Here is a 115,343-nt window from a genome sequence, read left to right on the forward strand (position 1 = left end):
GCGGTGAGGGTGGATACGAGGTTGCGGTGTGAGGAGAGGATGCCTTTGGGGCGTCCGGTGGAGCCGGAGGTGAACATCACGCACGCCACGTCATCGCCCCGGATGGGCAGGCCGAGATTGTCCGATGAGCAACCGGAGTCTTCGTCCGGCCTTTCCGTGCAGACGGCCCAGCTGCCGTGGAGACGGTCGGCGAGTTCCGTGCGTGTGACGAGGTGGCTGATGCCGGCTTCGTCGGCGGCTGAGCGGAGGCGTCCGTCGGGGAAGTCGGGGTCCAGGAGTACGTGTCCGGCGCCGGTCTTGAGGACGGCGATCAGCGCGGTGGCGAAGGTGGCGTCGCGTTCGAGGAGGATGCCGGCCAGGTCGCCTCTCCCCAGGCCCCGTGAACGCAAGTGGTGGGCCCAGCGGTTGGCGGATGCGTTGAGCTGTCCGTAGGTGACCGGCCGGTCGTCGTCGATGAGTGCGACGGCCTTCGGTGTGCGGGCCACCTGTGCCTCGAACCGCTCCACGAGCGAGACGTCGTCCACGGCGGCCACGGACCCGGCCCACGGCCCGAGCAGCAACTCCCGGTCGTCCGCCGACAACACCTCGAACTCCGCGAGGTGCGCCTCCGGGGCGGTCAGCGCCTGCCGCAACACCGCGCCGAGCACCGTCACCATGCGCTGCACGGTGGAGTGGTCGAACAGGTCCTCCGCGAAGACGACCACACCCCGCAGGCCCTGACCGTCGTCCGAGCGGAGCAGGAACTCCAGGTCGAACTTGGCCGACCCGTTGGCGAAGGTCTGGACGTGACCCGGCCGGAGCCCCGGCAGATCGAGCACGGGGGTGGCGGTCTCCAGGGTGAGGCAGATCTGGAAGAGGGGGTGGCGGGAGAGTGTGCGGGTGGGGTTGAGGGTGTCGAGGACGAGGTCGAAGGGTGCGTCCTGGTGGGCGAAGGCGTCGAGGTCGGTGGTGCGGACGTGTGAGAGGAGTTCGCGGAAGGTGGGGTCGCCGTCGGTTCGGGTGCGCAGGACGAGGGTGTTGACGAAGAATCCGACGAGGTCGCGGAGTGCTTCGTCGGTGCGGCCGGCGACGGGGGTGCCGATGGCGAGGTCCGTGCCGGCGCCGAGCCGGGTCAGGGCGGCGGTGAGTGCCGCGTGCACCACCATGAACGGTGTGCACCCCTCGGCCCGGGCCAGTTCGCCGATCCGCTCGAACACGTCGTCACCCAGGTCGACTTCGACCGTTCCGCCGCGGTGCGAGGCCTGCGCGGGGCGGGGGTGGTCGAGGTTCAGGCCGTGTTCCTCGGGCAGTCCCTCCAGGGTCTTCTGCCAGAAGGCCAGCTCCTGTGACAGGACGCTCTCGGGGTCGTCGGCCGAGCCCAGCGCCCGCTGCTGCCAGACCGCGTAGTCCGCGTAGCGCACCGACAGCGGCTCCAGCACCCGGCCCCCGGCACCCGCGACCCGCGCCTCGTACGCCTGGGCCAGGTCCGTGACGTACACGTGGCCGGACTGACCGTCCGTGGCGATGTGGTGCACCACGATCACCAGTTGGTGGGCCGCCTCGTCCAGGCGGAACAGTGTCACGCTGAGCGGGAGCCGGGTCCGTAGGTCGAAGAGGTGACGGCCGGCCTCGACCATGGCCCGGTCCAGTGCGTCCGGGGTCACCTCGCGGCGCTCGACCACCATCCGGGCCTGGGCGGCCGGGAGGACGCGCTGCCGTGGCTCACCGTCGACCGTCTCGAACAGGGTCCGCAGGGGGGCGTGCCGCTCGACCACGTCATTGAGGGCCGCCTCAAGGGCGTCGACGTCCAGCGCACCCTCCAGGCGCACCGCCATCGGCACGTTGTAGGCGGTGCTGCCGCCCTCCAGGTCCGCCAGCAGCCACAGCCGCCGCTGGGCGAACGACACCGGGGCCGGCCCCTCGTCGGGCCCCTCACCGGCGGACAGCGGAAGCAGCGCCGGGAGGCCCTTCTCCGTACTGATCTTCTCCGCGAGCCGCGCCACGGTGGGGTTCTCGAAGACGTCCCGAATGGTCAGCCGGACGCCCAGGGCCTGTGCGATCCGGTTGTTGAGGCGGGCGGCGAGAATGGAATGCCCGCCGTGGTGGAAGAAGTCGTCGTCGATGGACAGGTCCGTGGGCGAGTTGAGCGTCCTGGTGAAGAGGCTGGTCAGGAGCTCCTCCAGCAAGGTGCGCGAGGCACGTCCGCCCGACGGGACCGCGACCGGCTCGGGGAGGGCGCGCTTGTCGATCTTTCCGTTGGCGGTGAGCGGGAGCTGGCCGAGTGGGGTGAGGTAGGTGGGGAGGAGGTGTTCGGGGAGCCGTTCGGCGAGGTGGCGCCGGATGTCCTCCATTGCCGTGGCCGTGGTGACGATGTGTGCGGAGAGTTGCTTGTTGTGCATGGTGACGGCGGCTTGGGTGATGTGGGGGTGGCTGAGGAGGGCGGCCTCCACCTCGGCGGGTTCGATGCGGAAGCCGCGGATCTTGATCTGGTTGTCGGCTCTGCCTTGGTAGTGGAGGTGGCCGTGGTGGTCGAAGCGGGCGAGGTCGCCCGTGCGATAGAGGCGGGTGCCGGGAGGGCCGTAGGGGTTGGGGACGAAGTGGGTGGCGGTGAGGTCGGGTCGGTCGAGGTAGCCGTGAGCGAGGCCGTCGCCGGCTACGTACAGTTCACCGGTGGCGCCGGGTGCGCAGAGCCGGAGTGCGGTGTCGAGGACGTAGAGCGGCTTGTTGGCCAGCGGTGTCCCGATCGGGATGGCGGTGTGGGGTTCGTCGGAGGGTGCGATGGTGTGGGTGGTGGCGTAGATCATCGCCTCGGCGGGGCCGTACCCGTTGATCACCCTGATCCCCGGTCGGGCCTGCAACAGCGTGTGTACGTGGGCGGGAGACGCGGCCTCTCCGACCGTGTAGGCGGTGGTGACCGACGTGAACGCTTCGGGGTGTTCGTCGGTGAGGTGGTTGAAGAGGCTGGCCGACAGCAGCAGGGTGGAGACCCTGTGCCGTTGCGTGAGCTCGGCGATGAGCGCGGGTTCGGGCTTCTGCCCCGGTTGGAGGACGGTGGACCCGCCGTGCAGCAGGGGTCCCCAGAATTCGAGACTGAATGCGTCCCAGGAGACGGGCGAGGACTGGAGGAACACCTCGTCGGGGCTGGTCGGGAGGTAGGCCTGGCCGACCAGGGTCGAAACGAGGTTGCGGTGTGAGGAGAGGATGCCCTTGGGCCGCCCTGTGGAGCCGGAGGTGAACATCACGCAGGCGAGGTCGTCGCCCCGGATCGGTATCCCGAGGTTGTCCGCGTCGTGGTCCGAGACCTCGTCCGGCCCTTCCGCGCAGACGGCCCAGCTGCCCTGGAGGCGGTCGGCGAGTTCCGTTCGTGTGACGAGGTGGCTGATGCCGGCTTCGGCGGCGGCGGAGTGGAGTCGCGCGTCGGGGAAGTCGGGGTCCAGGAGTACATGTCCGGCGCCGGTCTTGAGCACGGCGATCAGTGCGGTGGCGAAGGTGGCGTCGCGTTCGAGGAGGATGCCGGCCAGGTGGCCCCGGCCCAGGCCCCGTGAACACAGATGGTGGGCCCAGCGGTTGGCGGATGCGTTGAGCTGTCCGTAGGTGACCGGCCGGTCGTCGTCGATGAGTGCGACGGCTTCCGGCGAGCGGGCCACCTGTGCCTCGAACCGTTCTACGAGTGAGGCGTCGTCCCGGTCGGCCAGGGCCCCGGCCCACGGCCCGAGCAGCAGTTCCCGCTCGGCCGCCGACAGCAACTCCAGCTCCGCGACCCTGCGACCGGCCGGCTCTCCCCGCTCCTCGGACGGGGCGAGGGCGGCCGTGAGGAAGGCGACGAAGCGGTCCTGGTGGGCGGCGACGGCGTCCGCGTCGACCTCGTCGACCGGGGTGTCGAAGTCGATCCGCAGGCCGTCCGCCGCGCCCAGGTCGTACACCGCGACGCTGAGGTCGTCCACCGGCCCGTTGCTCACGTTGTGGTTGATCGTGGGGTGGCCGCACACCGTCATGTCGGCGTTGAAGCCCATGATGTTGAGCACCGGCCCGGTCAGCCTGCGGGCTCGGGTGAGGGCGCCGGCATCCCGCCGCAGGTCCTCGTAACGCGTGAGCTGGTGGCGCAGACCGTACTTGACCTCGGCGGACACCGTCCGCACCAGTGTGCGCAGGGTCTCCTCGGCGTCCACCCGCAGCCGCAGCGGTACGACGTTCGAGGTCATGCCGGGCGTGCTGCGGGCGGCCTTCGTGGTGCGGCCCGTCACCGGCAGTGCGAGCATCAGCTCGTCCTGCGCCGTGACGCGGTGCAGGTAGACCGTGAACAGGGCGACCATCAGGACCGACCAGGAGACCCGCTCGGCGCGCGCGACGACGCGCAGCAGGTCCGCGTCCGCCGCCGGCACCAGGACCGTGCGCCGGGCGAAGGGCAGTGCGCCCCGGGACGTGACCGCCCGGCCGGTTCCCCGGACCAGGCTGTGCGGCGTTACCGGCGCTCCGGCCAGGTGCTCGCGCCAGGCGTCCCGTTCGGCGACGGCCTCCTCGGAGCTCCGCCGGGCGGCGTCCTCGGCGTGGAGATCGGCCAGCCGGCCGAACGGCGAATCGCCCCAGGGCTCGGCGGCGACCGCCTTCTCGTACAGCTCGACCAGTCGCTTCAGCAGCATCGACACGCTCACGCCGTCGACCAGCAGGTGGTGGAAGCCGTAGAAGTAGAAGTACCGGTCCTCGGCCAGCTTGATCAGCGCGCAGCGGACCGGCGACTCGCGGGTCAGGTCGAAGGGGGTGCCGATCGCCGCGTCGACCAGGCTCCAGGCCATGCGCTCCGGGTCATCGGCGGCGCTCACATCGGTGAACGGGAGGGTACGGGTGCCCGGTTCGGCGTCGATGAGCTGCCACACGCTGTCGCCGTCGTCCTCGAAGCAGCGGGTGCGCATGACGTCCGCCTCCTCGACGAGGCGGTGCCAGGCGGCCCCCATCAGCGTCGGGTCGACCGGGCCGAGGATGTCCCGGCACTCGGCGACGTTGTACTTCAGGCCGGTGGGGTCCAGGGTGTGAGCCGTCCAGATGTCGCGCTGGGCCTCCGAGAGCGGCAACCGGAAGGCGGCCGGAGCGGGTGCGACGGTCGCGTCGGACGACATGGGGTCTCCTGTGTGGGTCGCGGCGGGGATGGGCGGGTCCTGAGAGTGCGGGGCCGAGAGGTGCGGGCGGTGCGGGCCGGCGGACCGGGAGGGAGAGACCGGACCGGCCGGCCCCCGCCCTGTCGTCCGTTCCGGGCCGGCAAGGTCATACAACCGCCGGAGCCGGGTGCGGAGCGGCAGTTGTTCCGGCGGTAGGGCCAGCAGTTCGGCGGGGCTGCGGCAGTCAGACGGCAGCCGCAGCGCCGGCCGACGTGCGTACCACGCACAGGACGCGGAACCCCGGGCGCCCGTTGTCCGCACTGGACCGGACCACACCGCTGACCAGCAGCTCACGGATCAGCCGGCCGCACTCCGGCAGCGTGCGCCCGGTGAGCCGCACGACGTCCTGTAGCAGGAACTCCCCGTCGCCCAGGCGGCACAGGTCGCCGACGAGCGTCCGGTACGGGGCGGGAAGTGCGGAGAGGGTGTGGCCGACCCGCTCCTGGAGACGGGAGCCGTGCGGGCCTCCGGCGAGGTGGTCGAGCAGCGGCGCAGGGTCGGAGTCGACGATGTTGCGCAGGGTGGACAGGTCGCAGACGGCGAGCCAGGAGGCGGCGGCGCCGAGCGCGGCCGGATGGCCGTCGAGGCGGTGACAGATCCAGGCGACATCGGCGAGGCCCTGCGCGTCGGGCACGATGTCGGGGCGGACACGGCGGAGCTGGCTGAGGAAGAACCGGACGGCCGCAGCGTCCGTGTGCCCGGCGGCGGGCGCGGGCGCCTCCAACGGGGAGAGCAGGAAGAGGCGTTCGCCGGGGACGCTCCACGGCCGCTCCCCGGTGATCAGCAGGCGCAGGACGGGGAACTCGCGCAGCAGACGGCTCAGCCGGCCGAAGTCGAGGCCACTGGTGTCGACGTCGTCGAGGACGAGCACGGTGCCGGGTCCGCCGATGGCTCCCACGACATCCGCCAGTTCGGGCGGCAGGTCCCCGGCCTCACCGTCGCCGCGCAGGAAACGCGCGCACCCGTCGGCCAGTCGGGGCAGCGGGTCGTCGTCGGCCCGGAGGCAGTCGGCGGTGGCCTCGTCACCGGAGTGCCACAGCACGGGCAGACCGGCCTGGTGCAGGCGGGCGGCCGCCTCCAGGGCGAGCCGGGTCTTGCCGACGCCGCTCAGCCCGACGACGGTGATCAGCCGCTCGGCGCCCGACGCCAGCTCCTCCACGACCACACCGGTCTCCGCCTCCCGTCCCACCAGCGGGTACAGCGGCAGGGGCGGTGCCGCCCGCTCCACGGACAGGCGCCGGAGGTCACCGCCCGCCCGCGGCCCGCGTCTTGCCGCCTCCTCCAACGCCGTACGCGACCGGGGGCCGAGTCTCAGCGCGTCGGCGATCAGACGCACCGTGTCCTTTCTCGGCCGCTGGGCCTTCCCCTTCTCCAGGTCCCGGATGGCACGCACGCTGATGGTGGAGAGGTCCGCCAGCTCCCGCTGCGTCAGACCGATACGGAGACGGTGGCCGCGTATCAGGGAGCCGAGCGGGTCGGAGGTCGCCGGGCTGTCCTGCGGGGGGAGGCTGAGCGTCATGAAAGGACTCCTGCTCGTCGGGGAGAGGCGACCCCGGAAGCGGCTGCGGGCCGGGGCGCTGTGAGGGACGGCTGTCGTGCCTTGCTTCTGCCGGGAATCCTCCACACGTGGCCTATCCGGAGGGCATCGCGAGACCAATGCCGTCCGGGGCCCGTCGGCGCGTCCCGGGATAGCGGCGGGGTGCGCAGGGGAGGTGGTCATGCCCTGTCGGGACGGGCGTGCGCCGCAGGCGACAGGGAATGCGGGCCCGTGATAGCGGGGGGATAAGAGCGGGACCGGTGCGGTGAATCCGGTCATTCCTAACGTGGTGTCCAGAAGGAACGGAACACCGACGAGAGGACAGCCCGATGTCGAAGAACTCCACCACCCGCAACGCCCTCCGCGCCGCCTTCGCCACCGTCGCGGTCGTGGTCGTGACCGCGGTCGGTGTCCAGGTGGGATGGGCCGACGGCGCGTCGGGGACCGGCACTCAGCCGGCCACGACCAGCACCGCCACCCCCACCCCCACCGGCTCCACCGACAACAACCCCTGGGACTGACCACCCGGGTGCCCGGCCCCTCGGCCCCCGGGCCCGGAGCAACACCCGGCGGCCACTGAACCTCAGGGCCGCACCGAGCTCCATGGCCTCAGGGCTGCACCGAGCCCGATCGTCTCAGCCGGTGCCGAGCAGCCGCCGCGTCTCCGCCAGCTCACCCTTCATGCCCTGGTTCCTGAACACGTCCAGCGCAGGGGTCAGCAGATCGCGGGTACGCCCCGGTTCATCTTCCAGCAGCCGCGCCAGATCCAGGCGGGCCAGAGCGCCACCGCCGAAATCCATGATCTGCTCCCGGGCCGCTACTGCCCGGTCGAAGAAGTACCTGGCCCGGTCGGGCCGTCCCATCAGTGCGAAGGCATGGCCCAGATCGCGCAGTAGATGCCCCTCGCCGATCACATCGCCGGAGTCCCGGCACAGCTCCAGGACCTCCGTGAACGTCAGCACCGCGAGGTCGAACTCACCCCGCTCCAGCAGTAGCTGCCCCACCCTGCGCAGCGTCCGCGCCCTGCCCCCCAGATACCCGACCCCGTCGTAGATCTCCAGCGCCTCGTCCAGCTGGGTCTGCGCCGCGGCCTGCTCACCCCGGCGCATCCGTATGTGGGCGCTCTGCGTGAGCACGATGGCCCGCCCCACCACGTCACCGGCCCGGTCGAAGTCGGCGAGAGCCCGTCCGTACAGCTCCAGGGCGGTGTCGTCCTCGCCGTTCGTACGCGCGATGAGTGCCATGTCGCGGAGGCACAACGCCTCGCCCTGGGGCTCGTCCAGTGCCTGGAAGACATCGAGTGCCGAACTCAGGGCCTGGCGTGCCATGTCGAACTCGTTGCGGCTCATGTACAACGAGCCGAGCGAGGCGCGGACGGCAGCGGTGCCCCGCAGATTGCCGGCCTTGCGCACGGCGGCCAGCGCCCGCACATGGGTCTGTTCCCACAGGTCGTAATGACCTCGCACCTCGAACAGGGTGACCAAGGTCGTCGCCAGGTTCCAGCTGACGTCGTCCAGGCCCTCGTCGGCGGCGTGCTCCACCATCCCGCACAGGGCCGTCTGCTCCGCGTCGAACCAGGCCAGTGGATCGGCGAGCAGGTCCTCGGTGCACGACGCGGGCGGCGCCCAGCGCGGGGCGTCGCCGTGCAGCACGGTGAAGTCGCCGCCGTAGAGCTTGCGATGGGCTTCCTGCGCGAGGTACATCCAGCCGCCCGCCATGCGGGTGAGCGCGGCCCGCCGTACCTCCGGAGCGTCGTGCCCGGCCAGTTGCTCGCGGGCGTAGACCCGGATGATCTCGTGGAACTGGTACCGGTAGCCGCCGGTGCGCTCCACTCCGACGACATCCAGCATCTGCATGTCGACCAGCGGTTCCATCAGGTCCGACGGCACGGGGCGGTCGTCGTCCAGCAGGGCACCGGCCAGCCAACTGGGCAGCGTCGGTGTCCGGGACATGCTCAGCATCCGCAGCAGCCCGCGGTCCTCCGGTGCCAGACCGTTGTACGTGAGCGAGAGGCTGGCCCGCATGGTCATCTCGCCGTGCGCCAGTTCGTCCAGGCGGTGCCGTTCATCGGCCAGCCGGTGCACCATCGAGGCGATCGTCCAGTGCGGGCGGGCGGCGAGCCGGGCCGCCGCGATGCGCAGGGCCAGAGGCAGCCGTCCGACCGTACGGACCAGAGCCTTGGCGGATGCGGCCTCGTCCTCGACCCTCTCCTTCCCGATGATGCCGGACAGCAGCCTCAGCGCCCGCTCCTCGTCCAGGACGTCCAGCTCGACGCGGTGCGCGCCCGGCAGCGCGGTCATCCTGGACCGGCTGGTGACGAGGACGGCGCAGTCGCGGCTGCCGGGCAGCAGCGGTTGCACCTGGCTCTCGGTGGCGGCGTCGTCCAGGACCACCAGAAGGCGACGCGAGGCGAGCCGGGTCCGGTACATCTCCGCCCGCTCGTCCAGTGAGTCCGGGATCAGCTGACCTGGGATGCCCAGCGCCCGCAGGAAGCGGCCCAGCACCTCCGGGGCGGTAGCCGGTGTGCCGGTGCCGCGCAGGTCGCAGTAGAGCTGGCCGTCGGGGAACCGCGTCTCGGCGAGCCGGTGCGCGACGTTCACGGCGAGCGTGGACTTGCCGGTGCCCGGCTTGCCGGTGATCACGGCGAGCCCCACCGCCTTGCGGCTCCCGCCGCTGGTCAATGCCTGCTCCAGGGCAGCGAGCTGGGCTTCGTCCGCGACGAAATCCGATGTCGAGGAAGGTAGTTGCTGGGGCCGGACGTCGTGCGGCTGCGGATCGGCGCGGCCCGGGGAGGTGCCCTGGACGGTGGTGTGGGAGGACGGCGTCCGGGCCGGATCGGCGGTGTCGTTCCGGTTCGCGGAGCGCTCGGCACCGGCCTGCGGTGCGGGTCCCCCGGACGGCGCGGGGCTTTCGCTTCCCGTTCCCGCGCGCCCGGCCGCGAAGGCCGGAGCGGTGTCCGGATGTGTCCCTGCCATCTCGGCACGGGGTTGCGGCACTTGGACCGGCGGGGGCAGCTCGCCGGCCAGGATCGCCGCCTCCAGCCGCCGCAGTTCTATGCCCGGCGCCAGCCCCAGTTCCTGGTCGAGGATCCTGCGCCCGGCGCGGAACGCCTCCAGCGCCTCGGCCTGGCGCCCCGACCAGTACAGGGCGCACATCAGCTGACCGCGCAGGCGCTCGCGCAACGGGTTCTCATGGGTGAGGAGTTGGAGCTCACCCACGAGCCGGTCGTGCCGCCCCAGCTCCAATTCGATCTGCAATCGCAGTTCGACGGCGCTCAGTCGTTCCTCGTCCAGATTGCGGGCCTTGTTGGCGAGCGGGCCGCTGACCAGCCCGGTCAGCGATTCTCCCTGCCCCAGGGCCACCGCCGACTTCAGCAGCGTCACCGCCTTCTCCGCCTCGCCCTCGTCACGCTGCCGCCGCGCCATCGCGACCAGGCCGGTGAACAGCAGCGAGTCGACGTCCCCGGTGTCGACCTGGAGCACATACCCCGGCGGCCGGGTCGAGATCGAGACCGTGCTGTCCGCGCCGGCCAGCAGCTTCCGCAACCGGGAGACGCATATCTGTACCTGGGTGCGCGCGGTCTCCGGAGGACTGTCCTCCCAGATGAGGTCAACCAGGTAGTTCGTGCCGACGACCCGGTTCGCCTCCAGGAGCAACGCGGCAAGGATCACCTCCTGCCGGCCCGGAGGCACCCGCAGCGGCCCGTCCTTGCCTCGTACCTGGAGCGGACCCAGCAACTGGAAGGGGGGCCGTGACGTGCCGGGGGCGTGCTGGACCGCATGCGTCGTGCCCTCGGTCACCGAGCCTCCGACCTCGTAAGCGACTTGATACTCGGGATCAACTTTCCCAAAGGTTCCACAACCCTCATGGTCTGTCCATACTGTCGCGTGCCGAGTGCGATCACTCAGCGGATAGCGGCGTGATAGGCGGGGGTTGGGGCGCTGCGGAAGAGTGCCGGGCGAAGGAGAAAGGAGGCGTCCCATGCACGCCGACGCCTGGACGAACACAAGCCCCGACGTGATGAGCGACCTGGTCACCGCAGCCGGTACCGACCACGTTCGCCTCGTCTACGACTACCTCGACGCCGGTGACCTCGACGCGTGCGGATCGCTGCTGCACGACCGCGTCGAACTGGAACTGCCCGGTGTCCCCGTCGCCCGTGGTCGCACCGCGGTCCTGCGTGCCCACCGCGACCATGCCGGCTCCGCGGCCCGTCACGAGATCGACCGCGTCGTCGCCCGCGACCGGTCCATCGTCGCCGCCGGCCGCCGCATCACCTCCGGCACCGAGGGCGTCAGCCTGCGCTTCGTGGACTTCTTCCGCATCGCCGGGGACGGCATGGTGGAGTCCTGCACGCGCTACTACCACACGGAGCCGGGAAGGACCGGAGCAGCCGGAGAATGACAGGAGGACTGCCAGGCGGGGCGAGTGCCGGCCCGTCAGGAGCGCGGGGCCGAACCCATCTCCAGGCTGAAGGCCGCGGTATCGCTCTGGAACCCTCGGACCATCTCGTGGAACTCCCAGGTTCCGGAAGGGGTCCTGGTGAACTCCGCCACGGTCCCGGCGGTGCATCCGGCGATCCGTGTGAAGTCGTCGTTCAGCAGCTCGGTGTATCCGTCGAGGACCAGAACTCCGGTGTTCGACAGATCACCGAAGGTCTTGGGGCCGGTGTTCTGGTGGATCGCCACCCCGACCACCACCCTGGCGAAGGAGGGGGCGAGGCGGACGAGTTCCAGGGTCACCGCTTCGACGTAGCCGAAGCCCTGGCCGGTCCGGCTGTGCCGGCTCATGTTGATGGTGCCGTCCGGTGACCGGCTGTCGTAGTCGACGATGTACACGGGGCGTCCGTAGGGGGCGTCGGCCGAGTAGGTCGCGGTGATGATGTCGAGATGGTGGGGAGACCGGTCCCAGGCGCTCGGGTCCCACTTGAGCCGCACCTCGGCCTTCTCCAGCCCCTTGATGTTGCCACTGCTCACTCGACTACTGCCTCTCCCGCTGCCGATCCACCATGGGACGGTCCTGTCCCCGCACGTCAAGTATGGCCCTGATGTGTCCGGTTGATGCCTGATCCTCTCCGGTGCGGTTCGGGGTGGGCAGGTCGACGGGCCGGAGCCGGTCCGAGCAAGTGCCAACCGGCCGGGCCGGCAGGGGTGCGCGCACGCCCCGGGCGGCTTTGAGGGGGCGACCCGTGTGCGGGGCATGACGGCGCGCAGCGCCCGCTCGGACAGGCCTTCCTCCTCGTCGGGGTGCGCGGGGCGCAGGCGGTCCAGGTCCCTGGACTTCCTGGCCCGCAGCAGCTCGTCGCGCTGCTCGGGGGAGAGGCCGTTGGTCTCCACGGGCGGCTTGGAGCGTGGACCGGTCACCGCGACCCGCTGGATCACCGGGGGCGAGGGCCCGGACGACGGTGGCGTTGTTCCTCTCGGGTCAACGACGTTGGGTGCCCGGATCTCCGTGGCCGCGGGGGACGGGAGTCAAGGCCTCTCCTTCTCGTACTTGAGGGTTCTCTCCTCGTTCAGGCGCATGACCAGGTCGAAGGCGGCCACGGCGAGGGGCTTGAGCTCTGGGGTGCGCAGGCTGTCCCGCATCCGGCGCAGCTCGGCGACCAGGGCGACCTCCCGACTGCCGGGCCTGCCCACCGAGTCCTTCGCCGCGTCGACCGTGCCCAGCGCCCCGAGGGAGCCGTGGATGTGTCCCCAGTCCTCGTTCCGGTCGGCGACCTGGATCTTCTCCTCCACGGTCAGGTGCTCGTAGTTCCGCAGCAGGTCCTTTCCGACCGGCATGCCCTCCAGCCATTCGGAGCGGGTCAGGGGGATCTGCCTCCTCTCACGGTCACCGGCGTCCCCGTGCTCGACAGGCTTGGAGTACAGCGGGTCGTTCGCCGCGAGACCGGTCACCCCGAGCACGAACGCGGCGAACTCGGCCGGATTCTTACGGTAGTAGAGGCGCATGGGGTGAGGCAGCAGCGTGAAGTTGTGGGCGAAGGAGGTACGGGACATCAGGCCGCCCGCGATCGACTTCGAGTTCGCCATGTCGCCGAGCCCGGCACCGTACGACAGATAGCTGCCGATCAGGGTGACCAGCCCGACCAGCCCCTCGGTGGACTCGCCCCCGGTGATGTCCTCGGGGAGCCCCTTGGCCTCCTCCTCGGCCGTCCGGCGGATGGTGTCGACGGGGAGGAGGGTGTCCTGGTGCAGATCCGCTCTGGCCTCCTGGCGCTGCTCGAAGGCGGTGCGTCCGAGGAACTTGGGCCCCTTTTCGGGAAGCTGGAGGTATTCCATCAGCCTTGGCAGCTGATCGAGCTTGAAACCGCCGGTCATCTGCGGCGCGTAGACGAGCTCGCCGCGCAGCGGGAACACCATGATTCCGGAGCTCGCCGTGAAGCCGGCGACCTCCACGGCCTCGAGCGGGAAGGACTCCTGGCGCTGCCGGGCGTCCAGGGCGGCCGAGACCTGGGTGATCGCGTTCATCACCTCGACGACCTCGTCCCTCGTGCTGAGCGGGTCGGTCACCCATTCCAGGGCCGATCCTCCCGTCGGGCTGACGTCCGAGGTGAGCCGGTACTTGCTGCCGTGGCCGACCGTGCCCATCTTGGGTACGTCGCGGCCTCTGAGGGGGGTCTCACGGATCATGTTCTTCATGAGCAGGGGCAGTTCGACGTCGGTCATGAGGTTGTCGTAGTCCCCGGGAGGCTCCTGCCGCAGGCGTGCGAGCCGGGCTCTCCCCGCATCGGTGAGCTGGTGCTCCCCGGCGTTGCCCGTGGCTGCGGGGGCGAGCCACTGCCCCTTCAGCTCAGCGTTGGAAAGGGCCTGTTCGGCCGTGTCCCGCAGTTCGGGGGCGTACCGTTTGTCGGCGATCGTCGCCAGGACCTGTGCGCCGCGTACGGCGTCACGCTCCGAGACCTCGCTCCGGTAGTTCTGCTCGTCCTCCTCGGTCAGGTCCGTGTGATCGCGCACACGCCACTGCGACTCGAACTCGAAGCCCACACGGCGCTGGATCGCCGCGCGGTGGACGCCGCCGCCCTCGTGCACCTCGCCGTCGGCGACGCCGCGGTGCACGCTCTGGCCGCGGGCGACCCGGGCTCCGACGTCGGACGCCTCGCGCTCCTGTCTGCCGTCGGGGTCGCTGAGGCCGGCAGGGGCGTCGTGCTGTGAGGTGTGGTGGATCTCGTGGGCCATCGTCTCGACATCGCGCAGGACGCTCGCGCTCTGGACGACGATGTTGCTGCCGACGGTGTACGCCTTGGCGTCGATACTCGCGGCGGCCCGCTCGTCGACCGAGACCCTGACGTGGTCGAGCCTGGTGCCGAAGGCCTCCTCCATGGTCGAGCGCACCCTGTCGGGCAACCGGTTGCTGGCGCGGCCCGCCGTTCGCGCGGCCTCCCGCACGGCGTCCGGCCCGCTCGCGTCGCCGCCCCCGAAGGCCTGTGCGGCGCTGTGGGTGCCGGCTCCTTCGCGGGGCCTCTCGCGGTCGATCATCCGGGCGACGGCCGCGTTCCCGATCGCCCGTTGCAGTGCGCCCAGCGTGCCTGCCCGGAGCGGGACGCCGCCTGCGGTGGCGGTGGCCGCGGGTGTCGTGCCGGGGCTTCGAACGGTGATGTGGGGCTTTGCCTGTTCGCGGTCGAGGCCGGTGTTCCGATGGGAGTCGGCGGTGTGCCGCATAGGCGAATCCGTTCGAGCGAGATCTCTTGTGTCCCCGAAGAACGCGACTCTGCCGCAGGCGCCCCCGGGGCGGAAGGGCGCGAGGGGTGGAGGGCGATGCAATTCGGCCTACCCGGTCCCATGCCCCGCGCCCATCGGACGGGGGTTTCGGGTGCGGCCGGGCTGGGGCACCGGGCCGCACCACCGGACGGCGCGCCGGCCCGCACCAGTGGACGGCGCTGTCAGAGTGTGTGCCGACTGCGTGCGTTGACTTCGGCGAGCTGGGCGCTCAGTAGTTCGTCCCGGCCGGCCGGCCGTCCCGCTGTCGTGCACGCGACTCTCCGACCCGAAGGCCGCCCCCGGATCCGCCGTCGTCCGTTGTCACCCGACCGTTCTGTAGGAGGCGGAGGAAACCGCACCGGCCGAGGCGTCCGGTACCGGGTGATCATGGAACAGGCCGCGCTCGAACGGCCGTCGACGACGGCCGAGCTCTCCGCCGCGCTGGGGCGCACCCAGCTCGTTCGGGTCGTCGAGCGGGTGCCGTGCAAGCTGGTCGTGGCCGGCCGTTCCACGGCGTTGATGCTGCTGCCGCCCCGGGACGCAGGGCCGGTCGGAGCAGAGCCGACATCCGTGGTGGTGCGGGCACCGTGGAGGCGTTGCTCATGCCCTTCGAGGAGGTCTGGAAGTCGGCCCGCCCACTGCTGCTGTCGGCATCCGGCGAGGTGGAGGCGGAGCCGCGTACGGAGGGCCCGGACGAGACCGACCTCCTCCTGCTGTCCCTGATGCTCACCGGGCTGACCGACCGCACGGTGGCAGCCCGGACGGGCCTGGGCCTGGGCACGGTCCAGCGCCGGGTGCAGCGGCTGACGGAGATCGCGGAGGTCTCCACCAGGATGCAGCTGGGCCGGCACGTCTTTGAGCTGGGATGGGTACGACGCTGAGCCACGGAGTCACTGACCACGCTGATCGCCGGGAATGCCGCCGCCAGGGCACCGGGTGCCCTGGCGGCGGCCAGTAGCCCCCATATCGGATTAGACCAGCCAAGTGCGCTGGCCCTGCCCGGGAGTGCTGACGCCACGGCACAATGGACGGTGATGACCAGCACTGCCGCTCCGGGCCCTGGGCCGGACGGGCTCAGCCCCTTCGCCCACCTCACCGTGCGGAACAGCCCTCTACCGTGAGGTGATGCAGGCGTTCGTCACGGCCAAGGAACGCTTTGCCGTGCATCTGCGGCCCGAGGGCGTGCATGCCGCACTGCCTGGGGAGACGCGGCCCGGCGAGCTCGACGGGGTCGTCAAGGCACTGGACGAACTGCCGAGGAAGCCCTCGCCACCTATGACGAGGCGCCCACGATCGCGCAGACGCTGATCACCCACCGCTTCCCCCTCGGCGAGGCCGCGGAAGCCTTCCGCACGGCCGGCGACCGGGCTTCCGGAGCCATCATGGTCGTCCTTCACCCTTGAATGCCGGGTCCTGGTTCCACGGCCAGGGTGGGACGGAGCGGTGGTCGACGAGCCGCAGGCATCTGCCCGGGAGGGTGTGTGTGCGGGCGCGGGACCGGACGGTCGCCCGCTCCAGGTCGGAGGGGGCGTGCAGGCAGTGGGCGCAGGACAAGTCGTATCTGCGGGAGGGGAGGGGCCCGTGCACGGCCGGCGCCTCGCCGGGCGGCGGCGCTGTCACCGTTTCGGGTGGGCCGGGCATTCGGCTGGGGCGTACCCGCATGCGGCCGGGCCGCGTGAACGCCGTCCCCAGAACGCGATCGCGTCGGTGGTGCTCATCAGGAGTCCCTGTGCCGGAATGCGCTCGGTCCCATCGGGCAGCGCACTCGTGTCGCAACGCGGTGGGAGGGCAGTGGACTACTGACCCGTGTCCTCCAGTCGTTACGGTGCGAAGCAACTCGATACAGGAGCAGCACGTGAACTCAGTGACCGATTTCGCTGACGTTGTCCATGAAGTGCAGCGGCTCGTGGAGTCGCTCGACGAAGACCAGTGGTCGGCGCCCACCCCTTGCGACGAGTGGGACGTCAGTGCAGTTGTGGACCACCTGCTTGACCTGCAGCGCAATTTCCGGGTCACCATGACCGCAGAGCCCAAGCCGGCCACCTCCACCTTCCAGGACAACGCGGCGGTCCTGATCGCCGCGTTCGAGGAGGATGGAGCCCTGGAGCGCACGGTCACCACGCGACTGGGCCGTATTCCCGGCCTGACAGCACTCAACATCCTCATAATGGAGCACCTGGTGCACAGCTGGGACTTGGGCCGGGCCACCGGACGCACCCCGTCGTTCGCGGACTCCGTGGTGGAACGCACCCTGACATTCGCCCATGTGATGAGCCCGCAACTTCCTCCACAGCTCAGGAACTTCAAGGAACCGCAGCCCGTAGCGGGCGATGCCGCCGCCCTCGACCGGCTGGCCGCGGTGTCGGGACGAACAGTCACTCCCTGACAGCAGGACGGCACGCAGTACCCCAGCCGTCAGCCGTCTGCGCGGCCAGCACTCCCTGATCGCCGCTCGCCGCGGTGTCACGAGAGGTGTCAGGGCAGTCGGGCGGGGCGCCAGGTCTGCCAGGAGCAGCACTCCGTTCTCTTGCAGGCGGTGCCGTTGTTCGGGTGCGCCGGGCTCACTGGAGGGTGCGGCTGACCGGGCACCGTTGAGGTGCCCGGTCACGGCGCCGGGTTCAGCGGTTGATGCCGAGGGAGGCGGCGCGGGGCAGGAACAGCGTCTCCCCGTCCTTGGCCGTTGCGAGTGCCGAGATGTACCAGGTGCCCTTGGCCGCCTGTGCGGCCTCCTCCTTGGTGACCGTCAGCCGGTAGGTGCACCGGGAGGTCTCGTCCGAGAGGCGCCGGCAGGTGGCGTCTTCCACGCTGCGCAGTTCTGCCTCGGTGGGGTCGAGCTTCGAGCTCTTGGGCCACGCGAGGACCTTCAGGTTTCGGATGCCCGAATCGTCGCTCACCTTCGCGGTGAAGCTGAGCACGCCTGCGGTGGTGTCGGTCGGGGCGGTGTAGAGGGCCGAGCCGTCCTTCAGTACGGGCTTCGCGTCGGGGGAAGCCATGGCGTGACCGCCTGCGGCGGCGCCTCCGAGGGCGACGGCACCGATGAGGGACGAGACGAGAGCGCGCTTGGACATGGAAGATCTCCCTGGATGCTGGATGCTGGATGAGGAGCAGAGTGCGCCCGCAGGCCGCGGGTCGCAACGGGAAACTGACGCGTCCGAACGTGTAGCGGAACCGCCGGTCGGGCGCCTTCTCGATGTGATCGAGGCTATGGCCGGGAGCACGGTGGGGGCCTCGGGCGCCGGGATGACTGCCACGTCTAACCAGGGATGGAGAGCCGGCCCCGTTGTCGTTCTGCGCCCGCGTCTGCACCTCAGGTAAGAGACCGGAATCCACCTTCAGCCGGAGCCGGACCAGCGGGATGGGGTCCTAGCCTTGGCGTGTCATGAACCGAAACGACGACCGGCTGATCCCGGTCCTGTTGATCTGCGTCCAGGCCGTGGTGTGGCCGGGGGCCGCTCTGCTGCGCGGGGACCTTCCGTCCGCGTCCGCCCTCCTCGTGGCGGCCCTGGTCAACGGGCCGGTGGCGGCCGCGCTCGCCCTGCGCCGCACCCGGCCGGTGACCGCCCTCGTCTTCACCGCAGCAACCCTTGCTCTGGGCGCCGGACCGCTGCCCGCCGGGGCGACGGCGGTACTCGGGACCGCTGGCGTCGCGCTGGCCCTTTTCACCGTAGCCACCGAACGCGACACCTTCACTGCCGTGTTGTGCGTGGTGGCGCTCGCCGGCTGGCAGTTCCTGTACGGGCTGAGTCTGCACGGGCTGCACAACGGCAACGGACTCGACCTAGCCCTCACCGCCCTGATGTACCCCGCGGCCTGCGGCAGCGGCCTGCTGGTACGGCGTGAGCGACATGCGCTGCGGGCGACCGAGCAGCGGCTGCGGCGGGCCGAGTCCGAGCGGCACCGGCTTCCCGCAGCAGAACGGCGGCGTATGGAAAGGGAGTTGCATGATGTCAGTGCCCATCACCTGACGGCCGTGGTGGTCACGGTCGGCGCGGCCCTGGGGTTGCGCGACCGCCGTCCCGAACTGGCCGAAGACGCCGCCCGGTTCGCGATCGAGACCGGGCACGAGGTCACCCGGGCACTCGGCGCCGTACGGGCACCTGCTCCCTCACGCGCCGAACAGCCATCACCGCAGCAACGGTTGCTGGATCTGGTCGCGGGGTTTCGCCGGCTGGGACAGCAGGCGGACTGCGAGATCGACGCCCTGCCCGACGGCACCGTCGGGGACGCGGCCTTCGGTATCGTGCGCGAGGCGCTGACCAACGTCGTACGGTACGCCCCCGGTGCACGGACAAGGGTGCTGTGCCGGTACGGCGACGCCCGTACCGATGTTGTGGTCACGAGCGGGGCGCCCCTCGCCGGCACGGTGGCACACGGGGCGGGCCTCGGCGGGAGGCGCGGCCAGAACTTCCTGCGGTCCCGGGCCCGGGAGGCGGGCGGCACCCTGACCACCGGCCCGACCGCGATGGGGGGCTGGGAGGTGCGTGCGGTCCTCCCCGGCCGGAGTGCTGCCGCTGTCGAGCGGCTGGTTCCGCGAAGCTACCGCGTGGCGCAGGTGACGGCCGCCATCGGTCTTGTCGTGCAGCCGTTGCTGCCGACTCTGGTCATCCGGGCCGAGACCGTATCAGGCGGCGGGCAGGTGTCCGCGGGGGCTTTCTTCGCCCTGCTGGCCGCGGCACAGGCGGTCACGCTCCTGTGGCTGCGCCGGGCGCCGCGCGCCGTGCAGGGCGCACTGTGCGCCCTGGCCCTGCTCTGGCCGGTGGCGATGCTCACGGGTGACTACACCGGCGAGGTCCTCCTCCCACCGGCGTTGAGCCTGCTCGCCACCTGCGCGGCGCTCGCCGCGCAGGCAGCCGGTGCGGCCGGCCATCGACCCGCCGGAGACCGCCCGCACCGGTTCCTGCCGGCTGCGGTCGCGGCGGTGCATGCGGTGGCCGCGACCGGCGCGGTGATGGAACGGGGAACGGCCCTTCCGCTCTGGGAGGTCGCCGCCCTGTCGACGGGCGGTGCGGCGGCGGCCGTCGGAGCGGCCTGGTGGGCGGGGACTCTGCGCGGGCGGCAGGGGCAGGCCGCCCGCCGCGCGCGGGAGGGCCGCGTCGCCGACTGGACCGTGGAGGCGGTCAGGGACGCGTGGCGCGAGCGCCGCCGCATCGCCTCCGGACTGGAGGGCACCGTGCTGGCGCGCACCGCCGACATGGTGAGGGAGGCACAGGCAGGCCGGCTCGAAGAGACCGCAGAGCGCGCCCGCGAGTCCCTCGCAGGGATGCGTGCCCTGCTCGATACCGTCCGGCACGACGAGACTGGGCAGGGGCTGCGGCCGCAGCCCACGCTCCAGGCACTGGACCTGCTCGCCCGCCAGTGCCGGGCCACCGGCCGCGAGGTGGAGATACGGCTGGCCGACCGGGTGCCGGAATGCCTGCCCACCGCTGTGGACCTGGCTGCTTACCACGTCGCCGAGACGGTGCTGACCGCAGGCGGGACGGAACCGGCAGTGATCGAACTCGATGCCTTCGACGGTACATTGACGCTCACGGCCACAGGGGTGACGCATGCCGTCCACCCCGCCGTACAGGCACGGCTGGCGGTACGGATCGCGGCGCTCGACGGCACGATCACCACGCAGCCGGCGGGCACGTTCAGCCTCCGGCTTCCCTTCGCTCCGGGCACAACGGGAGGAGCCGCCGCGGACGCACCGCCGGCGGTCGCCGAGTGCGACGACGAGGAGCAGAGGAAACCATGAGCATCAGAGTGCTGGTCGCCGACGACCAGGGCATCGTACGGGCGGGGTTCGTCGCCGTGATCGACGCCGAGGAGGACATGACGGTCGTCGGCCAAGCCGCCGACGGAGTCACAGCGGTCCAGCTCGACGAAGAGCTGGAGCCCGACGTGGTCGTCATGGACGTCCGCATGCCCGAACTGGACGGCATCGCCGCCACCCGGATCATCACCGGCCGTCGGCACGCGCCTCGGGTCCTGGTGCTGACGACCTTCGATCTCGACGCCTACGTCTTCGACGCACTACGCTCCGGTGCCTCCGGGTTCCTGCTCAAGGACGCGCACGCCGCAGAACTGCTGCAAGGCATCCGGGTCGTGGCCGCGGGCGAAAGCGTGCTCTCGCCATCCGCGACCCGCAGACTCATCGGTCACTACGCCTCCGCGGCATTCACCGGAGCCGAAAGCGGCGTCCGCGAGCTGGACAGCCTGACCGGCCGCGAGCGGGACGTCTTGGCCCTGGTCGCGTCCGGACTCACCAACGCGGAGATCGCCGAGCAGCTCGGCATCACCGTCGGCACCGTGAAATCCCATGTGAACGCGCTGCTGCGCAAGCTCGGACTGCGCGATCGGGTACAGGCGACGATCCTCGCCTACGACCTCGGCCTCGCCCACCCGAACCCGCCCGGCACTCACCTGTAGCAGCCTCCGATCGTTCCCACACCACATGTCCGAGGGGACCACCACCATGACCGATCCGGACCGATTCCCTGACCGCGGTCGACGTCTGTCTGCCGGCGAGGTCATCGCCCTGGTCTACCTCGTGGTCTGCGCCGCCCTGCTCATATGGGCATTCGTGGCTACCGTCGGTGACGGCTCCGGCGAGTCCATGGCAGCAGTCATCCCACTGCTCGCAACGGCTCCCGTCAGCCTCGTAGCGCTGGTGCTGCCGGGAGGTACCGCGATGCTCGTCCTTGCCGTCGCCCTCGGCGCACTGGCCAACGCCGCGATCATCAGGTGGTGCGCCCGCGCGCTGAGCCGCGCCACCAAACCGGACCCGGCACCCTGAGCACCGGCACCCCGCCTCCCGGTTCCCGACCCTGCCCGCCCGTCGCAGCGACGCGTTCGGCCACGGGCTCAAGGGCCCGTGCCAGGCCGGACACGATGACTCCGTGCAGAGGTCGTGCTGTCACGGGGGCGGCCCTCCGCCGCTGGTACGGCGGCACGGATCAGCCCCCGGTGGCCGCCGCCCGGACGCACAGGACATCCGGCAGGTGCGAGATGAGCTGCTGCCAGCTGTCCCCGTCGTCCGCGCTCGCGTAGACCTCGCCGTTGCGGTTGCCGAAGTAGACCCCCGCCGGATCGGCGTCGTCGGTACAGAGCGCGTCACGCAGCACCGTGCCGTAGTGAGCCCCCTCCGGGAGGCCCGCGGACAGGGGCTCCCAGCTGTCTCCCGCGTCCCGGGTCCGGAAGACCCGGCAGCGGTGCTCGGCCGGTACCCGGTCGGCGTCGGCGTTGATCGGGAAGACGTACGCGGTGTCCGCCCGGTGCGGGTGCGCGGCCACGGCGAAGCCGAAGTCGGAGGGCAGCCCCTCGCCGATGTCCGTCCAGTTGCTCCCGGCGTCGTCGCTGCGGAACACGCCCCAGTGGTTCTGGAGGTAGAGCCGGTCGGGGTCGACCGCGTCCCGGCTGACCTTGTGCACGCACTGGCCGAACTCCGGGTTCGGGTCGGGCAGGAAGACGGCCGACACCCCCCTGTTGGCCGGGGTCCAGCTCTCGCCGCCGTCGGCGGTCCTGAACACCCCGGCGGTGGAGACCGCGACCGTCACCGCCTGTGCGTCCCGCTCGTCGGTCAGGACGGTGTGCAGCCCCTCGCCGCCCCCGCCCGGCACCCATTTCGAACGCGTCGGGTGCTCCCAGAGCGGGCGGATCAGCTCGAACGACTCGCCGCTGTCCCGCGACCGGAACAGCGCGGCCGGCTCGGTGCCCGCGTACACGACGTCGGGAGCCTCGGGGCCTGCGGGCTGCAGCTGCCAGACCCGCTCCAGGGACGTCCCGGTGAACTCCGGGAACTTCACCGCCGGGCGCTTCGGCTCGACCCAGCTGGCGCCCAGGTCGTCGGAGTGGAAGACGGACGGGCCCCAGTGCGCGCTGTCGCCGCCGACCAGCAGGCGGGGGATCTTCCGGCGGGTGTCGATGGCCACCGAGTAGATCGCCTGGGCATTGAAATGCGGACCGTCGAACTTCCACGCGCCATCGTGTCTGCGGCCGATGAAGAGTCCTTTGCGGGTACCCACGGTGAGCAGAACATCGGTCATGACCCGAACCTCCCGAAACGCCGTTGTGCCGGATACGGGCCAGTCTGCACCCGGCCACTGACAGCGGCGCGCAGGACGGCGCGTGACACCGCCTCTTCCGCGGTCGTGCCCGCTGCCCGGGGGCGGGCGGGTGACCGGCCGGACCCGTGACGGCTCCGGGTCAGCGGCAGGGCGCCGCCGTGCTGCTGCGCACCACCAGGTTGGTGGCCAGGTCGACCCGGGTCGTCGCCGGCTGCCGGCCCCGGCCCAGGTCGAGGACCAGGCGGGCGGCTGTCTCGGCCATCTCTATGAGCGGCTGGCGCACGGTGGTGAGCGGCGGGCCGATCCACCGGGTGAGCGGCAGGTCGTCGAAGCCCACGACGCTGAGGTCCTCGGGGATGCGCAGGCCCAGCTCCCGCGCCGCCTCGTACACGCCGAGTGCCTGGAGGTCGTTGCCGGCGAAGACCGCGGTCGGCCGGTCGGTGCGGCGCAGCAGCTCCAGGCCCGCGGTGTAGCCCGCCTCGTGCTGGAACTCGCCCTCGCGGACCAGGCTGGGATCGATCGGCAGGCCCGCGGTCTCCAGGGCGGCGCGGTAGCCGTCCACCCGGGCCCGGCTGCACATCATCCGGGACGGGCCGCTGATGACCCCGATCCGCCGGTGCCCGAGCGCGGTGAGATGCCGGGTGGCGGCCAGCCCGCCCTGCCAGTTGGTCGTCCCGACCGAGGGGACGTCGTCGCCGGGATCGCCCGCCGGGTCGACGACCGCGTACGGGATGCTGCGGCTGGTCAGCTGGGCGCGCTGGGCCGCGGTGAGGTCCGAGAGCACCAGGATCACCCCGACCGGCCGCCTGGCCAGCACCCCGTCCACCCAGGTCTGCCCCGGGGTGAGCCGGCCCGCGCTCTCCGAGAGGACCAGGCTCAGCCCCTCCTCCCTGGCGACGTTCTCCACCCCGCGCACGACCTCCATGGCCCAGGCGCTGTCCAGCTCGTGGAAGACCAGGTCGATCAGCTGGGACTGGGTCGTGGAGCCGCGTCTGCGGCGGTAGCCGTGCACCAGCAGCAGCTCCTCCACCTTGGTGCGGGTACCCGGGGCGACATCGGCGCGCCCGTTCAGCACCTTCGAAACTGTCGGAGCCGAGACTCCGGCCGCTCGGGCGATTTCCGCCAGCGTGGCGCTGCCTTCCGACGGTTCGCCGGCCGGCGCGTTCTCCTGATGTGACTGGACGTTTGCGGGGCTCATAAGGGGATCGTAGCTTCCCCCGGCGCCGTACGGCGCCTGGGTCAGGCGCGAGTAAATACCGTTCCCCGACCCCTTGACGCACTCGAAACCCGACCGTACCGTTCCGGCAACATTCGGAAGTGACACCGAAACATTCGACAGAGGTGCGGTCATGGGGTCGGGAATTTTCACTCAGAAGACGCGTGTGGCCAGATGGACCGCGATGGGCGCTGCCATGGTCATGGCAGGCGTGCTGACCGGCTGCGGATCGGACAGCGACGGTGGCGGCGGCACCATCACGGCGTATGTCTATGGCGACGACGCGGTCAAGATCCAGGAGGCTGCGGTCAAGGAGTTCAACAAGACCTCGAAGGTCAAGGTCAAGCTGATCCCCGTACCTGGCACGGACTACGTCAACAAGCTGCACAGCGCCATGGGCTCGCCCAGCGCCCCGGACATCTTCTACAACTGGGGCGGCGGCTCCATCAAGTCGTACGTGGACGCCGGCCAGGTGGTCGATCTGACCTCGACCGTCAAGAACGACGACACCCTCAAGGACAGCTTCATCCCGTCCATCGTCAAGGCGGGCAGCCTCGACGGAAAGATCTACGGGGTGCCGATGCGCGGCATGCAGCCCGTGATGCTCTTCTACAACAAGAAGCTGTTCGCCGAGAACAAACTGGAGGCCCCCAAGACCTGGGAGGACCTGCAGCACGTCATCACCACCCTCAAGGCGAAGGGCGTCATCCCCTTCGCGCTCGGCGGCCAGGAGAAGTGGCCCGAGCTGATGTGGATGGAGTACCTGCTCGACCGGATCGGCGGCCCCGAGGTCTTCAAGAAGATCGAGAACGGGGACTCCTCCGGCTGGGGCGACCCCGCGGTCCTCAAGTCCGCCCGGACCATCAAGGAACTGGTGGACGGGGGAGCCTTCGGCAAGAACTTCAACTCCGTCGACTACGCCAGCGGCGGTGCCCCCGCCCTGCTCAGCAAGGGCAAGGCGGCCATGCATCTGATGGGGTCGTGGGAGTACTCGACCCAGCTCGGCAAGGCACCGAAGTTCGCCAAGGAGGACCTCGGCTGGGCCAACTTCCCGACCGTGGCCGGTGGCGTCGGTGACCCGGCAGACGTAGTGGGCAACCCCACCAACTACTGGTCGGTCAACTCCCGGACCAAGCACAAGGACGCGGCCATAGCCTTCTTGAAGGAGATGGCCTCCAAGTCCTACGCCCAGGCCCTGGTCGACAACGGTGACGTTCCGACCACGTCGAACGCCGCCTCCATGCTGCCCGGATCGCCCAACCCGAAGTACGCGAGCGATCAGTACAACATGGTCCAGAAGGCTCCGAGCTTCGCCCTCTCGTGGGACCAGGCGCTGGAGACCGGGATCGCCACCCCACTGCTCACCGAGATCAGCAAGCTGTTCGCCGGCAAGTCCACGCCCGAGCAGTTCGTCGAAGCGATGAAGGCCGTCAAGTAACGATGTCCCACCTCTCTTCGTACAAAAAGCTGCGCGGAGGAAGGGAAGCGGCCGTCGGCAACGTCGGCCGCCCCTCGGTCGCCTGGGCTCTGCCCGGCATCGTCTTCTTCGCCCTCTTCGCCATCGTCCCGCTGGTGATCGCCGTCTATCTCTCCTTCTGCCACTGGGACGGGCTGAACTCCCCGACGGTCATCGGCATGGACAACTGGACCCGGCTGTTCAAGGACCCGGAGTTCCGCCAGGCCGCCTGGCTCAGCATGCTGCTCACCTCGATCAGCTGGGCGTTCCAGACCCCCGTGGCCCTGCTGCTCGGCGTCTGGGCGGCGGGCAAGCAGCGCAGCCGGGCCGTGCTCTCGGCGGTGTTCTTCATTCCGCTGCTGCTCTCCACCACGGCCATCGCGATGCTCTTCCACGCGCTGCTCGACCCCAACTTCGGCTTGATCAAGAAGATCGGGCCGTGGTTCGGCATCGATCCGAACATCATGGGCTCGTCGACCGGGGCCCTGCTGACCGTGGTGTTCGTCGGCGGCTGGCAGTTCATGCCCTTCCACACCCTGATCTACCAAGGCGGCGCCCGGCAGGTCCCGAAGGTCCTGTACCAGGCGGCGGAGATCGACGGCGCCGGTATGTTCCGGCAGTTCTTCCACATCACCCTGCCGCAGCTGCGCCACACCATCACGACCTCCTCGGTCCTGATGATCGTCGGCTCGCTGACCTACTTCGACACCGTACTGATCATGACCAGGGGAGGACCCGGCACGGACACCACCGTGCTGCCGTACCTGATGTACCGGACCGGTTTCCAGACCTACGACCTCGGCTATGCCGCGGCGATCGCAACGGCCCTGGTCGTGGTGGCCACCGCCCTGTCGCTGATCCTGGTCCGTTTCAGCGGCTTCGGGAACATGCGGTCCACCCGGGAAGGTATGTGACGCGATGTCAATCGACACCCGCCCCGCGGCGCCCCCTGCATCGCCGGTGACCCGGCGCCGGACGGCCGCTGCCCCGCGCCGCGGGAAGTGGGGCAACCCACTGGCCGGTCTGGGCTCGCTGGTCTGGCTCCTGATCGTGATCGTCCCGCTCTACACGCTGATTTCCTCGTCGCTCATGCACCAGGACGAGGCGCTCAACGGTGATCCGCTCGCCTTCCCGGCCAACCCGACACTCGACAACTACAGCACCGTGCTGGACAGCGGCTTCTCCACGATGCTCACCAACACGGCCATCGTCGCCGTGGTCACCGTGGTCATCGTGCTGGCGCTCTCGGTGCCCGTCGCCTATGTCGCGGTGCGTGCCCGCAGCCGGCTCTCCTCGCTGGCCTTCCGGACCTTTCTGCTCGGGGTGGCGATCCCCGCGCAGGCGGTGATCGTGCCGCTGTACCTGCTCATCAGCAAGATGAATCTGTACGACACCCTGCCGGCGATCGTCCTGCCGACCGCGGCGTTCGCCATGCCGGTGGCGGTACTGATCCTCAGCGGCACCATGCGTGACGTCTCCGAGGAGATGTACGAGGCGATGTCCCTCGATGGCGCAACACCCCTGCGGATGCTGTGGCAGCTGGCGATCCCGATGTCCAAGGGCGGCATCAGCACGGTGGCGATCTACACGGCGCTGCAGGCGTGGAACGGTTTCCTCTTCCCGCTGATCTTTACCCAGTCGGAGGAAAAACGTGTGCTGACCCTGGGTCTCTTCAACTTCATGTCTCAGTTCGGGATGAACATTCCAGCCGTCTTGGCCGCGATCGTGCTCTCCGTTGTGCCGATCTTCGCCGTGTACCTCGTGGCGCGCAGGGCGCTGGTCAACGGACTGATGGGGGTGGGCGGCAAATAACGCACCCACGCCGCCCCGCACCACCGCACTCATGAGAGGAACCCCTGCCCCCATGGCAATCCCCGCTGTCCCGCACGCCCGCCGCACCGCGACGGCGCCCGCCGCCGAAGGCCCCTGGCGCGACCCCTCGCTCACCCCGGGGGAAAGGGTGGCCGACCTGGTCCCCCGGATGACCCTGGAGGAGAAGGCCGCCCAGCTGTACGGAGTCTGGGTGGGCGCCGACGCCGACGGCGACGGGGTCGCGCCGCACCAGAACGACATGGTCGACCCGGTCGACTGGGACGAGCTCACCACCCGGGGCCTGGGCCAGCTCACCCGGCCCTTCGGCACCGCCCCCGTCGACCCCGGTCTCGGCGCGCTCGCCCTGGCCCGCGCCCAACGCCGGATCGCCGGAGCCGGACGGTTCTCCATCCCGGCGCTCGCCCACGAGGAGTGCCTGGCCGGCTTCACCGCCTGGGGCGCCACCGCCTACCCCGTACCGCTGTCCTGGGGCGCGGCCTGGAACCCGGAGCTGGTCACCGAGATGGCCCACCGGATCGGCCGGGACATGCGCTCGGTCGGCGTCCACCAGGGCCTGGCCCCCGTCCTGGACGTGGCACGCGACCTGCGCTGGGGCCGCGTCGAGGAGACCATCGGCGAGGACCCCTACCTCGTCGGGACCATCGGCACGGCGTACGTACGAGGCCTGGAGTCCGCCGGGATCGTCGCCACCCTCAAGCACTTCGCCGGGTACGCGGCATCGGCGGGCGCCCGCAACCTCGCACCCGTCAGGGCCGGGGCGCGCGAGATGGCCGATGTGACCCTGCCGCCCTTCGAGATGGCGCTGCGCGAGGGCGGGGCACGCTCGGTGATGTCCTCCTACGCCGAGATCGACGGCGTGCCGTCGGCGGCCGACCCGGGCCTGCTCACCCAACTGCTCCGGGACACCTGGGGGTTCACCGGGACCGTCGTCGCGGACTACTTCGGCATCGGCTTCCTGGAGACCCTGCACAAGGTCGCCGCCGACCGCGCGGACGCCGCCCGGCTCGCCCTGGGTGCCGGCGTCGACGTGGAACTGCCCACCGTCCGCAGTTACGGCGACGCCCTCGTGGCCGCCGTTCGCGAGGGGAGCGTGGCCGAGGAGCTGGTCGACCGGGCCCTGTACCGCGTACTGCTGCAGAAGTGCGAACTCGGCCTGCTCGACCCCGACTGGTCACCGCTGCCCGCCGCCCTGCGGGACACGGACCCCGAGCGGGCCCGGCACACGGTCGACCTCGACCCGCCGGAGAACCGGGCGCTGGCCCGCGACCTTGCCGAGCAGGCCTGTGTGCTGCTCGCCAACCCCGACGGCGTACTCCCGCTGCCGGGCACCGGCCGGATCGCGGTCGTCGGACCGCGCGCGAACGACCCGCTGGCCATGCTCGGCTGCTACTCCTTCCCCAGCCACGTCGGGGTCTCGCACCCCGGGACCGCGATGGGGATCGACGTGCCGACCGTGCTGGAGGCGCTGCGCGGCGAACTCCCGGGCACGGAGGTCGGCTTCGCGGCCGGCTGCGAGGTCGACGGCAGCGACACGTCCGCGATCGCGGACGCCGTCCGGCTGGCCGGGGACGCCGACGTCTGCGTCGCCGCGGTCGGTGACCGGGCAGGCCTCTTCGGCCGGGGCACCTCGGGCGAGGGCTGCGACGCGGCCGACCTCTCGCTGCCCGGCGTCCAGGGCGAGCTGCTGGACGCCCTGCTGGCCACCGGCACCCCGGTGGTCCTGGTGCTGCTGACCGGCCGCCCGTACGCGCTGGGGCGCTGGGCGGACCGGGCGGCCGCCGTCGTGCAGACCTTCTTCCCCGGCGAGGAGGGCGGCCCGGCGCTGGCCGGGGTGCTCTCCGGGCGGGTCAACCCCTCCGGCCGGCTGCCGGTGGGCGTACCGAAGGGGCCGGGCGGCCAGCCGTGGACGTATCTGCAGCCGCCGCTGGGGCTGGCGAGCGGGGTCAGCAATCTGGACCCGACACCGCTCTACCCCTTCGGACACGGCATCTCGTACACCTCCTTCGACTGGGAGCGGCCCGGTCCGGTCCCGGCCGAGATCCCCACCGACGGCTCGGCCGACATCGAACTCACGGTCCGCAACACCGGTGACCGCGAGGGCGCCGAGGTGGTGCAGCTGTACGTCCACGACCCGGTCGCCCAGACGACCCGCCCGCAGGCGCGGCTGATCGGCTACGCACGGGTGGAGCTCGCCGCCGGTGCGGCGGCCAGGGTCCGGTTCCGCTTCCACGCGGACCTGGTGTCCTTCACCGGCATCAACGGCCGGCGGGTCGTGGAACCCGGTGAGCTCGAACTGCGGCTCGCCGCCTCCAGTGCCGCCACCGCCGTCCGCCGGACGGTGCGGCTGCGGCTGACCGGGCCCGAGCGGACCGTCGACCACCGGCGACGGCTCGTCTGCGGGACCTCGGTCGAGCCCGTGGCGGAGCCGGCCGCGCACTGACACCGGCACCGTCCGGAAGCCTCTCCGCCGAGGTGCGGAGAGGCTCCCGAAACTTTCGAAGCCCCTGGTGCGGATCAGCCCAATCGGCCGTGAGCGCGAACAAATAATGGGAGAGCAGCATGAGCAAGCACTTCCCGCGACCCGTCGGCCGCAGATCTGTCCTGGGGCTCGGCCTCGGTCTCACCGCCCTCACCGCGACACCTCTCGGCTCCCTCCTCGGGCTCTCCGCCGAGGCGGCGGCCACCGGACACGGCTCCGGTGTGCGGCCGACCGACCCGGGGCGTACATCTCGTTCACGTCCCGCTCCGGCAGCTTTCCGCTGGTCCGCGACGGCCGCGCCACACCCCTCGTGGTGAGCGACCGCGACTGGGCGGGCGTCGTCCGGGTGGCGGGCGATCTGCGGGACGACATCGAGCGCGTCACCGGGATCCGCCCCGCCCTCTCGCACGGCACGGTGCCCCGGGGGCGCGAGATCACGATCATCGGCACCGTGGGGCGCAGCCCTCTGATCGACGGACTGGTGGCCCGGGGCAAGCTCGACGTCTCCACGATCCGGGGCAAGTGGGAGACCAGCCTCCAGACGGTGGTGGAACGTCCGCTGCCCGGCGTCGACCGGGCCTTCGTGATTGCGGGCAGCGACCAGCGGGGCACGGTATTCGGCACGTACGACGTCTCGCGGGGGATCGGTGTATCGCCCTGGTACTGGTGGGACGACGTCGTCCCCGTGCACCGGGACGAGATCCATGTGCTGCCCGGCCGCCACACCCAGGGGACCCCGGCCGTGAAGTACCGGGGCTTCTTCGTCAACGACGAGAACCCGGCCCTCGGCACCTGGGCACCGGCCTTCTTCGGCCCCGGCAAGGCCCCCGGCTTCGAGGGCGGCTTCAACGCCGCTTTCTACGCCAGGATCTTCGAGGTGATGCTCCGGCTCAAGGCCAACTACCTGTGGCCGGCGGTCTGGGGCCGCGCCTTCGCCGAGGACGACCCGCTCAACCACGCCACCGCCAAGGCGTACGGCGTCGTCATGGGCACCTCGCACGAGGCACCCATGATGCGCGGCATCGAGGAGTGGAACCGGCACGCGGTCGCGGCGGTGCGCCACAGCGAGGGCAACATCACCACCCCCGGCCACGACCTCTACGGCGGCACCGGCGAATGGTCGTTCCGCCGCAACGCCGAGGCGCTCAAGGCCTACTGGGCCGACGGCATCCGCCGGATGCAGGACGAGGACTTCGAGGGCGTCGTGACCCTCGGCATGCGTGGCAACGGCGACGTCAGCCTCCCCGACGGCGACGGCATGGAGCTGATGACCGAGATCATCGCCACCCAGCGCCAGATCCTGGCCGAGGTCACCGGCCGGGACGTCACCACCATCGCGCAGGTCTGGACGCTCTACAAGGAGGTCCAGCACTACTGGGACCGGGGCCTGCGGGTGCCCGACGACGTCACGGTGGTCCTCACCGACGACAACTGGGCCAACATCCGCAAGCTGCCCGACCTGGCGAACGACGCCCGCGAGGGTGGCTACGGCCTCTACTACCACTTCGACTACGTCGGGGTCGGCCGCAACTACAAGTGGGTGGACACCGCCTCCCTGCCGAACATGTGGGACCAGCTCAACCAGTGCGTCGCGTACGGGAACCACGGACTGTGGGTCACCAACGTGGGCGACCTCAAGGGCAACGAGCTGCCCACCCAGTTCTTCCTGGAGTACGCCTGGGACCCCGGGCGCTGGAGCCTGGACCGGCTGCCGGAGTGGGAGGAGCGGTACGCCGGGCAGAACTTCGGGGAGAAGCGGGCCGCCGAGATCGCCTCCGTGCTGCGCACCTACGGCCGGCTCCAGTCGCGGCGCAAGCCCGAACTCCTCAACCGGAGGATCACCGTCGATCCGGACAGGGACCCCGCCACGGACGAGTCGGCGATCGTCTACGACGACCGGGCGACCCCCTTCAGCATCGTCGACCACCGCGAACAGGAACGGGTCACCGGCGAATGGCGGGAGCTCGCCGCCGAGGCCGAGCGGATCGGGCGCGAACTGCCACGCTCCGCCCAGGACGCCTGGTACGAACTCGTCGGGTACGAGGTGCTGGCCACCGCCAACCTCTACGCGCTGCGCGAGGCGGGGTTCCTCAACCTGCACTACGCGGAGCAGGGGAGGGCCCTCACCAACGAGCTGGCGGACACCGCCGAGGCCCGGCTCGCCGACGACCTGGCGTTGGCCGATCGCTTCAACACCCAGGTGGCCGACGGGAAGTGGCGGGGCTTCCAGACCCAGCCGCACATCGACTACGGCGATGTGGAGCGCTACGGGCCCAACGCCCCCTGGCAGCAGCCCGAACTCGACAACGTCGCGCTCAGGGACGTGCTCTTCCCGGCGGTCAGGCGCATCGACCTGCCCGCGGGCGCGGAGATGGGGGTGGCCGTCGAAGGCTCCGCCGACTGGTGGCCGGGGGCGGGCGCCCCGGCGGTGCTGCCGGTCTTCAGCCCGTACCGGAGCGGGCCCGCGCAGTACATCGAGGTGTTCAACCGGGGCCGGGCCCCGTTCGACTACCGGGTGCGCACCGGTGTCCCGTGGCTGACCGCGGACCGGACGCGGGGCAGGGTCGACACGCAGGACCGGGTCACCCTGCGCGTGGACTGGGCCAGGGCCCCGAAGGGGATCACCGAGGTGCCGGTGACCGTCACCGGGCCGGGCGGCCTGGAGGTCGCCGTCCGCGCGGTCGTCGACCGGCCCACGCTCTCCCGCTCGCGGCCGGCCGGATTCGTCGAGGCCAACGGTTACGTCTCCATCGAGGCCGACCACTTCAGCAGGGCCGTGGAGAGCGGCGGCATCAGCTGGCTGCGCATCCCGGACATCGGCCGGACGGGCGCCGGAATGGAACCCTTCCCGGTCACCGCGGCCCGCCGTACACCTGGCGGCGACGGCCCGCGGCTGGAGTACCGGGTGACCCTCTTCACCACCGGACCGGTCACCGTGCACGCGTACCTGTCGCCCCGCAACAACCCGCTGCCGACCGACGGACTGACCTACGCCGTCTCCTTCGACGACGCCGCACCGCAGTCGGTGAACGTCACCCGGGTCACGGGGGCCGACGACGGGACCATGAACGCGCAGTGGGCCCGTCACACCTCCGACAACGTCAACATCACCGCTACCGTGCACCACATCGCCGCGGCCGGTGTACATGTGCTCAAATTCTGGATGGTCGACCCGACGGTGGTGCTCCAGAACCTGGTGATCGACACCGGCGGCCTCAGGCCCAGCTATCTGGGCCCGCCGGAGAGCCTCCGACTGGAGCGGTGACCCGGCAGGTCCGGGACGACGGTGAGCAGAAAGCGGCAGAGCGGATGAAGAGCGTGAACCAGGACAGCGGTGTGCCGGCCGGACACCTTGAGGTGACCCCCGTCGGCGCGGGGGTCGAGCTCAGGCTCGGCACACCGTCGGGAGAGCACTCGCTGATCTGCACCCCGGAGCGGGCCCGCGAGCTGGCCGCCGCCCTCGGCCTCGCGGCGGACGAGGCCGACAGCGTGCGCTCGGCGGACCCCGTCACCGTCAGGGCGGACGAGCTGCGCCGCGGCGACGTGCGGGACGGCGACCGGGCGATGACGGTGGACGGGGTCAGGACGGACGGGGCAACCGTCCATGTCACCTGGAAGTCGGGCGCCGGCCGCAGCTGGAACCAGCTGTACGACGCGGACGCACGCATTACGCTGCGCCGCCGCGCTGATCCGCCCCGCTGACCCGTCGCGCATCGCCGGCGGAAGGGGCGCACCCTGGAGGAGGCCCCGGAGGTGAGCACCATGACTCAGACCGCTGTCGGATGGCACGTCGAGCTGGAATTCGAGGAGGACACCCATCGCACCCGCGCCGCCGCTCTGCTGCGGCTCTCCGACGGGAGCGAGGTACGTGCCCACGGCTATGCCAGCAGGCACCCCTCGGATTCCGGGCAGCCCAGGGTGGGCGAGGAGATCGCGGGTGCGCGTGCGCTCAACGAGCTGGCGATGAAGCTGCTGACCAAGGCCCACGACGAGATAGACGAGGAGTCCGGCCGTACGTCCTATCCGCTGACCTGAGGAGCCCCGGGCGTGCTACGCGTGGCCGGCGGGGCGGAGCCGTACCGCTTGTACGAGAGGCGTCGTAATTTGACGGACGTCGTAGTACGGGATGTATCGTACTAGCGATCCTTCCGTACCCGGCGAAACGGAGTCCGTCGTGAGTGCCCTTTTCGAGCCCTTCACCCTGAGGTCGCTTGTCGTACCGAACCGCGTGTGGATGGCACCCATGTGCCAGTACTGCGCCGAACCGGTCGGACCCGGGGCGGGAGTGCCCACCGACTGGCACTTCGCCCATCTCGCGGCGCGCGCCACCGGCGGCACCGGGCTCATCCTCACCGAGGCGACGGCCGTCAGCCCCGAGGGGCGGATCAGCCCGGCCGACCTCGGCATCTGGAACGACACCCAGGTCGCCGCGTTCCGCCGGATCACCGACTTCGTCAAGTCGCAGGGCTCGGCGGTCGGCATCCAGCTGGCCCATGCCGGGCGCAAGGCGTCGACCGCCGCGCCCTGGACCGGCGGCGGACCCGTCGGGCCCGACGCGCACGGCTGGACGCCCGTCGCGCCCAGCCCGCTGCCGTTCGACACCGGCCACCCCGTGCCCCACGAGCTGACCACCGACGAGATCCAGGGCGTCGTCGCGGACTTCCGCGAGGGCGCGCGCCGCTCGCTCGAAGCGGGGTTCCAGGTCGTCGAGGTGCACGGCGCGCACGGCTACCTCATCGGCCAGTTCCTCTCCCCGCACAGCAACAGGCGCACCGACGAGTACGGCGGCAGCTACGAGAACCGCGTCCGGTTCGCCCTCCAGGTCGTCGACGCCGTGCGCGAGGTGTGGCCCGAGGACCTGCCCGTCCTCTTCCGCATTTCCGCTACGGACTGGCTCACCGAGAACGCCGAGGACGAGCGCGAGGGCTGGACCGCCGACGAGACCGTGCGGCTGGCCGCCGAACTGCGGGCCCACGGGGTCGACCTGCTGGACGTCTCCACCGGCGGGAACGCTCCGCGCGCCAGTATCACGGCCGAGCCCGGCTACCAGGTCCCGTTCGCCGAGCGCGTGAAGCGCGAGACCGGCCTGCCCGTCGCGGCCGTGGGCCTGATCACCGAGCCGCAGCAGGCAGAGAAGATCATCACCGAGGAGCGCGCGGACGCCGTCCTCCTCGGCCGCGAACTGCTGCGCAACCCGTCCTGGGCGCAGCACGCGGCACGCGAACTGTCCGGCACGGTAAGCGTTCCCGAGCAGTACGAATACGCGATCTGACCGGCCGCCCGCCACCACCCGTCCGCCCTCCGCGCACACTCCGTCCCGGCCCGCCCGGGACGTGCGCGGAGGGCGGACGCGCGTACCGCCGCGCGGCAACCTTTCACCACGCGTTCACCGGGTATGACGACCGGGGCATTCCCTCCCGCGCCCCAGGGATCTACGCTCGGCCGCGAATCGATCACCGTTGTCCCCGGCCGGACCCCGGACGAAGACAACGTTGTCCGAACTCCTCGGAAGGTACCGCGACATGCCCACCAGACCGTTGCCCGCGGCCCGGCGCCTCGCCGCGCGAACAGCCGCCGTGCTCGTCACCGGCGCACTGGCCGCCGCAGTCCTGCCCCCCGCCGCCGGGGCCGCGACCCCGGCTGTCCGCCCCACCGCCTACGTGGACCCACTGATCGGCAGCGCCAACGGCGGCAACACCTTTCCCGGCGCCACCCTCCCGTACGGCATGATCGCCTGGTCGCCCACGAGCACCAAGGGCGACCAGACGGGCACCGGCGCCGCGAACGGGTACCAGTACGACACCACCCGGCTGCGCGGGCTGAGCCTCACCCACGTCAACGGCGCCGGGTGCGACCCCGGCGCGGCAGGTGACATCCCGATCATGCCGTTCGTCGGCGACGTCACCTCGTCGCCCTCGGCCGACACCAAGGACGCCGTCTACGCCGCGGACTTCTCGCACGACGACGAGCGTGCCGTCCCCGGCCGCTACACCGTCGGCCTCGGCTCCGGAGCGACCGCCGACCTCGCGGTCAGCCGACGCGCGGGCGTTGCCGACTTCGGCTTCCCCGCCGGGAAACCCGCCAATCTGCTCTTCCGCGTCTCGAACTCGCTCAACGGCAGCGAGGACGCCCAGGTGAAGATCGACACCGCGCACCGCAAGGTCACCGGCTCGGTGCTCACCGGTGCGTTCTGCGGGCGGCGTGCCAACGGCGGCACCAACAACCGCAAGAGCTACTACCGGCTCTACTTCAGCGCCTCCTTCGACCGCGCCTTCTCCACCACCGGCACCTGGAAGGACGGCACGCTCGCCCCCGGCTCGACCACCGGCGGCGGGGGCGAGGGCTACGCCACCGGAGCGGACCGGGCCGGGCGCGGGTCGGGTGGCTGGGTCGGCTTCGACACCGCCTCCGACAACGATGTCCACATGCGCATCGGCATCTCCTACGTCAGCCAGGCCGGCGCCGAGGCCAACCTGCGCACCGAGATCGCCCCGCACGCCGGGGTGGACGACGTGGCGGCCGCCGCGAGCCGGACCTGGGACCGGGAGCTGGAGTCCGTCCGCACGGGCGGCGGCACCGAGGCCCAGCGCACCACCTTCTACACCGCGCTGTACCACTCCCTGATGCAGCCCAACATCGTCAGCGACACCGACGGCCGCTACCCCGGCATGGACGGCGAGCCCCACCGGATCGGGCGCGGACAGGGGGCGCAGTACAGCAATTTCTCCGGCTGGGACCAGTACCGCGCCCAGATACAACTGCTCGCCCTGCTGAAACCGGAGGTGGCCGGGGACTTCGCCCAGTCCCTCTACAACTTCGCCCGGCAGAACGGCGGCGTGTGGGACCGCTGGGTGCACATCAACGGTGCCACCCACGTCATGACCGGTGACCCCACCGCGGCCACGCTCGCCACGTTCTACGCCATGGGGGTGCGGAACTTCGACTACGAGGGTGCCTACGAGTCGCTTGCCCGTCAGGCGACCGTCCCCGTCCAGGACGGTCTCTCGGACGCCGGCTGTCCCGGCCAGTGCACCGGCCAGCGGCCCAACCTGGCCCAGTACCTTCAGTCCCACTACGCGCCGCAGGACGTCTGCCACTGCTGGGGCGGAGCCGCCGAGACCCTGGAGGACGCGGTCGCCGACGACGCGCTCGGCCGCTGGGCCGCGCTGCTCGGCCGGGACGCGGAGGCCAAGTCGTTCAAGGAGCGCGGCGGCTGGTGGCGCAACGTGTTCAACGCGGGGGCCACCGACGGAGCCGGCACCAGCGGATACATCCAGGCCCGCAACCTCGACGGCTCCTGGGTCACCCCGTTCGGTCCGGGAAGCGACCTGGGCTTCGCACAGGGCACCAGTGCCACGTACACCTGGATGGTGCCGCAGGACGTCCAGGGGCTGGCGGAGGCCATGGGTGGCCGGGACGTCGCGGCGGAGCGCCTCGACGGCTTCTTCCACAAGGCGGACGGCTCCTGGTCGGTGAAGGGCGGCGACTCCGTGCGCTACGACCCGACCAACGAGCCCGGCATTCACGCCCCTTGGCTCTACAACGCGCTCGGCCGGCCGTGGAAGACCCAGGCGACCGTCCGCGAGATCCTGAACACGGTCTACGGGACGGGCCCGCGCGGTCTGCCCGGCAATGACGACCTGGGGACCATGTCCGCCTGGTACGTCTTCTCCGCGCTGGGGCTGTACCCGCAGTCCCCGGGCGGCGCCGCGATGCTGCTGGGCGCCCCGCTGTTCCCGAAGGCGGTGATCGACCGGCCGCACGGCAGGGACATCACCATCACCGCCCCGGCGGCCGACGCCGGGCATCCGTACATCGACGCGGTGACGGTCGACGGACGCGACCACGACCGGTCCTGGACGGACCCGAGCCTGCTCACCCGGGGCGGCAAGCTGGCCTTCAGCCTCTCCGGCGAGCCCAACACCACCTGGGCTGCAGCCGCTTCGGGGCTGCCGCGCTAGAAGTGCGACGACGCCGGTCCGGATCGCCGCGCCCCGTGCGGGGTGATCCGGTACGGGGTGCGCCGACCGGTCTTTCTATCGTTGAAAATTCCCCGTGCATGACTGTTGTTTTACGTTTGATGATGTGGCTGAATGTTTGATTGTGTGCTGTGCCTCACAGGTTCGAGGCACTTCAGCTCTCTCGACAGGACGACGCCTTGAGACGACAAATGCCCCGCCCCCGTGCTCTGTTCAGGACGGCGGTCTGCGCCGCCGCGCTGCTGATCCCCGTCGGGGCCACCCTGGTCCCGGCTGCCGCAGCCACCCCCGCCGCAGCCGCCGGCGCCGCCTCCGCGACCACGTTCAAGGCCGGGAATCCGGCCACCGAGGTCCACGGGCTGAAGGGCGAGTACTTCAGCATGTCCGCGCCCGGCGCGCGGGACTTCGACAAGCTCGGCGGAGTCGCCCTCGACCCGCAGATCAACTTCCCCGGCCTCACCGGCACGTTCGAGTCGACCACCGGGCAGACGGAGAACACCACCGCCCGCTGGACCGGCGGCATCACGGCCCCCGAGGACGGTGACTACACCTTCGCCGCGAGCGGCGACAACGGCTTCCGGCTCTACATCGACGGCAAGGTGGTCATCGACCACTGGGAGCCGGACTGGGACAACGAGCAGACCAGCGCGCCGCTCGCGCTGAAGGCCGGCGAGACGCACGAGTTCAAGCTGGAGATGTTCCAGGACACCGGCGGCGCCAACATGTTCCTGCGCTGGTCCAGCGCGAAGCTCGCCAAGCAGGTCGTGCCCGAGTCGGCCTTCACCCCGCCGGCCGACTTCGAGGTCTATCCCGTCGGGCTGAGCGTCGCGAGCGACGGGCAGAAGCTCCGGGCGACGTTCGACGACAAGGTCGCCGGCTTCTCCCGGGTGAAGGACCACCTCAAGATCGAGGCGGACACCTCGCCGATCCCGGTGAAGTCCGTCGCCCGCACGTCCGGCAACTCCAAGGCGCTCACCGTCACCCTGGCCGCACCCGTGCAGAAGGGCCAGCAGGTCCGCATCGCGTACGACGGGAAGGCCGGCCTCACGGTCGGCGGCGAGACGGTCCCCGAGATCAGCCGCACGGCCGAGAACCTGTCCGCGCACCGCCTCACCACGACCTGGGGCGACAAGCTCGACCGCGAGCACCCGCTGCCCGAGTACCCCAGGCCGCAGCAGGTCCGCGACCAGTGGAAGAACCTCAACGGGCCCTGGGAGTTCGCCGGGGCCAAGGCGGGCGAGCAGCCCGTGTTCGGGAAGAAGCTCGGTGAGCGCATCACCGTGCCGTTCCCCGTCGAGTCGCAGCTCTCCGGCCTTGAGCGCCACGAAGACCACATGTTCTACCGCAAGCTCGTCACGGTGCCGAAGAACTGGTCCGTGAAGAACGGCAAGGACAAGAGCGGCAAGGGCAGCGCCGGAAACCGGCTGAAGCTCAACTTCGGTGCCGTCGACTACCAGGCCACTGTCTGGGTCAACGGCAAGCAGGTCGCCCAGCACACCGGCGGCTACACCTCATTCACCGCCGACATCACCGACGCGGTCAAGGGCAGCGGACCGCAGGAGATCGTCGTCGCGGTCACCGACACCACCGGTGACGACCAGCCCAAGGGCAAGCAGTCCCGCAACCCGGGCGGCATCGTATACACGCCGTCCTCCGGTATCTGGCAGACCGTCTGGATGGAGCCGGTGGCCCCCGCCTCGGTGGACTCCCTGACGACCACGCCCGACATCGACAAGGGCGCCCTGGCCGTCAAGGTCAACTCCGCCGGCGCCTCGGCCGGCGCGCGGATCACGGCTGTCGCGCGTGACAAGAAGGGCAAGGTCGTCGGCACGGTCTCCGGACCGGCCAACCGCGAACTGAGCCTGCCCGTGAAGAAGCAGCACCTGTGGACCCCGGACGACCCCTACCTGTACGACCTCGACGTCAGCCTCACTGACGGCCGCTCCAAGGACACCGTCGACAGCTACTTCGGAATGCGCTCCCTCGGCATCGAGAAGGTCGGCGGATACCAGAAGCTGGTGCTCAACGGGAAGCCGTTCTACTCGCTCGCCATGCTGGACCAGGGCTTCTGGCCCGACGGGCTCTACACCCAGCCGAGCGACGCCGCGCTGACCTTCGACCTGAAGGCACAGAAGGAACTCGGCTTCAACGCGGTGCGCAAGCACATCAAGGTGGAGTCGGCACGCTGGTACTACCACGCGGACCAGCTCGGACTGCTGGTCTGGCAGGACTTCGTCTCCTCCGACATCACCGGTGAGAAGGGGCAGCAGGCCTTCCTCTCGCAGGGCAAGCAGATGATGGAGCAGCTGCACAACTCGCCCTCGATCGGCGGCTGGATCGTCTTCAACGAGGGCTGGGGCGAGTGGGACCGCACCGAGACCGGAAAGATCACCGAGGCGGTCAAGGCCGCCGACCCCTCCCGCGTCGTCAACGCGCACAGTGGTGTCAACTGCTGCTCGTCCAAGGGTGACTCGGGCAAGGGCGACATCATCGACCACCACGACTACCTCAACAACGACGCCCCGTTCCCGGACAACCGGGCGGCCATGGACGGCGAGCACGGCGGCTTCACCCTCCGTACCGCCGGCCACATGTGGCCCGGTGCCCCCGCGGCGATCTACAGCGGGGTCGCGGACAAGGACGCCCTGACGGCCAAGTACGTCGACAACACGCGTACGTACTACCTCGCGGCCGCCGGCGCCGAGCTGTCGGGGTCGGTGTACACGCAGGTCAGCGACCTGGAGAACGAGCTCAACGGTCTCTACACCTACGACCGGCGCGAGATCAAGGTCGACCCCAAGAAGGTCCGGAAGATCAACGAGCAGGTCATCGCGGCGGGCGCCGCCGCCGGCCACCGCGACGAGGTGAAGGGCGGCGCCGCCTGGAACCTCGACGAGGGCAAGGGCACCAAGGCGGCCGACCAGGGCCCCAACCGCCTGCCGCTCACCCTCTCCTCCGGCACCACCTGGGCGCCCGGCGTCCAGGGCTCGGCGCTGAAGTTCAACGGTGAGGGCCAGTACGCCGAGACCACCGCCCCGGCGGTCGACACCACCGAGGACTACACGGTGTCGGCCTGGGCCCAGCTCGACGCGCTGCCCGGCAACTACGCGACGATCGTCAGCCAGGACGGCCGCCGCACGGAGAATCCGTTCTACCTCCAGTACGGGCAGGGCGCGTTCGCCTTCAGCACCCCGGGCGGCAAGCGCGCGCGGGCGGAGATGACGCCCGAGACCGGCAAGTGGTACCACCTGGTGGGCGTGCGTGCGGGCGACGAGCTGAAGCTGTACGTCGACGGCGGCCTCGCGGCCACGGCCCCGGCCGGTACCGCCGACGCCAGCACCGGCCCGCTCTCGGTCGGCCGTGCGCAGTACGCGGGCGAGAAGGGCGACTTCTGGAACGGCTCCATCGACCAGGTCAGGGTGTACGACAAGGCCCTGACCGCGGACGAGGTGAGCGCGCTGCACGACACCGAGAAGCCGTAGCCGTCCGGCACGGCGACCCGCTGCCGGCCCCCGCACCCGTGCGGGGGCCGGCAGCGGCGTGCCCCGGCAGCCGGGCCGGGCACGGCGTCGTGTCAGGATCATGGGATGGATGATCCGCAGATCCGCCGGCGCCACGACGACGACCTGAAGGCGTGCGTCGAGGCACTGGCCACGGTGTACGAGGCGGACCGCTACCCGGCCCGGTGGCCGGACGACCCGGCGGGCTGGCTGACCCCCGGCGGGCTGGTCGACGCCTGGGCGGCCTGGGACGGCACGCACGTACTGGGGCATGTCGCACTCACCCGGACCGGCCCGGCCATGGCGGCGGAGGCCGGGCTCGCGCCGGACGAACTGGCCTCGGTGTCCAGGCTGTTCACCACGGCGTCGGCCCGGCGGCGCGGAGTGGCGAGCGCGCTGCTCTCGACCGCGTCGGCAGCCGCCGCGGCCGACGGCCTGCGGCCGGTCCTGGAGGTGGAGGACGGCGGCGGCGCGGCCGTCCGGCTCTACGGACGCGCCGGATGGCGGCTCGTCTCCAGCCGCGTGGGCGACTGGACGACGGCCGACGGCCGGACGGCGCTGCTGCACACGTACATCGCACCGGCGGCTGCGGCGCGGTAGTACACCTGCCGGTGACGGACCGGCGGCCCGGACGCGACGCGTTCGCGTCGTGTCCGGGCCGCCGGCGTGCGTGGTGCGGGGGCCGGTCAGGGAGCCCAGGGGGCCTCCACCGCCCAGGTGGTGTCCTCGGTGAACGTGGCAGGGTTGTCCCAGGCGTGCCCGCCGCCCGGCGCGGCCAGCCACACCTCCGAGTCGATGTGGCGCAGATAGCTGCCGGGCAGGTTGGCGCTGGACAGCCGTACGCCGCCGGTGCCGGCGATCGCGCACCAGGTGGCGTCGGCCTTGAAGAGCGCCGAGCCGTCATTGGCGTCCCGCCGGACCCGGAAGTCCCGGTGCCGGAGGTACTCGCCGGGATAGTTGCGGGACTCCAGCGAGTAGCAGTTGCTGTTGGCGAGTCCGGTGACGACCTTCCAGGTGGCGTCGTTCTTCAGCAGTGAGCTGCTCCCGCCGTCGACGACCTCGGTGAAGGCGAGTGCGTCCTGATGGCGCAGGTACTTGTCTGTGTACCCGGGTGTCGTGACCCGCAGTGACTTGTACTGCCCGGTGGGCAGGGTCACCGGCGGGGCCGGGTTCCGTGAGGCGTTGATCAGGGCCTGGTTGGCGGCCTTCACCCGGGCGGTGTCCACCTTGACGACCTGGCGGTCGTAGGTGAGCAGCCCGTTCGCCTCGTTCTCCACATCGGTGATCTCCGTGTAGACCGAGGCGGAGAGGCCTGCGGGCAGCTGGCCGATCCGGATGCTGTCGAGCAGCCCGACGAAGCGGTTGTTGAGCGCGGCGACGCTCGGCTGGTCCTCATAGCTGAAGCCGCCGCCGGGGAACCACTCGTGGCCGGGGACCTTGTAGCCGAGTCCGCCGAACTCGCCGAGGACCGCGGCTCTGGTCGCGGTGGGCGCGGTGTTGCCGGGGCCGACGTAGATGTGGTTGTCGACCACGTCCCCGTTGCCGCCGTCGACCGAGCCGCAGCAGTTGACCCCGCTCATGTTGTTCACCAGCCGGGACGGGTCGTACGCCTTCACCTCGTTGGCGATCCTGGCCTGGTCGTACTGGCCCCAGCCCTCGTTCTGGTCGACCCACATGACGAGCGAGGGTGAGCTGCGGTGCTGGTCGATGATCGCGTGGAACTCGGACTCCCACTGGGCGCGGGCCGCCGAGTCGGGGCTCTTGCCGGTGTCCATGGCCGGCATGTCCTGCCAGACCAGCAGGCCCAGCTTGTCCGCCCAGTAGAACCAGCGCTGTGGTTCGACCTTGATGTGCTTGCGGACCATGTTGAACCCGAGGTCCTTGTGGGCCTGCAGGTCCGACTTCAGTGCGGCGTCCGTCGGCGCGGTGTAGATGCCGTCCGGCCAGTAGCCCTGGTCCAGGGTGCCGGTCTGGAACACGAACTTCCCGTTGAGGACCGGTCGCAGCACGCCGTCTACCTTCGCGACGGCGATGGAGCGCATGCCCGTGTAGCCGCCGACCGCGTCGGTGACCGCCGAGCCGTCGAGCAGCTCCGCCTTCACGTCGTACAGGAACGGGTCCTCCGGGGTCCACAGGTGCGCGTTCGGCACCGGTACGGAGACCTCGGAGCCGACGGTCCCGGTGGCCGTGCCGACCACATTCCCGCCGCTGGAGACGGTGACCCGGGCGCTGCGGCCGGACGCGGACGCGCCCTGTACCTTCACCCGCAGGGTGCTGCTGCCCAGGTTCGGTGTCATGTCCAGCCGGGTGATGTGGGCGGCAGCGACCGGCTCCAGCCAGACGGTCTGCCAGATGCCGGAGGCCGCGGTGTAGAAGATCCCGCCGCCGTTGTGCGGCTGCACGTCGTTGATGCGCTGCTTGCCGACAGCCTGCCCGCCGGTCTGCGTCGGGTCGTACACGGAGACCACGACCGTGTTCGTACCGCCGTTGAGCTGCGGCGTGATGTCGTACGCGAACGAGTCGTAGCCGCCCTTGTGGGCGCCGGCCTGGGTGCCGTTGACCCAGACCGTGGTCTGCCAGTCGGATGCGCCGAAGTTGAGCTCGACCCGGCGGCCGTTCCAGTTCGAGGGCACGGTGAAGGTGCGCTTGTACCAGAGCTTGTCGTTCTCGGTGATCTTCCGCTGGATGCCGGAGAGCGCGGACTCCGCGACGAACGGGACCCGGATCTGATCGGTGAACGAGGACGGCTGCCCGGCGTCGCGGCCGGTCACCGCGAAGTCCCAGATGCCGTTGAGGTTGGCCCAGTCGGGCCGGGTGAGCTGCGGGCGCGGGTACTCGGGCAGCGGCTTGTCCACCGGGACCTGGGCGGTCCACGGCGTGGTCATGGGGGAGGGTTTGGGCGTCCAGGACGCGGCACCGGCCGGGGCCGTGCCGATCCCCACCAGGGCGGTGGACACCAGCGCCAGCAGTCCGGTGGTGGCGATCGTCCGTCTCCACCAGGGCGTGCGGCCGGGAACACGTAAGCGGCTCATCGGTTCGTCTCCTTCGCCGGGGGGGCTGCCCCGGTACGGGGAAACTCCCCGCGCCGGGTGGCGCGGGGAGCGGTGCGGGGGGGGAACGGTCAGGGGGTCAGACGAGCTGCCAGAGGTGGTCGTCGGTGCCGTTGTCGTCGAATTGGACGACGTGGGCGCTGTTCGAGGTGGACATGTTGTCGACGCCGAGCACCTTGCCGGAGTTGCGGTTGCGGATGCGGTACCAGCCGTCGGCGTCGGGAACGAGCTGCCAGAGGTGGTCGTCGGTGCCGTTGTCGTCGAACTGGACGACGTGGGCGCTGTTCGAGGTGGACATGTTGTCGACGCCCAGCACCTTGCCCGAGTGCCGGTTGCGGACGCGGTACCAGCCGTCACCCTCGGGGACCAGCTGCCAGTCGTGGTCGTCGGTGCCCGTGTCGCCGAACTGGACGACGTGGGCGCTGTTCGCGGTGGACATGTTGTCGACGCCCAGCACCTTGCCGGAATGCCGGTTGCGGATGCGGTACCAGCCGTCCGTCAGCCAGGGCGTCCCGTCCGGACCGGCGGTCGGGAACGAGGTGATGCGCAGCCGCGCCGCCCCCATCGGGACGAGCGTGACCTCCTCCACCGGCGCCGTACTGCGGGCCGGGCTGTCCTGGAGCGGGGTGACGACATGCTCGCCGTCCGCGGTCCACTCCGGGATCCGGCGGGCCCGCGCGGTCATGGTCAGCGGGGTGCCCTCCAGCGTGAACGGGTTGTCGTCCCCGACCCGGCGCACGGTGTGGGGGTGCAGCGAGGCGGCCGGCTTCTTCCCGTCCAGGACGAGCCCGTAGTTCCACGGTCCGGTGGCGTGCACCTCGTACTCGGGGAACTGGTCGGTGCCGCCGGTGCGCCTGTACTCCTCGCCGATCCGCAGTGAGTAGGTGAGCGGGCCCCGGTCCACGCTGACGGAGCCGTGGTTGTGCTCCCAGGTGCGCACGGTGGTCGTCTGCGGGAAGCGCAGGGCCACCTTGTCGCCGTCGGCCCAGGTGCGTTCGACGCGGGTGAAGGCGGGGCCTGCGGGGGCGTCCACCCGGCGACCGTTCACCTTGATCTCCGGAGCGTCGCACCAGGCGGGCACCCGCAGTACCAGCGGGAAGCGCAGCTGCCCCGGCGCCTTCAGGGTGAGGGTGACCGAGTCCGTGAACGGGTAGCCGGTCTCCTCGGTGAAGGTGACCTCGGTGCCGCCGGCGACCTTCGCGGTGACCTCGCAGGCGGCGTACATCGCGGCGGCGAGACCTCCGTCCGGGGTGGCGAGCCAGAGCTCCTCGGTGAAGTACGGCCAGCCCATGCCGTAGTTGTGCGGGCAGCAGCGGTACTGGTCGACGCCCGGCAGGAACGCCTGCATGGCGAAGCCGTTCTGGAACTGCCGGTCCTTCTTGGGGACGTTGTCCAGGTCCACGCTGTTGGCACTGGTGATGTAGTGGACCGCCTTGCCCGAGGGGTCGAGGGAGGCCGGCAGTGAGTTGAAGGCCAGCTCCTCGCAGCGGTCGGCCCACAGCGGATCGCCGGTGATCCGGGTCAGCAGCTGGTGGCTGGCCATGAACTCGACGATTCCGCAGGTCTCGAAGCCCTGCCGGGGGTCGCCGTGCCCGGGGCGCGCGTTCTCGTCCCCGGCGAAGCCGCCACCGGGGAACTGCCCGTACTGGTCCATGGCCTTGCCGTACGTCCCGTAGGTGTTCCGGGTGTCCTGGGCCGAACCGCTGCGCAGCGCGTACTGGGCGGGCTCGCGGAAGCCCTGCGCGATGTTCACGTTGTGCGGGTTGACCAGGTTGTCGCCCCAGTCGGCCCCGTTCGCGTGGATCTTGTCGGCGAGGTCGAGGAGGAAGGCGTCGCCGGTGCGGTTGTAGAGCCAGAACACGCTGTCCAGCCCGTCGCCCCAGCGCAGCGCGATCCAGCTGGTGTTGAAGGCGCCCGGCCCCTGCGCGTTCATGTACCGGAAGAATTTGCTGAGGAACGGGATGATCCGGGTGTCGCCGGTGTACTCCTGCCAGGAGCGCAGTGCCTGGACCAGCGGCAGGAAGGGCCAGAAGTCCGGGCCGCCGTTGAGTGACGTGCGCAGCGACTTCGGGCCGAAGAAGCCGTCGGACTGCTGGGTGGTGAGAATCGCGTCGAACCAGCGGCGTACGGCAGCCAGAGCCCGGTCGTCACCGGTGACGATCGCGAGGTCGGTGTAGCCGCGCAGCCAGTACGGGACCTCCTCCCAGCCGCCCAGTTCGGGGCGGACCCAGCCGGTGGCGGCGAAGTCGAGGAAGTGGGAGAACTCCTCGTACCGGCCGCACAGGCCGTCCAGTTGGAGCTTCAGCTGTCCGGCCAGCCAGCCGCGTGCGGTGACCCGGCCCGGCGGGAGTTTCAGGAACGCCGTCGGGTGCAAGGGTGCGGAGTTGGGGGAGTAGTGGCCGCCGTGGGACGGTTTCGCCCGGTGCTCGGCCGCGGTCGCGGTGGTGGCCCAGCGGCCGTTCGCCGCCGTCGCGGCCGCGGCCGTGGCCAGCGCGCCTGCCATGAGCTGTCTGCGGTTCAGGGGCATGGAGGGGTCTCCTGCTCTCTGCCGGCCGTGCGGGGTTCCGGCTCGGGGAAGGCACATGACACGAGTGGGGCCGTCATGACGCAGCGGACCGGGGGGAGCCGGAGCGCGTGCATGGCGAGAGGAGCCGTCGCGGCCGGAAGGGCTGCGCGGCGCGGTGCTTGCAACGTTGGAAATTTGGCTACCGGCGGTATGACAGCACGGCGTCGGGCGGCTGTCCAGGGTTGCGGCAGTAACCGGGCGCCGGTGGCAGCCATTTCGCCCCGGGCGACTCCGACACATTTTGGAAACGCATCGACAACGCTCTTGCCGCCCGTGCCGCGCCGCCTATATAACGTTGTAAACCGAGCCGCCGAGAGGCCGCGCAGGCTCTCACGACCGCAGTTCGTGCAGCTGGGGCCCACCCCCGCGAAGCACTGGCGGGGGTCGTGAGGAATGCAGTGACATCAGCCGCCGTGCGGCCGATGCATCGTCCAGCCATGCCCGACCGCACACCCGCCGGTGTGCCGTCAACCCGCCAAGGAGCCCCCGCGCATGATGATCCAGCGCCGAACCCGTACCCTCGCCGTGGCCTGCCTCCTCGCCGCCACAGCCACGCTGGCCGCCTCCGGCTGCTCCAAGTCGGAGGGCTCGGACAACGCGAGCTCTGACAGCAGCCAGGGCGCCCAGGCGGCCAAGTCCCCCGAGTCGTCCTCCGGTTCCGGCTGCTCGCTGCAGACCTACGGGTCGCCGAAGCTGGACCTGAAGAACGCGGTCGTCGGCTTCTCGCAGTCGGAGAAGGAGGCCAACCCGTTCCGGATCGCCGAGACCCAGTCCATCAAGGACGAGGCGAAGAAGGTCGGCGTCAAGAAGCTCCTCACCACCAACGCCCAGTCGCAGCTGTCCAAGCAGATCAGCGACATCCAGGACATGCTGTCGCAGGGTGCCCAGTTCCTCATCGTCGCCCCGCTGAACTCCGACGGCCTGGAGCCGGCGCTCAAGGCCGCCGCGGCCAAGAAGGTCCCGGTCCTCACCGTCGACCGCAAGCTCAACTCCACCGCGTGCAAGGACTACGTGGCCTTCCTCGGCTCCGACTTCGTCGAGCAGGGCAAGCGCGCGGCGGACGCGATGATCAAGACGACCGGTGGCAAGGGCAAGGTCGCCATCCTCCTCGGCGCCTCGGGCAACAACGTCACCACCGACCGCACCAAGGGCTTCGTCGACCAGCTCAAGGCCAAGGCGCCGGGGCTGAAGATCGTCGCCCAGCAGACCGGTGAGTTCGCCCGCGACAAGGGCCAGCAGGTCATGGAGCAGCTCATCCAGTCCAAGCCCGACATCACCGCTGTCTACGCGGAGAACGACGAGATGGGCCTCGGCGCCGTCACCGCGCTGAAGGCCGCCGGCAAGAAGCCCGGCAAGGACGTCAAGGTCGTCTCCGTCGACGGCACCCGCAACGCCGTCCAGGCCCTGGTCAACGGCGAGTACAACGCCGTCATCGAGTCGAACCCGCGCTTCGGCCCGCTGGCCTTCGCGACCGCCCAGAAGTTCTACGGCGGCGAGGAGATCCCGGAGAACGTCATCATCTCCGACCGCGCCTACGACGAGTCCAACGCCAAGGCCTCGCTCGGCGGCGCGTTCTGACCGCGACCGGCACCACCTGCCCGTAACACCCGCGGGGAGCCCGCCGGGCCGGGGCCGGACGCGCGGCGATCCGCACGCGTCCCGCCCGGCCCGCACCGGCCCCCGGCGCACCGCCGCCGTGACGCTCCCACCCGTCACGGCGGCCACCGGGCCCACACCCTTGGAAGAGCGGAAGGCCAAGACCAGCCATGGCACCACCCGAAGCAGTACCGCAGCCGCCGGAGCCGGCCGCCGACGCGAAGGAGCCGACCGAGCCCGGCGCCCCCGCGACGGAGGCGACCGGGCCCGACGCCCTCGTGAAGGAGGCCACCGAAGCGAAGGACGCCCCCGAAGCGACCGGCGCCCCAGGCACGAGCGCCGTTCCCGAGGCGAGGGACGTCCCCGGTGCGAGCGCCGCCACCGGCACGGACGACGGCTCCGCCCCGGTCGTCCTCGAAGCCCGCTCGGTGAGCAAGCGGTTCCCCGGCGTCGTCGCCCTCGACGATGTCTCGTTCTCCCTGCGCGCCGGGGAGACCCACGCACTGGTGGGGGAGAACGGAGCCGGCAAGTCCACCCTGATCAAGGTGCTGACCGGGGTGTACCACCCGGATGAGGGCGAGCTGCGGCTGAGCGGCCAACAGATCGCCTTCTCCCGCCCGTTCGAGGCGCAGCAGGCCGGCATCTCCACGATCTACCAGGAGGTGAACCTCGTCCCGCTGATGAGCGTGGCGCGCAACATCTTCCTCGGGCGTGAGCCGAAGAACCGTTTCGGCCTGATCGACTTCGGCCGTATGCACCGCGAGACCACCGAACTCCTCGACGGCTTCGGCGTCCGCGTCGACCCCAAGCGGCCCCTGCACACCCTGGGCATCGGCACCCAGCAGATGGTCGCGCTGGCCCGCGCCGTCTCGGTCAACGCCCAGGTCGTCATCATGGACGAGCCCACCTCCTCGCTGGAGCCGCGCGAGGTCGAGACCCTCTTCCGGGTCATCGAGGACCTGCGCGAGCGCGGCATCGCGGTGCTCTACGTCAGCCACCGCATGGACGAGCTCTACCGGATCTGCGACCGCGTCACCGTCCTGCGCGACGGGCGGCACATCCACACCGGCGACCTCGCCGACCTCGACCGCATGCAGCTCGTCTCGATGATGCTCGGCCGCGACATGGCCGAGGTGCGCCGCTCCGGCGTCACCAGCTTCGGTTCCGAGGGCCACGACGCCTCGCGCACCCCGGTGCTCACCGCGTCCGGCCTCTCCCGCAGCCACCAGCTCCACGACATATCCCTGTCGCTGTACGCCGGTGAGGTGCTCGGCCTCGGCGGACTCCTCGGCTCCGGCCGCAGCGAGACCGCGAAGGCCCTGGCCGGTGCGCTGAACCTGGACTCCGGCGAGATCGGGATCGCCGGACGCACCCTGCGCAGGCTCACCTCCGCCGGCGCCATCCGCGCAGGCATCAGCCTGCTCCCCGAGGACCGCAAGGCCGAAGGCATCGTCCCCGGCCTCTCGGTGCGCGAGAACATCGTGCTGGCCGCGATGCCACGCCTCTCCCGCGCCGGTGTCGTCTCCCGCGCAAAGCAGGACCGCATCGTCGAGATCTTCATGAAGCGGCTGCGGATCAAGGCGGCGAGCCCCGAACAGAAGGTCGGCGAGCTCTCCGGCGGCAACCAGCAGAAGGTCCTGCTGGCGCGCTGGCTCTGCCTGGAGCCCAAGGTGCTGCTGCTCGACGAGCCCACCCGCGGCATCGACGTCGGCGCCAAGGCCGAGGTCCAGAGCCTCATCGACGACCTCGCCCGCGAGGGCCTCGCCGTGCTGCTCATCTCCTCCGACATCGAGGAACTCATCGAGGGCGCCGACCGCATCGTCGTCCTGCGCGGCGGCGCGGTCGCGGGTGAACTGGCGGGCGACGAGGTGGCCGAGAGCCATCTGCTCGAAGTGCTCGCCGACCACTCACCGGCGCCCGCAGGGCAGGCCCCGGCCGCTCAGGAGGACCCCCGATGACCCAGGCCACGCTCTCCACCCCCGCCGCCCGCCCGCTGGCGCGGCTGCGCGACCCCGCCTGGTACCAGGAGTACGGGGTGTACCTCGCCGTCGTGGTGGTGCTCCTCTTCAACGCCCTGTTCACCGAGCACTTCATGACCGCGGACAACCTGCGCACCCAGCTCGTCCAGGTCGCACCCATCGTCATCGTCGCCCTGGGCATGGCCCTGGTGATCGGTACCGAGGGCGTCGACCTCTCCGTCGGCTCGACCATGGCGGTGGCCGCGGCCCTGCTGCCGCTCTACCTCGGCTACGGGCTGGTGCCCGCACTGGTCATGGCGCTGCTGGCCGGAGCGCTCGTCGGAGCGGTCAACGGCACGCTGGTCTCCCTCGTCGGACTCCAGCCGATCGTCGCCACCCTCGCCCTGTTCGTCGGCGGCCGAGGTCTGGCCCTCGTCATGGCGGACGGCCAGCTCAAGCAGATCGTCAACCCCGACCTGCTCTCGCTCGGCACCGGGTCCTTCCTCGGCATCCCCCTGGTCGTACTCATCGCCGCGGTCCTCGCGGTCGCCGTCGCCTTCCTCGTCCAGCGCACCACCTTCGGCCGCCAGGTCGTCGCCATCGGCGGCAACCGGGCCGCGGCCTCGCTCGCCGGACTGCCCGTGCGCCGCGTACTGATCGGCGTGTACGTGCTCTGCGGGGTGCTGGCCGCACTGGCCGGCATCCTCGCCACCGCCAGGCTCACCGCCAGCGACCCCTCCTCGCTCGGCAGCCTCATGGAACTCTCCGCCATCACGGCCGTCGTGGTCGGCGGCACCCCGCTCAACGGCGGTTCCATCCGGGTGCTCGGCACCGTCGCGGGCGCCCTGCTGATGCAGCTCCTGCGCGCCACCCTCGTCAAGCACGACCTGCCCGACTCCACCGCACAGATCGCCCAGGCGGCCATCATCATCGCCGCCGTCTACGTCGCCCGGGAGCGTCGGTCCCGATGAACGAAACCTCACCCGCACCGGTGGCCCAGGCCCCGGCACCGCGCAAGACCCCCGCAGCCGCGGGCGGCGCGCCCCGCCCCGTGACCGGCACACCGCCCCCGCTCGGGCAACGGCTCGCCGAACTCCTCCAGCGCCAGGGCGTGCTCGCGGTCCTGCTCACGGTCGTGATCGTCGCCTCGTTCGTCTACCCGACGTTCGCGACCCTGGACAACGCCCGCGGCGTGACCGTCCAGGCCTCGTTCCTGGCGGTGGTCGCCCTCGGCATGACCATGGTCATCATCACCGGCGGCATCGACCTGTCCGTCGGCTCCGTCTTCGCGCTCGGCGGCGTCCTCGCCGCCTGGGCCTCCCAGTGGGGCTTCCTGTCCGCACTGCTCGTACCACTGGTGGCCTGCGGCGCGATCGGACTGCTCAACGGCTTCCTGGTCGCCCGCGCGGGGATGGCACCGTTCATCGTCACGCTCGCCACCCTGCTGGGAGCCCGCGGCATCCTGCTCGCCTTCACCGACGAGGGCGCCACCACCTACCTGGTCCCCAAGGGATCGGCCTTCGCCGAGCTTGGACAGGGAAGCGTGTGGGGCTTCGGCTACCCGATCCTCATCGCCCTCGTCCTGTTCGGCATCGGCGGCCTGCTGCTGCAGCGCACCTCGTTCGGGCAGACCCTCTTCGCCGTCGGCGGCAGCAGCGACGCCGCCACCCTGATGGGCCTGCCCGTGGCCCGCACCAAGATGCTGGTCTACACGCTCAGCGGACTGCTGGCCGGACTCGCCGGCGCGCTCAACGCCGCCCGGCTGTCGTCCGGGGTCACCATCGTCGGCGTGGGCATGGAGCTCGACGCGATCTCCGCCGTCGTCATCGGCGGCACTCTCCTGATCGGCGGCGCCGGCTCGATCAGCGGAACGCTCTGGGGCGTACTGCTGCTCGCCGTCATCCAGAACCTGATCAACCAGATCGGCTCGCTGAACTCCTCTTACCAGTCCGTGGTCAGCGGAGGGTTCCTTATCGTTGTCGTCGTGGCGCAGCGCTATCTGGCGCGCAGCCGCAGAACCACTTGAACCTGTGCCGGGGCCCCGGGCCCCGGCACAGGCCGAGCCGAACCGGCGGAGCCGGGCCACCGCGCCTCAACGCGCGTCAAGTCGATTCAGGGAGTGCCGTGGGCGTCAGCCTCAAGGACGTTGCGCAACGGGCGGGCGTATCCATCAAGACCGTGTCGAACGTGGTGAACAACTATCAGCACGTCACACCGAAGATGCGCGCCAAGGTACAGCAGGCCATCGACGAGCTCGGCTACCGGCCGAACCTCACCGCACGGCATCTGCGCAAGGGCCGTACGGGCATCATCGCCCTCGCCGTCCCCGAGTTCGGCAACCCGTACTTCGGGGAGCTGGCCGGGGAGGTCGTCGACGCGGCCGCCCGGCACGACTACACCGTGCTGGTCGACCACACGGGCGGGCTCCGGGAGAAGGAACTCCTGGTCAGCCAGGGATTCCGGTCCCACGTGATCGACGGCCTCATCCTCAGCCCCATCCACCTGGAGACCGAGGACCTGATGGCACGGGCCGAGACGGCCCCGCTGGTGCTGCTCGGCGAGCGCGAGTACGAGGCGCCCTACGACCACATCGCCATCGACAACGTGGCGGCCTCCCGCGAGGCCGTACGCCACCTCATCGACCAGGGCAACCGGCGGATCGCCTTCCTCGGCTCGCGCACCGGCCGCGAACGGCAGCCGGCCCACCTGCGGCTGCGCGGCTGGCGGGAGGAGCTCGCCGCCGAGGGCATCGTCCCCGACGAGTCACTGGTCGTCGTCACCGACGGCTACGGCCGCCAGGACGGGGCCACCGCGATGGCCGCCCTCCTGGACCGGGGCGAGCAGCCCGACGCCGTGTTCGCGTACAACGACCTCATCGCCATCGGGGCGATGCGCACCCTCTCCGAACGCGGTCTGCGCATCCCCGAGGACGTCGCCGTCGTCGGCTTCGACGACATCGAGGAGAGCCTCTACGGGGCCACCACCCTCACCACGGTCGCCCCGGACAAGGAGGCCATCGCCCGCCTCGCCGTCGACAGCCTCGTGGAGCGACTCTCCGGCGACGCGGCCCCCGCCCCCCGGCGCCCCCGGCCCGGCTACCGGCTCATCGTCCGGGAGTCCACCGTCCCCCGGCCCCCCGCCGGGCCGTAGGGCCTCTCGTCCGGATCAGGCCGGATCCGGACGAAAGGCCCCAGTCCCCCTCCCGGCCGTCCGCTCCTCGCAAGGACCTCTGATGCCTCGCCCCACCGTGAACCGCAAACCGTTCGGCGCCCATGGGAACACGGACGTCGATGTCTGGACGCTCGACTCCGGCAGCGGAGTCCGCGCCGAGATCCTCACCTACGGCGGCATCCTGCACCGTCTGACCGTGCCGGACACCGGGGGAGCCCCCGCGTCCGTCGTCCGGTCGCTGGCGGGCCTGGCCGACTACACGAGCGGCAGCCCGTTCTTCGGCGCCCTCATCGGCCGCTTCGCCAACCGCATCGCGCACGGCCGCTTCACCCTCGACGGGGCGGTGTACCAGGTCCCCGCCACCGACCGGGGACACGCCCTGCACGGCGGGCCCGAGGGCTTCCACACCCGCGTCTGGCAGGCCGACGGGGAGGCCACCGACGTGGCCGCCAGGCTCCGGCTCAGCCTGCACAGCCCCGACGGCGACATGGGATTCCCCGGCGCGCTGGACGTCACCGTCACCTACATCCTCGACACGGCGGGCACCCTCACCCTCGGCTACACCGCGACGACGGACCGCCCCACCGTCGTCAACCTCACCAACCACGCCTACTTCGACCTCGCCGCCAAGGGAGACATCCTCGGCCACACCCTCCAGGTGTACGCCGACAGCTACCTCCCCGTCGACGAGGACGGCATCCCCGAGGGCCCGGCCGCGCCGGTGCACGGCACCCCGTTCGACCTCACCACCCCGCGCACGGTCGGTGACCGGATCGCGCTCCCCGACGAACAGCTGCGCAGGGCGGGCGGCTTCGACCACTGCTGGATCATCCGGGACCGCAACACCGGTCTCAACCGCGCCGCCCGCCTCACCGCCCCCGGGGGCGGGCGGATCATGGAGGTGTGGACCACCGAACCCGGCATCCAGGTCTATACCGCCAACCAGCTCGACGGCACCCTCGCCGCACTCGGCGGCGGCCGCCACGACCGTCACAGCGCCGTCTGTCTGGAGACCCAGCACCTGCCCGACTCACCCAACCGGCCGGACCAGCCGGGCACCGTGCTGCGCCCGGGCGAGGTCTTCCACAGCTGGACCGAGCTCAGGTTCCCGCACCTCGCCGCCGTCACGGCCTGAGCGCCCGGCCGCGACCGTGAAAACGGCCCGGCCCGCGGATGTCGCACCCTCCGCGGGCCGGGCCTCCTGCTGTGCCGCGCTACTTCAGGTACGGACCCGCCGCCCCGACCTTCCCCGGAGCGGCGTTGCGGCCGCCGAGGTCCAGGACGTAGACCCGCATGTTTCCCTTGCCGGGGGCCGCCACGGCCAGCTTGCCGTCCGTCACCACCTTCGTGTCACCGGTGACGGCATCCTTGTAGGTGCCGTTGGGGACACCCGTGTACGTGGCCGCGGAGGTGACCGTCACCAGGGCGAAGCTGTCCACTCCGCTCGCGGCGTCGGTATAGCGCCGCTTGTACGCCATCTGCCCGGTGATGCCCTCGGTGGAGTACTGACCCATCTGCAGGGCCGGCACCGCACGACGGATCTCGTTGAGCCGCTGGACGTGCTTGACCAGCGGCTTGCTCAGCGTGTTCGCGACCTCGCCGGTGGCCGACGAGATCTTGCCGAAGTCGGAGGCCTCGACCGTGCCCGCGACATGGTCGCCGTAGTAGGCGCGGCCGGTGGTCGCCAGCGGGCAGCTGGGCCCGCAGTCGATCTTCTTGCCGGCCTGGAACTCGATCTCCGATCCGTAGTAGAGCGTCGGGATGCCGCGGAACGTCCACATCAGGGCCATGTTCTCGGCCCAGGCGTCGGTGCCGCCCGCATAGCGCTCACTGCTCTTGTTGGGGCCGTAGTCGTGACTGTCCACGTAGACGACGTTGTACGTGGCGTCGTTGTAACTGTCGTCCGAGTCCTTGCCGTTGTTGTAGGCGTTGTTGGCGTCCCCGAAGTTCATGTGCATCCGCATGTCGATGACGTTCATGCCGGAGAACTTGCTGTGGTCGGGGGTGTGATATGCGTTCCCGTCGAGGAAGGCGTTGGTGGACGTCGGCTGTGCACCGGTGCCCAGCTTCTCCTCGTAGTCGTACATCTCCAGGGCGGCCTTGGTGTCGTCCGCGTTGTACTCCTTGCGCTCCTTCCAGGTGAAGAACTGCGCGGAGTGGTTGACCGAGCCGCGGTTCCACTTGTCGTTGACGAACGCGCCCACCTCGCCGAAGACGAAGAAGTTCTTCGCCGCCTCAGCGCCGAACTGCTGGGTGACGCGCTCCTGGATCGCCGGCAGGAACCGGCGGTTCCAGGTGGTGCGTGGAATGTGGACGGCGGTGTCGATCCGGAAGCCGTCGACGCCCATGCCGATGTACTTGTCGTACGCCCCGATCAGGTAGTTCTGGACGGGGGCGGACTCGGTGTTGAAGTCGGCCAGATCGTCGTGCAGCCAGCAGGAGCGCGAGTCCTCGCCCTCCCAGTTCCCCAGCCAGCAGTTGTGGTAGTACTGCTTCGGGAACATGCCCGAAGTCGGGTTGGGCCACTGGCAGTTGTAGATCCGGTAGCCCTCAGGGGAGGTGTACTGCGTGGGCTTCCCCCAGTCCACACAGGTGTTGCCGGCCGGCTCCGCGGTCGACCACAGGTCGCCGTTGTAGTACGACTTGCCGGTCTTGGGGTCGATGGTCAGACCGTCGTACTCGAAGCCGTCCTGCTTCTCGTCGTAGTACCAGCTCCACTGGTCGTCCCGGACCCCGTAGACGGTCGGCGTGTACAGGCCCTTGGCGCCCCAGCGCGAGGAGTGGTTGTAGACGACGTCCTGGTAGATCTTCATGCCCTTGGCGTGCGCGGCGTTGATCAGGTCCTGGTACGAGGCGCCCGCCGATTCGAGCCGGGGGTCGACCTTGTAGAAGTCGTAGCCGTGATAGCCGTGGTAGTCGTAGTCGGACCGGTTCAGCACCACCGGAGTGATCCAGATCGCGGAGAACCCCAGGCCCTTGACGTAGTCGAGCTTGCTGACCAGGCCCTTGAAGTCGCCCCGGAACATGGGGTCGTTGTTGGCGGCGTTCCCGGACTTCACGTCCTGGTTTCCGCCCCTGTTGTTGCTCGTGTCCCCGTCGTTGAAGCGGGCGGTGAGGACGAAGTAGATCGGGTCCTTGCGCGGGTCGGTGCCCAGCGGCTTGCCAGCTGCCGGAGTCGCGGGCCTGGTTCCCGTGGTCGCCTTGGCGGCGGTCGACGGCGCCGAGGTGTTGCCCGCCGCGTCGACCGCCCTGACGGTGTAGCTGTACGCGGTCTTCTCCTCGAGGTTGGCGTCGGAGAAGACGGTCGAGCCGACGTCGCTCACCATCGTGCCCTTGCTGCCACCGGTACGGGTGACCTGGTACTTCGTCACTCCCCGGTTGTCGCTGGACGGTTCCCAGGTGAGGACGACCGACACGCCGTCCGCGTCGGCCTTCACGGTGGCCGGGACGGTGGGTGCCTCGGTGTCCGGCGGTTCGGCGACGCAGGGGTCCGCGGCGTCCTTGGTGACCTTCCGGTCCTTGATCGTGGTGACCCCTGCGGGGATGCGGTAGTCGCTGCCGTTGTTGTTGTCCCAGACCCCGTTGCCGTTGTTGAAGGTGGCCTGCATCTCCGTCGCGCTGCTGAGGTCGACCGACCGCTTCACCCAGCCGGTGCAGGCCGCTTCCATGCCGACGCCGGGCACGGTGGTCCAGGCGCCTCCGGAGGGCCGGTAGTGCAGGTTCGTGGTGCTCCAGCCGACGGTCTTGGTCGAGTAGTAGACCGTCGCGCCGTTCCCCGTACCCGGCGAGGGCTCCTGGCCCGGATCGGTCCCGGCGCACGGATCGCTGTGCGCCACCACGCCGTCCTTGACGGTGATGGTGCCGGTCCCCAGCGCGTAGTTCTTGCCGGAGTTGTTGTCCCAGACGCCCGATCCGTTGTTGAAGGTGGCGGCCAGCCCCGATGAACTGCCCAGCGGAACAGTCTTCTTGACCCAGTCCGTGCAGGCGGCCTCCATACGTGTGCCGGGCACGGCCGTCCAGGAGCCGCCGTCGGGTGCGTAGTGGAGGTTGTACGCGGTCCAGTCGCGGGTCTTGGTGTAGTAGAAGACCGTGGCGGTGTTCTCGGCGGCCGCCACGGGCACGGCTGACGAGGCGTCCGCCGGATCCGGTACGGCGGTGAGCAGACTCAGCAGCCCGGCGGCGGCCGCCGCTGCTGCCAGAGGGCGTCTGAGCCGTCGGTGGGGGATGTGTTTCATTCGTCTCTCCAGGGGAGTGCGACGGCCACCTGGCCGTCGCGGCCGACAGCGGGCGCTCAGCGAGCACCCGCGGGTCCCGCCGGAGAACCCGGACGCGCCTCGGGGTTCGGGCGAGCAGTGCTTCCGACAGCAAGAACTGTCTGAATTTTGCTGCAATCTTTTGCGGTCAGGAAGTTACCTGGGCATGACAGGTGCGTAAAGGGTCCGGACGGTGACGATTGCGGGGGACCCGGCGGCGTGCGCCGCCGTCCGGCGGGGGAATGCCGGATCACGCCGTGCTGTTTCGACGTCCATGACCTTCTTTGTTGACGTCACCGTGCGCGGCTACGAGCTCGACACCCAGGGCCATCTGAACCAGGCCGTATACCTCCAGTACGCCGAGCACGCGCGCTGGGAGCTGCTGCGGGCCGCCGGACTGCCCCAGGACAAGCTGCTGGCCGACGGGGTGGGGCCGGTCGCACTGGAGGTCACGGTGAGGTTCCGCCGCGAACTGCGGGGCGGCGAGCGGGTACGGGTGTCCTGCCGGTTCGACTACGGCGAGGGCAAGACCTTCACGGTCGCGCAGCAGATCCTCAAGGAGGACGGCACGGTCGCGGCGGACATCACGGGTGTTTCCGGCATCCTCGATTTGTCGACCCGCAGGCTGATCCCCGACCCGGGCGGCCGTCTCGCCTCGCTCGCCAAGGACCCGGAGCTGCTGACCGGCTGACGCTTACTCACATCTGGGGCCCGAACGGGGGCTTTATCGGCAGAACCGTTCCCCCGCGGAGGCAGTCCGGGAGGATGGCCGCGTGTTGGTCAGAACAGAGACGGTGCGGCAGGCCCCTTCGACGCCCGCGGTGGTCCGCGTGCACTGCGCGGTGGGAACCGCGGTGGTGCACTGGCAGGGCGCCCCGGACGGGCCGGGCGCCGAACACCATGTGGAGTGGACCGTCGACGAGGGCATCGACTGGGCGGTGAACACACGGCCGGCGGCCTCCGCGACGCCGAAGCTGTCGCAAGAGGCCGGCCGCGTCGTCTTCCGGGGCCGCCTCAGCCTCAGCGAGGACGACGTGGCCGTGCTTGACATGGGCGGCGCGCTGATCCTGTTCGACCTCGCCGGTCCCCGGCCTCCGGAAGGCGCCGACGGGTCGTGGATCGAGGTTCACGTCGGACGGGACCACGTCAGCGTCTGGCCGTACCTGCCCTGACCCCGTCGGCCCCGGGCGACGGCTCGCCCGCGCGCCCCTTGTCAGAACGCGTCGAGCCCGGTGAGCCCGGCGGACAGTTCCCACAGCCGCGACGCCGCTTCGCGGTCGGTGGCCCAGGGCTTGACCCCGCCGACGAGCATGTCCTCGGTGGCGGCCGGTTCCGCGATGTCGCAGTCCTGGCAGTAGGCGCCCCCGTGACCGTCGAGCAGCGGTGACGTCGCGGCCCACACGGCTGTCGCCGCGCCCTGCTCCGGGGTCTTGAAGCCCGCGGACGGCGCCCCGCCCGGGGTCACCCAGCCCTGCGCGAGCCATTCCTCGCGGGGGACGTGGCGCTGCAGCGGGGTGAGGATGCTGCCGGGGTGCACCGCGAAGGCCCGCAACCCGAGACCGGAGCCCAAGCTGTCGAGGTGGCGGGCGAAGAGGGCGTTGGCGGTCTTGGACTGGGCGTAGGCCAGCCAGCGGTCGTAGCCGGTGCGGAAGTGGATGTCGTCCCAGCGGATGCCGGACAGGAAATGACCGGACGAGGCCACGGACACCACCCGTGCCCCTCCGGGAGCCGAGGCCAGCGCCGGACGGAGACGCTGGACAAGGGCGAAGTGGCCGAGGTGATTGACCGCGAAGTGCGCCTCCCAGCCGGGACCGGTCCGTGTTTCCGGGCAGGCCATGATGCCCGCGCCGTTGATGAGGATGCCGAGGGAACGGCCGGTGTCCAGGAAACGGCCGGCGAAGGCGCGGATGCTCTCGGGATCCGCCAGGTCGAGAGCGTGCACCTCCGTTCCGGGTACCTCGTGCAGAGCGCGTTCGGCGGTCGCGGGACGGCGGGCGGGGACGACGACGTGTGCTCCCGCCCGCACGAGAGCGCGGGTGGTCTCCAGCCCGAGGCCGGAATACCCGCCGGTGACGAGGGCGGTCGTGCCCGTCAGATCGATTCCGGCGAGGACGTCGTCGGCCGTGCTGCGGGCACCGAATCCGGTGCCGATCCTGTGCTGCTTCGTTATCATCCCCCGACGCTAGGAGCTGGAGTGCGCGCCAGGTCAAGATGCGTTGCCGGGATCCTGGGACGAACGGCGTCCCGCGACCACCGGCGTCCTCCCGTCATCCGGGTGTTCGAAGGATCGGCCTCGAGCTACGACGGATCTCGTATTATGGGGACCCCGGACGAAGCGACGATGTGGAGCCACCGTGACCCCTGCCAGTGCCACAGAGCCGTCCGTCGGCGCGCGCACGCTGGCCCATCCGGCGCGTGAGGACATCAGGATCGAGGCGGTGCTGCACGCGCTCGCCGACCCGGTGCGGCTGTGCGTGGTGCGCGAACTGGCCGCCGCCGAGGAGGAACTCACCTGTTCCCGGTTCGACCTGCCGGTGACCAAGTCGACCACCACCCACCACTTCCGGGTACTGCGCGAGAGCGGTGTCGTCCAGCAGATCTACCGGGGCACCGCCAAGATGAACGGGCTGCGCCGGGAGGATCTGGAGGCCCTGTTCCCCGGACTGCTGGACCGTGTGCTCGACGCGGCGAACCGGCAGGCGGACCGGCTCGGCGAGGGCTGACCGCCCGCGCCACCGCCGTGCGCGCCCCTACGCGCCGTCGCCCCGTGCCGCGTCCAGCAGGCCCGGCCAGTCCGGGATCTTCACCGGGCCGCGGCCGAGCGACCGCCCCAGGGCCGCCTCGGCGCGCTCGATCGACAGCCAGCCGTCCCACTCCACCGGGCGCAGCCCGTACGCCCGCAGAGCGGCCACCGGGTCCGGGACCGAGGGGCGTACGGCGAGCAGTGGGGCGTCCTCGGCCAGCGAGGCGACCGTCTCCTTGGCGCACGAACGGTTCGATCCGATCACCCCGGTCGGGCCCCGCTTGATCCACCCCGCGACGTACTCCCCGAGCGAGGGGACCCCGTCCCGCAGCACCCGTCCGGCCAGATGGGGCACCGTCCCGCGCACCGGGTCGAAGGGCAGGCCGGGCAGCGGCATCCCCCGGTAGCCGACCGCCCGGAGCACCAGCCGCGCCTCGATCTCCTCGAACGTGCCGGTGTCGCACACACCGCCCCTGCCGTCCGGCGCGGTACGGGCGAACCGCACGCCCGCCACCCGCCCCCGGCGCTCGAGGAGCTCGACGGGGCGCAGGTAGAACCGCAGTCCGATGGTCCGGGGCGGCGCCGGTCCGACGGCAGCGGCCTCCGCGGCCCACCCGCGCAGCACGTCGAGGTTCCGGCGCACCATCGCCGGGAGCGCCGTGGAGCCGGGTGTCGTACCGGCGTACGCCGGGTCCCGGACGAGCTCCGCCGGGTCCACGACGACCCTCGCCCCGGGCAGCGCCCCGAGCTCCCGGAGCTCCTTGGTGGTGAACCGGGCCTGCGAGGGGCCCCGCCTGCCGGTCAGGTGGATCTCGCGGACCCGGCTGCCGGCCAGGGCGCCGAGCGCGGGCTCCGGTACGTCGGTGGGCCGCAGCTCCTCGGCGCCCCGCGCGAGGATCCGCGCCACGTCCACGGCCACGTTGCCGACCCCGATCACCACGGCCGAACGGGCCTGGAGCGCGAAACGGCGGGCGGCGGCATCGGGGTGTGCGCTGTACCAGGAGACGAAGTCGGTCGCGGAGTGGCTGCCCGGCAGTTCCTCCCCGGGGATACCCAGCGGGCGGTCCGTTGCCGCTCCCACGCAGTAGACCACCGCCTGGTACAGCAGTCCGAGCCGTTCGGGTGACACCCCGTCCCCGCCCACCGGGACATTGCCGACGAACGTGACCCGGTCGTGCTCCAGGACCGCCCGCAGGCTCTGCTGGAGCGACTTGATCTTCTCGTGGTCCGGGGCGACGCCGTACCGCACCAGGCCGTAGGGGCAGGGCAGCCGGTCCAGTACGTGTACCCGCAGGCCGGGCAGCAGGGGGTGGCTCACCAGGGCCTGGGCTGCGTAGATCCCGCTGGGGCCGGAGCCGACGACGGCAACACGTTGCACGGCGCACCTCTTCCCGGAGGGTGCCTCCAGCATCGCACCGACGGGCCCGGCGGGGGAGAGGTGCGCCGGTGCTTCGTCGGGGCGCCCGTGTCCTGCCGAGCTGCGCCGGTGTGTCGTCAGGTGGAGAGGGCGCGCATCCGGCTGACCTCGGTGGTCTGCTGGGCGACGACGTCGTCGGCCATCTCCTCGACCTGGACGTTGTTCCCCTGCGACAGCACCTCGGTCGCCATGGTGACCGCTCCCTGGTGGTGGGTGATCATGCGCTTGAGGAACAGCTGGTCGAAGGCTTTGCCCTTCGCGGCCCGAAGCTGTTCCAGCTGGGTGTCGGTGGCCATGCCGGGCATGGCGTCGTGGTCGTGGCCACCGGCCCGCTCGGTGCGTCCGTGGCGGCTGAGCCAGCCCTTCATCGCGTCGATCTCCGGCTGCTGGGCCGCGGTGATGCGCTCGGCGAGCCGCTTGACGGCGGCCGAGTCGGAGCGGGTGGGAACCAGCCGGGCCAGCACCAGCGCCTGGGCATGGTGTTCGATCATCATCCGGACGTAGCGGACGTCCGCGGAGTTGGGCGTGTCCACCCCTGCGGCGGCCTTCGCCGCCTCGGTGGCCGAGAGCGTACGCGCGGGCTCACCAGGTTTTCCGGGGGCCACGACCGAACCGCCTCCGCCCGCCCGGTCCTTCGAGGCGTTGTCACCGCCGCCTCCGTCGCAGCCGGCCGAGGTGAGTACGGTCGCGGTCACGGCGACGATGACGGCGAATCCGCGGAACCGCCGGAACTGACGTCGAATCAACAAAGCGACCTCCGTTGATACATGGGTGGTTGCGCTCTGTACTAGCACGTCAACGCACAGGTGTGATCAGAAACTTTCATTACGTCTCTGTTGCCATCTGTTGGGATGCCCATGGCAAGGACGATACTGCCGGAGTCCGTGAACCGGTCAACTACATTCGGATCCATGGGAGGACGCAGTGACCTCGTTGCACACCACCCCGGTGCGGCGCAGACGTCTGGGCGTGGCGGCTGCCGCCGCCGGGCTCTTCGCCACTCTGCTGATGGCCGGACCCGCGGCCGCTACCCCCGACCCGGGAGACTCGGCCTCGACTCCTGCGAAAGTCTCCACGCGTCAGGAGGCGGAGGCGACCGCCGCGATCAGGAGCGGTGAGATACCCGGCGTGGACGAGATCGTCCACAGCCGCAACATCACCCATCTCGCCAACGTCCCCAAGGACGCGCTCCAGGGGCTGAACACGGACCTGGCCTTCCAGGGGAAGTACGCCTTCGCCGGGAACTACGACGGCTTCAGGATCTTCGACATCAGCAACCCGAAGTCGCCGAAGACGGTCGCCCAGGTCCTGTGCCCCGGATCGCAGAACGACATCTCCGTCTCCGGGAACCTGCTGTTCCTGTCGACGGACTCCTCGCGGAGCGACAACTCCTGTGCGAGCACCACCCAGCCCGCCACGGAGAAGTCCTCCTGGGAGGGCATGAAGGTCTTCGACATCAGCGACAAGCGCAATCCGAAGTACGTCGCCGCCGTCGAGACCGCGTGTGGATCGCACACCCACACCATCGTTCCCGAGCGCAAGAACGTATACGTGTACGTCTCCTCCTACTCGCCGAGCGAGACGTTCCCGGACTGCCGGCCCCCGCACGACGGGATCTCGATCATCAAGGTGCCGCGCCAGGCACCGGAGAAGGCCCGCATCGTGAACTTCCCGGTGCTCTTCCCGGACGGCGGGAACCCGGGCGCGCCCACCAACCCGGGCGTGTCCAAGACCACCGGCTGCCACGACATCACCGTGCTGCCCTCCAAGGACCTGGCGGCCGGTGCGTGCATGGGCGACGGCCTGCTGTTCTCCATCAAGGACCCGGAGAACCCGAAGATCATCGACCGGGTGCAGGACAACGTGAACTTCGCGTTCTGGCACTCGGCGACGTTCAACCAGCGCGCGGACAAGGTCGTCTTCACCGATGAGCTCGGCGGCGGTGGCGCGGCCACCTGCAACGAGGAGGTCGGGCCCAAGCGCGGCGCCGACGGCATCTACGACATCGTCGGCAGGGGCGACCACCGCAAGCTGGTCTTCCGCAGCTACTTCAAGATCGACCGCCCGCAGGCCGACACCGAGGTCTGCGTCGCCCACAACGGGTCGATCATCCCGGTCAAGGGCCGCGACCTGATGGTTCAGGCCTGGTACCAGGGCGGAGTCTCGGTCTGGGACTTCACCGACTCGTCGAAGCCGAAGGAGATCGGCTACTTCGAGCGCGGTCCCGTCACCATGGACGAGGTCACCACGGCCGGCCCGTGGTCGGCGTACTACTACAACGGCTACATCTACTCCAACGACATCGCCAAGGGCTTCGACGTCCTGAGGATCGATGACCGGCGCACCGATCCGGCGAAGCGGGTGCGGACGGACGAGCTCAACGTCCAGACGCAGCCCGACTACTTCGAGCGCTGAGGTGACGGCCGGTCCGCCTCACGGCGGGCCGGCCCGCCGGAGTGACCGCCGGTTCGGGCGGCGCGGGAGACCGCCGGAACCGGATGTCTCAGGCCGCCTCGTACCGGTGCGCCCGACCGCCGCGCCACTCGACCCACTCGGGGCTGTCCAGAATCCGCTCGGGGTCGTCGAGCCCCGCGCCCTCCAGGAACACGATCACGTCGTGATCGGAGTGCGCGAGGCCGAGTATCTGGACCCGCCCGTCGCGCTGCACGGTGACGCGCCGCCCGCCCGAGGGAGAGGGGCGGAAGATCACGATCGGGGGAGGTGTCATGCCTCCAGGGTGCGACGCGACGGAGAGCGCCGCACAGTGAACCGGAAACCCGGCACCGGGGCGGATCAGGGAGGCGCGCTCAGGCCGCGGACCGGCGGCCGCCGCCCGTGGCGGCCGCCCACTCGACGAGCAACCGCTGGTACTCCTCCTCGTCCTCCGGCGACAGACGTCCGCCCGAGCGCTGCCACAGTTCGCGAATGTCTTCATTCACCACTGCGGCGGAACGCACGGAACCGGACGGGCACGGAGTCGGGGACATACGTACCAGGCTAAGGCCACGATGTGACTATCAGACCCATTGGGCGCAAGGGACATCTCTCACATGTTCCTCAGGCAACCCCGGGCACCAATCCGAGCTCCCGTAGTCCGTGCGGGCGCTCAGCCAGCGGCGCGGGCTCCACGAACCGCACCTCGCAGCCCAGCGCGGCGGCTCCGGCGTCCGCGTGCCGGTCGTCCCCGACCATCACCACATCCGTCGGATGCTGTCCGAGAAGTGTGCAGGCGATGTGAAACAGCTGTGCGTCCGGCTTCCGGATGCCGTGCTCGAAGGACAGCGCGTACGCGTCCACGAAGGGGTCCAGGCCGTGCGCCCTGAGGACCGGCCGCAGATCCCAGCCGATATTGCTCACCACGCCGATCCGTACGCCGCCGGCCGCCAGTGCGCCCAGCACCTCGGCCGCGTCCGGATAGGGACGCCAGGCCTCCGGGGTCCGGTGTCGTTCGTACAGCGCGTCGTACAGCCCGGGATCCGGCAGCGCGACCTGGCGGGCCAGGCCGGTGTACGCGGCCCGGTGCGCCTGCGCGCTCTCGTCACGGGAGGCCCAGACCTCCGCCAGGTCCTCCGGGACCCGCTGCGGAGCGGGCCCGCCCGGCAGCGCGCGGGCGGCCTCCAGCTCCCGTGCGTACCGGTCGAAGGCGGCCTCGTCCACGCTCACCCCCCGCTCGGCGAGGGCCGCGGCCAGCCAGGACCGGACGGACTCGATGCGGAACAGCGTCCCGGAGAAGTCGAAGAGCACACCCTTGATCGCCATGGCCCCGATCCTTGCCGATGCGCCGACGGCCCCGCAAGGATGCCTGTTCAGACCTTGCGCGAAGGCCGGTCGCGGGCCTCATGCCGTTCGAATCCCGCCACCGTGAACGCGACCAGTGCTGCCCCCAGCAGCCACCCGCCCAGCACATCCGACGGCCAGTGCACGCCCAGGTAGAGCCGGGTGATCCCGACCCCGAGCACCGAGACCCACGCCGCGGCCAGCGCCGTCCGCCACATCCTGGGTCCTGCGCCGTGCCGGTGCAGCAGCCACAGCAGCAGTCCGCAGCTCACCGTCGCGGTCATCGCGTGTCCGGACGGGAACGCCGCGTAGTGGGCGGAGTCCACCGGGTCGGGCCACTGGGGCCGCTCCCGGTCCACAGCCGCCTTGATCCCCTGCTGCAGCAGGCTGGACAGCACGCTCGCCGCCGCCACCCAGACCGCGAGCGACCGGGCGCCGCGCCACCACAGGGCCACCACGGCGACGGTGATCAGCGCGCGCATCGTCCAGGGGTCCCACAGCCAGTCCGTCAGCACCCGGTTGACGTGGACGAGGCCTGGCTCCGTCACCGCCCGCCGGTGAAGCGCGTCGGCGACCGTACGGTCCAGGCTCATCAGCGGGGACCATCGCGAGGCCACCAGGGCCAGCAGCGCCAGGAAGAGGGCCGCGCAGGCCGCCCCGGTCCGCAGGACCAGGGCAGAGGCGCGGATGCGGTCCGGGCGGGGGAGCGGCGGGGAGGAGAGCATGGAGGGATCCTCTCCGACGGGCGGCGCGCCGTGCCATTCCCGGTGCCCCGGCCCGGCTCCGGCGTGTCCCGCCGGACCGGTCCAAGGCCCTAGCCCAGGGCGCTGATCGCCGGAACGAGCGCGACCAGCAGGGGGATCGCCGGAACGAACGCGGCCGCCGCGGTGAGCCGCAGCCGACGGCCCGCGGTGAGCCGCCCCGCAGGTGCCAGCAGCCGGTCGACCCGGAGCGGCACCTGCGCGTCCGGCGTCCCCGAGGGGCCGAACACGCCGCGGTCCTCGTTGAGTTCGACCAGGGCCAATGCGGTCGTCAGGCGGCCGAAGCGGCGTGACGCCACATCGTCTGCGGCAAGTTCGACGAGCCGGTGCATCTCGCCCCGGAAGGCCGCGAACACCGGCACCTGCGGGAACCCGGACGCCAGCGCCGCCGAGCAGTTCAGCAGCCAGTCGTGGCGGGCCTTCGCGTGGCCCTGCTCGTGGGCGAGCACCGCGTCCAGCTGACGGCCCTTCAGCCTTCCCAGCGCCCCCGTGGTGATGACCAGTTGGGGCGCCGAGCCGGGCAGCCACCAGGCATCGGGGCGCTCGCCCTCCAGTACCACCAGCCGTTCGCTGCCGGGCTCCTCGCCGGGCAGCAGCGGGGAACGTACCAGGAGTTCGGTGCGCCGCTGCTTGCGCCGCAGCCGCGCCCGGCGGATCTCGCGGGTCAGCATCGCGGCCGTCCAGACTCCGCCCAGCGCGAGCAGCACGGCCATCACGGCCGACCACGGGCCGTACGCGGCAAGGGCGTAGGCCTCGACCACGGCGCGCGGCGCGGGTGCGAAGACATGGCCGCGTACCGCCTGCCAGGCCGCCGCCGCGCTGAACGTCATGGACAGGGCGAAGGAGAGCAGCACGCCCGCCACCACGCACTGCCACACCCACAGCGCCACAACGGGCTCGTGCTCCGGCCATTCGGCCCGAGCCATCAGCCGCGGGGTCACGACGGCGGCCAGTGCACCGAGCAGCAGCAGCGCGAGGGAGACCAACATGGCGTCACCTTATGAGGGGCAAGGCGCGTGCGGGTACGGCTGCGCTCGGCAAGTGACGTACGCCACGGTTTGCCGGGCCCGCTGTCTCACAGGGTGAGCAGCATCGCGAACATGGATATCCCCATGGTCAGACGGCAGGCGAGCGCCAGCTCCGGCCGGTTCGCCCAGCGGGCCGGCGCCGGCCCGCCGGACAACGTGCCGCCCGTCACCGATCCGCCCGCCATGGCCCCGCCACCGGCCGTCGTCGCGGCCACCGGGATCAGCCGGGCGCCCGAACGGAGCACATAGGCGGCGTAGTAGGCGAGGAGCAGCCCGGTCAGCAGCGGAACGCCCCCGGCCGCGGCCATGGTGTGCGACCCGTGACCGCCGTGTGCGGCTCCGCCCGGCCCCGCCATGGCGACGGCCATGTAGACCATCGCCGACGAGCCGACCAGGTGATGCAGATGGTGCCCGCTGTGGCGGGAGAACCAGAGGGCGCGCAGGGCGGCGACGCCGAACAGTGCCGCGTACACGGCCCATGCCCACGCGGGCGGGGCGACGACGGCCGCGGGCACCGCCATCGCGGCCATGCCGAAGCCCATCAGCGCCTCCGCGCGCGCCGTTCTGCGCTCCTCGGCGGTACCGCCACGGGTACGCAGCAGGCAGTACGCGCCCGTCAGCGCGCACAACGCCATCAGCAGCCAGCCGGACATCGCCGGTCCATGCACAGCAGACCCTCCCCCCGGGCGAACGACATCGCCGTCGCTCAATCGATGCCCGGGGCCGGACACCTGTACGCGGCGCACTGGAGTACTGGGGGAGCGCGCGACGGTGGTGTATTGCGTTACGCCTGGTGCGAGCGGTCCCGGACGGTGCGAGCGGACCCGGACGTCAGGGCCTGAACCGCAGTGGATGGTCCTCCGGCACCTCGACGACGGCGATGCGGACCCCGTCCGGATCGGAGATCCACATCTCGTCGAGCCCCCAGGGCTCACGTCTCGGCGCCCGCAGCACCTCCACACCGCGTGCCGACAGCTCCTCGTACGCCGCCCGCACATCGGCCACCTGGAGCCACAGCAGCAGCCCGGGAGCCGGTGGCGCGTCACCGCGGCCGGACACCTCCAGGAAACCGCCGCCCAGGAAGTAGACCGTCCCCCGCTCCGGGCCGGTACCGAACTCCCGGTGGACGGGCAGGCCGAGGGACTCCCCGTAGAAGACACGTGACCGTTCGGGATCCGTGGGGCGCAACAGGATCCGGCTGCTCAGCACATGAACCATGGTCCGGAGCGTAGGCCGGTCGGGGAGGGCTACGCTGCTGCGGCACGGCAACACGGAGAAACGGAGAGCCCCCTCATGGACACCGCCCCGCCCCGGGACTCGGGAGAGCTGACCTTCCGCGACGCGACCGACGCGGATGTGCCCGCGCTCGTGGAGCTCATCCAGTCCGCGTACCGAGGTGACTCCAGCCGCGCGGGCTGGACTACCGAGGCGGACATCCTCCAGGGGCAGCGGACCGACCCGGAGGGGGTCCGCGCGGTGGTGGAGGACTCCGGCAGCAGGCTGCTGGTGGTGGAGCGCGACGGCGTGCAGGTCGCCTGCTGCCAGCTGGAGCACCGTGGCGAGGCGGCCTACTTCGGGATGTTCGCGGTCCGTCCCTCGCTCCAGGGCGGCGGACTCGGCAAGGTGATCATCGCCGAGGCCGAGCGCACCGTCCGGGAGAGCTGGGGGGCACGGGAGATGCAGATGACCGTGATCTCGGTCAGGGAGGACCTGATCGCCTGGTACGAGCGCCGCGGCTACCGCCGTACGGGAAGGATGAGCCCGTTCCCGTACGGCGACGAGCGCTTCGGCGTCCCGCAGCGGGACGATCTCGCCTTCGAACTGCTGGTCAAGGAGCTGCCGGCCGGCTGACCCGCGGCTATGCGGTGAACCGGCCCGCGCGGCGGATCTCCGGGAAGTCGGTCGTCGCGCCGTCGAGCCCGAGTCCGCGCGCGAGCCGCAGGTGGTCCTGGGTGTTGACCACCCAGCCGACCACGGTCAGCCCCTCGGCGTGCGCCTTCTCGACCAGTTCCAGGGTGATGCGCCGGACGTTGAGCACCAGCCGGGTGGCGCCCACCGCCTTCGCGCGGTCCACCACATCCTTGCCCCAGCGGCTGGCCACGAGCGCCGTCCGCACCCCGGGCACCAGCTGCGCGATCTCGGCGATCGCCTCGTCGTGGAACGAGATCACCTCGACCCGGTCGACGAGACCGCGCCGCCGCATCACCTCGGCCAGCGTGCGGGCGGCGGCCACGTCCTTGATCTCCGCCTGCATGGCGGACCCCACCGCGTCGAGAACCTCCTCGAAGACCGGGATCCGCTCGCCCAGGCCGGCGTCGAGTTCGCGCAGCTCGGCCAGGGTCTTCTCCGCGATCGGGCCCTTGCCGTCGGTCGTACGGTCCACGTCGGCGTCGTGCATGACGGCCAGGGCGCCGTCCTTGCTCAGGTGAAGGTCCAGTTCGATGAGGTCCATCCCGGCCTGCTCGGCGTGGACGAACGAACGCAGGGTGTTCTCCGGTTCGACACCCATCACCCCGCGGTGACCGATGGTGAGAAAAGACAAGGCACTCTCGCTTCCGTCGACGGCGTCTGCCCGTGTCCTGCTCCTACCCACACGGCACTGCCGCATGACCGCGACCGGGCCCTCAGTGCCCGGTCGCGGCGAGCGGCGCGGCCGGGCGGGGGAGCGGGGCGCCGTGCCCCTGGACATCGGCTGCGCCGAGCAGGAACCCGGTGATGACTGCGGCGACCAGGACGGCACGGATGCTCACGCGGCGGTTCTCCGGAGTGGTGCGGGAAGGGCTGACGCCGTACGTCCTACCGGTCGCGGCGCGTGCTGCGCGAGCTGGGTCACTCATGCGTGGGCGTGTCCCGCAAGGGATTGCCGGGCAGGTGTGCGACGGCGGGGCGGCCTGGTCCCTCCGGGCGACGCCTCATCGGCGCCGGCGCGATGAAGCGGTCGCCGCATCGCCATCCGACAGGAAAAAACGCGGTGACCATGCGGTCGCACAGGATAATTTCCAGGGCCCCACTTGTCTTGGGGAACCGCACACGGATACGGTTACCTGACGCGAGGTTCTCCCGTGGAGGAAGTGTTATGACGGAAATTCTTGTGCACGACGTTGCAGCCGACGGCATAACTGCCGCCCAGCGGGTGATCGATCACCCTGCCTGGCCCGCGCTCAAGAACGCCGTGGAGGAGATCCGTCCCTGGCAGTCGAAGGACGGCTCCATCGACTTCGAGGCCGAGGGTGCGCCTTCACCCGCGGTCGCCGAGGCGGCCCTGGAGCGGGTGACGGCCGCCGTCGGGCAGCTCGCCCCGCTGCTTCCGCACGACGCCGCCTACCACCGTGCCCTCGTCGCCGACCTGCGCCGCTGGGCGGCAGACGGTTTCGGTGTCCCGGACTTCCTCGACTCGCTGCTCGCCTTCCAGCCGGCCAAGGAGCGCGCCGACGGGCTGCAGCACCTGGTCGTCTTCGCGATGTACACGCAGAACGGCAACCCCGACCGCAACCTCGAAGCCGTCGTGCTGCGGATGGTCTGGCCCGAGTGGCTCGCGGACCTGGAGGCCACCCGTTACGACAACCCGCTGTTCTGCGGGATCACCTTCGAGGACTTCACCTCCGGCTACGACACCAACTCCGCGGTGCTCTTCCCGGAGACCATCGCCGTGCGCGAGGCCCCCGAGCGCTTCAGCTGGGGCGGCATCTTCTGCGACCGCGAGGCCGCCCGCTTCCGCCGGGTCACCGAGGCGTCCGTCGAGCTCCTGGGCGTCGAGCTGCCCGACGACATCCGCGAGATGGTGGGCGACCAGCAGCGCTGCGAGCAGGCCTTCGTGCTCTGGGACATGGTCCACGACCGCACCCACAGCCACGGTGACCTGCCGTTCGACCCGTTCATGATCAAGCAGCGCCAGCCGTTCTGGATGTACGGCCTCGAAGAGCTGCGCTGCGACCTCACCGCCTTCCGGGAGGCCGTGAAGCTGGAGGCCGACGGCTTCGGCCAGGGCCGCGACGTGCAGTACGCCGTGCTGTTCGACCGGATGTTCCGCTTCCCGGTCACCGGCGAGCGCGTCCGCAACTACGACGGACTCGGCGGCCAGCTCCTCTTCGCGTACCTCCACAAGCACGACGTCGTGCGCTGGACCGACAACACCCTGAAGATCGACTGGGAGCTGGCCCCGCAGATCACCAACCAGCTCTGCGGCGAGATCGAGAAGCTCTACCGCGACGGCATCGACCGCCCGAAGCTCGTCCACTGGTTCGCCGCATACGACCTGGTCTCCACCTACCTGGCCCCGCACCCCGGCTCCCGCTGGGCCAAGGGTCCCGACGCCCTGGACCTCTCCCAGCCGCCCCGCAAACTCGTCGACGACGTGCTTCCGGACGAGTTTCCCCTGAGCATGTTCTATGAGGCGCTCTCCAAGAAGCTGAAGAACGTGATCGCCTCCACCAAGGGCATCACCGCCGCGGACGCCGGGCAGGCGGCCGCGTGAGCACACGGAGCGAGGAGGCGGTGGCCATGAACGGAAACGGCAAGGGCAACGGGAGCGGTGCGCTCGAAGGCGCTGTGGTCGCCGTGGCAGGGGCGGCGGGTCCGGCAGGCCGGGCCACGCTGCTCCGGCTCGCCGAGGCGGGAGCGGTCGTCGTCGCCTCCGACGCGAACGCCACCCGGCTCGCCGAGGCCGTGGACGCGGCCCGCTACGCCCACGGCGGCGCCACCGTCACCGGCGACACCGTGGACCTGCTCGATCTCGACGCCGCCCGCGAATGGGCGGACAGGACGGAGAAGGAGTTCGGCCGGATCGACGGCCTGGTCCACCTCGTGGGCGGCTGGCGCGGCAGCCCGGCCTTCGCGGACACCGACCTGGCGGACTGGACGCTGCTGGAGAAGCTGCTGATCCGTACCGTCCAGAGCACGTCGCTCGCCTTCCAGGAAGGCCTGCAGCGCAGCGACCGCGGCCGCTACCTGCTGATCAGCGCGGCCGGCGCGAGCAGTCCCACCGCGGGCAACGCCGCGTACGCCGCGTCCAAGGCGGCGGCCGAGGCCTGGACCCTCGCGCTCGCGGACGCCTTCCGCAAGGCGGGGGGCGAGGACGGGACGCGCAGCGCGGCTGCGATCCTGGTCGTGAAGGCACTGGTGCACGACGCGATGCGCGCCGAGCGCCCGAATGCGAAGTTCGCGGGCTTCACCGACGTCAAGGAACTGGCCGATGCCATCGCCGGCGTCTGGGACCGGCCCGCCCCGGAAGTGAACGGAAAGCGCCTGTGGCTGACCCCGCAACCGTAAGGACCGACGCGCGTCGTCATCACGACCCGCAGGTACGCGGCTTCGCCAGTGACAACTACGCGGGGACCCACCCGGAGATCCTCGCGGCCCTCGCCCTCGCCAACGGCGGCCACCAGATCGCCTACGGCGAGGACGACTACACCGGTCACCTCCAGCGCGTCATGCACAGCCACTTCGGCCCCACCGCCGAAGCGTTCCCGGTGTTCAACGGAACCGGCGCCAACGTGGTCTCGCTCCAGGCGATGACCGACCGCTGGGGCGCGGTCATCTGCGCGGAAACCGCCCACATCAACGTGGACGAGGGCGGCGCCCCCGAGCGCGTGGGCGGCCTCAAGCTGCTCACGGTGCCCACCGAGGACGGCAAGCTCACCCCCGAGCTCATCGACCGGCAGGCCTACGGCTGGGACGACGAGCACCGCGCCATGCCGCAGGTCGTCTCGATCACCCAGAACACCGAGCTCGGCACGGTCTACACGCCCGACGAGATCCGCGCCATCTGCGAGCACGCCCACGGTCACGGCATGAAGGTCCACCTCGACGGGGCGCGGATAGCCAATGCCGCGGCCTCCCTGGACGTGCCGATGCGCACCTTCACCAACGCCGCCGGCGTCGATGTGCTCTCCTTCGGCGGCACGAAGAACGGTGCGATCTTCGGCGAGGCCGTCGTGGTCCTGAACCCCGACGCCGTCCGCGCCATGAAGCACCTGCGCAAGCTCTCGATGCAGCTCGCGTCCAAGATGCGATTCGTCTCGGTACAGCTGGAGGCGCTGCTCGCCGGCGACCTCTGGTTGCGCAACGCCCGGCACGCCAACGCGATGGCCCAGCGGCTGGCCGAAGGCGTCCGCTCGGTGGGCGGCGTGGAGATCCTGTACCCGGTCCAGGCCAACGCCGTCTTCGCCCGGCTGCCGCACGCGGTGAGCGAGCGGCTGCAGAAGCGGTTCCGCTTCTACTTCTGGGACGAGAAGGCCGGGGACGTGCGCTGGATGTGTGCCTTCGACACCACGGCGGACGATGTCGACTCCTTCGTCCTGGCGCTGAAGGAAGAGATGGCGGCCCAGTAAGTACTGCATGGTTATGCGGCTGACCGGAAAATGATTGACTTCCGGTCAGCCGCATCCTTACGCTCTGCCGCCATGGAGCTGATTCAGCAGGTCCCGGAGAACTCCGCCTACCTCGCAGCCGACGAGGCCATCGACCACCGGCACCCGCTGGTCCGGGAGACGGCCGAGCGGCTGCGCGCGGAGACCGGTGACGCATACGCATACGCCGCTGCCGCCTTCGACTTCGTACGCGACACGATCACGCACTCCGCCGACTCGGGCGACATGCGGGTCCCGTGGCGCGCCTCCGACGTCCTGGCGACCCGTAACGGCATCTGCCACACCAAGTCCCACGCCCTGGCCGCCCTGCTGCGCGCGGAGTGCATTGCGACGGCCCTCTGCTATCAGCGCCTCGCGGACGACAACGGGGACCCGGGACCGGTGCATGGCCTGATCGCGCTCCGGCTGCCCGGCCGGAACCGCTGGGACCGGCAGGATCCCCGGGGCAACCGGCCGGGCGTGGACACGCGGTTCTCGCTCGACGAGGAGCGGCTGGCGTGGCCCGTGCGGCCGGAGTTCGGCGAGGTGGACTACCCGGCGCTCCACGCGGCACCGCATCCGCTGGTTCTGCACGCCCTGCGGACCGCTGCCGACCGGGCGCGGCTCTGGCGCACACTCCCGGCCGCGCTCTGAGGCGCCGGCCGGTCCGCGGCCGCAGGCGAAACGTCACTCCGGCCGGTGTCAGCCCCGCTCGCGGACCTCGGCGGGGGTCGGGGCCGTACCGCCCAGGTGCGCGGGCACCCACCAGGTGTCGCTCGCATCCCTCGGGCGCACCGGGTAGGCGCGCTGGGCGGCCTCGAGGAGCTCCTGCACGCGCTCCCGCAGCCGGCGGGTGATCGCGCCCGCGTACTGATCGGTGGGGGCCTCCACCGGCTCGCCGACGCGGATCGTCACGGGGATGTGGCTGCGCCGGAAATTGCGCGGGCGGCCCTTGGTCCACAGCCGCTGCGTTCCCCACAGCGCCATCGGGATCAGCGGAACCCCGGCCTCCTGGGCCAGCCGCGCGGCACCCGATTTGAAGTTCTTCAGCGTGAAGGACTCCGAGATCGTCGCCTCGGGGAACACACCGACGATCTCGCCCGAGCGCAGCGAGGCGAGGGCGTGCGCATACGCGTCCTCGCCCTGCTTGCGGTCGACGGGGATGTGCTTCATACCGCGCATCAGTGGCCCGGAGACCTTGTGCCGGAACACCGATTCCTTCGCCATGAAACGGACGAGCCGCTTCTGCGGCAGCGTCGTGAGCCCCGTGAAGATGAAGTCCAGATAGCTGATGTGGTTGCTGACCAGAACCGCGCCGCCAGTCTTCGGGATGTGCTCCGAACCCTGGGTGTCGATCTTCAGGTCGAGCGCCTTGAAAAACGTACGAGCGGCGCCGATGACCGGCCGATAGACGAGTTCTGCCATCTGGGGGAGCCCCTTCTTCAGCGCCTGGGGAGGGTTCTCCCGGCGGAAGTTACGCAGCCGTAGGTTTTCGGCATTGGGCCGATCGTGCCCCATGCGCGTCGCGGTGGCCAGTCTCGGCGGGCGCGGGGCGCGAGATTCTCGTCACGTGGAACGGTCGGGAATGTCCCGGCGGGCGGGGGTGCTGACTCTTTGGGAAGAGCTCTGACAGGAGGACGACGGTGGCTGGGCAGACGCGGGTGGACAGGCTGGATATCGCCCAACTGGGCGTGGAACTGGGGGAGCGGGCGACTCTCGTCCAGTTCTCCAGCGCCTTCTGTCAGCCCTGCCGGGCCACCCGGCGCACGCTCGCAGAGGTGGCCGCCATGGTCGAAGGCGTCGTCCACGTGGAGATCGACGCCGAGGCGCATCTCACTCTGGTGCGCGCGCTCGGCATCAGCGCGACCCCGACCGTTCTGGTGCTCGACGCCGCCGGAGGGATCGTCCGGCGGGCTGCCGGCCAGCCACGCACCGTCGATGTCGTGGCCGCACTGGGGCAGGCGATATGACGGACCGTGACGCATCTCCCACCTTGTGGGACGGTCTTGACCGCACCCGCCACGAATCGTCAGTCTGACGCTATGCCGCCAGTACTCCTTCTCTACGGCCGGGTCCACGTCGACCTCGCCCGCTGCGCGAGTGCGCGCTGTCCGGATGCCTGAGCATCCACGGCCCCGCACCCCCGACGCGCAGAAGGACGACATCTCCATGACGGCATCTCCCGAGCTCGGCAACGCCCGGACCGCATCCCCCGACCTCCTCCGCTCCGTGTTCAGGCAGCACGCGGCCGGAGTCGCCGTGATCACCGCCGCCGGTGACCGTCCGGTCGGCTTCACGGCGACCTCCCTCAACTCCGTGGCCGCCGAGCCGCCCCTCATCTCCTTCGGTGTGGGCACCTCCTCCTCCAGCTGGCCGGTCGTCGCGGAGGCGGAGCACGTCGGCGTCCACATACTCGGCGAGCACCAGCAGGAACTCGCCGCCACCTTCGCGCGCAGCGGCGCCGACCGCTTCGGTCCGTCCACCTATTGGCGCACAGGGCCGGAAGGCGTCCCGGTGCTGGACGGCGTGCTCGCGTGGCTGGTCTGCCGGGTCGTGGCGCGGATTCCGGCGGGGGACCACCGGATCGTGATCGCCCAGGCGGTGGTCGGGGATCCGGCCGGGTCGGGGCGGCCGCTGGTCTACCACCAGGGCCGGTTCACGGCACTGCGAGACTGAGAACGCCTTGGTGACATGGGTCGGGCGGCGTTGGGCAGATCACAGTTCAGAGCGCTTGCTTATAGGGCATCCACTGGATGTACTGGCGAGTAATATTACGGTCGGAGCGTCGGTCGCACCGACCGGAAATCGCCCCATCAGGCGCCTATGCTGCGTGCAACAAGGCAGCCCGGAAATGACGATGCAGTAGGAGAGCCGGCGTGAGCTTGAGGATCGTTGTCTGTGTGAAGTACGTGCCCGACGCGACCGGTGACCGGCATTTCGCCGATGACCTGACGCTGGACCGTGAGGATGTCGACGGTCTGTTGTCGGAGCTGGATGAGTACGCGGTCGAGCAGGCGTTGCAGATCGCGGACGGGGCTGATGACGCGGAGGTCACCGTGTTGACGGTGGGTCCGGAGGATGCCAAGGACGCGTTGCGCAAGGCGCTGTCGATGGGTGCGGACAAGGCTGTTCACGTCGAGGACGACGATCTGCACGGCACGGATGTGATCGGTACGTCGTTGGTGCTGGCGAAGGCCATCGAGAAGACGGGTTACGACCTGGTGATCTCGGGGATGGCGTCGACGGACGGCACGATGGGTGTGGTTCCGGCGCTGCTGGCGGAGCGGCTGGGGGTGCCGCAGGTGACGCTGCTGTCGGAGGTTTCGGTGGAGGGCGGTGTGGTGCGGGGGCGCCGGGACGGTGACACGGCGTCGGAGCGGCTGGAGGCGTCGTTGCCGGCGGTGGTGTCGGTGACCGACCAGTCGGGTGAGGCGCGTTACCCGTCGTTCAAGGGGATCATGGCGGCGAAGAAGAAGCCGGTTCAGTCGCTGGATCTGGATGATCTGGGGATCGAGGCGGGCGAGGTGGGTCTGGGTGGTTCCTGGACCGCGGTCGACTCCGCGGCCGCGCGTCCGGCCCGCACGGCGGGCACGATCGTGAAGGACGAGGGCGAGGGCGGCAAGGCGCTGGCGGAGTTCCTGGCCGGCCAGAAGTTCATCTGAGTTGCGGCTGTTGCCTCGCTTCCCCTCCCCCGCCTACCTCGTACACGCAGGAGATTGAAGACCCATGACTGAAGTTCTCGTCTATGTCGATCACGTGGACGGTGCCGTCCGCAAGCCCACTCTGGAGCTGCTGACGCTCGCCCGCCGTATCGGCGAGCCTGTCGCTGTCGCTCTGGGCAGTGGTGCCGCGGACACTGTTGTCACGCTCGCCGAGCACGGTGCGGTCAAGGTGCTGACCGCGGATGCCTCGGAGTTCGCCGACTACCTTGTCGTGCCGAAGGTCGACGCGCTCCAGGCCGCCTGTGACGTGGTGTCGCCGGCCGCCGTACTGCTGCCTTCCTCCGCGGAGACCAAGGAGATCGCGGCCCGCCTCGCGGTCCGTATCGGTTCCGGCATCATCACTGACGCCGTCGATCTGGAAGCGGGTGAGCAGGGCCCGGTTGCCACGCAGGCCGCGTTCGCCGCTTCGTACACCACGAAGTCCCGAGTCTCCAAGGGTGTCCCGGTCGTCACGGTCAAGCCGAACTCGGCCCCGGTCGAGTCCGCTCCGGCTGCCGGCGCTGTCGAGGCCCTCGCGGTCTCGTTCTCGGAGCAGGCCACCGGCACCAAGGTCGTCTCCCGTACGCCGCGTGAGTCGACGGGCCGTCCGGAGCTGACGGAGGCCGCGATCGTGGTCTCGGGTGGCCGGGGTGTCAACGGTGCGGAGAACTTCGCGGTGATCGAGGCGCTCGCGGATTCGCTGGGCGCGGCGGTCGGTGCCTCGCGGGCGGCGGTGGACGCGGGCTGGTACCCGCACACCAACCAGGTCGGGCAGACGGGCAAGTCGGTCTCTCCGCAGCTGTACATCGCCTCGGGTATCTCGGGTGCGATCCAGCACCGGGCGGGGATGCAGACGTCCAAGACGATCGTCGCGGTCAACAAGGACGCCGAGGCCCCGATCTTCGACCTCGTCGACTACGGCGTCGTCGGCGACCTGTTCGACGTGGTGCCCCAGCTCACCGAAGAGGTCAACACCCGCAAGGGCTGACCCCACCAGCACGACGAGCACGACCTGCGGGGTCCGTACGACCCGCACGATCCAACGGCCCGGGGCCGCACGGTGAACACACCGCGCGGCCCCGCACCGTTTCCGATCACCATTGACGCGGGTACGGCAGCCTTATAGCTTCACTATACGGATTGTTGATTCCGGGAAGCGGAAACAGCGAGAGTGTGGAGGGTGCGGAAATGGGTCAGCAGGAGAAGGTGGCGACGAGTCTCGCCGGAGCGGTCAGCGACGGGATCAGTGCCTCCCTCACAGAGGTGGACGCCGAACTCGCCCGCCGCTACCCCGGCGACCCCGGGACCCGCCAGCCCGTCCACACGGTCTACGTACCGGGGGACACCTTCACCGCCGGCACCATCCGTTCCTGGGGCGACCAGGCGCTGGCGGCGCTCGACGAGCACGCCCCCGACGCGGCCTCCTTCGCGGCGGTTCTCGGCATCCCCGACGAGCACGCCGGCGCGGTCCACGACCGGGTGCGCGCCAAGCTGGAGCGGGAACCCGTGGAAGACCTGAGGATCGACTTCGAGGACGGCTACGGCCCCCGGCCCGACGCCGAGGAGGACGAGGCCGCGGCCCGCGCGGCGCGGCTGGTCGCCGACGCGTACGGGAACGGCACGGCGGCCCCGTACATGGGCATCCGGATGAAGTGCATGGAAGCCGCCGTGCGGGACCGGTCCATCCGCACCACGGACGTCTTCCTCACCGGACTGATGGAGGCGGGCGGGATCCCCGAGGGACTGGTGCTCACCCTCCCGAAGGTGACCTACCCGGAACAGGTCACCGCCTTCGTGCAGCTCCTCGAAGCCTTCGAGAAGGCGCACGGCCTGGCCCCGGGGCGGCTCGGCTTCGAGATCCAGATCGAGACCAGCCAGTCCATCCTCGCCGCCGACGGCACCGCCGCCGTGGCCCGGATGATCGACGCGGCGCAGGGGCGCGCGACCGGTCTGCACTACGGCACGTTCGACTACAGCGCCTGCGTCGGCGTCAGCGCCGCCTATCAGGCGAGCGACCACCCGGCGGCCGACCACGCGAAGGCCGTCATGCAGGTGGCCGCCGCGGGCACCGGCGTACGGGTCTCCGACGGCTCGACCAACGTCCTCCCCGTCGGCCCGACCGCACAGGTCCACGAGGCCTGGCGGCTGCACTACGGACTCACCCGGCGCGCCCTGGCCCGCGCCTACTACCAGGGCTGGGACATGCACCCGGCGCACCTGCCGACCCGTTACGCGGCCGTCTACACCTTCTACCGCGAGGGCCTGGAGCAGGCCGCTGCCCGGCTCGCCGCGTACGTGGCCAAGGCGGGCGGTGACGTGATGGACGAACCCGCCACGGCCAAGGCGCTCAGCGGCTACCTGCTGCGCGGCATCGACTGCGGAGCGCTGGACACCGCCGAGGTGGCCGGGCTGACCGGGCTGACCCGCGCGGACCTGGACGCCTTCGCCTCACCGCGGCGCGGCGGACTGACGGTCACCGCGCCGTAGCCGCTGCTGTCCGCCTCGGCGGCCCGCCGCCGCTCAGGAAGGCCGCAGTTCGCCCGAACCGCGTGCGATGAGCCTGGTGGGGAGCTCGACCCGCACCGGTGCGTGGTCGGCGCCGTCGAGGCGGCGGAAGAGGTGCTCGGCCGCGGTGCGGCCGACGGTCGCGGCGTCCTGGGAGATGACGGTGATACCGAGCAGGTCCGCGAGCTCGATGTCGTCGAAACCGACCAGGGCGACCGGCCGCTCCCGGTCCGCCAGGACCCGTACCGCGGTCACCGTCACCCGGTTGTTGCCCGAGAAGAGCGCGGTGACCGGCTCCGGGCCGGAGAGCATCGTATCGGCCGCCAGGCGGACCCGGTCGGGGTCCGTGGAGCCCAGGGAGACCCAGGAGTCCCGCACGGTTATGCCGGCGTCCGTCATGGCGGTGTGATATCCGCGCAGTCGCTCCGTGGCGGTGTGGATACGGGGCTGGTCACCGATGAACCCGATCCGGCGGTGGCCGTGCGCGATCAGATGGGCCACACCCTGGCGGGCGCCGCCGAAGCTGTCCGAGAGCACCATGTCGGCGTCGATCCGGCCCGCCGGGCGGTCCACGAAGACGGTCGCGATGCCCGCCTTTATCTCCTGCTCCAGATAGCGGTGGTCGTCGCCGGCCGGAATCACGATGAGCCCGTCGACCCGGCGCGCGCACAGGGCGAGCACCAGCTCCTGCTCGCGCTCCGGGTCCTCGGCGCTCGAACCGTTGATGAGCAGGGCACCGTGTGCGCGTGCGACCTCCTCCACGGCGCGGCTCAGCGGCCCGTAGAAGGGGTCGGCGAGGTCCTCCAGGACGAGTCCGATGGAGGCGGTACGGCCCTTGCGCAGCACCCGCGCGCTGTCGTTGCGGCGGAAGCCCAGGGCGTCGATGGCCTCCTGGACTCGGCGTTCGGTGTCCGGCGTGACGCCCGGCTCGCTGTTGACCACCCGGGAGACCGTCTTGAGTCCCACTCCGGCGCGCGCGGCCACGTCCTTCATGGTCGGCCGGTTGCCGTAACGGGGCTCGGGGTGACGGGTGGTCTCGGCCACGGTGCGCTGTCCTGTCGTCGGGTGCGGGCGGTCCGGCTGGACCACGGAGGGTACCGCGTTGGGGCGCCGGAGGCTGTGGCCTTGAGCATAGGCCCTGGACAACGTTGTCAGCTGAATGGAGACTATGCAGACTATTCAATGAAGCCGCAGGTCCCGCCCCCTCACCATCCGGAGCCACACCGATGCATACCGACCTCGTAGCCGCGCTGGACATCGGCGGCACCAAGATCGCCGGAGCGTTGGTCGACGGCAGCGGCACGCTCCTGGTACGCGCGCAGCGCCCGACGCCCGCCCGGGAGAGCGGGGAGCAGGTGATGGCGGCGGTCGCCGACGTGCTCGCCGAGCTGACCGCCTCGCCGCTGTGGGGACGGGCATCGGCCGTCGGGATCGGCAGCGCGGGCCCGGTGGACGCCTCCGCCGGCACGGTCAGCCCGGTCAACGTTCCCGGCTGGCGCGACTTCCCGCTGGTGGACCGGGTGAGCGGGGCGACCGGCGGGCTGCCGGTCGAGCTGGTCGGTGACGGGGTCGCGATGACCGCGGCCGAGCACTGGCTGGGCGCGGCCCGCGGCTACGACAACGCGCTGTGCATGGTCGTCTCGACCGGCGTCGGCGGCGGGCTCGTCCTCGGCGGCACCCTCCGCCCCGGCCCGAGCGGCAACGCGGGTCACATCGGCCACATCAGCGTCGACCTGGACGGCGATCCCTGCCCGTGCGGTTCGCGCGGCTGCGTCGAGCGCATCGCCAGCGGCCCCAACATCGCCCGCAGGGCCCTGGAGAGCGGCTGGCTCCCCGGCCCGGACGGCGACTCCTCCGCCGCCGCGGTCGCCGCCGCGGCGCGTGCGGGGGACCCGGTCGCGGTGGCCTCCTTCGAGCGGGCCGCGCAGGCGCTGGCCGCGGGCATCGCCGCGACGGCCACCCTGGTCGAGATCGACATCGCGGTGATCGGCGGGGGAGTGGCCGGTGCGGGCGAGGTCCTGTTCGCCCCGCTGCGCAGCGCCCTGCGTCGCTACGCCACGCTCTCGTTCGTCCAGCAGTTGGCAGTGGCGCCCGCCGTCATGGGCAACGACGCCGGGCTGGTGGGCGCGGCGGCCGCGGCGTTCGCGGTGCGCACCGGCACGGACGGAGTCGTTCCGGTCTGACGCCGCAGCGGGCGCTCCCCGACGTGGAGGGCGCCCGCTCCCCGGTCAGCAGGTGATCCGGAGGTCCCCCCAGTCCGCGTGGTCGGAGTCGTCGCCGTCCCCGCCGTCGGTGACGACCAGAGTGACGACCTGCGCACCCCGGACATCGGCCGAGACGGGCTGTGCCGGCATCGCGTTGGTCAGTACTCCGGTGGCGGCCGCCTTCGTGCCGTCCGCCCGGATCTCGAAGGTCACGCTGCCCTTGGCGCCCTTCTCGTCGTCCACGCCGACCCTGGCCGTGACCGTGTCGCACGCGCCGCCGGTGTAGTACTCGACAGTGCTGTCCGCGTGTACACCAAGGCCCTTCTCGTACACCTCGCCGCCGACGGTGAGCGGGTTCCCGTCGCCCGCCGCGCTCTCGCCGTTGCTGGCGTCCTTCTCGACCGGCCCGTAGCCGTTGGAGGCGGACAGCTGCGGCAGATCGCTCAGATAGCCGCCGCCGGCCGGTGGCGGCACCACCACATGGGCCTGGAAGGGCACCGAGGACCGCACCCGCTTCCCGGCGGGGGAGCGGTACCGTGCGGTGAGCGTCAGGTCGTACGTGCCGGTCGCCGTGCCGGGCGGGGGCGTCACCCGCCAGCGCGTGGTCAGCGCACGTCCGGTGGGCAGCGCGGCGGCGGTCGTCGCCGAGCCGGCCGCGACCTTCCAGCCCGACGGTCCGGTGAGGGCGGCCGAGACCTTCAGGGCGGGTGTGCGGCCCAGGTCGGTGACCGTGGTCGTCAGCGCGGCCGTACGTCCGGCCTCGACCAGCGGACTGCCCGTCAGGCCCAGCTCGGTGGCCGGGGGATACGAGGCCCACGCGTGGTCGGCGGCCACCCGCAGCAGCACGGTGCCGTGCGCCGGAACCGTCGCCGAGATGTCGCCCGCGGTGTTGTAGTCCGTGTGCTCCCACAGGTCGCGCATCGTGTAGGCGGCCGCTCGCGGGAGGCCCGCCGCCGCTGCCGTCGTCGAGATCCGCTGAGCGCTCCCGGTCTCGTTGAACAGCGCCACCGCCCGGCTGCCGTCCCGCAGTTCCTTGGCGACGACCCAGCGACCCTGGTCGGAGGAGAGCACGGTTCCCTGCTTGCCCAGGGGGTCCTGGTCGACCGCGATGACCTCGTGGTTGGAGAGGATGTCGAACGTCCCGGGCGTCGCCTTGCGCAGGTCGGAGCCGATCAGCAGCGGCGCGGCCATCACCGCCCACATGGAGAAGTGGGTGCGGTACTCGGTGTCCGTCATCCCGCCGTTGCCGACCTCCAGCATGTCGGGGTCGTTCCAGTGCCCCGGTCCGGCGGCCGGGGCGAGCGGCAGGTTCTGCTTCATGATCGACAGCATGCTGCTCCAGCTGTCGTTGATGTCGCCCGTCGTGCGCCAGAGGTTGCCGAGTTCCGCGGCCCATTCCCAGGGCTTGTTCTCCCCCCATTCACAGATGCTGTACACGATGGGCCGGCCGGTCGCGGCAAGCGCGTCCCGCATTGTCGTGTAACGCTCTTTCGCGTCGACGCCCTGGTTGTTGCAGTTGTCGTACTTGAGGTAGTCGATGCCCCAGTCCGCGAACTGCCGCGCGTCGCTGTACTCATGGCCGAGTGCGCCGGGAAGTCCGACACTGTCGCAGGTCTTCATGCCCGCACTGGTGTAGATGCCGAGCTTGAGACCCTTGGAGTGGACGTAATCCGCGACGGCTTTTATGCCGTTCGGGAATCGCACCGGGTCGGCCTCCAGTTTGCCGTCCGCATTGCGCTGCGGAACGGCCCAGCAATCGTCCAGATTGATGTACTGGTAGCCGGCTTCCTTGAGGCCCTTCTCGACGAAGATATCCGCGATGCCCTTGACCATCGACTCGTTGAACTCGGCCCGGCAATGGGTCGAGTTCCAGTTGTTGAACCCCATGGGCGGGGTGAGGGCGAGGCCGTTGTCCGCTTTCGCTCCCACCGCGGACGACGGGGCGGGGGCGGATCCCGGCGAATCCGCGGCGGCGGGAAAGGCGATCCCCGCCGCGCACAGGAGGCCGGCGGTCAGCGCTCCGATGACTCTGCGAGGGCCTGTGTGGGTTGTACGGGCTGGAAGATGACGCATCGTTACGTTCCTCCGGACTCGTGCCGACTCACGTGACGGCATGTGCACGCCAAGACGAGCGATTACGTTAGAGCGTGTTGAAGTCTGTTGGAAGAGGGGTGGTGCCCGTTGTTCGGTATCTCGTCAAAACCCTTGACTGGGCCCCTGGTTGGGGGTGTGATCCAAGCGCACGTTCGGTTGTGTTGGGTTGCCTTCCGGAGGAGGGGGTCATGGCGCGCTCGTATGACAGGTCAGATGTGCCCGGCAGTGTCGCAGGACATCGGATGTCCCGGCGAAATCTGTTGCGCGGCGCGGCAGTCGGAGCCGGGGCGGTAACGCTTCCCGCGCTGCTCACCGCGTGTGGCGGCGGTCCCGGCGGGGACGGCAAGACGATCACCCTGGGCTCGAATTCATCCGACCCCGTTCCGAAGAAGGCGTTCGCCGAGGCCTTCGACGCCTACGCCGCGCAGTCCGACGGCCGCAAGATCAAGGTCAACACTGTTGACCACAACACCTTTCAGGAGAACATCAACCGGTATCTGCAGGGCAAGCCGGACGACGTCTTCATGTGGTTCGCCGGAAACCGTATGCAGTTCTTCGCGGAGAAGGGCCTGCTGCACGACATCAGTGACAACTGGCAGGGCTACAAGGGCTTCTCCGCCGCGCTGAAGGCCCAGTCGACCGGTCCGGACGGCAAGCAGTACCTCACCCCGTACTACTACTATCCGTGGGCCGTCTTCCACCGTAAGAGCCTGTTCACCGAACGCGGCTACCAGGTGCCGAAGACGCTCGACGAGTACGTGGCCCTCGCCAAGCAGATGCAGAAGGACAAGCTGGACCCCATCGCGTTCTGCGACAAGGACGGCTGGCCCGCGATGGGCACCTTCGACTACATCAACATGCGCACCAACGGATACGAATTCCACAAGAGCCTCATGGCCGGTGAGGAAGCCTGGACGGACAAGCGGGTCCGGGAGGTCTTCGACACCTGGCGCCGGCTCCTCCCGTACTGCCAGCAGGGCGCCAACGGCCGTACCTGGCAGGAGGCGGCGACCAGCCTCCAGAAGCGCGACGCGGGCATGGCGGTCTTCGGCCTGCCGCACCCCGGGGCCCAGTTCCCCAAGGCGGAACAGGGCGACCTCGACTTCTTCCCCTTCCCCGTCATCAACCCGGAGCACGGCCAGGACGCGGTCGAGGCTCCCATCGACGGGTTCCTGCTGGCCAAGAAGTCGAAGAACCTCAAGAACAAGAAGTCCCTGGAGAGTGCCAAGGACCTGCTGAAGTGGCTGGCCACCGGCAAGGCCGAGGACATCTACCTGAAGAGCGACCCGAACAACATCGCGGTCAACGACCAGGCGGACACCTCCCATTACTCCGCGATCCAGAAGAAGGCGGTCGAGCTGGTCTCCGGGGCGAAGCAGATCTCCCAGTTCATGGACCGCGACAGCCGGCCGGACTTCTCCTCCACGGTGATGATCCCGGCGATCCAGAAGTTCATCAGCAGTCCGAACGACGTGGACGGCCTGGTCAACGACATCGAACGGCAGAAGAAGAGCATCTTCGCCTCGGACTGAACCTGGAGCACCGACCGTGTCGTTCATCTCGGGGCGGCGCACCGGACAACGGGGAACGCGGCGGTTCACCCGCCGCGACCTCGTCGTGCTCGGCGTGCTGCTCGGCATACCAGTCCTGCTCGACATCGCCATCGTCTGGGGGCCGACCCTCGCCTCGGTGGCCCTCTCCTTCACCAGCTGGGACGGCATCGGCGACATCAAGTGGGTCGGTACGCGCAACTACGCGAACCTCTTCACCAACTACCCGCAGTTCTGGCCGGCCGCCCGCCACAACCTGCTCTGGCTGGGCTTCCTGGGCCTGGTCGCCGCCCCGTTCGGGCTGCTCCTGGCCGTACTCATCGACAGGGGTGTGCGGTTCAGCCGCTTCTACCAGTCGACCCTGTACATGCCCGTCGTGCTGTCCCTCGCGGTGGTCGGCTTCATCGCCCAGCTGATCTTCTCCCGCGACCAGGGCGCCCTCAACGCGATCGTCGGCGACACCCGGACGCCGACCGACTGGCTGGGCGATCCCGACCTCAACATCTGGATGGTCCTGCTGGCCGCGGCCTGGCGCCACACCGGATACGTGATGATCCTCTACCTCGCCGGGCTCAAGGCCGTCGACCCCACGCTGAAGGAGGCGGCCGCGATCGACGGCGCGAGCGAGGCCCAGACCTTCTTCCGCGTCGTCTTCCCCACGCTCCGGCCGGTCAACGTGATCGTCGGGGTCATCACCGTCATCGAGTCGCTGCGCGCGTTCGACATCGTGTACGCGGTCAACCACGGCCGCAACGGGCTCGAACTGCTCTCGGTGCTCGTCACCGACAACATCATCGGCGAGGCCAGCCGGATCGGATTCGGCTCCGCCATCGCCGTCGTCCTGCTCGTTGTCTCGCTGGGATTCGTCGCGACGTATCTGATCCAGGAGATCCGAGGGGAGAAGGACCGATGACGATCCGTTCCACAACCGTCCGGCCGGCGCCACCCGCCCCGGCCGGCGCCGCACGACGAAGAATCCGCCCCGGCCGGCTCGGCGTGCACGCCTTCCTGATGACGGTCTCGCTCGCCTTCCTCGCGCCGCTCCTCCTGGCCGTGTACGCGTCCCTGCGGCCGTACGAGGAGACCTCCGAGCACGGCTACTTCTCGTTGCCGCGCCACCTCTCCCTGGACTACTACCGGCAGGCGTTCAGCGACTCCGGCATGACGAAGTACTTCGTCAACACCATGATCATCGCGGTTCCCGGGGTGCTCGTCACCCTCTTCCTCGCGTCGTTCGTGGCCTTCGCGCTCGCCCGGCTGAAGATGCGCGGCGGGCTCGTCCTGCTGATGCTGTTCACCGCGGGGAACCTGCTCCCGCAGCAGGTGATCGTCACGCCCCTGTACGTCGTCTTCAACCGCATCCCGCTGCCGTACTGGATGTCCGACTCGATGACGATGTACGACTCCTACTGGGCCGTCGTCCTCGTCCAGATCGGCTTCCAGCTGGGATTCTGCGTCTTCGTCCTCGCCAACTTCATGCGGACGCTGCCGCAGGAGATCCTGGAGGCGTCCGTCGTGGACGGAGCGGGGGTCTGGACCCAGTTCTGGCGGATCACCCTGCCCCTGTGCCGCCCCGCGCTCGCCGCGCTCGGCACGCTGCAGTTCACCTGGATGTACAACGACTTCCTGTGGGCGCTGGTGTTCATCTCCGACGGCGACAAGCTCCCGATCACCTCGGCGCTGAACAACCTGCGCGGCCAGTTCTTCACCGACTACAACCTGCTGGCCGCAGGTTCGGTCATCGTGGCGCTGCCGACCCTCATAGTGTTCCTGCTGCTGCAACGTCACTTCATCGCCGGACTGACCCTGGGATCCAGCAAGTGAGGCTCTGACCGGCCGGGCGGGAGGCCCGGGGCGGGCGGGCATGCCTCCGATCGAGTCACCCGGGCCCGCCGCCCCAGGAAGTTGTCAGTGGTCGGTGCGATCCTGCTGGTATGGACGAGATCATGCGGCGGCGCGTGTACGGCGCCGATCACGACGACCCCGACCCGGGGCCCCGGCCGGGGCGGGTCTACCGGGAGCTGGTGGGCGGCCCGCTCGACGGGCTGCTGCTGGACGTGACCGGCTGGACGGAGGTCGCCCTCGCGGACGGCTCCGCCCTGATCACCGAGATCGGCTCCTACGGGGCCGGCGGCAGGGCGGAGTACGGACCGAGGGCGAAGGAGCCGTACAAGTGGGACTGGCGCGGCGACACGCCCTGAGCACCTGGGGCGTGTTCGGCGCCCTCCCGGCGGCCCCGTCCGCTCCCGCGGCATCAGGCCGGCTGGGTGGCCTGGCGGCGTTCGGGCGGCCCCCCGGTGGCTCAGCGTCCCCGGTCGGAATGCTGCGGCGGCACGACCACCAGGAACGCGTCCTGTTCCAGATCCATCACGACCTCGGCCGCGACGCCCTCGCCGCGGCGGGCCGCCGCGAATTCCTCCGCCGGCCAGCTGCCCCGCGGGCCCCCTGCGGGGAACTGCTCAAGCACGGTGCGAAGCACGGTTCCACCCCCTGTAGTTCGTTCTGGTGTCCGCTCCAACGACGTCCGGGCGGTCCCCGTCACGGCCTACGAGGACACCGCTCCTCGTGCTCGGGGGCGTCCGCGACGGACGCCTTCGGCGGCGTTCGCGCAACGGCATCGCCTCAAACGGGTTTTCGCGGCAGGGTGATGCGGGCAAGCCACAGGGGGCTACGGAAGAGGGGGAACCGTGATCGTCTGGATCAACGGTTGTGCCTACATAAGGCCAGGTCGGCGTCCTACCTGCTGCTATGCGTTCCGTGATCTGGCCCTACTTAGCTTCAGCTAGCCGTAGTTAGCCTCGGTTGGGAAGATCTGTCTCCCATCTGTCTCCCATGGGAGACAGATGGGATGGAGCCCCAGATCCGGGACCGTGAGGTCAACCACGGGCGCCGTGAGGTAGCGCCGCCGAGGGAACTCGGGCCCTCCGGTCTCCCCCAGGGGCCGCCGCCATCCGGCTCCCGGACCGTCGGCCGGATATCTTGCCCGCCGAATCCGCGCACAGCCCGACAGGGCAAGCAAGGAGAAATCCTATGCACGGCCAGGTCCGGGTCCGGGTCCGGGCCGGTGGTCGGTCGGCGGCGGTCGACCTTCTGCAGGCAAGCGGATACGGGCTGTTGCCGCGTTGCAGTCGACGCACACGGTCGCGACGACGTTGCTGCCCGCGAAATCAAGAAGTTGTGGAGATTTTTCCTCCGCTTGTACAACCATTCCGGACTGTGCCCGATGTCACCTGGCGGGCGGGATCTTTCTTCCGGTGCGCCTGCTTTGTCGCGTTGACCTGCCCTTCCTCTGTGCCGTTGGTTACCTTAAGAAACTTTGAGAACATTGTGGGTGGGGTATGGAGAGATTGTGGGCCCGGAGACGGGTCAGCGGCAGAGCTGTTGGAGCATTGCTGGGGGCAGCCCTGGCATGTGGCGTGTTGACGCCCGTTGCTGATGCGCAAGCAGCGACAGCAGATGTCGTGTCCTCGGCCGGAGCGGACGAGGACACGACGGCTTCGACGGATTTGGAAGCGCTGGCGAAGGCCAAGAAGACCGGTGAGCCGGTCGAGGTGCTTTCGCAGCGCCGGGAGAGCAGCGAGGTCTTCGCGACTCCGCAGGGGGATCTTGAGGCACGCGAGTATCTGCGCCCGGTGTGGACGCGGGCGGGTGGTCAGTGGAAGCACGTCGACACGGACCTGGAGGCGGCTTCCGATGGGACGGTTGCCCCCAAGGCTGCGACGGTTGGCCTGGAGTTTTCCGGCGGTGGGGGCAAGGCGCCGCTGGTCCGGATGGAGCGTGCGGGCCGCACATTGAGCCTGTCCTGGCCCAAGTCCTTGCCGGTCCCGGAGCTGAACGGGTCCACGGCCACCTACGCCGAGGTTCTGCCCGGGGTGGATCTGAGGATGGGTGCCCAGGAGGACGGCTTCACGCAGTTGCTGGTGGTGAAGACCGCGGAGGCTGCGGCCAGTTCGGACCTGGCGGAACTGCGGCTGAAGCTCTCCTCTGACGGTCTGGATGTCAAGGAGACGGCCGAGGGCGGGATCGAGGCCGTGGACACGGGAGCGAAGGGCACGGTCTTCGAAGCGCCCAAGCCCATGATGTGGGACTCGAGCCCGGGAGATGCGCAGTCCGCCTCCGCGACGGCCAAGACGGCATCCGTCACGCCCCTCGCAGCCACCGGTGGGGAGGGCACGGAGCCCGGGGCAGGTGAATCGGGCAAGCTCGCACCCGTCGACGTGGCAGTCCCCGCGGGTCAGGACGAGCTGATCCTGACCCCGGACGCCGACGTACTCAAGGGCGCGGACACTACCTACCCGGTATTCATCGACCCCCAGTGGTATTCGCCGCGTGCGTCGGCGTGGACGATGGCGTCGAAGTACTGGGCTTCGTCGCCGCAGTGGAAGTTCAACGGTGACTCGGACGCCGGTATGGGCTACTGCAACTGGGCGTACTGCCAGCCCAACGACACCAAGCGGCTCCTGTACCGCATCCCGGTGTCTACGTTCGCGGGCAAGTCGATCCTGTCGGCCGAGTTCGTGGTGCACAACACCTGGTCGGCGTCCTGCTCGGCGCGTTCGGTGGAGCTGTGGGAGACGAAGGGCATCTCCTCGTCGACGACGTGGAACTCGCAGAATGCGTCGGGGTTCTGGGTCAAGCAGCTGGCCTCGGACTCGTTCGCGTACGGCTACAACGGCTGCTCGGCCAAGGACGCCGAGTTCAGCGTGAAGTCGGCCGTGCAGTCGGCGGCGAACGCGCACGACTCCACGATGACGTTCGGCCTGCGGGCGGGCAGTGAGAGTGACGGCTATGGGTGGAAGCGGTTCTCGGACAAGGCGTTTCTGCGGGTGAAGTACAACCGCCCGCCGTCGCAGCTGAAGTCCTCGCAGCTGACTATGGAGTACGGCGGCACCTGCAAGCCCTCGTCGAAACCTGCGCGGGTGCGCACTCTTGGCAAGATCACCGCGAACAATGTGACGGACCCGGACGGCGACAGCGTCTCGGTGCAGTTCCAGGCCAGCTGGGGCGGCGGCTCGTGGAGTCCGACCAAGACCAGTTCCAAGAAGTCGGGTTCCTCCTTCACGATCAGTCTGCCCTCGTCGATCCCACACAACAAGACGGTCGACTGGTATGCCCGCGTCTATGACGGCGCGCAGTATTCACCATGGTCGTACGCCGGTGATCCGCAGTCCTGTTACTTCGTCTACGACACGGCGGTGCCCAAGGCGCCGGCCGTGGCCTCGGGCCAGTACCCGCAGTCCGATCCGGATGACTCGGAAGACCCGTGGTATGACGGTGTGGGGCAGTACGGGTCGTTCACGATCGACTCGGCCAGCACGGACGTGACGTCGTACTGGTACGGCATCAACATCGACCCGTCCTCCAAGAACAAGATCACGACCTCGGGCGGGGCCGCTGAGATCATGAAGGTGCTGCCGTCCAAGCCGGGCGTGAACTTCGTGACGGCGCAGGCCTTCGACTCGGCCGGCAACGGCAGTGAGATCCGGACCTACGAGTTCCGAGTGAAGGCGGGCCAGCCCGAGCGGGCGACCTGGCAGATGGACGAAGCCGCAGGAGCGAGCGAGGCCACCGGCTCCACCCCTGCGCGCGCCCTCGCGGTGCACGGCGGGGTGACGCCCGGCGCAGCCGGGATCAAGGGCACAGCGGTGCACTTCGACGGCACCAGCGGCTACGCCGCCACCGATCTTTCACCAGTCAACACCGCCAGCGCCTTCGCCGTCTCCGCCTGGGTCAAGCTCGACAAGATCCCGGACACCGGCGTCGATGTGGCCGTGGTGCCGGGAAACCACGCCCCGGGGATGGAGCTGTACTACTCCAAGACCCACGGCTGGGCATTCAACCAGTATAAATCGGACAATGAGAGCGCCGGTCCGGTGCGCGCTTCTCAGGCTGACTCCAGCCAGGTCAAGGCCGGGATATGGACCCACCTGGTGGGCTCCTACGACCACCCCAGCAACCTGCTGCAACTCTTCGTCAACGGCCAGCTGGTCGACTCTGTGCCCTACAGCACCCCGTGGGAGGCACGGCGCGGCCTACAGGTCGGCGCCAAGAATTTCACCGGCACGCCGATGTACGGCTTCCCCGGCACGATCGACGAGCTGCAGTTCTTCGACAGGATGTTGTCACCCACCGAGGTCAACGTGCTGTACAACAAGCAGAACGTCGGTGACCCGGGCCGCACGGCTACCGCCATCTTCCCCATGGACGAGGCGGCCAACAAGGCCGAACTGACCGGGCACGGCGGGGTACTGCCGGCGAAGTACCACGGCTCGGTCACCACTGGCGTCGAGGGCATTTCGGGAAACGCCGCCCACTTCGATGGCGCCACCGGCTACGGGCAGATCGGTGAGGTACGTAGTCCGCACGTCAACACCGAGGCCAGTTTCACCGTCTCGGCCTGGGCCAAACTCGACAAGAAGAGGACGGACGGGAAAGCCGCGATGATCGTGGCGCAGGCAGGCAAGGAAAGCCCCGGCTTCGAGCTGTACTACTCGTCCTACTACGACCGGTGGGCTTTCAACCAGTACTCGTCCGACAGTGCCGACGCCAAGCCCATCCGGGCGATGCAACCGAACGGCACGACAGCCCGGACGGGCGAATGGGTCCACCTGGTCGGCGTGCATGACACTGTCGCCAACACACTCACCCTGTATGTGAACGGGGCCAAGGCCGGCTCCACCACCCTGGTCGACGCGTTCTACGCCAACCAGCCGATGTACATCGGGGCCGGCAACTACAGCGGCGCGATGGACGCCCACTTCGCCGGCACCATCGACGACGTACGCCTGCTCAACCGGCCGGTCTCCGCCGAAGAGGTGGCACAGATGTTCCGCCAGCGACCGCTGGTCAAGGCCCGCTGGAACTTCGAGACCGTCACCACCGGAAGTCCGGCCACCAGCCCTGACTCCTCCGACAACGCCAACACGATGACTCTGGGTGGTCAGGCCCAGCAGGGCGCGGGCGGGGTCGACTTCAACGGCCTGCAGCTGGATGGGGTGGACGATTACGCCACCGCGAACAGCGAGCCTTTGGACACCTCTTCCAGCTTCACCGTCACTGCTTGGGCTCAGGCCGCCGCGCTGCCCACCCAGAACGCCAGTGTGGTCTCCGCCGCAGGTACCCACACCAGTGCCTTCGACCTGCACTTCACCCCAGATGCCGCGAACGCGGACGGGATGGGCAGCTACAGCGCGGACATCCACGCCGAGGACACGGCCGGCGCCAGCACCGACAGCGTCGCGAACACCGAGTTCTACGACGCACGGGACTGGAACCACCTGGCCCTGGTCTATGACAGCTTCGCCAAGGAAGCCCGCCTGTACGTCAACGGCGTGCTGCAGGAGGCCCCCTGCACCGACGACGACGGCAACGGCAAGGCGGACGACACCTCCTGCCAGGACCTGATCGCCTGGGCCGACAACGTACTGACGTTCAAGGCCGGCGGCACCCTGCAGGTCGGCCGCGCCAAGACGGCGGACGCCTTCGGGCAGTACTTCCCCGGTGTCATCGACGATGTGTGGGCCTTCCAGGGCGCGCTGAACGACAGCCAAGTCCAGCAGCTGGCCGGGATGTCCTTCGACATTCCCACCGACGTCCCCAGCGGCAACCAAGGCTGATCCATGAGCGTCGGGTGGGCGGACCTATCAGAGGTCCGCCCACCCGACAGAGACAGTTGCCTGCGAGATTTCCACCCAATTTTATGTGTCTGACCCGACATGAGCGGTCAGACGCCCGACAGTGATGGACACGTCACGTATGAAAGCCAGTCCCGGGGCACGTCTGCTCCGCAGAACCTCACTCGCCCTGTCCACGGTCCTCATAGGCAGCCTCCTGCAGGGTGTGGCAACCCCCGTCGCCGCTGCGGCGCCGGGTCTGCCCGGTCTGCCCGCATCGGAGAAGCCTGTCGCGGGTACCAAGGACACGAAGGCCAAACCGCGGGCGCAGCACAAGGGACCCCGCGTCCCCACAGCCACCCCGCACAACACGCTGCCGAAGGCGACCGAGGTCACCACTTCGCTTCCGGCCCCGGGTGCCAAGGGCGCGAACCGGTTCGCCTCGCCGAAGGGGCAGCCGATCGGGATCGCGCGGGCCACGAGCACTGCGGCCGGCAAGAACACGGCGAAGAGCAGCACGGCTAGCGAAGACCTGGCGCTGAACGGCGTCACCTCACGCGTATTCGATTCCCGGCATGCCAAGCGTGCGGGGGTGAAGGGACTGCTCTTCACTCTCGCCCCGAAGGCTGCCAAGTCCTCTGCCAAGGGCAAGGCGCCGGTCGACGTCTCCGTTGACTACTCCTCCTTCGCGCAGTCCTTCGGCGGCTCGTACGCGTCCCGTATGCAGCTGGTCGAGCTACCGGCCTGTGCGCTGACGACGCCCGAGCGGGACAAGTGCCGCAAGGCGCGGCCGGTCGCGGCAGTCAACGACACGGACCAGCGGACGCTCACCGCCAGCGCTATGTCGCTGCGGGCGGACGCCCCCACGGTCCTGGCGGCTACGGCGGCGACGGACGGGGACAAGGGTGACTACAAGGCCACCTCCCTCTCGCCTTCCTCCACCTGGGCCACCAGTCTCAACACCGGTGGCTTCACCTGGTCCTACGACTTCCAGACCCCGGAAGTGCCGGGCGCGCTGAAGCCGAGCGTCGGCCTCTCCTACTCGTCGGGTGCCATCGACGGGCGCACCGGAGGAACGAACAACCAGGGTTCATGGGTCGGCGACGGGTTCGACCTGTGGCCCGGATCCATCGAGCGCCGCTACAAGCCTTGCGCGGACGACGGTGTGAAGAACGCTGACGGCAACAAGCCCGGTGACCTGTGCTGGGGCTACGACAACGCCTACATCTCATTCAACGGCGTGGGCGGTGAACTCGTCCAGACCGGCACCAACACCTTCAAGCTCAAGAACGACGACGGCACGCAGATCGCCCGTGGCTACAACACCGATCTCAGCAACGGTGACAACGATGGCGAGTACTGGCGTGTGACCACCCCGGACGGCACGCGGTACTACTTCGGCTACAACCGGCCCAGCGGCTGGAAAGAGGGCGCAGAGTCCACGGACTCGGTCTGGACGGCTCCGGTCTACGGGAACGACAGCGGCGAGAAGTGCCATGGTGCGACGTTCGCGGAATCCTGGTGCCAGCAGGGCTGGCGGTGGAACCTCGACGTAGTTGTCGACACGCACGGCAACGCCATCACCTATCACTACGGCAAGGAGAACAACTCCTACGGCCGGAACCTCAAGGCCGACGACGACACGACGTACGTTCGCGGCGGGTACCTCGACAAGATCAACTACGGTCTGAGGACAAGCGACTACTACGCCAAACCGCTGGCTCAGGTCGTCTTTGACAACAAGGAACGGTGCCTGCCGCAGACCGGCGTGACCTGCGCGTCCGACACGATCGACTCCAAGTCGGCCTACTGGTACGACACCCCATGGGACCTCAACTGCAAAGCCGGCACCAGCTGTGACAACGGCCGACTCTCCCCGTCCTTCTGGACCCGCAAGCGACTGACCGGCATCACCACCCAGGTACTCAACACCGCAGGGAAGTACGACAAGGTCGACTCCTGGAAACTCGACCACCACTGGGGCACCGCAGACACCGACTACCAGCTCCTGCTGGACAGCATCCAGCACACCGGTGAATCGGCGAAACCGGAGACCCCGGCCATCACGCTCCCCAAGACCACCTTCGACTACACACAGCTGCAGAACCGACTCGACAAAAGCGGCGACGGCTACGCCCCGTTCATCAAGGACCGGCTTTCGAGCGTTGCAGACGAGTCGGGTGGGCAGATCGATGCCAACTACTCCACTCCAGCGTGCAGCTGGAACGAGCTGCCGACTCCTGAGACGAACACCACGGGGTGCTTCCCGCAGTACATCGGCGGGGACAGCACCGATGACGCGGACCTTCAGTGGTTCAACAAGTACGTCACCACGTCCGTGACCAAGACCGACCGCACTGGCGGGTCGCCGGACCAGGTCACCCTGTATGACTACCTCGGCGACGCCGCTTGGCACTACGACGATGACGACGGCCTGACCAAGGAGAAGGAGAAAACCTGGTCCCAGTGGCGCGGCTACCAGCACGTCAGGGTCAGGACCGGCGGCCAGGGCGGCGCCACTGAGATGAAGACCCAGCAGGACAGCTACTTCCTGCGCGGCATGAACGGCGACCGCAAGGATGCCTCCGGAGGTACCAAGTCCGTCTCCGTCGCACTGGACACGGACGAGGGTGACCCCATCACCGACGACGAAGCCGTTCCCGGCTTCGGCTACAAGACGGTGACCTTCGACAAGCCCGGCGGCAAGGTTCTCGGTAAGACGATCAGCCGTCCCTGGTACCACGAGACCGGGAAAAAGGTCCGAGACTGGGGCACCGTCACTTCCAACTTCACCGGAACATCCAGCAGCAAGACCTGGACGTCATTGGACGCGGGCGCAGGCGAGAAGTGGCGTACCACCGCAACAGCGACCAAGCATGACACCATCGCCGGCCGAATCATTGAAGCCGACGACTACGGGGATGACACCACCTCCACGGACAACACATGCACACGTACCACCTATGTGGGGGATGCGAACAGCGCCATCCTGAGCATGCCGGTACGCACGGAGACGGTCGCGAAGGCATGCGACGCGCCAGTCGACCGGACCAAGGACGTGCTGAGCGACGTCCGCTCGGTCTACGACGGCGGCGCCTACGGAGCCGCCCCCACGAAGGGGAACGTGACCGCGGCCGCCTCTCTGAAGAGCCATGACGGCATCAAGGCGACATACCTCGAGGTCGGAGCCACGTTCGACATCTATGGCAGGCAGCTGACCGCCACGGACCTGTCCGCAAATGTGACGGTCACGGACGATGGCACCCCCGTCCGCACCGCTCGTGCAGACGGCCGCATTTCCATAACCACCTACACACCCGATACAGGCTTCGTCACCCAGACGAAGGTGACCACGCCACCGGCCAAGGCGTCCGACGCAACGACGGCCCAGGTCACCACCACGGACTATGAACCGATGCGAGGACTGGTCGCCAAACAGACCGATACGAACAACAACGTCACCGAATACGAGTACGACGCGCTCGGGCGGACGACCAAGGTCTGGGCTGCCGATCGCCGCAACACGCAGACGCCCACCGCGCAGTTCGTTTACACGGTCGACGAGGACAAGCCGGTCACGGTTGCGACCAAGTCGCTGAACAACACCGGCGGGCAAATCACGTCCTACGAACTGTTCGACGGATTCCTGCGAAGTCGCCAGGCCCAGGGCCCCGGACCCGACGGCGGCAGCATCATCACAGACACCTTCTACGACGAACGCGGACTCGTCACCAAGTCCTTCGAGCCCTACTACGTCACGGACGCGCCCAGCACCGAATTGTTCAAGCCGGAAGACGCGCTCTCGGTCGAGACCCAAACCCGTACCAGTTACGACGGACTGAACCGCGCCGTACAGACGCAGCAGATGGCCGGCAATGGTGACGGCGGCCAGATCCTCAGCACCACCAAGACCATCTACGGTGGCGACCGCGTCACCGTCATTCCGCCGGTCGGCGGCACTGCCACCACAGTGCTGAGCGATGCCCGCGGCAACACCACGGAACTGCGGCAGCTGCACAGCCGTTCCGTCGATGCCGCCTACGACAGCACCACGTACCACTACACACCGCGCAACGAACTGAACAAGGTCACCGACCCCGCCGGAAACCACTGGACGTACACCTACGACCAGCTCGGCCGGAAGATCTCCACGACCGACCCCGACCAGGGCACAACAACCACCACGTACGACGACCGTGGCCAGGTGACCTTCACCAAGGGCTCGCGCACCGACGTGCCCGGACTGGCGTACCTCTACGACAACCTCGGTCGCCAGACCGAGGTACGCGAGAAGTCCGCCACCGGGACCCTGCGGACCAAGCAGGTCTACGACACGCTCACAGGCGCCAAGGGGCAGCTCGCCGAATCCACCCGGTACGTGGATGGCCAGGCCTACACCTCCAAGGTCACCGCCTACGACAGGCTCTACCGCCCCACCCGGACCGCGGTCGTCATTCCCGCTGCTGAGGGCGCCCTTCAGGGCACCTACCAGGCGGGGGCCGTCTTCCGTCCCTCCGGCCTCACCGCAAGCGTGAGCTACTCCGCAGCCGGCTCCCTGCCGGGCGGCTCCGCCAACTACACCTACGACAACGCAACCCTCCGCCCGGCCACGGTCTACGGCGAGGGCATGACGTCCAGCGTCAGCTACAGCCTCACCGGCAAACCGCTCCAGTACCAGATGAGCCTGGCTTCCAGCAGCAAGATCACGCAGGTCACCAACACCTACGAGTGGGGCACACAACGCCTCGCCACCTCCCGCGTCGACCGCCAGGACCAGCCCGGCGTCGACCGCTACGCCACCTACCACTACGACGAGGTCGGCAACGTCCGCTCGATCTCGGACAGCTCCCGCACCGGCAAGGACAACCAGTGCTACACCTACGACTACCTCGGCCGACTCACTGAAGCCTGGGCCCAGCCCACAACGACCTGCGCAGCCGCACCCGCGGCGTCCCAGGTCGGAGGCCCTGCCCCGTACTGGCAGTCCTTCACCTACGACAAGTCCGGCAACCGCGCCACGCAGACACGCCACGACGTAACAGGTAACGCCGCCAAGGACCTCAAGGACACCTACACCTACCCTGCCCCAGGCGCACCCCAGCCGCACAGCCTGAGCTCCCGGACCACCACTGGGCCCGTCGGCTCCACCACCGACACCTACGCCTACGACTCCTCGGGGAACACGGTTACCCGCCCGGGCCAGTCGCTCACTTGGGATGCCGAAGGCAACCTGTCAAGCGTCACCAAGAGCGGCAAGACCACCAGCTACCTCTACGACGCCTCCGGCAACCGGCTCATAGGCCGAACCCCCACCGAGACCACCCTGTACCTGGGGAACACCGAAGTCACCCTTCCCACCGGCGCGACCAAGGCGAAGGCCATCCGGTACTTCGACCTCGGCGGTGGCCAGACAGCCATCCGCAACGACGACGGCACCTTCGCCTTCACCATCGCCGATCACCATGGCACTGGCGAACTCGCCATCCAAGCCACCGACCTTGCCATCACCCAGCGCCGTTCCCTCCCTTTCGGTGGAGACCGCGGCACAGCACCTACCACCTGGCCCAGCACCAAGGGCTTCGTGGGCGGCACCAACGACACCAAAACCACCGGCCTCACCCACCTCGGCGCACGCGAATACGACGCCGACCTCGGCCGTTTCATCTCCATCGACCCGATCCTGGACGTAGCCGACCCCCAGCAGATGAACGGCTACACGTACAGCAACAACAACCCCGCCACCTTCTCCGACCCCACTGGCCTGTATCTCGATGACGGCACCGGCCACAGCATGCAGCGCACGGGCAAGCAGCGAAAGGGTGTTGGCAAAGCACCTGGAGGCACCGGCAAGAACGGCTGCTACTACACCTGCCATCAGACCAAAAGCAGCCAGGACAGCAGCGCTGGTCCGATAACGGATCTCGGTGATGGCGCACCAGACGGTTTCCCGGATCTAGAAGACGTGCAGCTGTTCGTTGGAAAGAAGGGTGATGTCTCAACCCTTATCAAGCAGGCCAAGGGATGGGGTACCTACACCCCAGAGATTTCAACCGAGTTGAATGTTGAACTCTACCTTCGCGAGCGATGCAGCTATAGCTTCGTCGACGGCTGTTGGGAATTCCAACAATTCTACGGGCATTGGCAGCACGTAGACAGCCTTCCGACAGTCGACACGTGCCCCGTCTGTGGAAACATCGGATTCAGCCTTGTGTTGGCCGCAGGGGTGCGTGGCGCAGGGGCGTCTGGTGCAGGGAAACGTGGTACAGGACTGCCTGGCGGGTGCGCCAATTGCTTCTTGGCCGGCACGGGCGTGCTCATGGCAGACGGAACAGCAAAAGACATAGACAAAATCAAAATCGGTGACAAGGTACTCGCTACAAACCCGGAGACGGGTGAGACAAAATCCGAAAAAGTCACACATACCATCATCACCGAAAATGATAAGCAGTTCAACGAACTCGCTATATCGACACCTGATGGTGACAAGAAACTCACAGCAACGTACGATCATCCGTTCTGGGTACCGTCTGAAAAGTCTTGGGTGCTCGCCGGCGACTTGACAGAAGACATGACCCTCCTGACTCCTGGAGGCATCACCGTCAAGGTTGCCGGCAATCGCGCCTATAGCGGGCACGCGCGAACTTACAACCTAACGATCGACGACTTGCACACGTACTATGTGCTGGCAGGTGCGACGCCGGTGCTCGTCCACAACAGCAGCTGCAGCATTTCGATGGGAGAGGCTGTTAACCGTGCTGTTGCACACGTTGGCGACAATGCAACGGTGGTGCGATCGGGCAGTGGTGGAGTCCAGTTCATGAGCGTTACGAAGGATGCGGCTGGGAATGTGGTCAGGAAGATTGCAAGGTTCGATGTGAACCCCAATAGCCCTCACGTCCAGAAACTGAATCCGCATCTGAACCTGGAAACCCAGATCAATGGGAAGACGGTTACTAGTGGCCCACTCAAGGATCCGCACACCGCTATCGATCCATCCACGATTCGGTCGGGCGACTACTGGCCGTAGGCCACTTTCGGAGGCGTGATGTTGAAGGTCTTGCGCGGTGATTCGACTGGGGAAATGGAGTTGTCGGGACCTCGGTCCGATCTGGTGGCCCTGGCGCGGGAGCTCAGGAGTGGACAGGGAGAAATCCGTCTGGAAATGGTCTCAAACCCATCTCCGTACAGTCGATCCCTGTTGCGGATCAAATATCGGCAAGCGAGCGGGAAGATCAAGATTTCTTCATCCGGAGACAGTGAATCTCTAGAGATTCAAGGTGGACTGGAGCCGATTTCTCTCCTTGCTGAGAACATCGAAAGCTTTGCTTTGGAAGCGGATCAGGATGACCATCTTCATGTGGACTACTTTCCAGAACATGACTATCTGGCAAGTGGATCAGAATCGCTAGTTGTCGCCATCGATAGCGATCCTCACCCGAGGTCATGAAACAGCTTGGGTGCGACTGATCCTGAGGTGAAGTCGTTTATTTCTGATGCCTATCCGTGGGCCCCGCCAGATTTCGCTCCGGTGGGGCCCACGGATCGTCTGACGGCAGTAGCTGACGGCAACATCAGTGGACGAGAGCCACGCGGGTGGCGGCCGAGTACGGCGACCGAGGGTGTTGATGGCTCGCTGCTTGAGTCGGAGTAAGGCATGCGCGCGACCGGCGTCGGTTGCACCGATGGAGTGTGGCCGAGAAGCTCCTTGGAGGTGCCTCGCGTCGGGCTGTTCAGAGTTTCTTTACTTGATCAAGGGCGTCCCGCTGACGCGGACCGCCGCGCGCCGGCGGCCGGTGGCCGCCGCCCGCTCCTGTCTGCCGCCCCGCTGGCGCCGGCCTCCGACCACTCGGCGCGCAGAGCCCGGGAGCATAGGCCGGACTGCCAACCGAAAGCCCCGCTGTCCGACCGCTCAGCAGCCGACCGGCCGGGCATCCGAGAGGCAGTCCGGCACGCTCGTACCGTGCGGCGTCAGTATCCCGGCGGTGCTGTCGTCCGGAACGCCAGTCGTGGTGCCTGGCTGGGGCCGTGACGATGGAGATAACTGGGCTGATGCCGGTGCGGGGTTGAGCGAGACACACGTGACGGGTGATCGGGCGGCATGCCCGCCGTCGTGGCTGACTTTCTGGGGCTGAGGCCAGAACCTCACGGTCATGGGCGCGGCGCGCGCGAAGGCCCGTCCCTGCCGAGGCTGACGAGGACGGGGGAGCCTCAATCAGTTACGCCCGGCAGGGACGGGAGTCGGGTGGGGCAGCGCGGTACCCGGGCGAGCAGGGCGGTCAGGTCTGCCGCCAAGCCCGCCAGGGCCGGGTGATGATCTCCCGGTAGGTGTGGTGGGACGGGTTCTGGCCGCAGTGCCGCAGAACCCAGTTCTGCGGTTCGGTGAAGTCCTCGCTTGCCGGGGACGTCTCGCCGTCCACGGCACACTGCATCGCGTACAGGACCGGCTCCGCGTCCGGCTCGCGGTCAGGCTGGAGAGTCCAGGTCTCGTAGCGGAGGACCGAGCGGGGGGTCACCGTCCCCACCTCCGGTTGGCCACGGCCACCTTGGCGCTCAGCTCCTCGGCCGGGGTCGGTGGACGTACATCCTCGGGCGGCACGTCCCACTCCCGGCCACCGCGCGGCGGCCGGAGCTGAACGTACGGCCCGACATGCCCCATCACTACGCACACCTTGCCGTTCCGCCGGTCGACCGCCACGGCGCCCACACTGGGCGAGAGGGTGCACTGGACCGCGTCAGAATTGCGGTCCGTCATCGTGACCACCCCGGCGAGGCGGTCCGCGACCGGGCATCCAGTCGCAGGGCGGGAACATAATCTGTGGCGCACTTTCGCACGTAGACGCTCCTCAGCGGCGTGAATCCGTGCCCCTGGGCTTGACGGTGCCGCAGGGTCGGCACCGATCCTCACGCCGGTCGCCAGGACGAAGGAACCTCCACCAAACCCCACTCTGGGACGTCCCGCACCATGTAGAACGTCCCTAGTGCCGTCCTGAGACGAAGGGGGAGACTCATGCCGAACGAAAGACTACGAGCCGTCATGTCGGCGGGAGGCTGGACGTACGCCGCCCTCGCTCAGGAAGTCGAGGTCGACCCCAAGTCGGTCGAGCGCTGGGTGAACCTCGGGCGCACGCCACGCCGTACCACAGCCCTCCAGGCGGCCCGAGCCCTGGGAGAAGACGTGCACGCACTCTGGCCGGCGCTCCGCCAGGCCCGCCCCGCCCGCGCCATCAGCCCCGAACTGGTCGCGCTCTACGAGCAGCGGGCCGACCTCCCCGTCTCGACGTTCACCGACCTGATGGCCCAGGCCCGGGAGCGGATCGACATCCTCGTGTATGCGGCCGTCTTCCTGCACGAGGCGTACCCGAGGCTGAACGAGCTCCTCACCGAACGCGCCACCGAAGGCTGCACCGTCCGCATCGCGATCGGGGACCCCGACAGCGACAACGTCCAAGCCCGCGGCCAGGAAGAGCGGTTCGGCCACGGCATCGAATCCCGCTGCCGCCTCGCCCTCATGCACTACAGGCCGCTCACCGGCAGCCCCGGCATCGAGGTCCGCACCCACGGCACCACTCTCTACAACTCCCTCTACCGCGCCGACGACCAGCAACTCGTCAACGCCCACGTCTGGGGCGTCAACGCGTACGCCGCCCCCGTGTGGCATCTTCGGCGACATGAGACAGGCGGCATGTTCGATACCTATGCCGAGAGCTTCGACGCGGTGTGGGCGACGGCGACGCCCGTACGAGAGGAAGGCTGATCGTGGCCCGCACCGAGTACTACGACGACCCGAACGCCCCCAAGCCGAACAGCATGGTCGTCGCCGCCTCCGCCGTCGTCACCGACGGCCACGGCCGCATCCTCCTCCAGCGCCGCCGCGACAACGACCTGTGGGCGCTACCCGGCGGAGGCATGGACCTCACCGACTCCCTGCCAGGCACGGCCGTCCGCGAAGTCAAAGAAGAGACCGGCCTGGACGTCGAGATCACCGGCCTGGTCGGCACCTACACCGACCCGAAACACATCATCGCCTACACCGACGGCGAGGTCCGCCGCCAGTTCAACGTCTGCTTCACCGCCCGCATCACCGGCGGCCAGCTGGCAATCTCCGACGAGTCCACCGAGCTCCGGTTCGTATGGCCCGAAGAGATCGAGCAACTGCCGATGCACCACACCCAACAGCTCAGACTCCAGCACTTCCTGGAACAGCGCGAGAAGCCGTACCTGGGCTGAACCGGCTGACGGCAGTAGCTGACGGCAACAACCCCGCACAACCACGGACCCCCAAGCACGTCACCGGACCAGCAAATCGCGCTTGACCTGCATAAAAGCAGGTACAGGCGTCCGCGTAGCACACGTACTATGTGCTGGCGGGGGCCACGCCGGTCCTGGTGCATAATTCTGGTGGATGCCCGACGGACGTGGCATTGGGGCTCCGCAAGAATGGCCTGAGGGGATTCGCCGAAGGCAAGGGGTACACCCACTATCTGGATAGTGATATTTGGGAGGCTGAGGTTCGTGTGGCCGCTCACAACCCGAATGTCAGGCTTCATGTGTCACTCGACGGGTTCCGTGGAGCTAATCCCGGCGAGCAGTTCTCTAGCGCTTATCGCAACGGTAGTGGGAGCAACTGGTTCGCGACGGAACGGGAGATGTACCACGTAGGGAAGGCTGTGCGAGTTGGTGATCGCTCATGGGATAGCATCACATTCTATCGAGGCGGGTCCGTAGTGCAGGTTCCCAAGCCTGGTTTTCTTTCTGGAGGGTGACATGGCGAAGATCGCAGAGTGGGAACGCGAGTTTCAAGTTTGGCAGTACTCCGTCAGTCACTCCACGCTGCTCCTGCGCAGCGTGAACGTGGAAGGCTTTGAGACGCGGATCGATGTTCTTTTCACGGCGGTTGAGCTGATGCACCTGCAGCCCTACTGCGCTCGCCTGGAAATCAGCGAGGCAACCAGTGTCGAGAGGGGGCGAATTTTGGGTGACCAACTGGCGGCAGAACTCCCCGGGACGCTGTACCTCCTTAACGGCGGAGAAGGTTATGTTCTGGCGCGACGATGCTCGTGGCACGAGGATCTTGGTGATCACCACACCCCCTCGAAATTTGGCCCTCTCAGGGGGACGGAGTAGTTTCGATTAGTCGCATCTGAGGTTCTTTTCGTCGCCTCTTGTAAGTGAACGTGAGGGCTTCCTTTCGGGTGTTATCGTGGGATTCGAGGAACCCTCCGCGAGTATTTCTCTCAAGTTTTCGGCGAGAAATAACAGATGCCCCACCAGTAAGCACTGGTGGGGCATCTGTGTCGTTTGACGGCAACGCTGACGGCAACGTCAGCGGACGGGCGTCACGGTGGGCGGCAGGTCGCCAGGGTCGACGCCATCGCGAAGGGCGTTGCCGAGGGTGTCGATGGCCTGGCGTTGGAGGCGGAGTCGGACGTGGGCGTAGACGCCGGCGGTGACGCCGATGTGGGCGTGGCCGAGGAGTTCCTTGATGACGACGAGGTCGACGCCCTGTTCCAGGAGCAGGGTGGCGGTCGAGTGGCGGAGGTCGTGGAAGCGGATCGTCCGGAGCCCGGCCTTGTGGAGGAGGTGGCGGAAGCGGCGGGTGAGGTTGGTGGGGTCGAGCGGCCTGCCGTTCGGGGTTGTGAAGACGAGCCTGGTGGCCGACCAGCCCGTTCCGGCCGCCTGGCGTTCTTCCTGCTGCTGTTCCTGGTGGATCTTGAGGGAGTTGATGCATTCGGTGGGGAGGGCGATGCGGCGTTCGGAGGCGAGGGTCTTGGTGTTCAGGACGGTCAGGCCCTGGCTGCGGGTGCGCTGGAGGGAGCGGTGGATGGTGGCGGTGCCGCTGTCGAGGTCGAGGTCTTCCCAGTGGAGGCCGAGGAGTTCGCCCTTGCGGAGTCCGGTGCGCAGGGCGAGTTCGTACAGCGCGTGTAGACGATCATCGGCGGCCGTCTGGAGGAACCGTCGGGCTTCGGTGGCGGTGAGGGGCTGGAAGCGTCTGGGGCGGGGCGTGGTCGTCTTGACGTTGCGGGCGACGTTGCGCGGCAGTTCGTCCTCGCGGACGGCGTGTTCCAGGGCGGACTTGAGGACCGCGTGGACGTACGTGACGGTCAGCGGAGACAGCCGCTTCTCACAACACTGACCGATGGCGCAGCAGGACCGCCGATCAGCGTCCCGTTCCTGGGCGCAGCACTGGCAGGTGGTGCGGAGTCCGTCGAGGAAGGTGCGGACGTCGCGGGTGGTGAGCCGGGCGAGCTTCTTGGCGCCGATACCGGGGTTGAGGTGGAGGCGGATGGAGGCGGCGTAGCGGGTGTGGGTGTTCTCCCGCAGGTGGTGCACGGCAACGCCGTCCAGCCAGTACGCGAGGTAGGCGCTCACGGTGCTGTCGGCCGCCGCGACGGGGAGGCCGCGGTTGCTGGCGGCGATCTTCTCGGTGAGCTTGGTCATCGCGTCTTTGCGGGTGATGCCGTAGACGCGGACGCGCTTGCGGGTGTTGCCGGGGGCCAGCACGTATCCGGCGGCTTCCCAGCGTCCGTCCTTGCGCTGGTAGATGGTCCCGTCGCCGTTCGCACGGGTGCGGGAGCGGCGGGACGAAGTGGGGCGGGGTGTGGTCATCAGGCGGCGTCCTGTTCGAGGCGGGTGCGGATGAAGTCGGTAAGGGCGTGGGTGGGGATGCGGCGGGCGCGGCCGAGGGTGATCGAGGCGAGCTGGCCGGTGCGGAGAAGGTCGTAGACGGCGGAGCGGCCGAGCTGGAGGCGGGCCATGACCTGGGGCACCGTGAGCAGATCCATCGCCGGGACCGCTTCCGTGTGGAGGGCGGCGAGCGCGGGCGAGGCCATCAGCAGCCCCCTTCGGCCGCGAACTGTCGTTCCAGTTCCCTGCGGTGCCAGACGGAGGCGGCGAGCAGGCTCGCGCCGGGGCTGTGGCCGGAGCCGAGGTAGTTCCACTGGCCGACGACGAGAGTCGTGTCCGCATCGGGTTCGGGGAGGCCGGCGTGGGTGCGGGCCTGGTCGGTGCACCAGGCGCGGCGGGTGTCGCGTAGCGCGCCGAGCGTGACGGAGTAGCGGCGGGATTTGGTGGAGAAGTGGCCGCGGAAGCCGAGCATGTGCGCCCACTTCCAGAGCTTGAGTTCGGAGAATTCCGGCAGGCGGCCCAGTTCCCAGCAGGTGCGGATCATCTGCCGCACGTGCTGGGCGACGGCGAGGCGGGGCAGCCGCCGGGCCTGCCCGGTGCCGTCGCATGCGGTGCACGGGAGCGGGGTCCCGTGGGGAAGCACGGTGGCTCCGCGTCCCTGGCAGGGACGGCAGTACAGGGCGCGGTCGAGGGTGCCCGAGGCGTCGGCGGACTTGGTGGCGTACTTCGCCACGTAGGCGGCCACGGCCTGGTCAGTGAGTTCGCTGTCGGTGCCGAAGGCGGCGATCTCGGTGACGTCGAGCTGCTGGCCCCAGGAGAGTTCGCGTTCCCCGATCGCGTCCGAGGTGATCGTGATGCGGACCCGTTCGGCGGCGGCGCGTACGGCGTCGGTGAGCTTGGCGACGGTGGCGTACGACGGCGGGGGCTGGCTGCTGCCGTCCGGGCCGTCGAGTCGGATCACGGCGTGGAAGTGGACCAGGCCGCGCTTCTGGTATTCGGCGACCTTGGCGAAGGAGATCCGCAGGACCGTGTGGGCGGCTTTCTGGGTCATACCGAGCCCGGCGGCGAGCTCGCGGCGCAGGTAGGTGGTGAAGCGGGCCCACAAGGCTCCGGCGTGGGCGTTGAACAGGACCGCCCCCGCGTAGTCGTACGTTTTCGGGTTCAGCGGCGTCCCGATCAGGGCGTCGTCACGTTCGTGGAGCTCGCGGCAGCGGCAGGGGCGGATGTCGCCGCCGGGAGTGGTGGGGCGGTTGTGGACGGGGCCGAAGGAGGGGGCGGTGAGGGTGGCGAAGACGCGGGGGTGGGTGCGGACGGTGTCGGGGACGGTCTTGCCGCCGGACAGGCCGGCGCGGATGAGGTGGTAGGTGTCGGCGGCGTAGAGGCGGGAGCAGGCAGGGCAGCGGGAGGCGCGGCGATTGCCGCACCCGGTGAGCAGGCTGCCTGTGGGCTCGTCGGATGTGGTGTAGGTGCGCAGTACCTCGCCGGTCGTGGTGTCGACCGTGGCGGTGCGGCCGGTGAGGCGGACGGGTTCGGTGCAGCCGCCGAGGCGTTCGATCTGCTGCTGTGCGCGGTCGAAGTCGGGGTGGTTGACCAGGTGGAGCAGGTCCCGCACGGCGGGGCTTGCCACGTGGCGCAGGTCCAGGGTGACCATGTCGGGGTATCCCTTCTGTTCGGGTGAGCGGCCCCGAGCAGCAACCAGCCAGGCGAGGAGGCGTGTTGGTGCTGCTCGGGGCATGACGAACCAGGCCCATGGACGGGCGTGGGATTCAGCGAGGGGGATGTGGCCGATGAGGGCCTGGGCTCAGAGCTGAGCGAGGGCGGCGGTGGCCACCGGCAGGGCGACGCCCATGCGAGTCCCCAACTGGGCTGCTGTGATCGGCGCTTCGTGCTCGGCGCAGTGGGTATCCGCGATGCGCCGGGCCGCGTTCAGTAGGGCGGGCGGCAGGGCCGGGCCGGAGGTGGGCCGGGTCGTCTTGGCGACGGTGACGGGCAGAGCAGCGGCCGGAGCCGGGGCGAGCTGCGGTTCCTCGGCCGGGGCTGCGAGGACCGGAACGGGCGGCCGGGGTATCGATTCGGGTGTGGGTGTTTCGTCGGGCACCGGCTCGGCGGCAAGGGTGGCAGCGGCCTCCAGCTGCGGGGTGGGGTGGGTGGGGGTGTGGAACTGGGCGAGGAAGGCGGGGCCGACGTGGCCCCAGCCGAGCAGCAGGAGCGGGGCGACGGTGTCCAGGCAGGCCCGTCCGTAGCGTCCGGCCAGCAACGGTTCGGCGGTGTTCAGCGCGAGGGTGAGCAGGCTGCACAGGTGCAGCAGCCGGGTACCGGCCTTCAACTCCGCCTTGGGGACGCCGCGCAGGGCCAGGAACCGCAGGGCGACCAGGAGCCCGACGACGGACAGGTCGACCATGGGGGCGATCAGCGGGGCGATCGGGTGGGGGACGCCGAGCCGCAGGGCGAGCGCCCAGACGTTGCCGAAGGAGAAGACGAAGGCCAGGGCCGCGATGACCGCCATGACCACGGTCACGGTGCGCCGGGTGAACCGTTCCTCCGCCATGTCCTCAACCTCCTTTCCAGTGTGGGCTTTCGGGGCTACTTGGTGAGCGACGGCAGGGGTGCCGTGGTCCGGCCGGGCGAGGCGAGGAGGGCGTCCAGGCACAGGTCGGGGTCGGCGGTCAGGTGTGAGGTCTCCTCGGCGATCCGGGCCGCGTCGGTGTCGGAGACGTAGGGGGTGCGGATGCGGGTGTAGCCGGGGCGGCCCTGCATCGCCATCACCGCGACGCCGACGTAGGCGGGGTCCTGCAAGGTGACCGGGCTGGCGTCGGGCCAGTTGCGGATGTCGTCACCCAGAGCGGCCACTGCGGCTTCCACGGTCTTCTGCGCGAAGGACAGCCCGATGGGGCACACGTCGCGGATGAAGGTGGGGATGGCGTCGCCGGTGGTCTTCTGGCTGATGAGGATCACCAGGATGCCGACGCTGCGGCCCTTCTTGACCAGGTCCTCCACCAGCCGGGCGTTCTCCGCCGTCAGCGCGGCCAGCCGTTTCGTGGCCGGGTCGCTGCCCTTGTACTCGCGGAAGTACGTGTGCGCCTCATCAATGATCAGGACGGTGAGCGGCCACTGCGGCGAGGGCCCGACGTGCCACATGTTCTTCACGCCCAGCACGTCACGGATGGTCGCCGAGCGCCGCTTGCGCAGCTCCACCAGGCGCTTGAACAGCGCGTTCGCTTCATCGAGATCGTCTCCGCAGAACGCGAACATCCGCTTCACCAGGTCGGCGTAGTCGCCCTCCGAGGCCCGCGACACCTTCCCGTCAGCCGTCACGAACTGCACGGACGCAGACGGCGCGAAGTCACAGACGAACTTGTTGACCCCCGAGGTCTTGCCCGCACCCGGGACGCCGGCCACCGTCACCCCGGGCACGTTGGCCAGGGACACGCACACCTTCGCGGCGTACTCGTCGATGCCCAGCTCCCAGCGCGTCAGGTCCACGGGCGGGAGGCCAGTGGGCCGGTGCGTGGTCGGCGTGGTCAGCGGGTCGGAGCGCACGCCCCGGATCACCACCCTGCCGGGGCCGTCCGGCAGCACGGACACCCGCGTGCACCGCCAGGCATCCGCCAGGAACCGCGCAGACTTCTGGTACTCCTCCAACCCGACCTTCGGCAGAGTCTTCGCTCGCACGACCACGCCGAACCGGTCCGGCTTCACCTTGATCCGGGGAGTGAGCACCCGAGGTGCGGGGGCGGGGCTGTCTTTGGACGCGGTGATCTGCGCGAGCAGTCCAGGCGTTTTGTCGGTGACCGTCAGCCCGGCCATCCGCGCGAGCCGCACCCAGCCCCAGCGCACCCGCACGGCCTGCCGCATGCTGACCCGCGTGCCCCGGTCGGCCCGCACATAGCGCACCACCGTCACCAGCAGCCACACACCGACCAGCACGGCCACGGCCAGCAGCACGTCCGGCGCGTACTCCAGCACTGAATTTTCGAAGCGGATCACTGGGCCGCCTCCACCGTCACCAGCTCCAGACGGGCGACCCGGTAGGCAACGCCCTCGGAGAGCTGACCGTTGAAGATCCGCGCCCACGGGGTCGCGAACAGCTCGACGGGCCGCACCATCACGCCCGGCTTCAGCCCGGCCGCAAGGCCCGTCTCCGGGACGGTGATCTTCAGGACTTCGGCGCGACCGTCCTCCATGAGCACCACGGTCACGGTGTACAGCGACGCCCCGGTCTCCCGGTCGGTGGCGACCTCTCCGGTCTGCTGGTCCTTGATCTTCAGCGCCGGTTCGGTGCCCGCGATGCACACCGCCGACGGCAGCAGAGCAACGCGAATACGTACTATGTGCTGGCGGGGGCTACGCCGGTTCTGGTTCATAACAGTGGCGGATGCCTTCCCGCTCTCCAGCGGTTCCAGTTCGGGAATCAGTCCCTCTTGCTGGATAAGAAGGGAATGGAGCACATCCTCACTCGTCATCACCCGAAGTATTGGGATGGCTCGGTGAAGAAGACGCAATCCTTCTTCGATTCGAGCATGAGTGTTGATGACGTCCAAGGTGCTATCGGTCAAGTCATGTGACAGAACCGCGATACGCTGGTTCAGCGAGGCAGTCAAGGCATGTATCAGATTCGCGGGAACGTCAACGGCGTCGCTTACGTACTCGGCATGAATAAAGGTCGAGTGGGCCAGTTCTATCCGGAATAACCATCATCGAAGGACCTGAGGCGTGGTTGAGATTGAGACGTTCCTGAAGGGCGCGGACGGTGGGTTCGTGCGGGTGGAAACCTGCCGTACCCCGCCGCCCGACCTTGACTACATCGAAGGTGCCATTCGGCTGTCCGTTGATGGATTGGAAATCATCGGTACTGAAGAGTGGGACTACGTTGACCAGCTCTGGTGTTATATCGCCGAGATGGTGGCGAAAATGCAGTCGTCGAGTTACGCGGAGACCTATTTCCCGGATCAGCCGATCAAGCTCTCTTTTCGGGCCGCAGGGTCTCGCGTCTTGGTGACTGCCAAGATTGGCGAAGAAACGAAGACGGTAAATGCTTCATCTGCGGATTTCCTGGAGGCTGTCAAAGCGGCTGGGATGATCTTCTTCAGGAAGATGTCCGAGCTTGTCCCGGCTAATTCGTATGCCGAGGCGCAGCAGGAGCTGTCAGTTTGAAAAAGCCAGAGGCTCCGCCGGGAATTCTTGACTCCGGCGGGGCCTCTGGGGCTCTTGACGGCAGTAGTTGACGGCAACGTCAGCGGACGGGCGCCGCGCAGAGATGTGGTTCATCGCCGTCGTCGGACTCGCCGGTGATCTTGGCGGGGTTACGGAGGGCGTTGCCAAGAAGGTCGATGGCGTCGCGCTGGAGGCGGAGCCGGACATGGGCGTAGACGCCGGCGGTGACGCCGATGTGGGCGTGTCCGAGGAGTTCCTTGATCACGATGAGTTCCACCCCCTGTTCCAAGAGGAGGGTGGCGGTCGAGTGGCGGAGGTCGTGGAACCGGATGTGGCGGAGTGTGGCCTGGCGGAGCAGGATGTTGAAGTGCCGGGTGAGGGTGGACCCTTCGATCGGAGCGCCGTCGAGGCGGGTGAAGACGTAGCCACTGTCCTTCCAGCCCGTCCCCGCCGCCTCGCGTTCCTTGCGCTGTCGGTCGCGGTGCTGTTCGAGGCAGCGCCGGCACGGCGTCGGCAGGGCGTCGGCAGGGCGATGCGCCATTCGGAGCTCTTGGTCTTGGTCGGGAGAGCGGTCAGGCCCCTGCTCGTGGGCGCCCAGCGGGTTGGCCACGCCGGTGATCCATGGCCCCCACTCGCCTTCCCGGCGACCTGACCATAGGCGAAGCGGTAGTCCGCTCCGGGCGTGGGCAGCACCACGCGGCTGAGGCGTCCCTCCTCCATGCGCAGCTCGAAGCGGGCGCTCTTCGGCGTGCCGGGCTGGTAAACCAGGGTCGCCTTGGAGTCACCGTCGTAGTCCACGGCAAGGAGGGCGTCCGCGGGGTCGCGGACCTGGCGAAGGCGCGGGTACCGGGCCGTTGAAGTCCCACGCCAGGGTCAGGCGGTGGCCGGCATTCGAAACCAGGGCGACGGGAACCTTGATGGGATGAGGGTGCTTCGGGCCGGTGAGGACCTCGACCAACCTGGAGCGGTGAAAGACCCGGTAGGCGTCCTGCTCCTTGGTGATCCGGACCGTGTCGTTCTTGCTCTGGAGCAGGACGAGGGATGCGTCCGTCTCCTGGGTCTTGCACTGCTCGCCGGTGAACAGGACAAGCAGCCGGTCGCTCGCGTCGTAGGTGGTCAGCCGGGTCGTGACGGAGCGGCCGAAGCCGGTGTGGGTGGGGTTGAGCGGGGCACAGCGCAAGGTCAGCGCCAAGGAAGGCCCCTGCAGGTTGTTCCCGTCCAGCTCAGGCAGGGCGACGGAGACGGCGAACAGCCCGGTGCGGGGGTCGACTCCGCCGGGCTGCGGGCTCCCGAAGTTGACGGCCTGGGTGAAAAATCCGGGACCGGTGCTTATGCAGGGACTCCAGCGGTGTCAGAAGCGGTAACGAAGCGGGTGCCATGCTGTGCTGGCCTGGACCGGCACAGCATCTCGGAAACGGACCAGCCCCTCGCGAGCCGGCCACGCTCCGCGCGGCACCCCAAAGTGGCCCTTCCCAGCAAACGACGGCGGTGGTGCCGAGTTCGCCCAGGACGCAGGTGACGTGAAGGAGACAGTCAGGATCGACAGCGGTACTGCAACGGAAGCCCCGGCGAGAGAGCCATCGAAGATGTCTGCGGCCTTGAACGTCTGAACCGCGGTAGTGAGGGTCATGCGGTTGAGAGTCACGGTCAATGGAACGGGCGGGGCTCCGCCCGTAGCGACCAGTTGGACGGCGGTAGCCAGGCGAACTTCGATGTCACCGTTTTCGTTGTCCGCATGGATGCGGACCATCCTTTCGAACGGGATGAAGCCGCGCACCGGGTTGTACCCCAGGGGGACGGTATCGGCCAGTTGGCTGCCGTCTGCCTGCAACAATGGCAGCGTCATTGGATCGGCGTCGAACGGCCGCGAGGCGAGGCCGGGTCGATCGGTCCGCCTCGACAGCGCCCTCATCTGCGAGAAGCAGACGGCGGTCATGCGCGACCACGATTCGCTGCCGCCCGCGAGAACCACGTCGCACACACCGCCGAGCAGCATGCCCCGGGCCACACCGAGCGCGTTGCTGCCCGACGCACACGCGCTGGAGACCGTGAAGTTCGGCCCCAACGCCCCGGTGTCCAGGGCGATCTCACCGGCGACCATGCCCGGAACGCTACGGGGAAGAGCAAGCGGCGAGACCGCGGCGGGCCTGTCCTGACCGAGCCGCGTGAACTCGGTGACGTAGGTCCGCAGGCTGTTCGACCCCACACCGATGACGACGCCGACCCGCTGCGGCGGGCAGTCCGCGATGCACAGGCCCGCATCCCGCACGGCACGGCGGGCCGCGACGAGCCCGAGGTGGGCGAACCGGTCCAGGCGGCGCGCAAGCCGCCGGCCGAGTTCGGCCACGGGATCAAAACCCCGCACGTCACAGGAGATACCGGCCTCCAGCCCCTGGAACTCCTCATTCCGGACTGCCAGCGAACGCCCCGCGCACAGGTTCTTCCAGTTCGTCTCCGCGTCGGTACCTGCCGGAGTGAGCAGACCGACACCGGTAACGGCGACCCCCCTCACCCACAGGCCCTCCCGGACACCGTGACGTGCGGACCGGCCGGCTGAACCGGGCCGGATGCGAGCAGTGCGCGGGAACCGTCCGTCGCTGTCACGCCGCGACGTCGGCGATCGTCCTGGCCACCTGGTCCAAGGACTCGGCTCCGGAGATACCGATCAGCCGGCTTCCCAGCTTCAGTCCGGTGCGCTCTTCGACGATCGCACCCAGCTCCATCAGGGCCACAGAGTCCAGGCCCAGCTCATCAAGTGTCGTCGCCGGGTCCAGCCCGTCCTGCGGGAACCCGAACAGTTCCTGGACCAGTTCCGCGAGATTTTCGGTGCCGAATTTTTCGACCGTCAATTCCGTCATCGTCCAGCCCTTCCCTCAGCTTCGGCCTTCCACGACCAAACGACCCGAGGACGGGACGGTTACCCGGCAGTTCCCTGTCGGCCCGGCCGGCGTGACCGCTGTTACGCCAGGGCCTCGGGCTCGGACATGTTCCTGAGCCGCTTCCAGCCTGTCTGAAACCACAGGTCAGACCGTGATAGGTGAAAAAGGCTTGATGGTGAAATACGTTCGCGCGGTGCCTCGTCTGCTGCCCGCCCCTTGACGGATCTCCCAAGCAGACCGGCCGCACGTACTGGGATAACCGTCCGAACTACTACGCTGATCACGCTCGACGGCACCCATCATCTATCCGCACTGTGCACCCCACAGCAGGGTCGGCATGCGACTCCTCGGCCGAGACATCGAACCCCTGCATCACCTTCATGCGTGAGCGATGCGTGAGCGGAAGGTCCAGCACAAGGCGTCACGAGCCGGACCGACTACGAAGCCGCTTGGCGCTGACCAGGCCGGACAGCACGCGGCCGGCTCCGGCACCACTCGGTAAGGATTCGATCCCACTCCAGGCGCAGTGGCGCAGCGCGTCACCCGCGTCGCTTTCGGCGGGCGGGAAGACGGCGCGCAGCTTCCAGCCGTACGAGGCCAGGGCTGCGGCGTGCACGGAGCTTCGGCTGCGGCCTGGACCTCCGCCTGCCGGGCGGCGCTCTCCTTGCTCGTGGCGTCCTTGGGCAGGGGCCGGGCGGCCACGGCTGCTCCGAGTTCCGCCGGATCAACGTCGCCACCGGTCAGTAACTTGCCTTTCCCTGGCACCTGCCAGGCGGTCCAAATGAAGCGCCGCCGCACCGACCGCAAGACCGGCAAGGCTACCGTCGCCACCGTCTATGCGGTCACCAGCCGGCATGAGCTGCCCGGTGTGGAGGGTACGTTCAGCGAGGTGACGATCGCGATGAAAGAGCGGACCACTGGGTATCTCCAGGGAGTCCGAGAGGGGGTGGTGTGTGCCGGGGTATGGGCACCCTCACTTCCCATACCTCTCCCAGACGAACCGGCGAAACCCGCTCCGCCGCTGGTCAGCGGCCTTTTCACTCTGGAGTACCAGTGACTGTCGTCTGGATCAACGGTGCGTTCAGCGCGGGGAAGACCAGCGCCGCGCGCGAACTGATCGATCTGATCCCGAACAGCACCTTCTACGACCCGGAACTGACCGGCGGGGGGCTGCGGTATCTGCTGCCCCAGAAGAAGCTCGCCGAGGTGACCGACTTCCAGGACCTGCCGATCTGGCGGCGTCTGGTGGTGGACACCGCGGCGGCCCTGCTCGCCGAGGTCGGTGGGGTACTGGTGGTGCCGATGACGCTGCTGCGACAGGAGTACCGCGACGAGATCTTCGGAGGGCTCGCCTCCCGGCGCATTCCGGTGCGCCATGTGCTGCTCTCACCTGAGGAAACGATCCTGCGGCAACGGATCGCCGACCGAGTGGAAGCCGACGAGGATCCCGAACGGAGCGAGCAGGTCCGGCAGTG

90 protein-coding genes and 2 pseudogenes (1 of these 92 only partly in view) are annotated in these 115,343 nt (G+C 69.5%); 52 read left to right on the plus strand and 40 right to left on the minus strand.

Annotated features, from left to right (window positions below):
- On the minus strand, window positions 1-5,093 hold a 5,093-nt coding region (locus tag ACGFU6_RS00830; RefSeq protein WP_393607292.1), incomplete at its 3' end, for an amino acid adenylation domain-containing protein.
- A 223-nt stretch (window positions 5,094-5,316) separates the two neighbouring features.
- Entirely contained in the window at window positions 5,317-6,651 is a 1,335-nt protein-coding gene (locus tag ACGFU6_RS00835) for a helix-turn-helix domain-containing protein (RefSeq protein ID WP_393607294.1), read from the minus strand.
- A gap of 347 nt (window positions 6,652-6,998) precedes the next feature.
- On the opposite strand from ACGFU6_RS00835, the gene ACGFU6_RS00840 reads away from it, so the two are divergent.
- Window positions 6,999-7,190 (plus strand): hypothetical protein, encoded by a 192-nt coding sequence (locus ACGFU6_RS00840; protein WP_393607296.1) that lies wholly within the window; start codon window positions 6,999-7,001, stop codon window positions 7,188-7,190.
- Between the two features lie 114 nt (window positions 7,191-7,304).
- On the opposite strand, the gene ACGFU6_RS00845 is transcribed toward ACGFU6_RS00840, so the two are convergent.
- Window positions 7,305-10,406, minus strand: coding sequence for a BTAD domain-containing putative transcriptional regulator (locus ACGFU6_RS00845; RefSeq protein ID WP_393607790.1), 3,102 nt, complete (start codon window positions 10,404-10,406; stop codon window positions 7,305-7,307).
- Window positions 10,407-10,650: 244 nt separating this feature from the next.
- Here ACGFU6_RS00845 and ACGFU6_RS00850 point away from each other — a divergent pair, with 244 nt between their 5' ends.
- Window positions 10,651-11,073 (plus strand): nuclear transport factor 2 family protein, encoded by a 423-nt coding sequence (locus ACGFU6_RS00850; RefSeq protein WP_393607298.1) that lies wholly within the window; start codon window positions 10,651-10,653, stop codon window positions 11,071-11,073.
- Window positions 11,074-11,108: 35 nt separating this feature from the next.
- On the opposite strand, the gene ACGFU6_RS00855 is transcribed toward ACGFU6_RS00850, so the two are convergent.
- Both ACGFU6_RS00855 and ACGFU6_RS00860 read right to left on the minus strand, forming a co-directional pair.
- On the minus strand, window positions 11,109-11,645 hold the full coding sequence (locus tag ACGFU6_RS00855) for a TerD family protein (protein WP_393607300.1): 537 nt from the start codon (window positions 11,643-11,645) through the stop codon (window positions 11,109-11,111).
- Between the two features lie 495 nt (window positions 11,646-12,140).
- Window positions 12,141-14,327 carry a DUF4157 domain-containing protein gene (locus tag ACGFU6_RS00860; RefSeq protein WP_393607302.1) on the minus strand — a complete coding sequence of 729 codons (2,187 nt, stop codon included), beginning with the start codon at window positions 14,325-14,327 and terminating at the stop codon, window positions 12,141-12,143.
- Between the two features lie 641 nt (window positions 14,328-14,968).
- Between ACGFU6_RS00860 and ACGFU6_RS00865 the strand changes: the two genes are divergently transcribed.
- Window positions 14,969-15,247: a hypothetical protein gene (locus tag ACGFU6_RS00865; RefSeq protein WP_393607304.1), complete on the plus strand. Its 279-nt coding sequence runs from the start codon at window positions 14,969-14,971 to the stop codon at window positions 15,245-15,247.
- A gap of 974 nt (window positions 15,248-16,221) precedes the next feature.
- Complete coding sequence (locus tag ACGFU6_RS00870; protein ID WP_393607306.1) at window positions 16,222-16,752, plus strand: TIGR03086 family metal-binding protein; 531 nt, start codon at window positions 16,222-16,224, stop codon at window positions 16,750-16,752.
- A gap of 232 nt (window positions 16,753-16,984) precedes the next feature.
- Here the strand turns inward: ACGFU6_RS00870 and ACGFU6_RS00875 are convergent, their stop codons facing one another.
- Window positions 16,985-17,434, minus strand: coding sequence for a DUF5707 domain-containing protein (locus ACGFU6_RS00875; protein WP_393607308.1), 450 nt, complete (start codon window positions 17,432-17,434; stop codon window positions 16,985-16,987).
- Window positions 17,435-17,745: 311 nt separating this feature from the next.
- Between ACGFU6_RS00875 and ACGFU6_RS00880 the strand changes: the two genes are divergently transcribed.
- The 3 genes from ACGFU6_RS00880 to ACGFU6_RS00890 are packed head-to-tail and all read left to right on the plus strand — an operon-like array spanning window position 17,746 to window position 21,144.
- The gene (locus tag ACGFU6_RS00880; protein WP_393607310.1) at window positions 17,746-20,103 is read left to right on the plus strand and encodes a histidine kinase; all 2,358 of its coding nucleotides are present in this window, start codon (window positions 17,746-17,748) and stop codon (window positions 20,101-20,103) included.
- Window positions 20,100-20,777 carry a response regulator gene (locus ACGFU6_RS00885; protein WP_393607312.1) on the plus strand — a complete coding sequence of 226 codons (678 nt, stop codon included), beginning with the start codon at window positions 20,100-20,102 and terminating at the stop codon, window positions 20,775-20,777. The genes ACGFU6_RS00880 and ACGFU6_RS00885 overlap by 4 nt, the downstream gene beginning before the upstream one ends.
- A gap of 25 nt (window positions 20,778-20,802) precedes the next feature.
- Window positions 20,803-21,144, plus strand: a complete 342-nt coding sequence (locus tag ACGFU6_RS00890) for an SCO4225 family membrane protein (protein WP_393607314.1) — start codon at window positions 20,803-20,805, stop codon at window positions 21,142-21,144.
- A gap of 160 nt (window positions 21,145-21,304) precedes the next feature.
- Here ACGFU6_RS00890 and ACGFU6_RS00895 read toward each other — a convergent pair whose 3' ends face one another.
- Window positions 21,305-22,393 carry a WD40/YVTN/BNR-like repeat-containing protein gene (locus ACGFU6_RS00895; protein WP_393607316.1) on the minus strand — a complete coding sequence of 363 codons (1,089 nt, stop codon included), beginning with the start codon at window positions 22,391-22,393 and terminating at the stop codon, window positions 21,305-21,307.
- A 160-nt stretch (window positions 22,394-22,553) separates the two neighbouring features.
- Window positions 22,554-23,612 (minus strand): LacI family DNA-binding transcriptional regulator, encoded by a 1,059-nt coding sequence (locus tag ACGFU6_RS00900; protein ID WP_393607318.1) that lies wholly within the window; start codon window positions 23,610-23,612, stop codon window positions 22,554-22,556.
- Between the two features lie 214 nt (window positions 23,613-23,826).
- Here ACGFU6_RS00900 and ACGFU6_RS00905 point away from each other — a divergent pair, with 214 nt between their 5' ends.
- The 11 genes and pseudogenes from ACGFU6_RS00905 (at window position 23,827) to ACGFU6_RS00955 (ending at window position 41,477) form a co-directional block, all read left to right on the plus strand.
- Window positions 23,827-25,068: an extracellular solute-binding protein gene (locus ACGFU6_RS00905; RefSeq protein ID WP_393607791.1), complete on the plus strand. Its 1,242-nt coding sequence runs from the start codon at window positions 23,827-23,829 to the stop codon at window positions 25,066-25,068.
- A 2-nt stretch (window positions 25,069-25,070) separates the two neighbouring features.
- A complete protein-coding gene (locus ACGFU6_RS00910) occupies window positions 25,071-26,000 on the plus strand; it encodes a carbohydrate ABC transporter permease (protein ID WP_393607320.1) in 930 nt (309 codons plus the stop codon).
- A 4-nt stretch (window positions 26,001-26,004) separates the two neighbouring features.
- Window positions 26,005-26,898 (plus strand): carbohydrate ABC transporter permease, encoded by an 894-nt coding sequence (locus tag ACGFU6_RS00915; RefSeq protein ID WP_393607322.1) that lies wholly within the window; start codon window positions 26,005-26,007, stop codon window positions 26,896-26,898.
- Between the two features lie 52 nt (window positions 26,899-26,950).
- Window positions 26,951-29,359, plus strand: coding sequence for a glycoside hydrolase family 3 N-terminal domain-containing protein (locus ACGFU6_RS00920; RefSeq protein WP_393607324.1), 2,409 nt, complete (start codon window positions 26,951-26,953; stop codon window positions 29,357-29,359).
- A gap of 119 nt (window positions 29,360-29,478) precedes the next feature.
- A pseudogene (locus ACGFU6_RS00925) lies at window positions 29,479-32,663 on the plus strand (glycosyl hydrolase 115 family protein).
- A gap of 44 nt (window positions 32,664-32,707) precedes the next feature.
- Window positions 32,708-33,100 carry a hypothetical protein gene (locus ACGFU6_RS00930; protein ID WP_393607792.1) on the plus strand — a complete coding sequence of 131 codons (393 nt, stop codon included), beginning with the start codon at window positions 32,708-32,710 and terminating at the stop codon, window positions 33,098-33,100.
- A 60-nt stretch (window positions 33,101-33,160) separates the two neighbouring features.
- Window positions 33,161-33,433, plus strand: coding sequence for a DUF1876 domain-containing protein (locus ACGFU6_RS00935; protein ID WP_393607326.1), 273 nt, complete (start codon window positions 33,161-33,163; stop codon window positions 33,431-33,433).
- Window positions 33,434-33,572: 139 nt separating this feature from the next.
- Entirely contained in the window at window positions 33,573-34,670 is a 1,098-nt protein-coding gene (locus ACGFU6_RS00940) for an NADH:flavin oxidoreductase/NADH oxidase (protein WP_393607327.1), read from the plus strand.
- A gap of 250 nt (window positions 34,671-34,920) precedes the next feature.
- Window positions 34,921-37,359, plus strand: a complete 2,439-nt coding sequence (locus tag ACGFU6_RS00945; protein WP_393607329.1) for a GH92 family glycosyl hydrolase — start codon at window positions 34,921-34,923, stop codon at window positions 37,357-37,359.
- A 209-nt stretch (window positions 37,360-37,568) separates the two neighbouring features.
- The gene (locus ACGFU6_RS00950; RefSeq protein ID WP_393607331.1) at window positions 37,569-40,859 is read left to right on the plus strand and encodes a LamG-like jellyroll fold domain-containing protein; all 3,291 of its coding nucleotides are present in this window, start codon (window positions 37,569-37,571) and stop codon (window positions 40,857-40,859) included.
- A 105-nt stretch (window positions 40,860-40,964) separates the two neighbouring features.
- On the plus strand, window positions 40,965-41,477 hold the full coding sequence (locus ACGFU6_RS00955; RefSeq protein ID WP_393607333.1) for a GNAT family N-acetyltransferase: 513 nt from the start codon (window positions 40,965-40,967) through the stop codon (window positions 41,475-41,477).
- 86 nt (window positions 41,478-41,563) lie between these two features.
- Here ACGFU6_RS00955 and ACGFU6_RS00960 read toward each other — a convergent pair whose 3' ends face one another.
- On the minus strand, window positions 41,564-43,909 hold the full coding sequence (locus tag ACGFU6_RS00960; RefSeq protein WP_393607335.1) for an AbfB domain-containing protein: 2,346 nt from the start codon (window positions 43,907-43,909) through the stop codon (window positions 41,564-41,566).
- A 97-nt stretch (window positions 43,910-44,006) separates the two neighbouring features.
- Window positions 44,007-46,454, minus strand: coding sequence for an RICIN domain-containing protein (locus ACGFU6_RS00965; protein WP_393607337.1), 2,448 nt, complete (start codon window positions 46,452-46,454; stop codon window positions 44,007-44,009).
- Window positions 46,455-46,985: 531 nt separating this feature from the next.
- Here ACGFU6_RS00965 and ACGFU6_RS00970 point away from each other — a divergent pair.
- The 6 genes from ACGFU6_RS00970 (at window position 46,986) to ACGFU6_RS00995 (ending at window position 54,353) form a co-directional block, all read left to right on the plus strand.
- The gene (locus tag ACGFU6_RS00970) at window positions 46,986-48,071 is read left to right on the plus strand and encodes an ABC transporter substrate-binding protein (protein WP_393607339.1); all 1,086 of its coding nucleotides are present in this window, start codon (window positions 46,986-46,988) and stop codon (window positions 48,069-48,071) included.
- A gap of 188 nt (window positions 48,072-48,259) precedes the next feature.
- Window positions 48,260-50,047 (plus strand): ATP-binding cassette domain-containing protein, encoded by a 1,788-nt coding sequence (locus ACGFU6_RS00975; protein ID WP_393607341.1) that lies wholly within the window; start codon window positions 48,260-48,262, stop codon window positions 50,045-50,047.
- Window positions 50,044-51,018 carry an ABC transporter permease gene (locus ACGFU6_RS00980; protein ID WP_393607343.1) on the plus strand — a complete coding sequence of 325 codons (975 nt, stop codon included), beginning with the start codon at window positions 50,044-50,046 and terminating at the stop codon, window positions 51,016-51,018. Before ACGFU6_RS00975 ends, ACGFU6_RS00980 begins: the two co-directional genes overlap by 4 nt.
- Window positions 51,015-52,073: an ABC transporter permease gene (locus ACGFU6_RS00985; RefSeq protein ID WP_393607345.1), complete on the plus strand. Its 1,059-nt coding sequence runs from the start codon at window positions 51,015-51,017 to the stop codon at window positions 52,071-52,073. The genes ACGFU6_RS00980 and ACGFU6_RS00985 overlap by 4 nt, the downstream gene beginning before the upstream one ends.
- 98 nt (window positions 52,074-52,171) lie before the next feature.
- Complete coding sequence (locus ACGFU6_RS00990) at window positions 52,172-53,197, plus strand: LacI family DNA-binding transcriptional regulator (protein WP_393607347.1); 1,026 nt, start codon at window positions 52,172-52,174, stop codon at window positions 53,195-53,197.
- Between the two features lie 82 nt (window positions 53,198-53,279).
- Window positions 53,280-54,353, plus strand: coding sequence for an aldose epimerase family protein (locus tag ACGFU6_RS00995; protein ID WP_393607349.1), 1,074 nt, complete (start codon window positions 53,280-53,282; stop codon window positions 54,351-54,353).
- Window positions 54,354-54,432: 79 nt separating this feature from the next.
- On the opposite strand, the gene ACGFU6_RS01000 is transcribed toward ACGFU6_RS00995, so the two are convergent.
- A complete protein-coding gene (locus tag ACGFU6_RS01000; protein ID WP_393607351.1) occupies window positions 54,433-57,453 on the minus strand; it encodes a carbohydrate binding domain-containing protein in 3,021 nt (1,006 codons plus the stop codon).
- Between the two features lie 292 nt (window positions 57,454-57,745).
- Between ACGFU6_RS01000 and ACGFU6_RS01005 the strand changes: the two genes are divergently transcribed.
- Both ACGFU6_RS01005 and ACGFU6_RS01010 read left to right on the plus strand, forming a co-directional pair.
- Window positions 57,746-58,162, plus strand: coding sequence for an acyl-CoA thioesterase (locus ACGFU6_RS01005; protein ID WP_393607353.1), 417 nt, complete (start codon window positions 57,746-57,748; stop codon window positions 58,160-58,162).
- Between the two features lie 82 nt (window positions 58,163-58,244).
- Window positions 58,245-58,643, plus strand: a complete 399-nt coding sequence (locus tag ACGFU6_RS01010; RefSeq protein WP_393607355.1) for a hypothetical protein — start codon at window positions 58,245-58,247, stop codon at window positions 58,641-58,643.
- A 41-nt stretch (window positions 58,644-58,684) separates the two neighbouring features.
- On the opposite strand, the gene ACGFU6_RS01015 is transcribed toward ACGFU6_RS01010, so the two are convergent.
- On the minus strand, window positions 58,685-59,644 hold the full coding sequence (locus ACGFU6_RS01015) for an SDR family NAD(P)-dependent oxidoreductase (protein WP_393607357.1): 960 nt from the start codon (window positions 59,642-59,644) through the stop codon (window positions 58,685-58,687).
- Between the two features lie 181 nt (window positions 59,645-59,825).
- Here ACGFU6_RS01015 and ACGFU6_RS01020 point away from each other — a divergent pair, with 181 nt between their 5' ends.
- The gene (locus ACGFU6_RS01020) at window positions 59,826-60,194 is read left to right on the plus strand and encodes an ArsR/SmtB family transcription factor (protein ID WP_393607359.1); all 369 of its coding nucleotides are present in this window, start codon (window positions 59,826-59,828) and stop codon (window positions 60,192-60,194) included.
- A 27-nt stretch (window positions 60,195-60,221) separates the two neighbouring features.
- Here ACGFU6_RS01020 and ACGFU6_RS01025 read toward each other — a convergent pair whose 3' ends face one another.
- Both ACGFU6_RS01025 and ACGFU6_RS01030 read right to left on the minus strand, forming a co-directional pair.
- Entirely contained in the window at window positions 60,222-61,592 is a 1,371-nt protein-coding gene (locus tag ACGFU6_RS01025) for an FAD-dependent oxidoreductase (protein ID WP_393607361.1), read from the minus strand.
- Between the two features lie 116 nt (window positions 61,593-61,708).
- The gene (locus ACGFU6_RS01030; RefSeq protein ID WP_393607363.1) at window positions 61,709-62,380 is read right to left on the minus strand and encodes a DUF305 domain-containing protein; all 672 of its coding nucleotides are present in this window, start codon (window positions 62,378-62,380) and stop codon (window positions 61,709-61,711) included.
- Window positions 62,381-62,555: 175 nt separating this feature from the next.
- Here ACGFU6_RS01030 and ACGFU6_RS01035 point away from each other — a divergent pair, with 175 nt between their 5' ends.
- A complete protein-coding gene (locus ACGFU6_RS01035; protein WP_393607365.1) occupies window positions 62,556-64,046 on the plus strand; it encodes an LVIVD repeat-containing protein in 1,491 nt (496 codons plus the stop codon).
- Between the two features lie 88 nt (window positions 64,047-64,134).
- On the opposite strand, the gene ACGFU6_RS01040 is transcribed toward ACGFU6_RS01035, so the two are convergent.
- From ACGFU6_RS01040 to ACGFU6_RS01070, 7 genes are all read right to left on the minus strand, one after another.
- A complete protein-coding gene (locus tag ACGFU6_RS01040; RefSeq protein ID WP_073736035.1) occupies window positions 64,135-64,359 on the minus strand; it encodes a hypothetical protein in 225 nt (74 codons plus the stop codon).
- 79 nt (window positions 64,360-64,438) lie between these two features.
- Window positions 64,439-64,618 carry a hypothetical protein gene (locus tag ACGFU6_RS01045; RefSeq protein ID WP_123528708.1) on the minus strand — a complete coding sequence of 60 codons (180 nt, stop codon included), beginning with the start codon at window positions 64,616-64,618 and terminating at the stop codon, window positions 64,439-64,441.
- Window positions 64,619-64,688: 70 nt separating this feature from the next.
- Window positions 64,689-65,390, minus strand: coding sequence for an HAD family hydrolase (locus ACGFU6_RS01050; protein ID WP_393607367.1), 702 nt, complete (start codon window positions 65,388-65,390; stop codon window positions 64,689-64,691).
- A 47-nt stretch (window positions 65,391-65,437) separates the two neighbouring features.
- Window positions 65,438-66,133: a phosphatase PAP2 family protein gene (locus ACGFU6_RS01055; RefSeq protein ID WP_393607369.1), complete on the minus strand. Its 696-nt coding sequence runs from the start codon at window positions 66,131-66,133 to the stop codon at window positions 65,438-65,440.
- An 89-nt stretch (window positions 66,134-66,222) separates the two neighbouring features.
- Window positions 66,223-67,158, minus strand: a complete 936-nt coding sequence (locus ACGFU6_RS01060; RefSeq protein ID WP_393607371.1) for a M56 family metallopeptidase — start codon at window positions 67,156-67,158, stop codon at window positions 66,223-66,225.
- Window positions 67,159-67,244: 86 nt separating this feature from the next.
- Window positions 67,245-67,865, minus strand: coding sequence for a DUF5134 domain-containing protein (locus ACGFU6_RS01065; RefSeq protein WP_393607373.1), 621 nt, complete (start codon window positions 67,863-67,865; stop codon window positions 67,245-67,247).
- Between the two features lie 163 nt (window positions 67,866-68,028).
- The gene (locus ACGFU6_RS01070) at window positions 68,029-68,415 is read right to left on the minus strand and encodes a VOC family protein (RefSeq protein ID WP_123528713.1); all 387 of its coding nucleotides are present in this window, start codon (window positions 68,413-68,415) and stop codon (window positions 68,029-68,031) included.
- Window positions 68,416-68,490: 75 nt separating this feature from the next.
- Between ACGFU6_RS01070 and ACGFU6_RS01075 the strand changes: the two genes are divergently transcribed.
- The gene (locus ACGFU6_RS01075) at window positions 68,491-69,048 is read left to right on the plus strand and encodes a GNAT family N-acetyltransferase (protein ID WP_393607375.1); all 558 of its coding nucleotides are present in this window, start codon (window positions 68,491-68,493) and stop codon (window positions 69,046-69,048) included.
- 7 nt (window positions 69,049-69,055) lie between these two features.
- On the opposite strand, the gene ACGFU6_RS01080 is transcribed toward ACGFU6_RS01075, so the two are convergent.
- Together ACGFU6_RS01080 and ACGFU6_RS01085 are read right to left on the minus strand one after the other, a co-directional pair.
- Window positions 69,056-69,739 (minus strand): glycerophosphodiester phosphodiesterase, encoded by a 684-nt coding sequence (locus ACGFU6_RS01080; protein ID WP_393607376.1) that lies wholly within the window; start codon window positions 69,737-69,739, stop codon window positions 69,056-69,058.
- Window positions 69,740-69,821: 82 nt separating this feature from the next.
- Window positions 69,822-69,947 carry a hypothetical protein gene (locus ACGFU6_RS01085; RefSeq protein ID WP_393607377.1) on the minus strand — a complete coding sequence of 42 codons (126 nt, stop codon included), beginning with the start codon at window positions 69,945-69,947 and terminating at the stop codon, window positions 69,822-69,824.
- A gap of 326 nt (window positions 69,948-70,273) precedes the next feature.
- Between ACGFU6_RS01085 and ACGFU6_RS01090 the strand changes: the two genes are divergently transcribed.
- The 4 genes from ACGFU6_RS01090 to ACGFU6_RS01105 all read left to right on the plus strand — a co-directional run bounded on the left by ACGFU6_RS01090 (window position 70,274) and on the right by ACGFU6_RS01105 (window position 74,198).
- Entirely contained in the window at window positions 70,274-71,671 is a 1,398-nt protein-coding gene (locus ACGFU6_RS01090) for a DUF6421 family protein (RefSeq protein ID WP_393607379.1), read from the plus strand.
- Between the two features lie 26 nt (window positions 71,672-71,697).
- On the plus strand, window positions 71,698-72,465 hold the full coding sequence (locus ACGFU6_RS01095; RefSeq protein ID WP_393607793.1) for an SDR family NAD(P)-dependent oxidoreductase: 768 nt from the start codon (window positions 71,698-71,700) through the stop codon (window positions 72,463-72,465).
- Window positions 72,444-73,526 (plus strand): threonine aldolase family protein, encoded by a 1,083-nt coding sequence (locus ACGFU6_RS01100; RefSeq protein ID WP_393607380.1) that lies wholly within the window; start codon window positions 72,444-72,446, stop codon window positions 73,524-73,526. Before ACGFU6_RS01095 ends, ACGFU6_RS01100 begins: the two co-directional genes overlap by 22 nt.
- A gap of 72 nt (window positions 73,527-73,598) precedes the next feature.
- Window positions 73,599-74,198: a transglutaminase domain-containing protein gene (locus ACGFU6_RS01105; RefSeq protein WP_393607382.1), complete on the plus strand. Its 600-nt coding sequence runs from the start codon at window positions 73,599-73,601 to the stop codon at window positions 74,196-74,198.
- A gap of 48 nt (window positions 74,199-74,246) precedes the next feature.
- Here ACGFU6_RS01105 and ACGFU6_RS01110 read toward each other — a convergent pair whose 3' ends face one another.
- Entirely contained in the window at window positions 74,247-74,969 is a 723-nt protein-coding gene (locus ACGFU6_RS01110) for a lysophospholipid acyltransferase family protein (protein WP_393607384.1), read from the minus strand.
- A 218-nt stretch (window positions 74,970-75,187) separates the two neighbouring features.
- Between ACGFU6_RS01110 and ACGFU6_RS01115 the strand changes: the two genes are divergently transcribed.
- From ACGFU6_RS01115 to ACGFU6_RS01135, 5 genes are all read left to right on the plus strand, one after another.
- On the plus strand, window positions 75,188-75,514 hold the full coding sequence (locus ACGFU6_RS01115) for a TlpA family protein disulfide reductase (protein WP_393607386.1): 327 nt from the start codon (window positions 75,188-75,190) through the stop codon (window positions 75,512-75,514).
- A gap of 199 nt (window positions 75,515-75,713) precedes the next feature.
- Window positions 75,714-76,220, plus strand: coding sequence for a flavin reductase family protein (locus tag ACGFU6_RS01120; protein ID WP_393607794.1), 507 nt, complete (start codon window positions 75,714-75,716; stop codon window positions 76,218-76,220).
- A 200-nt stretch (window positions 76,221-76,420) separates the two neighbouring features.
- Window positions 76,421-77,206, plus strand: coding sequence for an electron transfer flavoprotein subunit beta/FixA family protein (locus tag ACGFU6_RS01125; RefSeq protein ID WP_393607387.1), 786 nt, complete (start codon window positions 76,421-76,423; stop codon window positions 77,204-77,206).
- Between the two features lie 64 nt (window positions 77,207-77,270).
- The gene (locus tag ACGFU6_RS01130; protein ID WP_393607389.1) at window positions 77,271-78,233 is read left to right on the plus strand and encodes an electron transfer flavoprotein subunit alpha/FixB family protein; all 963 of its coding nucleotides are present in this window, start codon (window positions 77,271-77,273) and stop codon (window positions 78,231-78,233) included.
- 200 nt (window positions 78,234-78,433) lie between these two features.
- A complete protein-coding gene (locus tag ACGFU6_RS01135; protein ID WP_393607391.1) occupies window positions 78,434-79,732 on the plus strand; it encodes a DUF6986 family protein in 1,299 nt (432 codons plus the stop codon).
- A 33-nt stretch (window positions 79,733-79,765) separates the two neighbouring features.
- On the opposite strand, the gene ACGFU6_RS01140 is transcribed toward ACGFU6_RS01135, so the two are convergent.
- Entirely contained in the window at window positions 79,766-80,794 is a 1,029-nt protein-coding gene (locus tag ACGFU6_RS01140; protein WP_393607392.1) for a LacI family DNA-binding transcriptional regulator, read from the minus strand.
- A gap of 182 nt (window positions 80,795-80,976) precedes the next feature.
- Here ACGFU6_RS01140 and ACGFU6_RS01145 point away from each other — a divergent pair, with 182 nt between their 5' ends.
- Window positions 80,977-81,933 carry an ROK family protein gene (locus ACGFU6_RS01145; protein WP_393607393.1) on the plus strand — a complete coding sequence of 319 codons (957 nt, stop codon included), beginning with the start codon at window positions 80,977-80,979 and terminating at the stop codon, window positions 81,931-81,933.
- A 45-nt stretch (window positions 81,934-81,978) separates the two neighbouring features.
- Here the strand turns inward: ACGFU6_RS01145 and ACGFU6_RS01150 are convergent, their stop codons facing one another.
- Window positions 81,979-84,027, minus strand: coding sequence for an NPCBM/NEW2 domain-containing protein (locus tag ACGFU6_RS01150; RefSeq protein ID WP_393607394.1), 2,049 nt, complete (start codon window positions 84,025-84,027; stop codon window positions 81,979-81,981).
- Between the two features lie 263 nt (window positions 84,028-84,290).
- Between ACGFU6_RS01150 and ACGFU6_RS01155 the strand changes: the two genes are divergently transcribed.
- From ACGFU6_RS01155 to ACGFU6_RS01170, 4 genes are all read left to right on the plus strand, one after another.
- A complete protein-coding gene (locus ACGFU6_RS01155; RefSeq protein WP_393607395.1) occupies window positions 84,291-85,580 on the plus strand; it encodes an ABC transporter substrate-binding protein in 1,290 nt (429 codons plus the stop codon).
- A 16-nt stretch (window positions 85,581-85,596) separates the two neighbouring features.
- Window positions 85,597-86,511: a carbohydrate ABC transporter permease gene (locus ACGFU6_RS01160; protein ID WP_393607396.1), complete on the plus strand. Its 915-nt coding sequence runs from the start codon at window positions 85,597-85,599 to the stop codon at window positions 86,509-86,511.
- Entirely contained in the window at window positions 86,508-87,422 is a 915-nt protein-coding gene (locus tag ACGFU6_RS01165) for a carbohydrate ABC transporter permease (protein ID WP_393607397.1), read from the plus strand. Before ACGFU6_RS01160 ends, ACGFU6_RS01165 begins: the two co-directional genes overlap by 4 nt.
- Before the next feature lie 110 nt (window positions 87,423-87,532).
- A complete protein-coding gene (locus tag ACGFU6_RS01170) occupies window positions 87,533-87,799 on the plus strand; it encodes a hypothetical protein (RefSeq protein ID WP_393607398.1) in 267 nt (88 codons plus the stop codon).
- 101 nt (window positions 87,800-87,900) lie between these two features.
- On the opposite strand, the gene ACGFU6_RS01175 is transcribed toward ACGFU6_RS01170, so the two are convergent.
- A complete protein-coding gene (locus tag ACGFU6_RS01175; RefSeq protein ID WP_185092571.1) occupies window positions 87,901-88,077 on the minus strand; it encodes a hypothetical protein in 177 nt (58 codons plus the stop codon).
- A gap of 982 nt (window positions 88,078-89,059) precedes the next feature.
- Here ACGFU6_RS01175 and ACGFU6_RS01180 point away from each other — a divergent pair.
- The 3 genes from ACGFU6_RS01180 to ACGFU6_RS01190 all read left to right on the plus strand — a co-directional run bounded on the left by ACGFU6_RS01180 (window position 89,060) and on the right by ACGFU6_RS01190 (window position 100,658).
- The gene (locus ACGFU6_RS01180) at window positions 89,060-93,214 is read left to right on the plus strand and encodes a LamG-like jellyroll fold domain-containing protein (protein WP_393607399.1); all 4,155 of its coding nucleotides are present in this window, start codon (window positions 89,060-89,062) and stop codon (window positions 93,212-93,214) included.
- Window positions 93,215-93,353: 139 nt separating this feature from the next.
- Window positions 93,354-100,238 (plus strand): polymorphic toxin-type HINT domain-containing protein, encoded by a 6,885-nt coding sequence (locus ACGFU6_RS01185; RefSeq protein WP_393607400.1) that lies wholly within the window; start codon window positions 93,354-93,356, stop codon window positions 100,236-100,238.
- Between the two features lie 15 nt (window positions 100,239-100,253).
- The gene (locus ACGFU6_RS01190) at window positions 100,254-100,658 is read left to right on the plus strand and encodes a hypothetical protein (protein WP_393607401.1); all 405 of its coding nucleotides are present in this window, start codon (window positions 100,254-100,256) and stop codon (window positions 100,656-100,658) included.
- 829 nt (window positions 100,659-101,487) lie between these two features.
- Here the strand turns inward: ACGFU6_RS01190 and ACGFU6_RS01195 are convergent.
- Together ACGFU6_RS01195 and ACGFU6_RS01200 are read right to left on the minus strand one after the other, a co-directional pair.
- Complete coding sequence (locus tag ACGFU6_RS01195; RefSeq protein WP_393607402.1) at window positions 101,488-101,733, minus strand: hypothetical protein; 246 nt, start codon at window positions 101,731-101,733, stop codon at window positions 101,488-101,490.
- Window positions 101,721-101,963, minus strand: coding sequence for a hypothetical protein (locus ACGFU6_RS01200; RefSeq protein WP_393607403.1), 243 nt, complete (start codon window positions 101,961-101,963; stop codon window positions 101,721-101,723). Before ACGFU6_RS01200 ends, ACGFU6_RS01195 begins: the two co-directional genes overlap by 13 nt.
- A 255-nt stretch (window positions 101,964-102,218) precedes the next feature.
- Here ACGFU6_RS01200 and ACGFU6_RS01205 point away from each other — a divergent pair, with 255 nt between their 5' ends.
- The 4 genes from ACGFU6_RS01205 to ACGFU6_RS01220 all read left to right on the plus strand — a co-directional run bounded on the left by ACGFU6_RS01205 (window position 102,219) and on the right by ACGFU6_RS01220 (window position 104,335).
- Window positions 102,219-102,965, plus strand: a complete 747-nt coding sequence (locus ACGFU6_RS01205) for an XRE family transcriptional regulator (protein WP_393607404.1) — start codon at window positions 102,219-102,221, stop codon at window positions 102,963-102,965.
- Window positions 102,966-102,967: 2 nt separating this feature from the next.
- Window positions 102,968-103,438 carry an NUDIX domain-containing protein gene (locus ACGFU6_RS01210; RefSeq protein WP_393607405.1) on the plus strand — a complete coding sequence of 157 codons (471 nt, stop codon included), beginning with the start codon at window positions 102,968-102,970 and terminating at the stop codon, window positions 103,436-103,438.
- Window positions 103,439-103,626: 188 nt separating this feature from the next.
- Window positions 103,627-103,974 (plus strand): polymorphic toxin type 27 domain-containing protein, encoded by a 348-nt coding sequence (locus ACGFU6_RS01215; protein WP_393607406.1) that lies wholly within the window; start codon window positions 103,627-103,629, stop codon window positions 103,972-103,974.
- A 1-nt stretch (window position 103,975) separates the two neighbouring features.
- Window positions 103,976-104,335, plus strand: a complete 360-nt coding sequence (locus tag ACGFU6_RS01220; protein WP_393607407.1) for a hypothetical protein — start codon at window positions 103,976-103,978, stop codon at window positions 104,333-104,335.
- A 198-nt stretch (window positions 104,336-104,533) separates the two neighbouring features.
- Here ACGFU6_RS01220 and ACGFU6_RS01225 read toward each other — a convergent pair whose 3' ends face one another.
- The 6 genes from ACGFU6_RS01225 to ACGFU6_RS01250 form a co-directional block, all read right to left on the minus strand.
- Window positions 104,534-105,817 (minus strand): tyrosine-type recombinase/integrase, encoded by a 1,284-nt coding sequence (locus ACGFU6_RS01225; protein WP_393607408.1) that lies wholly within the window; start codon window positions 105,815-105,817, stop codon window positions 104,534-104,536.
- Entirely contained in the window at window positions 105,817-106,041 is a 225-nt protein-coding gene (locus tag ACGFU6_RS01230; protein ID WP_393607409.1) for a helix-turn-helix domain-containing protein, read from the minus strand. The genes ACGFU6_RS01225 and ACGFU6_RS01230 overlap by 1 nt, the downstream gene beginning before the upstream one ends.
- Window positions 106,041-107,486 (minus strand): replication initiator, encoded by a 1,446-nt coding sequence (locus ACGFU6_RS01235; RefSeq protein ID WP_393607410.1) that lies wholly within the window; start codon window positions 107,484-107,486, stop codon window positions 106,041-106,043. The genes ACGFU6_RS01230 and ACGFU6_RS01235 overlap by 1 nt, the downstream gene beginning before the upstream one ends.
- 150 nt (window positions 107,487-107,636) lie before the next feature.
- Window positions 107,637-108,383 carry a DUF2637 domain-containing protein gene (locus tag ACGFU6_RS01240; RefSeq protein WP_393607411.1) on the minus strand — a complete coding sequence of 249 codons (747 nt, stop codon included), beginning with the start codon at window positions 108,381-108,383 and terminating at the stop codon, window positions 107,637-107,639.
- Between the two features lie 35 nt (window positions 108,384-108,418).
- The gene (locus ACGFU6_RS01245) at window positions 108,419-109,822 is read right to left on the minus strand and encodes a cell division protein FtsK (RefSeq protein WP_393607412.1); all 1,404 of its coding nucleotides are present in this window, start codon (window positions 109,820-109,822) and stop codon (window positions 108,419-108,421) included.
- On the minus strand, window positions 109,819-110,436 hold the full coding sequence (locus ACGFU6_RS01250; protein ID WP_393607413.1) for a hypothetical protein: 618 nt from the start codon (window positions 110,434-110,436) through the stop codon (window positions 109,819-109,821). Before ACGFU6_RS01250 ends, ACGFU6_RS01245 begins: the two co-directional genes overlap by 4 nt.
- A 112-nt stretch (window positions 110,437-110,548) precedes the next feature.
- Here ACGFU6_RS01250 and ACGFU6_RS01255 point away from each other — a divergent pair, with 112 nt between their 5' ends.
- Window positions 110,549-110,989, plus strand: a complete 441-nt coding sequence (locus ACGFU6_RS01255; RefSeq protein ID WP_393607414.1) for a hypothetical protein — start codon at window positions 110,549-110,551, stop codon at window positions 110,987-110,989.
- A gap of 79 nt (window positions 110,990-111,068) precedes the next feature.
- Here ACGFU6_RS01255 and ACGFU6_RS01260 read toward each other — a convergent pair.
- The 5 genes and pseudogenes from ACGFU6_RS01260 to ACGFU6_RS01280 form a co-directional block, all read right to left on the minus strand.
- Window positions 111,069-111,568: pseudogene (locus ACGFU6_RS01260) on the minus strand (tyrosine-type recombinase/integrase); the annotation flags it as partial.
- Window positions 111,569-111,770: 202 nt separating this feature from the next.
- Window positions 111,771-112,181 carry a hypothetical protein gene (locus tag ACGFU6_RS01265; protein WP_393607415.1) on the minus strand — a complete coding sequence of 137 codons (411 nt, stop codon included), beginning with the start codon at window positions 112,179-112,181 and terminating at the stop codon, window positions 111,771-111,773.
- Window positions 112,182-112,340: 159 nt separating this feature from the next.
- On the minus strand, window positions 112,341-113,501 hold the full coding sequence (locus ACGFU6_RS01270; RefSeq protein ID WP_393607416.1) for a CS1 type fimbrial major subunit: 1,161 nt from the start codon (window positions 113,499-113,501) through the stop codon (window positions 112,341-112,343).
- 88 nt (window positions 113,502-113,589) lie between these two features.
- Entirely contained in the window at window positions 113,590-113,847 is a 258-nt protein-coding gene (locus tag ACGFU6_RS01275; protein ID WP_393607417.1) for an acyl carrier protein, read from the minus strand.
- Window positions 113,848-114,289: 442 nt separating this feature from the next.
- Entirely contained in the window at window positions 114,290-114,484 is a 195-nt protein-coding gene (locus ACGFU6_RS01280) for a hypothetical protein (protein ID WP_393607418.1), read from the minus strand.
- Between the two features lie 437 nt (window positions 114,485-114,921).
- On the opposite strand from ACGFU6_RS01280, the gene ACGFU6_RS01285 reads away from it, so the two are divergent.
- On the plus strand, window positions 114,922-115,343 hold the start of the coding sequence (locus tag ACGFU6_RS01285; protein WP_393607419.1) for an NUDIX domain-containing protein. Its footprint extends 619 nt past the window's final position; only the first 422 of its 1,041 coding nucleotides appear in the window; its start codon is at window positions 114,922-114,924; its stop codon lies off the right edge, out of view.

It is taken from the genome of Streptomyces sp. NPDC048462 (genome assembly GCF_043200175.1).
Classification (GTDB): domain Bacteria; phylum Actinomycetota; class Actinomycetes; order Streptomycetales; family Streptomycetaceae; genus Streptomyces.

Coding starts and splice junctions, on each gene's coding strand:
- ACGFU6_RS00835 (WP_393607294.1), bottom strand. CDS start 6,651: ATGACGCTCAGCCTCCCCCCGCAGGACAGCCCGGCGACCTCCGACCCG.
- ACGFU6_RS00840 (WP_393607296.1), top strand. CDS start 6,999: ATGTCGAAGAACTCCACCACCCGCAACGCCCTCCGCGCCGCCTTCGCC.
- ACGFU6_RS00850 (WP_393607298.1), top strand. CDS start 10,651: ATGCACGCCGACGCCTGGACGAACACAAGCCCCGACGTGATGAGCGAC.
- ACGFU6_RS00860 (WP_393607302.1), bottom strand. CDS start 14,327: ATGCGGCACACCGCCGACTCCCATCGGAACACCGGCCTCGACCGCGAA.
- ACGFU6_RS00865 (WP_393607304.1), top strand. CDS start 14,969: ATGCCCTTCGAGGAGGTCTGGAAGTCGGCCCGCCCACTGCTGCTGTCG.
- ACGFU6_RS00875 (WP_393607308.1), bottom strand. CDS start 17,434: ATGTCCAAGCGCGCTCTCGTCTCGTCCCTCATCGGTGCCGTCGCCCTC.
- ACGFU6_RS00880 (WP_393607310.1), top strand. CDS start 17,746: ATGAACCGAAACGACGACCGGCTGATCCCGGTCCTGTTGATCTGCGTC.
- ACGFU6_RS00885 (WP_393607312.1), top strand. CDS start 20,100: ATGAGCATCAGAGTGCTGGTCGCCGACGACCAGGGCATCGTACGGGCG.
- ACGFU6_RS00890 (WP_393607314.1), top strand. CDS start 20,803: ATGTCCGAGGGGACCACCACCATGACCGATCCGGACCGATTCCCTGAC.
- ACGFU6_RS00895 (WP_393607316.1), bottom strand. CDS start 22,393: ATGACCGATGTTCTGCTCACCGTGGGTACCCGCAAAGGACTCTTCATC.
- ACGFU6_RS00900 (WP_393607318.1), bottom strand. CDS start 23,612: ATGAGCCCCGCAAACGTCCAGTCACATCAGGAGAACGCGCCGGCCGGC.
- ACGFU6_RS00905 (WP_393607791.1), top strand. CDS start 23,827: ATGGTCATGGCAGGCGTGCTGACCGGCTGCGGATCGGACAGCGACGGT.
- ACGFU6_RS00910 (WP_393607320.1), top strand. CDS start 25,071: ATGTCCCACCTCTCTTCGTACAAAAAGCTGCGCGGAGGAAGGGAAGCG.
- ACGFU6_RS00915 (WP_393607322.1), top strand. CDS start 26,005: ATGTCAATCGACACCCGCCCCGCGGCGCCCCCTGCATCGCCGGTGACC.
- ACGFU6_RS00920 (WP_393607324.1), top strand. CDS start 26,951: ATGGCAATCCCCGCTGTCCCGCACGCCCGCCGCACCGCGACGGCGCCC.
- ACGFU6_RS00930 (WP_393607792.1), top strand. CDS start 32,708: ATGAAGAGCGTGAACCAGGACAGCGGTGTGCCGGCCGGACACCTTGAG.
- ACGFU6_RS00935 (WP_393607326.1), top strand. CDS start 33,161: ATGACTCAGACCGCTGTCGGATGGCACGTCGAGCTGGAATTCGAGGAG.
- ACGFU6_RS00945 (WP_393607329.1), top strand. CDS start 34,921: ATGCCCACCAGACCGTTGCCCGCGGCCCGGCGCCTCGCCGCGCGAACA.
- ACGFU6_RS00950 (WP_393607331.1), top strand. CDS start 37,569: ATGCCCCGCCCCCGTGCTCTGTTCAGGACGGCGGTCTGCGCCGCCGCG.
- ACGFU6_RS00955 (WP_393607333.1), top strand. CDS start 40,965: ATGGATGATCCGCAGATCCGCCGGCGCCACGACGACGACCTGAAGGCG.
- ACGFU6_RS00960 (WP_393607335.1), bottom strand. CDS start 43,909: ATGAGCCGCTTACGTGTTCCCGGCCGCACGCCCTGGTGGAGACGGACG.
- ACGFU6_RS00965 (WP_393607337.1), bottom strand. CDS start 46,454: ATGCCCCTGAACCGCAGACAGCTCATGGCAGGCGCGCTGGCCACGGCC.
- ACGFU6_RS00970 (WP_393607339.1), top strand. CDS start 46,986: ATGATGATCCAGCGCCGAACCCGTACCCTCGCCGTGGCCTGCCTCCTC.
- ACGFU6_RS00975 (WP_393607341.1), top strand. CDS start 48,260: ATGGCACCACCCGAAGCAGTACCGCAGCCGCCGGAGCCGGCCGCCGAC.
- ACGFU6_RS00980 (WP_393607343.1), top strand. CDS start 50,044: ATGACCCAGGCCACGCTCTCCACCCCCGCCGCCCGCCCGCTGGCGCGG.
- ACGFU6_RS00985 (WP_393607345.1), top strand. CDS start 51,015: ATGAACGAAACCTCACCCGCACCGGTGGCCCAGGCCCCGGCACCGCGC.
- ACGFU6_RS00995 (WP_393607349.1), top strand. CDS start 53,280: ATGCCTCGCCCCACCGTGAACCGCAAACCGTTCGGCGCCCATGGGAAC.
- ACGFU6_RS01000 (WP_393607351.1), bottom strand. CDS start 57,453: ATGAAACACATCCCCCACCGACGGCTCAGACGCCCTCTGGCAGCAGCG.
- ACGFU6_RS01005 (WP_393607353.1), top strand. CDS start 57,746: ATGACCTTCTTTGTTGACGTCACCGTGCGCGGCTACGAGCTCGACACC.
- ACGFU6_RS01015 (WP_393607357.1), bottom strand. CDS start 59,644: ATGATAACGAAGCAGCACAGGATCGGCACCGGATTCGGTGCCCGCAGC.
- ACGFU6_RS01040 (WP_073736035.1), bottom strand. CDS start 64,359: ATGACACCTCCCCCGATCGTGATCTTCCGCCCCTCTCCCTCGGGCGGG.
- ACGFU6_RS01045 (WP_123528708.1), bottom strand. CDS start 64,618: ATGTCCCCGACTCCGTGCCCGTCCGGTTCCGTGCGTTCCGCCGCAGTG.
- ACGFU6_RS01050 (WP_393607367.1), bottom strand. CDS start 65,390: ATGGCGATCAAGGGTGTGCTCTTCGACTTCTCCGGGACGCTGTTCCGC.
- ACGFU6_RS01055 (WP_393607369.1), bottom strand. CDS start 66,133: ATGCTCTCCTCCCCGCCGCTCCCCCGCCCGGACCGCATCCGCGCCTCT.
- ACGFU6_RS01060 (WP_393607371.1), bottom strand. CDS start 67,158: ATGTTGGTCTCCCTCGCGCTGCTGCTGCTCGGTGCACTGGCCGCCGTC.
- ACGFU6_RS01070 (WP_123528713.1), bottom strand. CDS start 68,415: ATGGTTCATGTGCTGAGCAGCCGGATCCTGTTGCGCCCCACGGATCCC.
- ACGFU6_RS01075 (WP_393607375.1), top strand. CDS start 68,491: ATGGACACCGCCCCGCCCCGGGACTCGGGAGAGCTGACCTTCCGCGAC.
- ACGFU6_RS01090 (WP_393607379.1), top strand. CDS start 70,274: ATGACGGAAATTCTTGTGCACGACGTTGCAGCCGACGGCATAACTGCC.
- ACGFU6_RS01095 (WP_393607793.1), top strand. CDS start 71,698: ATGAACGGAAACGGCAAGGGCAACGGGAGCGGTGCGCTCGAAGGCGCT.
- ACGFU6_RS01105 (WP_393607382.1), top strand. CDS start 73,599: ATGGAGCTGATTCAGCAGGTCCCGGAGAACTCCGCCTACCTCGCAGCC.
- ACGFU6_RS01110 (WP_393607384.1), bottom strand. CDS start 74,969: ATGGCAGAACTCGTCTATCGGCCGGTCATCGGCGCCGCTCGTACGTTT.
- ACGFU6_RS01120 (WP_393607794.1), top strand. CDS start 75,714: ATGACGGCATCTCCCGAGCTCGGCAACGCCCGGACCGCATCCCCCGAC.
- ACGFU6_RS01130 (WP_393607389.1), top strand. CDS start 77,271: ATGACTGAAGTTCTCGTCTATGTCGATCACGTGGACGGTGCCGTCCGC.
- ACGFU6_RS01135 (WP_393607391.1), top strand. CDS start 78,434: ATGGGTCAGCAGGAGAAGGTGGCGACGAGTCTCGCCGGAGCGGTCAGC.
- ACGFU6_RS01145 (WP_393607393.1), top strand. CDS start 80,977: ATGCATACCGACCTCGTAGCCGCGCTGGACATCGGCGGCACCAAGATC.
- ACGFU6_RS01150 (WP_393607394.1), bottom strand. CDS start 84,027: ATGCGTCATCTTCCAGCCCGTACAACCCACACAGGCCCTCGCAGAGTC.
- ACGFU6_RS01155 (WP_393607395.1), top strand. CDS start 84,291: ATGTCCCGGCGAAATCTGTTGCGCGGCGCGGCAGTCGGAGCCGGGGCG.
- ACGFU6_RS01165 (WP_393607397.1), top strand. CDS start 86,508: ATGACGATCCGTTCCACAACCGTCCGGCCGGCGCCACCCGCCCCGGCC.
- ACGFU6_RS01170 (WP_393607398.1), top strand. CDS start 87,533: ATGGACGAGATCATGCGGCGGCGCGTGTACGGCGCCGATCACGACGAC.
- ACGFU6_RS01185 (WP_393607400.1), top strand. CDS start 93,354: ATGAAAGCCAGTCCCGGGGCACGTCTGCTCCGCAGAACCTCACTCGCC.
- ACGFU6_RS01200 (WP_393607403.1), bottom strand. CDS start 101,963: ATGACGGACCGCAATTCTGACGCGGTCCAGTGCACCCTCTCGCCCAGT.
- ACGFU6_RS01205 (WP_393607404.1), top strand. CDS start 102,219: ATGCCGAACGAAAGACTACGAGCCGTCATGTCGGCGGGAGGCTGGACG.
- ACGFU6_RS01220 (WP_393607407.1), top strand. CDS start 103,976: ATGGCGAAGATCGCAGAGTGGGAACGCGAGTTTCAAGTTTGGCAGTAC.
- ACGFU6_RS01225 (WP_393607408.1), bottom strand. CDS start 105,817: ATGACCACACCCCGCCCCACTTCGTCCCGCCGCTCCCGCACCCGTGCG.
- ACGFU6_RS01230 (WP_393607409.1), bottom strand. CDS start 106,041: ATGGCCTCGCCCGCGCTCGCCGCCCTCCACACGGAAGCGGTCCCGGCG.
- ACGFU6_RS01235 (WP_393607410.1), bottom strand. CDS start 107,486: ATGGTCACCCTGGACCTGCGCCACGTGGCAAGCCCCGCCGTGCGGGAC.
- ACGFU6_RS01240 (WP_393607411.1), bottom strand. CDS start 108,383: ATGGCGGAGGAACGGTTCACCCGGCGCACCGTGACCGTGGTCATGGCG.
- ACGFU6_RS01275 (WP_393607417.1), bottom strand. CDS start 113,847: ATGACGGAATTGACGGTCGAAAAATTCGGCACCGAAAATCTCGCGGAA.